This is a genomic window from Peribacillus sp. TH14 (assembly GCF_016651145.1).
GTDB lineage: Bacteria > Bacillota > Bacilli > Bacillales > DSM-1321 > Peribacillus > Peribacillus butanolivorans.
This window is the reverse complement of record NZ_JAEKEK010000001.1, coordinates 1728898-1844240: the sequence shown is the minus strand read 5'-3', so window position 1 is coordinate 1844240 and position 115343 is coordinate 1728898. Positions and strand designations below refer to the sequence as shown.

At 40.0% G+C, this 115343-nt stretch carries 87 protein-coding genes, 12 tRNA genes, 9 rRNA genes, 2 pseudogenes and 1 riboswitch (1 of these 111 running past the window's edge); of the genes and pseudogenes, 86 read left to right on the top strand and 24 right to left on the bottom strand.

Annotated elements, in window-relative coordinates; translation table 11 throughout:
• Positions 1–322 precede the first annotated feature (322 nt).
• From JFU50_RS08865 to JFU50_RS08850, 4 genes are all read left to right on the top strand, one after another.
• The gene (locus JFU50_RS08865; RefSeq protein WP_201222437.1) at positions 323–469 is read left to right on the top strand and encodes a hypothetical protein; all 147 of its coding nucleotides are present in this window, start codon (positions 323–325) and stop codon (positions 467–469) included.
• A 1-nt stretch (position 470) separates the two neighbouring features.
• Positions 471–842 (top strand): iron chaperone, encoded by a 372-nt coding sequence (locus tag JFU50_RS08860; protein ID WP_201222435.1) that lies wholly within the window; start codon positions 471–473, stop codon positions 840–842.
• Between the two features lie 625 nt (positions 843–1467).
• Positions 1468–2637 carry an ATP-grasp domain-containing protein gene (locus JFU50_RS08855; RefSeq protein ID WP_201222433.1) on the top strand — a complete coding sequence of 390 codons (1170 nt, stop codon included), beginning with the start codon at positions 1468–1470 and terminating at the stop codon, positions 2635–2637.
• A gap of 13 nt (positions 2638–2650) precedes the next feature.
• The gene (locus JFU50_RS08850) at positions 2651–4345 is read left to right on the top strand and encodes a methyl-accepting chemotaxis protein (protein WP_242486085.1); all 1695 of its coding nucleotides are present in this window, start codon (positions 2651–2653) and stop codon (positions 4343–4345) included.
• Between the two features lie 61 nt (positions 4346–4406).
• Here the strand turns inward: JFU50_RS08850 and JFU50_RS08845 are convergent, their stop codons facing one another.
• Positions 4407–5165: an SDR family oxidoreductase gene (locus tag JFU50_RS08845; protein ID WP_056525958.1), complete on the bottom strand. Its 759-nt coding sequence runs from the start codon at positions 5163–5165 to the stop codon at positions 4407–4409.
• A 185-nt stretch (positions 5166–5350) separates the two neighbouring features.
• Between JFU50_RS08845 and JFU50_RS08840 the strand changes: the two genes are divergently transcribed.
• The 11 genes from JFU50_RS08840 to JFU50_RS08790 all read left to right on the top strand — a co-directional run bounded on the left by JFU50_RS08840 (position 5351) and on the right by JFU50_RS08790 (position 20028).
• On the top strand, positions 5351–5929 hold the full coding sequence (locus JFU50_RS08840) for a TetR/AcrR family transcriptional regulator (RefSeq protein ID WP_201222431.1): 579 nt from the start codon (positions 5351–5353) through the stop codon (positions 5927–5929).
• A gap of 251 nt (positions 5930–6180) precedes the next feature.
• Positions 6181–6381 carry a cold-shock protein gene (locus JFU50_RS08835; protein WP_034304915.1) on the top strand — a complete coding sequence of 67 codons (201 nt, stop codon included), beginning with the start codon at positions 6181–6183 and terminating at the stop codon, positions 6379–6381.
• Positions 6382–7073: 692 nt separating this feature from the next.
• A complete protein-coding gene (locus tag JFU50_RS08830) occupies positions 7074–7436 on the top strand; it encodes an ArsR/SmtB family transcription factor (RefSeq protein ID WP_376107593.1) in 363 nt (120 codons plus the stop codon).
• A complete protein-coding gene (locus tag JFU50_RS08825) occupies positions 7429–9552 on the top strand; it encodes a heavy metal translocating P-type ATPase (RefSeq protein WP_201222430.1) in 2124 nt (707 codons plus the stop codon). The genes JFU50_RS08830 and JFU50_RS08825 overlap by 8 nt, the downstream gene beginning before the upstream one ends.
• A gap of 625 nt (positions 9553–10177) precedes the next feature.
• Positions 10178–11440, top strand: a complete 1263-nt coding sequence (gene hflX, locus JFU50_RS08820; RefSeq protein WP_201222429.1) for a GTPase HflX — start codon at positions 10178–10180, stop codon at positions 11438–11440.
• A 748-nt stretch (positions 11441–12188) separates the two neighbouring features.
• Positions 12189–13547, top strand: a complete 1359-nt coding sequence (locus JFU50_RS08815; RefSeq protein WP_201188420.1) for an NAD(P)-dependent oxidoreductase — start codon at positions 12189–12191, stop codon at positions 13545–13547.
• A 26-nt stretch (positions 13548–13573) separates the two neighbouring features.
• The gene (gene preA / locus JFU50_RS08810) at positions 13574–14860 is read left to right on the top strand and encodes an NAD-dependent dihydropyrimidine dehydrogenase subunit PreA (RefSeq protein ID WP_056525941.1); all 1287 of its coding nucleotides are present in this window, start codon (positions 13574–13576) and stop codon (positions 14858–14860) included.
• A 27-nt stretch (positions 14861–14887) separates the two neighbouring features.
• Positions 14888–16306: a dihydropyrimidinase gene (hydA, locus tag JFU50_RS08805; protein ID WP_056525995.1), complete on the top strand. Its 1419-nt coding sequence runs from the start codon at positions 14888–14890 to the stop codon at positions 16304–16306.
• 46 nt (positions 16307–16352) lie between these two features.
• Positions 16353–17837, top strand: a complete 1485-nt coding sequence (locus JFU50_RS08800) for an NCS1 family transporter (RefSeq protein WP_201188255.1) — start codon at positions 16353–16355, stop codon at positions 17835–17837.
• Positions 17838–17853: 16 nt separating this feature from the next.
• Positions 17854–18069 (top strand): hypothetical protein, encoded by a 216-nt coding sequence (locus tag JFU50_RS08795; RefSeq protein WP_053348238.1) that lies wholly within the window; start codon positions 17854–17856, stop codon positions 18067–18069.
• 324 nt (positions 18070–18393) lie between these two features.
• Complete coding sequence (locus tag JFU50_RS08790) at positions 18394–20028, top strand: PucR family transcriptional regulator (RefSeq protein WP_201222428.1); 1635 nt, start codon at positions 18394–18396, stop codon at positions 20026–20028.
• 148 nt (positions 20029–20176) lie between these two features.
• On the opposite strand, the gene yhfH (JFU50_RS08785) is transcribed toward JFU50_RS08790, so the two are convergent.
• From yhfH (JFU50_RS08785) to yhfH (JFU50_RS08760), 6 genes are read right to left on the bottom strand one after another with little or no spacing between them, the layout of a single operon-like run.
• Positions 20177–20317, bottom strand: a complete 141-nt coding sequence (gene yhfH / locus JFU50_RS08785) for a protein YhfH (RefSeq protein WP_201222427.1) — start codon at positions 20315–20317, stop codon at positions 20177–20179.
• A 23-nt stretch (positions 20318–20340) separates the two neighbouring features.
• Positions 20341–20481 carry a protein YhfH gene (gene yhfH / locus JFU50_RS08780; protein WP_082527583.1) on the bottom strand — a complete coding sequence of 47 codons (141 nt, stop codon included), beginning with the start codon at positions 20479–20481 and terminating at the stop codon, positions 20341–20343.
• Positions 20482–20504: 23 nt separating this feature from the next.
• Positions 20505–20645 (bottom strand): protein YhfH, encoded by a 141-nt coding sequence (gene yhfH / locus JFU50_RS08775; RefSeq protein WP_082527583.1) that lies wholly within the window; start codon positions 20643–20645, stop codon positions 20505–20507.
• A gap of 23 nt (positions 20646–20668) precedes the next feature.
• Positions 20669–20809: a protein YhfH gene (yhfH, locus tag JFU50_RS08770; protein WP_082527583.1), complete on the bottom strand. Its 141-nt coding sequence runs from the start codon at positions 20807–20809 to the stop codon at positions 20669–20671.
• A 28-nt stretch (positions 20810–20837) separates the two neighbouring features.
• A complete protein-coding gene (gene yhfH / locus JFU50_RS08765) occupies positions 20838–20975 on the bottom strand; it encodes a protein YhfH (protein ID WP_098176682.1) in 138 nt (45 codons plus the stop codon).
• Between the two features lie 46 nt (positions 20976–21021).
• Complete coding sequence (yhfH, locus tag JFU50_RS08760) at positions 21022–21156, bottom strand: protein YhfH (RefSeq protein WP_082527581.1); 135 nt, start codon at positions 21154–21156, stop codon at positions 21022–21024.
• A gap of 714 nt (positions 21157–21870) precedes the next feature.
• Between yhfH (JFU50_RS08760) and JFU50_RS08755 the strand changes: the two genes are divergently transcribed.
• The 10 genes from JFU50_RS08755 (at position 21871) to JFU50_RS08710 (ending at position 33148) form a co-directional block, all read left to right on the top strand.
• Entirely contained in the window at positions 21871–22761 is an 891-nt protein-coding gene (locus JFU50_RS08755; RefSeq protein ID WP_201222426.1) for a diacylglycerol/lipid kinase family protein, read from the top strand.
• 237 nt (positions 22762–22998) lie between these two features.
• Positions 22999–25032, top strand: a complete 2034-nt coding sequence (locus JFU50_RS08750; RefSeq protein ID WP_201188260.1) for a Na+/H+ antiporter — start codon at positions 22999–23001, stop codon at positions 25030–25032.
• Between the two features lie 114 nt (positions 25033–25146).
• Positions 25147–25641 (top strand): GNAT family N-acetyltransferase, encoded by a 495-nt coding sequence (locus JFU50_RS08745; protein ID WP_201188262.1) that lies wholly within the window; start codon positions 25147–25149, stop codon positions 25639–25641.
• Between the two features lie 296 nt (positions 25642–25937).
• On the top strand, positions 25938–27323 hold the full coding sequence (locus JFU50_RS08740) for a protoporphyrinogen oxidase (RefSeq protein WP_201222425.1): 1386 nt from the start codon (positions 25938–25940) through the stop codon (positions 27321–27323).
• A gap of 175 nt (positions 27324–27498) precedes the next feature.
• Entirely contained in the window at positions 27499–28041 is a 543-nt protein-coding gene (locus tag JFU50_RS08735) for a helix-turn-helix domain-containing protein (protein WP_053348244.1), read from the top strand.
• A gap of 73 nt (positions 28042–28114) precedes the next feature.
• Positions 28115–29224, top strand: coding sequence for an ABC transporter ATP-binding protein (locus JFU50_RS08730; protein WP_053348245.1), 1110 nt, complete (start codon positions 28115–28117; stop codon positions 29222–29224).
• Positions 29214–30017 (top strand): ABC transporter permease, encoded by an 804-nt coding sequence (locus tag JFU50_RS08725; RefSeq protein ID WP_053348246.1) that lies wholly within the window; start codon positions 29214–29216, stop codon positions 30015–30017. The genes JFU50_RS08730 and JFU50_RS08725 overlap by 11 nt, the downstream gene beginning before the upstream one ends.
• A gap of 1 nt (position 30018) precedes the next feature.
• A complete protein-coding gene (locus tag JFU50_RS08720) occupies positions 30019–30822 on the top strand; it encodes an ABC transporter permease (RefSeq protein ID WP_201222423.1) in 804 nt (267 codons plus the stop codon).
• Positions 30819–31892: an ABC transporter substrate-binding protein gene (locus tag JFU50_RS08715; RefSeq protein ID WP_201222422.1), complete on the top strand. Its 1074-nt coding sequence runs from the start codon at positions 30819–30821 to the stop codon at positions 31890–31892. The genes JFU50_RS08720 and JFU50_RS08715 overlap by 4 nt, the downstream gene beginning before the upstream one ends.
• Positions 31893–32257: 365 nt before the next feature.
• Complete coding sequence (locus JFU50_RS08710; RefSeq protein ID WP_201222420.1) at positions 32258–33148, top strand: foldase protein PrsA; 891 nt, start codon at positions 32258–32260, stop codon at positions 33146–33148.
• A 171-nt stretch (positions 33149–33319) separates the two neighbouring features.
• Here the strand turns inward: JFU50_RS08710 and JFU50_RS08705 are convergent, their stop codons facing one another.
• The 5 genes from JFU50_RS08705 to nagA all read right to left on the bottom strand — a co-directional run bounded on the left by JFU50_RS08705 (position 33320) and on the right by nagA (position 37511).
• A complete protein-coding gene (locus JFU50_RS08705; RefSeq protein WP_201222418.1) occupies positions 33320–33844 on the bottom strand; it encodes a YtxH domain-containing protein in 525 nt (174 codons plus the stop codon).
• A gap of 208 nt (positions 33845–34052) precedes the next feature.
• Complete coding sequence (locus JFU50_RS08700; protein WP_201188276.1) at positions 34053–34775, bottom strand: SIS domain-containing protein; 723 nt, start codon at positions 34773–34775, stop codon at positions 34053–34055.
• Positions 34776–34861: 86 nt separating this feature from the next.
• A complete protein-coding gene (gene phnF / locus JFU50_RS08695; RefSeq protein WP_053348252.1) occupies positions 34862–35584 on the bottom strand; it encodes a phosphonate metabolism transcriptional regulator PhnF in 723 nt (240 codons plus the stop codon).
• Between the two features lie 14 nt (positions 35585–35598).
• On the bottom strand, positions 35599–36333 hold the full coding sequence (nagB, locus tag JFU50_RS08690; protein ID WP_201188279.1) for a glucosamine-6-phosphate deaminase: 735 nt from the start codon (positions 36331–36333) through the stop codon (positions 35599–35601).
• On the bottom strand, positions 36333–37511 hold the full coding sequence (nagA, locus tag JFU50_RS08685; RefSeq protein ID WP_201222417.1) for an N-acetylglucosamine-6-phosphate deacetylase: 1179 nt from the start codon (positions 37509–37511) through the stop codon (positions 36333–36335). Before nagA ends, nagB begins: the two co-directional genes overlap by 1 nt.
• Before the next feature lie 312 nt (positions 37512–37823).
• Between nagA and nagE the strand changes: the two genes are divergently transcribed.
• Positions 37824–39734, top strand: a complete 1911-nt coding sequence (nagE, locus tag JFU50_RS08680) for an N-acetylglucosamine-specific PTS transporter subunit IIBC (protein WP_201222416.1) — start codon at positions 37824–37826, stop codon at positions 39732–39734.
• 45 nt (positions 39735–39779) lie between these two features.
• Here the strand turns inward: nagE and JFU50_RS08675 are convergent, their stop codons facing one another.
• A complete protein-coding gene (locus JFU50_RS08675; RefSeq protein ID WP_201222415.1) occupies positions 39780–41507 on the bottom strand; it encodes an AAA family ATPase in 1728 nt (575 codons plus the stop codon).
• Positions 41508–41739: 232 nt separating this feature from the next.
• Here JFU50_RS08675 and def point away from each other — a divergent pair, with 232 nt between their 5' ends.
• Positions 41740–42318, top strand: a complete 579-nt coding sequence (gene def / locus JFU50_RS08670; RefSeq protein ID WP_201222414.1) for a peptide deformylase — start codon at positions 41740–41742, stop codon at positions 42316–42318.
• Positions 42319–42360: 42 nt separating this feature from the next.
• Here the strand turns inward: def and JFU50_RS08665 are convergent, their stop codons facing one another.
• Together JFU50_RS08665 and JFU50_RS08660 are read right to left on the bottom strand one after the other, a co-directional pair.
• Entirely contained in the window at positions 42361–43053 is a 693-nt protein-coding gene (locus JFU50_RS08665; protein WP_201188289.1) for an SGNH/GDSL hydrolase family protein, read from the bottom strand.
• 168 nt (positions 43054–43221) lie between these two features.
• Complete coding sequence (locus JFU50_RS08660) at positions 43222–44736, bottom strand: MDR family MFS transporter (RefSeq protein WP_053348259.1); 1515 nt, start codon at positions 44734–44736, stop codon at positions 43222–43224.
• A 132-nt stretch (positions 44737–44868) separates the two neighbouring features.
• On the opposite strand from JFU50_RS08660, the gene JFU50_RS08655 reads away from it, so the two are divergent.
• From JFU50_RS08655 to JFU50_RS08640, 4 genes are all read left to right on the top strand, one after another.
• A complete protein-coding gene (locus JFU50_RS08655) occupies positions 44869–45357 on the top strand; it encodes a MarR family winged helix-turn-helix transcriptional regulator (protein WP_201188291.1) in 489 nt (162 codons plus the stop codon).
• Between the two features lie 204 nt (positions 45358–45561).
• The gene (gene efeO, locus JFU50_RS08650) at positions 45562–46413 is read left to right on the top strand and encodes an iron uptake system protein EfeO (protein WP_201188293.1); all 852 of its coding nucleotides are present in this window, start codon (positions 45562–45564) and stop codon (positions 46411–46413) included.
• Positions 46414–47700 (top strand): iron uptake transporter deferrochelatase/peroxidase subunit, encoded by a 1287-nt coding sequence (gene efeB, locus JFU50_RS08645; protein ID WP_397329060.1) that lies wholly within the window; start codon positions 46414–46416, stop codon positions 47698–47700.
• An 89-nt stretch (positions 47701–47789) separates the two neighbouring features.
• Positions 47790–49544, top strand: a complete 1755-nt coding sequence (locus tag JFU50_RS08640) for an FTR1 family protein (RefSeq protein ID WP_201188295.1) — start codon at positions 47790–47792, stop codon at positions 49542–49544.
• A gap of 39 nt (positions 49545–49583) precedes the next feature.
• Here JFU50_RS08640 and JFU50_RS08635 read toward each other — a convergent pair whose 3' ends face one another.
• Positions 49584–50009 carry a DUF4395 domain-containing protein gene (locus JFU50_RS08635; protein WP_201222413.1) on the bottom strand — a complete coding sequence of 142 codons (426 nt, stop codon included), beginning with the start codon at positions 50007–50009 and terminating at the stop codon, positions 49584–49586.
• 529 nt (positions 50010–50538) lie between these two features.
• Here JFU50_RS08635 and JFU50_RS08630 point away from each other — a divergent pair.
• The 5 genes from JFU50_RS08630 to JFU50_RS08610 all read left to right on the top strand — a co-directional run bounded on the left by JFU50_RS08630 (position 50539) and on the right by JFU50_RS08610 (position 57909).
• Positions 50539–50970 (top strand): MerR family transcriptional regulator, encoded by a 432-nt coding sequence (locus JFU50_RS08630; RefSeq protein WP_309558392.1) that lies wholly within the window; start codon positions 50539–50541, stop codon positions 50968–50970.
• 196 nt (positions 50971–51166) lie between these two features.
• On the top strand, positions 51167–52480 hold the full coding sequence (locus JFU50_RS08625; RefSeq protein WP_376110781.1) for a hemolysin family protein: 1314 nt from the start codon (positions 51167–51169) through the stop codon (positions 52478–52480).
• A 341-nt stretch (positions 52481–52821) separates the two neighbouring features.
• Positions 52822–55599, top strand: a complete 2778-nt coding sequence (locus tag JFU50_RS08620; RefSeq protein WP_242486086.1) for a response regulator — start codon at positions 52822–52824, stop codon at positions 55597–55599.
• Positions 55600–55627: 28 nt separating this feature from the next.
• Positions 55628–56461, top strand: coding sequence for a CheR family methyltransferase (locus tag JFU50_RS08615; protein ID WP_201188301.1), 834 nt, complete (start codon positions 55628–55630; stop codon positions 56459–56461).
• Between the two features lie 305 nt (positions 56462–56766).
• Positions 56767–57909: a fused response regulator/phosphatase gene (locus JFU50_RS08610; protein WP_056525851.1), complete on the top strand. Its 1143-nt coding sequence runs from the start codon at positions 56767–56769 to the stop codon at positions 57907–57909.
• 102 nt (positions 57910–58011) lie between these two features.
• On the opposite strand, the gene JFU50_RS08605 is transcribed toward JFU50_RS08610, so the two are convergent.
• Positions 58012–58182, bottom strand: coding sequence for a CsbD family protein (locus JFU50_RS08605; protein WP_082527580.1), 171 nt, complete (start codon positions 58180–58182; stop codon positions 58012–58014).
• A gap of 78 nt (positions 58183–58260) precedes the next feature.
• Positions 58261–59019 carry an alpha/beta hydrolase gene (locus JFU50_RS08600; protein WP_201222411.1) on the bottom strand — a complete coding sequence of 253 codons (759 nt, stop codon included), beginning with the start codon at positions 59017–59019 and terminating at the stop codon, positions 58261–58263.
• Between the two features lie 714 nt (positions 59020–59733).
• Between JFU50_RS08600 and JFU50_RS08595 the strand changes: the two genes are divergently transcribed.
• From JFU50_RS08595 to JFU50_RS08560, 8 genes and pseudogenes are all read left to right on the top strand, one after another.
• Positions 59734–61286 (top strand): 16S ribosomal RNA (locus tag JFU50_RS08595).
• Between the two features lie 175 nt (positions 61287–61461).
• Positions 61462–64393, top strand: a 23S ribosomal RNA gene (locus tag JFU50_RS08590).
• Positions 64394–64454: 61 nt separating this feature from the next.
• Positions 64455–64570: ribosomal RNA gene (gene rrf / locus JFU50_RS08585) — 5S ribosomal RNA — on the top strand.
• 650 nt (positions 64571–65220) lie between these two features.
• Positions 65221–66772 (top strand): 16S ribosomal RNA (locus JFU50_RS08580).
• A 175-nt stretch (positions 66773–66947) separates the two neighbouring features.
• A 23S ribosomal RNA gene (locus tag JFU50_RS08575) occupies positions 66948–69881 on the top strand.
• Positions 69882–69942: 61 nt separating this feature from the next.
• Positions 69943–70058 (top strand): 5S ribosomal RNA (rrf, locus tag JFU50_RS08570).
• Together the 16S, 23S and 5S rRNA genes form the textbook arrangement of a ribosomal RNA operon.
• A gap of 329 nt (positions 70059–70387) precedes the next feature.
• Positions 70388–71227: a tyrosine-type recombinase/integrase gene (locus JFU50_RS08565; RefSeq protein ID WP_201188307.1), complete on the top strand. Its 840-nt coding sequence runs from the start codon at positions 70388–70390 to the stop codon at positions 71225–71227.
• Positions 71228–71549: 322 nt separating this feature from the next.
• Positions 71550–72909, top strand: a pseudogene (locus tag JFU50_RS08560) (IS1182 family transposase).
• Positions 72910–73409: 500 nt separating this feature from the next.
• Here JFU50_RS08560 and JFU50_RS08555 read toward each other — a convergent pair.
• A complete protein-coding gene (locus JFU50_RS08555) occupies positions 73410–76541 on the bottom strand; it encodes an efflux RND transporter permease subunit (RefSeq protein ID WP_201222409.1) in 3132 nt (1043 codons plus the stop codon).
• Positions 76542–76732: 191 nt separating this feature from the next.
• On the opposite strand from JFU50_RS08555, the gene JFU50_RS08550 reads away from it, so the two are divergent.
• The 4 genes from JFU50_RS08550 (at position 76733) to JFU50_RS08535 (ending at position 82002) form a co-directional block, all read left to right on the top strand.
• Positions 76733–77611 carry a TetR/AcrR family transcriptional regulator gene (locus tag JFU50_RS08550; RefSeq protein WP_201188311.1) on the top strand — a complete coding sequence of 293 codons (879 nt, stop codon included), beginning with the start codon at positions 76733–76735 and terminating at the stop codon, positions 77609–77611.
• A 661-nt stretch (positions 77612–78272) separates the two neighbouring features.
• Complete coding sequence (locus JFU50_RS08545; protein ID WP_201222407.1) at positions 78273–78935, top strand: hypothetical protein; 663 nt, start codon at positions 78273–78275, stop codon at positions 78933–78935.
• A 14-nt stretch (positions 78936–78949) separates the two neighbouring features.
• Positions 78950–80209 carry an efflux RND transporter periplasmic adaptor subunit gene (locus JFU50_RS08540; RefSeq protein WP_201222405.1) on the top strand — a complete coding sequence of 420 codons (1260 nt, stop codon included), beginning with the start codon at positions 78950–78952 and terminating at the stop codon, positions 80207–80209.
• Positions 80210–80419: 210 nt separating this feature from the next.
• Positions 80420–80567, top strand: a riboswitch (cyclic di-AMP (ydaO/yuaA leader).
• Positions 80568–80739: 172 nt separating this feature from the next.
• Complete coding sequence (locus JFU50_RS08535; protein WP_201188317.1) at positions 80740–82002, top strand: cation:dicarboxylate symporter family transporter; 1263 nt, start codon at positions 80740–80742, stop codon at positions 82000–82002.
• A 142-nt stretch (positions 82003–82144) separates the two neighbouring features.
• On the opposite strand, the pseudogene JFU50_RS08530 reads toward JFU50_RS08535, so the two are convergent.
• Together JFU50_RS08530 and JFU50_RS08525 are read right to left on the bottom strand one after the other, a co-directional pair.
• Positions 82145–83504, bottom strand: a pseudogene (locus JFU50_RS08530) (IS1182 family transposase).
• Positions 83505–83842: 338 nt separating this feature from the next.
• Positions 83843–84586, bottom strand: a complete 744-nt coding sequence (locus JFU50_RS08525; protein WP_201222403.1) for a class I SAM-dependent methyltransferase — start codon at positions 84584–84586, stop codon at positions 83843–83845.
• A 244-nt stretch (positions 84587–84830) separates the two neighbouring features.
• Here JFU50_RS08525 and JFU50_RS08520 point away from each other — a divergent pair, with 244 nt between their 5' ends.
• From JFU50_RS08520 to JFU50_RS08510, 3 genes are all read left to right on the top strand, one after another.
• Entirely contained in the window at positions 84831–85613 is a 783-nt protein-coding gene (locus JFU50_RS08520; RefSeq protein ID WP_201188321.1) for a hypothetical protein, read from the top strand.
• A 524-nt stretch (positions 85614–86137) separates the two neighbouring features.
• Positions 86138–87220: a D-alanine--D-alanine ligase gene (locus JFU50_RS08515; protein ID WP_056526341.1), complete on the top strand. Its 1083-nt coding sequence runs from the start codon at positions 86138–86140 to the stop codon at positions 87218–87220.
• A gap of 160 nt (positions 87221–87380) precedes the next feature.
• Positions 87381–88763, top strand: a complete 1383-nt coding sequence (locus JFU50_RS08510) for a UDP-N-acetylmuramoyl-tripeptide--D-alanyl-D-alanine ligase (protein WP_201188323.1) — start codon at positions 87381–87383, stop codon at positions 88761–88763.
• Positions 88764–88816: 53 nt separating this feature from the next.
• Here JFU50_RS08510 and JFU50_RS08505 read toward each other — a convergent pair whose 3' ends face one another.
• On the bottom strand, positions 88817–89968 hold the full coding sequence (locus tag JFU50_RS08505; protein ID WP_201222401.1) for a PP2C family protein-serine/threonine phosphatase: 1152 nt from the start codon (positions 89966–89968) through the stop codon (positions 88817–88819).
• Positions 89969–91421: 1453 nt separating this feature from the next.
• Between JFU50_RS08505 and JFU50_RS08500 the strand changes: the two genes are divergently transcribed.
• From JFU50_RS08500 to JFU50_RS08490, 3 genes are all read left to right on the top strand, one after another.
• A complete protein-coding gene (locus JFU50_RS08500) occupies positions 91422–92921 on the top strand; it encodes a DEAD/DEAH box helicase (RefSeq protein WP_201222399.1) in 1500 nt (499 codons plus the stop codon).
• 403 nt (positions 92922–93324) lie between these two features.
• A complete protein-coding gene (locus JFU50_RS08495; RefSeq protein WP_056526348.1) occupies positions 93325–93798 on the top strand; it encodes a PH domain-containing protein in 474 nt (157 codons plus the stop codon).
• Positions 93791–95266, top strand: coding sequence for a PH domain-containing protein (locus JFU50_RS08490; protein WP_201222396.1), 1476 nt, complete (start codon positions 93791–93793; stop codon positions 95264–95266). The genes JFU50_RS08495 and JFU50_RS08490 overlap by 8 nt, the downstream gene beginning before the upstream one ends.
• A gap of 27 nt (positions 95267–95293) precedes the next feature.
• Here the strand turns inward: JFU50_RS08490 and JFU50_RS08485 are convergent, their stop codons facing one another.
• Positions 95294–95884 (bottom strand): rhomboid family intramembrane serine protease, encoded by a 591-nt coding sequence (locus tag JFU50_RS08485; RefSeq protein ID WP_201188331.1) that lies wholly within the window; start codon positions 95882–95884, stop codon positions 95294–95296.
• A 110-nt stretch (positions 95885–95994) separates the two neighbouring features.
• Between JFU50_RS08485 and acpS the strand changes: the two genes are divergently transcribed.
• The 14 genes from acpS (at position 95995) to JFU50_RS08415 (ending at position 107407) form a co-directional block, all read left to right on the top strand.
• Positions 95995–96351: a holo-ACP synthase gene (gene acpS / locus JFU50_RS08480; RefSeq protein ID WP_201222390.1), complete on the top strand. Its 357-nt coding sequence runs from the start codon at positions 95995–95997 to the stop codon at positions 96349–96351.
• A gap of 234 nt (positions 96352–96585) precedes the next feature.
• Positions 96586–97590 (top strand): LolA family protein, encoded by a 1005-nt coding sequence (locus tag JFU50_RS08475; RefSeq protein ID WP_201222389.1) that lies wholly within the window; start codon positions 96586–96588, stop codon positions 97588–97590.
• Between the two features lie 133 nt (positions 97591–97723).
• Positions 97724–98998 (top strand): alanine racemase, encoded by a 1275-nt coding sequence (alr, locus tag JFU50_RS08470; protein ID WP_242489037.1) that lies wholly within the window; start codon positions 97724–97726, stop codon positions 98996–98998.
• 160 nt (positions 98999–99158) lie between these two features.
• Entirely contained in the window at positions 99159–99440 is a 282-nt protein-coding gene (locus JFU50_RS08465; RefSeq protein ID WP_034306380.1) for a CopG family ribbon-helix-helix protein, read from the top strand.
• A 7-nt stretch (positions 99441–99447) separates the two neighbouring features.
• On the top strand, positions 99448–99798 hold the full coding sequence (locus JFU50_RS08460) for a type II toxin-antitoxin system PemK/MazF family toxin (RefSeq protein WP_034306610.1): 351 nt from the start codon (positions 99448–99450) through the stop codon (positions 99796–99798).
• A gap of 485 nt (positions 99799–100283) precedes the next feature.
• On the top strand, positions 100284–101111 hold the full coding sequence (locus tag JFU50_RS08455) for an RsbT co-antagonist protein RsbRA (protein ID WP_053348281.1): 828 nt from the start codon (positions 100284–100286) through the stop codon (positions 101109–101111).
• Between the two features lie 2 nt (positions 101112–101113).
• A complete protein-coding gene (locus tag JFU50_RS08450; protein WP_034306376.1) occupies positions 101114–101470 on the top strand; it encodes an STAS domain-containing protein in 357 nt (118 codons plus the stop codon).
• A 3-nt stretch (positions 101471–101473) separates the two neighbouring features.
• The gene (locus JFU50_RS08445) at positions 101474–101875 is read left to right on the top strand and encodes an anti-sigma regulatory factor (RefSeq protein WP_053348280.1); all 402 of its coding nucleotides are present in this window, start codon (positions 101474–101476) and stop codon (positions 101873–101875) included.
• Between the two features lie 8 nt (positions 101876–101883).
• Positions 101884–102894, top strand: coding sequence for a PP2C family protein-serine/threonine phosphatase (locus tag JFU50_RS08440; protein ID WP_201222387.1), 1011 nt, complete (start codon positions 101884–101886; stop codon positions 102892–102894).
• A gap of 59 nt (positions 102895–102953) precedes the next feature.
• Positions 102954–103286: an anti-sigma factor antagonist gene (locus JFU50_RS08435; protein ID WP_201188335.1), complete on the top strand. Its 333-nt coding sequence runs from the start codon at positions 102954–102956 to the stop codon at positions 103284–103286.
• Complete coding sequence (gene rsbW / locus JFU50_RS08430) at positions 103283–103756, top strand: anti-sigma B factor RsbW (protein ID WP_053348277.1); 474 nt, start codon at positions 103283–103285, stop codon at positions 103754–103756. The genes JFU50_RS08435 and rsbW overlap by 4 nt, the downstream gene beginning before the upstream one ends.
• Positions 103734–104519 carry an RNA polymerase sigma factor SigB gene (sigB, locus tag JFU50_RS08425; RefSeq protein ID WP_056526373.1) on the top strand — a complete coding sequence of 262 codons (786 nt, stop codon included), beginning with the start codon at positions 103734–103736 and terminating at the stop codon, positions 104517–104519. The genes rsbW and sigB overlap by 23 nt, the downstream gene beginning before the upstream one ends.
• Positions 104519–105130, top strand: a complete 612-nt coding sequence (locus tag JFU50_RS08420) for a PP2C family serine/threonine-protein phosphatase (RefSeq protein ID WP_309558402.1) — start codon at positions 104519–104521, stop codon at positions 105128–105130. The genes sigB and JFU50_RS08420 overlap by 1 nt, the downstream gene beginning before the upstream one ends.
• Positions 105131–105223: 93 nt before the next feature.
• Entirely contained in the window at positions 105224–107407 is a 2184-nt protein-coding gene (locus JFU50_RS08415) for a Tex family protein (protein WP_242489036.1), read from the top strand.
• A 96-nt stretch (positions 107408–107503) separates the two neighbouring features.
• Here JFU50_RS08415 and cmpA read toward each other — a convergent pair whose 3' ends face one another.
• The gene (gene cmpA, locus JFU50_RS08410) at positions 107504–107623 is read right to left on the bottom strand and encodes a cortex morphogenetic protein CmpA (protein WP_089364909.1); all 120 of its coding nucleotides are present in this window, start codon (positions 107621–107623) and stop codon (positions 107504–107506) included.
• A gap of 85 nt (positions 107624–107708) precedes the next feature.
• Between cmpA and JFU50_RS08405 the strand changes: the two genes are divergently transcribed.
• The 18 genes from JFU50_RS08405 to tsaB form a co-directional block, all read left to right on the top strand.
• Positions 107709–108188: a SprT family protein gene (locus JFU50_RS08405; RefSeq protein WP_201222386.1), complete on the top strand. Its 480-nt coding sequence runs from the start codon at positions 107709–107711 to the stop codon at positions 108186–108188.
• Between the two features lie 132 nt (positions 108189–108320).
• Positions 108321–108395 (top strand) — tRNA-Asn (locus JFU50_RS08400).
• Positions 108396–108401: 6 nt separating this feature from the next.
• Positions 108402–108492: transfer RNA gene (locus JFU50_RS08395), tRNA-Ser, on the top strand.
• A 17-nt stretch (positions 108493–108509) separates the two neighbouring features.
• A tRNA-Glu gene (locus JFU50_RS08390) sits at positions 108510–108584 on the top strand.
• Between the two features lie 27 nt (positions 108585–108611).
• Positions 108612–108687: transfer RNA gene (locus JFU50_RS08385), tRNA-Asp, on the top strand.
• Positions 108688–108769: 82 nt separating this feature from the next.
• Positions 108770–108844 (top strand) — tRNA-Gln (locus JFU50_RS08380).
• A 9-nt stretch (positions 108845–108853) separates the two neighbouring features.
• Positions 108854–108929 (top strand) — tRNA-Lys (locus JFU50_RS08375).
• Positions 108930–108938: 9 nt separating this feature from the next.
• Positions 108939–109020: transfer RNA gene (locus tag JFU50_RS08370), tRNA-Leu, on the top strand.
• Positions 109021–109079: 59 nt separating this feature from the next.
• Positions 109080–109165 (top strand) — tRNA-Leu (locus tag JFU50_RS08365).
• Between the two features lie 18 nt (positions 109166–109183).
• Positions 109184–109260, top strand: a tRNA-Arg gene (locus tag JFU50_RS08360).
• A 6-nt stretch (positions 109261–109266) separates the two neighbouring features.
• Positions 109267–109343, top strand: a tRNA-Pro gene (locus tag JFU50_RS08355).
• A gap of 32 nt (positions 109344–109375) precedes the next feature.
• Positions 109376–109449 (top strand) — tRNA-Gly (locus JFU50_RS08350).
• Between the two features lie 97 nt (positions 109450–109546).
• Positions 109547–111099 (top strand): 16S ribosomal RNA (locus JFU50_RS08345).
• A gap of 175 nt (positions 111100–111274) precedes the next feature.
• Positions 111275–114208, top strand: a 23S ribosomal RNA gene (locus tag JFU50_RS08340).
• Positions 114209–114323: 115 nt separating this feature from the next.
• Positions 114324–114439 (top strand): 5S ribosomal RNA (gene rrf, locus JFU50_RS08335).
• A 71-nt stretch (positions 114440–114510) separates the two neighbouring features.
• A tRNA-Met gene (locus JFU50_RS08330) sits at positions 114511–114584 on the top strand.
• Positions 114585–114810: 226 nt separating this feature from the next.
• Entirely contained in the window at positions 114811–115263 is a 453-nt protein-coding gene (gene tsaE, locus JFU50_RS08325) for a tRNA (adenosine(37)-N6)-threonylcarbamoyltransferase complex ATPase subunit type 1 TsaE (RefSeq protein ID WP_053348963.1), read from the top strand.
• Positions 115263–115343, top strand: partial view of a tRNA (adenosine(37)-N6)-threonylcarbamoyltransferase complex dimerization subunit type 1 TsaB gene (gene tsaB / locus JFU50_RS08320; protein ID WP_201188339.1) — the 5' end (the start) only. The gene runs 612 nt beyond the window's last position; only the first 81 of its 693 coding nucleotides appear in the window; it begins with the start codon at positions 115263–115265; the stop codon falls past the right edge of the window. The genes tsaE and tsaB overlap by 1 nt, the downstream gene beginning before the upstream one ends.

The following is a 115343-nucleotide window of genomic DNA, read 5'->3' as shown; positions in this document are numbered from 1 at the left end:
TAACCGTTTTTTCAAAAGTTGCACCGTTTCACCCCTTTGGATATGATTATCTAAAGGGGTGTTTTTTTATGCCTAAAAGAGCGAGAACATCTAAAGTTGATAAGTGGATTAAAGAAGGCCGAGGAATAGGAATTGGTGTGCAGTGACAATAAATTTGTTTGAAAAATAATAAAGTCATTTAATACCATCTATCAAATATATCGGAAGGTAATTGCTGCATCTTTAAGAGCAAAATTAAACAGCTTTATTATATAAACACACAATGAGGTTAGATTGCAAAGCGATTGTGCATTGTCGAAATTGAAGAAGAAGTAAAAAAACTATGGATGAACAAAAGGCGACTTTTGAGGTGTCTAGGTATCCTGTCAAAGATACGGATGAGGTTGCGAATGGTGCAATTGATGTCATGGCGTATTGGCATGAAAAATTACATCGTTCAAAAATAATTTTTTATTTTAGGAGAGAATGACATGGAAGTTTTTATAGAATATTTAGCGAGTATTGATAACCCGCAACATCGGGACCGAACGGAAGAAGTTTTGGTTTGGGTAACTAAGAAATTCCCAAATTTAATGCCAAAAATTGCGTGGAATCAGCCTATGTTTACCGATCATGGCACATTTATTATTGGCTTTAGCGTAGCCAAACATCATTTGGCTGTTGCCCCTGAAAGGGCAGGGATTATTCATTTTTCTGATGAAATTGTGCAGGCTGGCCATGATCACACCAAGCAGTTGGTACGTATCCAGTGGGATAGTCCGGTTGATTTCTCATTACTTGAGAAAATGATCGAGTTTAATATTTTGGATAAGACGGACTGTTCAACTTTTTGGCGGAAATAAAAAAATCGGATTATTCTGGGTTCAGTTCAATTAATTTTAATCAAACTTTATTAAAAACCAACACCTTAGAATTTATTCTAAGGCACGTTTTTTTATGCTTGTTTTTAGGAATCGGTGAGAGTACATGAATTATTAGGTAATCTCTATTCCTTCATAGTTTTATAGATTCACTTGTTATGCGAAATCCAAATATCAACCATCCTAAGGGTGTTTTGTGCAATGGCGGGACTTATAGAGAAAGGTACTCTAAAGGTTTTTGGAAAATTCCTTTTTTGAGCCATTGCGACAATAAAGGAATATAAATATTGTTTATAGGTAAAAGAAATTATTATCACTTTTAAAAATAGGAAAAAGGAATGCCTGGATAGAATCCGGGCTTTTTGTTATGTCAAAAAAATATCATTAGATACCATTTACCTGTTCTGTTCAGAGGGACGTGTAATGAAGATCGACATGCTTCTGTATTTTTTTGGATAAAATTAGGTAAAAAGAATTATGTATTGTTATTTATATTGTGACTATTGTTTAATTAAATAATAATAAATACCTATATAAGCTAAATACTTACCACTTTTAACCGATTAAATATGGGGATACATAAAACAGTATAAGTTAGGTGGAAAACATGATTATTTTGAATGAGCCCATTGTGTCACCAATTCTTCTAAAGGTATTAGAGAAACAGCAGATTCCAGTGTTGGAGCATGGGCGATGGAGAAACACACTATCATCAGAAAAGCTAAACATTCAAAAAGATACGGAGTTTTTTAAGTCTATGGAAATGGGCAAAAGGATTCTTACAAACTCTGAGAATGGCATTACATTATTAGGTCATTTTCAACCCAATAGCAATGAATACATATGGTCTAAGTTATTAAAAGATAAGAGTAAGGTTCGTAATCTAACGAAATCATTATATCCTGATTTCTATTTCCAAGAAATTGATCTATCCATAATAAGTGATATGGATAAAAAACAAATTCCGTTTCCTGTGGTTATCAAACCTAATATTGGCTACTCAAGTGTAGGGGTACACAAAGTTAAGAATGAACAGGATTGGGATATAGCCGTAAGCCATTTGAAGGAAGATTTACTGCATTCCGATGGATTGTATGATTCAACAGTAGTAGGTTCTCAGACTGTTTTAATAGAAGAGTGGATTCAGGGAGAGGAATATGCCATTGATGGTTATTTTAATCAGGATGGTGAACCAATTATATTGAACGCGTTTAAACGTTTATTTAAGGATGATTATGATACATCCGATCGAATCTATTACACGTCGAAGATAGCAGTAAATGAAATCTATGATGATGCCCTACAGTTTATGAAGAAAGTCCAAACTGTTCTACCCCTAAGGAATTACCCTGTACACTTTGAAATTCGCAAAAAGGGAGACAGGGTTATTCCCATAGAAATTAATCCCTTGCGTTTTGCGGGAGCGGGCACAACAGATCTAGGGTATCATGCCTATGGGATGAATATGTATGAACACTATTTCTTAGGAACGAAACCTGATTGGAATCGAATATTGGAAGAGATGGACGATAATATTTATAGCTTTTTCTTTGCAGAGGTTCCATTGGAAATAAATTTAGAAGATGTTGAACGGATTAATCATATAGGACTTCAAAAGGAGTTTGAACATATTTTGGAATATAGACAGCTTCCTTTTCAAAATGATCGAAGTATGGCAATCATCTTTTATAGAAGTGAAGATTTGAACAAGAATCTTCACTTGCTTCATTTAGATTTATTTCCTTTTCTAACTATAAAAGAGCTGGCTTTAATCTAAGGAGGATGTAAGGTTGAAAATTTCAAAGCTAAATCCAAAACGATCTTTACTAGCTAAATTATTCGTATTCTACATAATTCCGTTCGTACTATTTGCAGGTGCTATGGATTTTTGTTTTTCATATATTACTAATAATATGATTAATGAAAATGTCCTTCCACAATTTGATGAGCGGCTATCTGAAAATGCCCGCAGTTTGGCTGCAAGCATTGATCCGGATTTGATAGAAAATGCTTCAGATCAGGGAGAAGCTATCTTGGGAAAATTAGATGCCTTCGTTGAAAAGAGAAAAGGCATTGAATATGTTTATGTCCTGAAGCGGGAGAATGATTCGGATGTCATTGTGGCCTTGAATGGCAGCAAGGATTTCATGGTGGAATCCCCGTTTACACCAGAACAGGCAAAATCGATAAATGGAAAAGAAGAAGTGTTAAGTGAAATCTATAACGATAAATGGGGCACACACAAGTCTTACTTTACACCTATCGAAGGAACGGATGCTATTGTAGGTATTGATATGGATGCTTCGTTTATTCCTGAGATGAAAAGCAAAATGATTGTCTTTAATATTCTATTTTTAATAAGTGCAGTATTATTGGGTGCTATAAGCGCTTATGTTATAGGGAGACAAATTTCCCGTCCTGTTAATGAACTAGTTGGTTTCACAAGTGAAATGGCAGTAGGGAATTTAAGTAAACCTATCACTAGTGTTCGACAAGATGAAATTGGGGATCTATCACACGGGTTTGAAGATATGCGAGTGAGCTTGTCCCATATTATTCAAAATGTCCGTGAACGTGCTCAAACGATGAATAAAACCACAGTGTCCATTCATCAATCTTTTGAAGAGATGGTAGAATCCTATGATCAGATCGTAACAGGGACAACGGAAGAAGCAAAAGCTTCAGAAGAACGGGCCCACCATATTGACCGAATTTCTAATATGATCAGTGATTTAACGGATACAATTCGTTTAATGAGCGAGCAAACGAATACAATGAACGAATTTACACTACATACGAACAAACTTGCTGAACAGGGGAGTAAACAAGTACAGGATGTAACGAGTCAAATGGATAAAATTATGGGAAATGGCCAAGCGAGTAAAGCCAATTTGGTGAGCTTGGAAGAGGATGTAGTTAAGATAAATGAAGTGATTGGTTTAATACGAATCATTGCTTCTCAAACGAACCTGCTATCCTTGAATGCTTCTATTGAAGCTGCACGAGCGGGGGATGCAGGCAGAGGTTTTGCTGTAGTTGCCCACGAAGTGCAAAAACTGGCTGTACAAACAGATGAATCCATTGATGTTATTTCTGAATCTATCATGCGAATTAATGAACAAACAGCAAAGGTTATCCAAAATAATGATGAGAGCTTCCAAGATATATTAAATGGAGTATCCTTAGTGGAGAACAATGGTGAGATTTTCAATAAGATTTTTGATTCTGTAGAAAAACTATTGAAAGGAACAGAACAATTAGCGCACCATTCGCAAAAAATTAATGTATCCTCAGATGAAAGTTTAGCATCTATTCAGGAAATCGCTGCAATCTCAGAAGAGGGAGTAGCAACAACTGAACAAATTTCTGCTGCTGCTATTCAACAAAGTAACATTATGACCGGATTAAAGGCACAAAACAGAGACTTGGCAAAAGAATCAGCCTTATTAGAGGAAATGGTCGAAAAGTTTATTACCGAAAAATAAAAAAGGTAAGATAATCATTAAAAAAACTCACTGAGAAAGGCGTCAGTGAGTTTTTTATAAATTAATAAGCAGTCCAGCCGGCATCAGCTGTAACAACTGTTCCATTCACGAAGCTCGAGTCATCAGAAGCCAGGAATAAAGCTACTTTAGCAATCTCTGTAGCATCTCCCACACGAGGGTTGACGTTGATTCCAACCATTGCTCTCTCCATACCAAAATCATTTGGCTGATTAATGGTTGTACCGATATTTGTGGCTACGGCCCCTGGGGCAACGGCGTTACAACGGATACCTTTTGTTGCATATTGGAAGCCAACGTTTTTTGTAAAACCCATTACAGCATGTTTAGCAGCTGTGTAGGCAGCACCTGCTCTTGAACCGAATAATCCGCCAGCAGAGGCAATGTTCACAATTACTCCTGCTTCTTTTTCAAGAAAGATTGGAAGGGCTTTTCTTGTTGAGCGCATTACACTCGTTGTATTGATTGCAAATTGCCGTTCCCAATGTTCATCTGTAATTTCAGCAGCTGGAATGAAGTTATCCATGATGCCTGCATTATTTACTAAAATGTCCAGAGTACCATATTTTTCAACAGCAAGGTCGATCATGGCTTGTACGTCCTCTTCTTTAGCAACGTTAGCTAAGATGGAAGCAGCTGTGCCACCGTTTGCTTCGATAACAGAAACGACTGCTTGTGCCGCTTCTAGATTAATATCCGAAACGATTACTTTTGCTCCTTCTTTTGCGTAAAGAACCGCGATTTCTTTCCCCATACCAGATGCAGCGCCTGTAACAACGGCTACTTTCCCTTGTAATTTCATATTTGTTCCCCCAGATTCATAATGTTTAATTACTGGATACTTAATGAACACTTGTTTGTTAACTTTCAATATCTATATTATAATCCCCTATATAAAGAGGTACAATCAGCAAATAAACCATAATTTGTTTATTAATAGACAAATAAATGAAAGTATGTGCATTAAAATGTGTTGGAGGTTATGAAATGGATAGGCGGGTAAAAAAATCTATAGCTGCATTAAAAGAGGCCCTTATATCTTTAATGGTTGAAAAAGAATTTAGAGAAATAACAATTTCAGAAATCGTACAACGAGCGGATCTTAATCGTGGCACTTTTTATAAGCATTTTCAGTACAAAGAAGACTTGTTTAATGACGTGATTGATGAAGTGATGAATGACTTAATTGAATCGTATCAAGCACCTTACAAGACTATTGAGGTTTTGGATATAGAACGGTTGCAGTCTTCTACTATACGTATTTTTCATCATGTAGAAAATCATAGGACCTTTTACCAAATGATATTGAAGCCAACGGCCTTGTCTGGTTTTCAGAACAGATTGGGGACTGTCATAAAACAATTATCTCTAGAGGACTTATTAGTAGGAAGTGATGACAAAGCCATTAATAAAGACTTGCTTGCTAGTTATCATGCTTATTCTATATTGGGAATGATCATACAATGGGTACAGGATGAATTTAAAAATACACCTGAATATATGGCTGAGCAACTTGTTAAAATCATACATTATCGGCCGATAGGAGTAACAGTTCCTAAAAAGTAAAAAAGTGCTTATGTGGTCCGACCCACTTTAGTATATAGAAGTTGATTGAAGTCGAATTTTAAGAGTATTAAAAATTGCTTGAAAAAAGTTTACTTAAACTATTTGCAATCGCTGCCATTTAATGTTATGCTTAGTCTTAATTATTTTTGTTCGGTACTAAGGATACTAAAAGTACTACTTTTCGTTTTCGATGATGACTTAGAGCAAGGATAGTAATACAATGTGCTTAAATGCACTAGGAGGCAACAACAATGGAACAAGGTAAAGTGAAATGGTTTAACGCAGAAAAAGGTTTTGGATTCATCGAACGCGAAAACGGAGACGACGTATTCGTACATTTCTCAGCTATCCAAAGCGAAGGTTTCAAATCTTTAGACGAAGGTCAAGAAGTTACTTTTGAAGTAGAGCAAGGTCAACGTGGACCTCAAGCTTCTAACGTTCAAAAAGCATAATTTCAAAACAAATAAAGACAGATCCTAGTTATAGGGTCTGTCTTTTTGTTTTGTAAAAAGAAAGTCAAAAAAACCTGCTCAAAGATTGAGCAGGGTAAATGGTACAAGTAAAGTAAAACGCTTAAAAGGTTTGACTAAGTATATCATAGTTTTTCAAAAAAATACTAAATTAATTATTTTATTCTATTAAGGCATTGGGATAGGAAAGTACGGAAATCATTAGATTGAAGGGACATGAGGGAAGCTCATATCCTTTCAATCTTTTTTTTCATTAGAAGATGATTAAAGAAAAAATTGATACGATTCAGGGGATATTTGATAAGACATTTCTTAACCATTTTAGAATGAAGCCTTCTATGACACCTATAAAGGTATAGAGAATAATAATACAGAGGTCAGGTTGCCAAAATAGGCACTTTGACCTCTCTTCGTTTATACAATAATAAAATTTATGAGTTATGAACGATTTCTAGTCATGCGTTGATCTGATCTTGGTGTATGTGGATGAAGTTCAAATTGAAACAAAAGCCAGTGTTTTTCATATATAGTCATATATGCCGCTTTTATCAAGTCTGCTTTGGGGAGGAAGTAAGTTTCTTTTACATTCAAATCTAGGTTTGAATATTCAGCAAATTATGGTATATTATAATCAAACGCATATTTGAATGAGGGGGGGTGAGAAGATGGCGGAAATGAAGGATATGTGTGATGTTCACCTGCATGATGAAGTAAAGGTGAACTGCATTCAAGAAGAAATGAGCCAGGTGAATATCTCTAGTATATCGAAGCTGTTTAAAGTTATCGGTGATGAAAACAGAGCGAAAATTGCTTATGCGCTATGTACGGATGAGGAGTTGTGTGTGTGTGATTTGGCGAATATCATTGGTGCCTCAATGGCGACAACCTCACATCATCTTCGTACCCTATATAAACATGCAATCGTAAAATATCGAAAAGAAGGTAAGTTAGCATTTTATTCATTAGATGATCATCATATAAAACAATTAATTCTTATTGCATTAGAACATCAGCAGGAGGTGAGGGTCGATGGCTGAATCCCAATCAAAAACGTATCGAATTCAAGGTCTATCCTGTACGAATTGTGCGGCTAAATTTGAAAATAATGTCCGTGACCTTGAGGGAGTGAAAGTTGCCAAAATCAACTTCGGGGCTTCGAAGATTTCGATTCAAGGAAGTACAACAATTGAAGAAATTGAAAAAGCGGGAGCCTTTGATAATCTTAAAATCCGGGATGAACAAGAACAGGTTACGGAAAAGGAACCGTTTTGGAAGCAAAAAGAAAATATTAAAGTAGTGTTTTCTGCTATCCTTCTTTTAATCAGTTGGATATTGGATAAACAATATGGTGATGGAAGCAACATGTCAGTGATTGGCTATGCGGCTGCAATTTTAGTTGGTGGATATTCACTATTTATCAATGGACTGAAAAATCTTGTCAGACTGCGCTTTGATATGCACACCCTAATGACGGTTGCAATTATTGGAGCAGCTGTGCTGGGTGAATGGGGCGAGGGAGCAACAGTCGTTATTCTGTTTGCAATCAGTGAAGCGCTGGAAAAATATTCGATGGATAAAGCCCGGAATTCTATAGAATCATTAATGAATATAGCTCCTAAAGAGGCCTTGATTCGTAGGGGACATCACGAAATGATGGTTGCTGTTGATGAGATTGAGGTGGGCGACACCATGATTGTCAAACCCGGTCAGAAGCTCGCTATGGACGGCAGGATCACGAAAGGTGCCTCGACACTGAATCAAGCAGCCATTACAGGGGAATCAGAGCCAATATTTAAAACGGTTGAGGGTGAAGTATTTGCTGGAACCTTAAATGGTGAAGGACTGCTGGAAGTGGAGGTCACGAAACGAGTAGAGGATACGACGATTGCAAAAATCATACATCTTGTTGAAGAAGCTCAGGCTGAAAAAGCTCCTTCCCAGGCATTTGTTGATAGATTTGCAAAATTCTATACGCCCGCCATTATGCTGATAGCGTTGGCCATTGCCGTTATTCCGCCGCTTGTCATAAACGGGGAATGGAGTGAATGGATTTACCGAGGATTGGCTGTGCTGGTTGTTGGTTGTCCATGTGCTTTAGTTATCTCTACACCAATTGCAATTGTAACAGCCATCGGAAATGCTGCGAAAAATGGTGTACTGATTAAAGGCGGAGTCCATTTGGAGGAAGCTGGAGCCATAAAGGCGATTGCGTTTGATAAAACAGGTACTTTGACAAAGGGAATACCTGAAGTGACTGATTTCACGGTATTGGTTGACGGGGTGAGTGAACAGGAAGTTCTAGGGATTGCTGCAGCTTTAGAAAGTTGTTCACAACATCCTCTTGCCACGGCCATTCTCCAAAAAGCAGAGAGCCAGAACATGGACTATCACTCTCTAGTGGTCGAGGATTTTACCGCAATCACGGGTAAAGGTATAAAAGGAACAATAAATAGAGAAGTCTATTACATTGGGAAACCACATCTTTTTGAAGAAGAGGGCGGTTTAGCCTTTTCTGAAGATGTTCGTATCCAAATAAATGATTATCAAAATGAAGGAAAAACGGTGATGGTGCTTGGCAATCAAATAAAACTCCTTGCACTGATTGCAGTTGCGGACGAAATAAGGGAAAGCAGTAAGGAAGCAATCCGGAAACTGCATGCTCTCGGGATTGAAAAAACGATAATGCTAACCGGGGATAATATCGGAACAGCAAAAGCGATTGGAGCAGAAGCTGGCGTTCATGAGATTCAAGCGGAGCTATTGCCGCAAGATAAACTGGCCTTTATCAAACAATGGAAACAGAAATATAATCGAGTGGCTATGATTGGCGATGGTGTCAATGATGCACCGGCTTTAGCGGCTTCCACGGTTGGGATTGCGATGGGGGGAGCGGGGGCGGACACCGCCCTTGAAACCGCAGATATTGCCTTAATGGGTGATGACTTATCAAAGCTGCCTTATACGATACGCCTAAGTCGTAAAACGTTAAAAATTATTAAGCAGAACATCACATTTTCGTTAGCGATTAAGATTCTGGCTTTACTATTGATAGCACCAGGCTGGTTAACACTGTGGATGGCAATTTTTGCAGACATGGGAGCAACGTTATTGGTCACATTGAACAGTCTTAGATTGCTAAGAATAAAAGAGTAATTGAATATGGCTTCCTGGTTCCTTTTAAAGGTGCAAGGAAGCCTTTTCTTGTACTGCTCCAAAATGTTTCATGTGAAACTGATAATTCACATACAGTTCAGAAGTTTTTCACTCAACAGTAAAGCAATTGAATGGGCGAGTACAACGTCGCCAGATGAAGTGATCGATCGTTATCGAAACCATTATTGAGAAAAGAGGAAGGGATGTACAGAAACGGTTCGATACTGGAAGAGTCCTGGTATCGTATAAAAAAGGCGGATATATAGCTGAATCTGAATTTCCACTATGGCTCGAGTTGCTTAATGAAAATGACGAGGTAAAAGAGGGTAAAGTAGAGCGGGACGATTAATAAACGATTGAATTCAATCCTATAAGGTCGAAAGAAAATAAGAAACCAATAGAATATCAAAAATACCAGGTCTGAATATGGCCTGGTATTTAATATGTTGAATTTTCTTTTAAGTAAAAGGAATCCTAATAAGAACATTTTTGAATGCAGAGCCAAGCAATCGTTATGCATGTTCTATGTAGTGTGCTACAATGTGGCTGACTTTTAATGAGGCATAGGATGATCCTGTGTGATTGTTAAATTGAGTATGGCAGTTACAGGAAGGGATTTGAAAGAATGGAATTAGAGCAAAGGGCAATCTTAGTTGGGGTAAACCTCAATAGCCAAAAGGATTTTGATTATTCAATGGAGGAATTGGCTAATTTAACGGAGGCCTGTGAGGTAGAGGTTGTCGGGACGATCACACAGAATTTGCATCGGGTGAACTCATCACATTTTATTGGAACCGGAAAGATTGAGGAAGTAAAAAATCTTGTGGAGTATAAGGAAGCGAATGTCGTCATCTTTAATGATCAGTTGTCGCCTTCACAACTTCGGAATCTGGAGAGGGACATGGATTGTAAGGTAATTGATCGGACAATCTTGATTCTGGACATTTTTGCACACCGAGCAAAAACAAAGGAAGCCCAGCTTCAGGTAGAATTGGCAAAACTTCAATATATGCTCCCACGTCTCGTTGGATTAAGGGAGTCATTAGGTCGTCAGAGTGGTGGAGTTGGTACAAACAAAGGTGCTGGGGAAAAGCAGTTAGAGCTTGACCGTAGGAGAATAGAGGAAAATATAAGTGTTTTGAATAAAGAACTGGAAGAACTTGTTGCACACCGTCAAACGCAGAGGAAGCAGCGGAAAAAGAATGCCATCCCAGTCGTTTCTTTAGTCGGTTATACGAATGCAGGGAAATCCTCGATCATGAACGCTTTGATTGAAATGTTTCACCCAACAACCGAAAAGCAGGTTTTGGAAAAGGATATGCTGTTTGCTACGCTTGAGACTTCCGTGCGAAACATTCCTTTGCCGGATAATAAGGAATTTTTACTGACGGACACGGTTGGTTTTGTTTCAAAACTACCGCATCATCTTGTGAAAGCGTTCCGTTCAACCTTAGAAGAAGTGGTCGAAGCTGACTTATTGATTCATGTTGTTGATTTTTCCAATCCCAATTATGAGCAGCAAATAGAGATTACAGATCAAACTTTGAATGATATAGGCATTAAAGAAATTCCAACTATTTTTGCTTATAATAAAGCAGATCTGACTGAAATAGATATCCCGCAGGTGAATCGTGACTCTGTTTATATGTCAGTGAAAAACAAAGTAGGCATACAGGAATTGATCGATCAAATCCGAGGACATGTTTTTGTAGACTATATTCGCTGTGAGATGCTGATTCCGTATGACCAGGGACAGTTGGTATCCTATTTCAATGAACATGGTCATATAACGGAAACAGAATATGATGAGAATGGATCTAAATTAAAACTTGAGTGCAAGAAAACAGATTATGAAAAATATCATCAATACGTTATTAACTCTAAGTAATCGTTTTGTTGATAATATGTGTATAAGTTGTTAGCAAGTTGTTAATGACTGAAAATTCACTATTGAACCTGTGTATAGTTTTTTAAGAAAAATACAATACTTACTGGAAAACGTTGAAATAACTCAGTATTTCTTGTTATCCACATATTATTTTTATGTGGATAACCTGTGAATAAAATTAAAAAGCCCTAGAAAATTGCATTTAATATTTTCTAGGGCTTTTTAATTTGTGGACAAAGTGTTGATAAGTTAGTTTTATTAAAAAAATTCAGTAAGTGTGATGAATATTAAGTAAGGTTTGTAGAAAAATGACGATGTTTATCATTTGTTGTTAGGAAATATCACATGGTTATTACATAGTGCACATTAAACAGTTAACAATATTTTACACTTTGTATAATGTAACTTGCTTTTTATCATTATAAAATAAAGAATACTCAATTTATCTGGTTATTACCAGATTGTGAGTTTTTAAGAACGATTGGGGGGGCTTTTAATGGCCAAAGGAAGCAGAGACCAAGGCGTGATCATCAAGAAAATAAAAGAAAATAATAAACGGAATGTGAGATTATTGGCAATTATATCGTTGTGACTGTCTTTCTAAATAGAACGATGAAGAACGACAGTGGGTTACTGCCATAAATTCTCTAATTGTAAGGATAGGAAATGCTATTTTAGATGAATACATGCAATTCCTCCCTTTTTATTTTTCACAAATAAATTTTTGGAAGGAGAATAGTAGATGAGTATGACGAGTCCGTTAAAAGATGGTCTGGCGATGAACTTTCAGGAAGTGGAGAGGGGGTTAACCCCACGTGAAGCTTTGGAAGAATCGAATCGATGTTTATACTGCTATGATGCCCCATGTATTCAAGCCTGTCCGACAGGGATAGATATTCCAAGTTTTATTAAGAAAATAGCATCAGGGAATTTTAAAGGATCGGCCAAGACGATCATGACAGCCAATCCAGTCGGTGCCAGTTGTGCGCGAGTATGCCCGACAGAAGAATTATGTGAGGGGGCATGTGTCCTAAACCATTCTACAAAGCCAATCATGATTGGCAATCTCCAGCGTTATTCCACAGATTGGGCCATCCAAAATAAACAAGCTCTATTCAAGGCCGGGAAGAAGAATGGCAAAAAGGTTGCCATTGTCGGAAGCGGACCTGCGGGCTTATCTGCAGCAAGGGAATTAGCCTTGCTTGGCTACAGTGTAACCATTTTCGAAGCTGAAAAAAATCCAGGTGGATTAAATACGTACGGTATCGTATCTTTCCGTTTGCCACAGAGCATTTCTTATTGGGAAGTTGAACAAGTAAAGAGTTTAGATGTTGAAATTAAAACGAATACGAGGGTTGGTGTTGATGTTTCTGCTACCCAGCTAACCACCGACTATGATGCCGTTATTTTGGCGATTGGTATGTCTGATGTTCCAAAACTTGGAATTGAAGGAGAAGACCTGGCTGAAGTATATGATGCAATCGACTTCGTCAAGGCAACGAAAACAGAGGCTATCACTGATAAATTCGTTGGGAAGAAGATGGCGGTCATTGGAGCTGGGAATACAGCGATTGATGCAGCAACCTGTTCTGTACGTCTTGGTGCCGAACAAGTTGGAATTATCTATCGTCGTACCCAGAAGGAAATGACAGCTTACGATTTTGAATATGAGTTTGCTAAACAGGAAGGTGTCGGGTTTCACTGGCTGACGAACCCTTCTAGGATTATTTCAGATAGCAATGGTCAGGTAACGGGTATCGAGTGTGTAAAAATGGTGCTTAGTGAGGCAGGAGAAGATGGTCGCCGTCGTCCTGTACCGATTTCTGGATCAGAATTTGTTATACCTGTCGATGGCGTTATCCGTGCTATCGGCCAATCTAGATATGTAGGACTGATTGAACAGTTTGGCATTGAGCATGATGGAGGCGTCGTAACATTAGAAGGAGACTCATATAAAACGTCGAATGAAAAAGTATTTGCCTGTGGTGACGTTATTTTTGGAAAAGGCCAAGGTGAGGCAATGGTTGTTTCCGCTGCCCAGCAAGGGAAGAAGACAGCCTATGAAATTGACCGGATTTTAATGAGCGAAGCGGTAGATATTGCTTAATAAAAATGAAAATTAGGAGGCTTAACATGGCTGATTTATCAATTGATCTTGCGGGTATTAAATCTCCCAATCCTTTTTGGCTGGCGTCGGCACCACCTACTAATTCGGGGTATCAAGTGCAGCGGGCATTTGAGGCTGGCTGGGGAGGAGCCGTTTGGAAGACGTTGGGAGATCCTATTCTGAATGTCTCATCACGTTTTGCAGCTGTGGGTTTTAATGGCCAGCGAGTAGCTGGTTTCAACAATATTGAATTGATTACGGATCGACCACTTGAGGTGAACTTAAAAGAAATATATGAAACGAAAAAACGTTTCCCTGACCATGCAATCATTGCATCAGTAATGGTCGAACCGCATCAAGATAAGTGGCATGAAATTATCAAACGCATAGAAGACGTGGGGGTTGATGGTTATGAATTGAACTTTGGCTGCCCGCACGGTATGGCTGAGCGGGGTATGGGCGCTGCTTCTGGACAGGTTCCTGAGCTTGTGGAAAAGCAAACATATTGGGCAAAGGAAGCGGCATCGAAACCTGTCATTGTCAAACTTACTCCGAATATAACTGACATCACGGTTACTGCGGAAGCCGCTATACGCGGTGGAGCGGATGCAATTAGTATGATTAATACGATTAACAGCCTGGCAGGAGTGGATATCCATTCATGGAATACGATTCCCCATGTAGGCGGTAAGGGTGCCCATGGCGGGTATTGTGGTCCTGCTGTGAAGCCGATTGCTTTAAATATGGTTGCAGAATGTGCAAGGAATCCACTGATTAATGTTCCGATATCGGGAATCGGTGGAATATCTAATTGGCAGGATACGGTTGAATTTTTATTGATGGGTTCAACGGGGGTGCAAATTTGTACTGCTGCCATGCATCACGGTTTTCGAATTGTCGAGGACATGATTGATGGTCTGTCTAATTACCTCGATGAAAAAGGGATATCCTCTGTGATGGATATTGTTGGTAAGTCTGTACCCCGTTATTCCGATTGGGGAAATTTAGATCTTAATTATAAGGTAGTGGCGCGCATTAATAATGATGTGTGCATTAACTGCAATAAATGTCATATTGCCTGTGAAGATACTTCACATCAATGTATAGATATGTTAAAAGACCCGTCAGGCAGCCCATTCTTACGAGTCCGTGAAGAAGATTGTGTCGGATGTAATCTTTGTTCGATTGTATGCCCGGTTGATGGGGCAATCGACATGATTGAACTGACAAGTGATTTGCCTCCAATGACTTGGAATGAACGTCAGGCATTCCTTGGGAACATCGGTAATGAAAGTGTTGATTTCGTAAAATAATGGAGGAGATTATATATGAAGAAGATCATGAAGAAAATTATTAAAAATGGAACAATTGCAACGGCTGCAGATACGTATCAAGCGGATATTTTAATTGAAAATGAAATCATTACAATGATTGGTAAAGACCTTTCAGCAGAGGGAGCGGAAATCATTGATGCAAAAGGCGCGTATATTTTTCCAGGAGGTATTGACCCACATACCCATCTTGATATGCCGTTCGGTGGGACTACAACAAAGGATGATTATGAAACAGGTACGATAGCTGCTGCATATGGAGGTACGACTACGGTCATCGACTTTTGTTTGACCGAAAAAGGGGCGCCATTAAAGAAATCTATAGAAACGTGGCACGAAAAGGCAAGTGAAAAAGCAGCAATAGATTATAGTTTTCATTTAATGATTAGTGAAATTAATGATAAGGTTCTGGCTGAGTTGCCAAGTATCATCGAGAATGAAGGGATTTCTTCGTTTAAAGTGTTTATGGCTTACAAGAATGTTTTTCAAGCCGATGATGCGACACTTTACCGTACACTGCTTCAAGCGAAAGAACTTGGCGCACTTGTCATGGTCCATGCTGAAAATGGCGATGTGATTGATTATTTAACAAAACAGGCGCTTGCTGAAGGTCATACTGATCCGATTTATCATGCGTTAACAAGGCCTCCGGAACTTGAAGGAGAAGCAACGGGACGAGCAGCCAAGTTGACGGAGATGGCAAACAGTCAGCTTTATGTCGTTCATGTCACATGTGAAGATGCGGTTGAAAAAATTACAGAGGCAAGAAATAAAGGGGTTGATATTTGGGGTGAGACTTGCCCGCAATACTTGGTCCTTGACCAAACCTACCTTGAAAAGCCCAATTTCGAAGGATCTAAATATGTATGGTCTCCTCCATTAAGGGAAAAGAGAAATCAGGAAGTACTATGGAACGCTTTAAAAACAGGCCAGTTGCAAACGATAGGCTCCGACCAATGCTCTTTTGATTTTAAAGGTCAAAAAGATCTTGGGCGTGAAGACTTTACGAAAATCCCCAATGGTGGTCCTACAATTGAAGACCGAATGAGTATTCTGTTTTCGGAAGGAGTCAAGAAAGAGCGTATCACCTTGAATCAATTCGTGGACATCACTTCAACCCGGGCAGCCAAACTTTTTGGATTGTTCCCTAAAAAAGGAACGATTGCTGTAGGATCAGATGCGGATATTGTCATCTTTGATCCAAAGGTGGAGCGGACTATTTCTGCAGATACTCATCATATGGCTGTCGATTATAATGCGTTTGAGGGAATGAAAATAACAGGTGAACCGGTTTCTGTTTTATCACGCGGTCAATTTGTCATTAGAGAAAAGCAATTTGTAGGTGAGGCTGGAAAAGGGCAATTCTTGAAACGGGCTAAATATAACACGTCGCTGGAGTCGGATTCAGAGCAAAAGCTTCCTGTCTAAAACGTCTGTAAGGAAAAACAAGCAAATTAATATTGGGGGATTTTATATGAGTGAGAAGAAAGATTATTTAAAGTCTCCCGATTTGCTGCCTATACCTCATAGTGAGAAGAACATAAGTGCAGCCGGTTTTGGATTTATTTGGGTAGGAATGGCTGTAGTATTGGCCGCCTTTGCAATTGGCGGTAACGGTGTACAAAGCTTAGCGCTTGGTTGGGTCGTGCTGGCAACGGTCATTGCTTGTGTAGTTCTTGGCTTTTTGATGACAATGACAGGAGATATCGGGGTTGAGCATGGCATCTCTTTCCCAGTCTATATGAGGGCGCCATTCGGTACGATCGGTACCCATATTCCATCGGTTGTTAGGGGGTTTGTTGCCTCATGCTGGTTCGGTCTTAACACCTACTTCGGTGCAACTGCAATGAATGCAATCTTTGCAACCCTTTTTAACTTTGATAATTGGTTTATCTGCTTCCTCATTTTTGCCGTTTTACAATTAGTTAACACGGCAATGGGAATCAAGTCGATTGAACGATTTGCTGACTTAGCAGCACCAGTCATCATCTTGATTTCAGGCTGGATGTATTTTACTCTTTCCGATCAAGCTGTGGCCCAAGGAAGAGATGTATGGACCTGGATTGAAAGTCCGGTAACTGGAGGTGCAGCGGCAACGGCTTTCATGGTCGTCATAATGGCTAATATGGGATTTTGGGGTACGTTGGCGGCGGATATGCCGACACTTTCTCGTTATATCAAGGCACCTAAAAATGAAAAAAATTGGTTCAGGCGCAATAAGGGGCAGGTTATTGGGAATATTATTACCTATCCCATTACTCAGACGTTCATGGTTATTATCGGAGGGGTTTCTTACATGGCTGTTTCCAATTATGATCCCGTCGTTGCTATACAAGGATCGGCAAGTGGAATTGCTCTTGGAGTCCTTTTAATCATGATAGTTTTTGCTCAATGGTCGACGAATACTACTGCCAATGTAATCCCGGCAGCTACCATTTTCTCAAATATCATGGGTCCTAAAATGCCTTTTTGGGCGGGAGTTGTTGTCGCCGGGTTTATTGGAATCGTAGTTCAGCCATGGAGCTTGTTCGGCATAATAATAGAAGTTTTGTTAATTGTAGGTGGAGTTTTAGCATCTATTGTTGGCATCTTGGTGGCTGATTATTATTTCCTTCGTAAACGACGTGTTAATGTACCAGAACTATATGAAAGTGAAGGTCAATATAAATACTTGAATGGTGTGAATTGGGCGGGAATCATTTCTTGGGCGATTGGTGGAATAGGTGCCACAGTTTTTTCAAACTATTCGTTTATTGTGGGATTCGTGCTTGGTAGCGCAAGTTATTATGTATTGGCAAAATTTTGGTGGTTTAAGAAATATGAACAAGCCGAAATTATTGACCCAAGTGATGAGAAATATTTAGGTATATCAATAGGGAGGGATTGGAAAATCGAAAAGGAATTAGAAATTGAAAAAGAATTGGTTATTACGACTGCTACTGGCGGGGAGAATGTGTAAAAAAGGGGGAGTAGAAATGTCCGAATATCAAGAGTATCGCTTAGAAAGGGAACAAATTGATTTTTTACTTGAAAGAGGATATCGAATCACCCGAGTCTCGGAAAATTTAAGTGGGGCTTTTCTCGATTTCGAACTGATAGAAGGTACGAAGCAGGAATGGAAGCAGTTGAATATCAAAACCCCGGAAGGAAGAAAATACTTCTCAACATTGCTTTTCAGGAAGTTGCATTAAAATTCACGTATAAACTTGAAATTCTGGCCTATTCGTTAAATGAATAGGCCACTTTTGTGTAGCTGTCTTGAATCAAAGTTCGAGAATGCTTTTAAACCTAAGAAATCAATATTCTTGGCTTTCTGATAGAAATGATAAGATAGATAGCCAATAGATATAGATAATCAATGTAGAATTTGAGTTCATAGCATCATTTTGAACATAAGTGATGAATTTTTTGTTGAATTTTGACGTTAGATTTTCTGACAAGTGTCTGGAGATTTATAGACTGTCCGTTTATAATAGATTTTATAGCAGTTTTATAGAAGGATGGTGGATGGATGAATGAATACTTCGATTACAATCGAGGAAATTCTAACGCGCAGGCATTTTAATCAGACGGATATAATCGCCGGCAGCAGTGGAATAAAGCGTCAAGTGAAATGGGTCCACTGCATGGAAGTCACCCAAATCAGCCACTTGTTAAATGGAAATGAACTGATTCTGACCACCGGTTTGGGGTGGAAAGATTGTGATAGCACATTTCTTTCCTATTTAAATCAGCTAATTCAATGTAATGCAGCAGGACTGTGTATAGAGATAGGTACCCGCACCATGGCAATTCCCCAATGTGCGATAGATCTTGCAGATGAACACCAATTCCCTATCATCCTATTTCATCAAGAAGTTCCATTCGTAGAAATTACTCAGGATATTCATTCCCTAATCATTAATAAACAATATCAAATGATCTCCAACTTAGAGAACTACTCCCAGCAGCTAAATAAAAATCTCCTCGAAATTGACCATTATGAATCAATTCTAAAATTTCTCCATAACTATTTAAATGTACAGGTTATTCTTATCTTTAATGAAAACGATATAGCCAGTATTCCAAAAATAAAGAAAAAAATAACCTATCAAATGTTAGTGGAAGTAAATGAAGAAAAGAGAACTTTGAACAAAACCGTTCTTAGACAACCGATTCAAGTGCTCGGTGAGAATTATGCGGAACTGCTCATTTGCAGTAGCGATAGAGAGTTGACGGATTTTGATTCACTGATCTTGGATCGGACAGCCACCGCTTTGGCTCAGCATCTATTACGGGAATTATATATAGAAGAAAAGAAAATGTCAGAAGAAAGCAAATGGCTAACAAACTGGATTGAAGGGGAGTATAGCGACGAAGCAATCCGTGAGCGGCTTTCCTATATTGATCCGAAAATGCAGCTAGATGGCGGGATTGTTTGCATTTGCAAACAACATCCACGGTATAATAAAAGTTCAACAAAATTAGATGGAACCTATTTTAAGATAATGTTTAGGACAGTTTTTGAACAATATGGTTTTCAGATTTTCTCTATGGAAATTCATCAGCACCTTGTCTTCATCCTAGGCGATAATCGTTCATCCGAAGATTGGAAAGGAAGGGTGACAAGTGCCTTGGATCGTATTATGAAAATGGATGTCAGCGGACGTAATCGTATGAGCCTGCTTACTATTGGGTTTGGAAAACACGTTCAAAAGTTAAGTGAGATTTATAAAAGTTATGAAACGGCTCGTGAGACTTTATTGCTTCAGGATACCTTACCAGAGGAGAACAGAAGCTTTTTTTATCAGGACTTACATATGTATCGTATGATTTCTCTAATCAATAAGCATGGTAATTTGGAAGAAACCGTTCATGAATATTTAGGTCCTGTTATCGAATATGACAAACAAAATAACGGTGAATTGATGCCTACCTTGAAGACCTATCTCGCTTGTAATGGATCGAAACAGGAAACTTCAAAACAACTATTTATTGTCCGGCAAACACTGTACCATCGGCTAGAAAAATTAGAAAAACTATTAGGGTCAAATTTTATGCGCTCAGATCAACGCCTTGGCATCGAATTCATGATTTTTGCCTTGGATTACTTACAGAACAGTAGTAGGAAGACTAGTGGGGAATATATGGATAAATATGTGGGTAAATAGAAAAAAACCAAGGGTGTTCAAAGGACATCCTTTTTATAATGCACTGAAAGGGAGTTGGAGTGGCAAGTTAATATATTTGTGATTTCTCGGAAATGTACTGACATCAACAAGTTGGCCTTTACAGCTTCTTGATGTCAGTATCTTTTTTTTAATATTCATCTTTTTTGGAAAGGCAGTGGTCACATTCCATGAGGTAAGATTCAGCTTGTTCAGTGATTTGATCACCACACTTGGGACATTGTTTAGGTGGCAGGGTTCTAAAGAATTCCAACGGATTTTTAGTTTGCATGATAGTTTCCCCCTTTTAATTGTTTAGTAGTCTTCGCGTTTAGAAAGGCAGTGGTCACATTCCATGAGGTAAGATTCAGCTTGTTCAGTGATTTGATCACCGCACTCGGGACATTGTTTAGGTGGCAGGGTTCTAAAGAACTCCAACGGATTTTTAGTTTGCATGATAGTTTCCTCCTTTAAATGGTTTAGTAGTCTTCGCGTTTAGAAAGGCAGTGGTCACATTCCATTAAGTAAGATTCAGCTTGTTCAGTGATTTGATCACCGCACTCGGGACATTGTTTAGGTGGCAGGGTTCTAAAGAACTCCAACGGATTTTTAGTTTGCATGATAGTTTCCTCCTTTAAATGGTTTAGTAGTCTTCGCGTTTAGAAAGGCAGTGGTCACATTCCATTAAGTAAGATTCAGCTTGTTCAGTGATTTGATCACCGCACTCGGGACATTGTTTAGGTGGCAGGGTTCTAAAGAACTCTAACGGATTTTTAGTTTGCATGTGGTTCCCTCCTTTTAATTTGGTTAAACTAGTCTTCACGTTTGGTAAGACAGCGGTCACATTCCATTAAGTAGGACTCAGCATGTTCGACAATATGATCACCGCACTCAGGGCAATGTTTAGCAGGGATATTGTTGAAAAATTCAATGGTTTTTTTCGTTTGCATGATTATTTCCTCCTTTTAATGTTTTTATATTTTTTCTTAAAATGATTTATTCTTCACGTTTAGAAAGGCAGCGATCGCATTCCATCAGATAGGAATCTGATTGTTCAACAAGTGTTTCACCACATTCCGGGCAATGTTTAAATGAATGGTTTATTAATAAACTTGATTGATTTGTTTGCATGTCTCGCCCCTCCTCTATATAGTACAGTTTTTGTTGTTTGCTTGTTGTTATAATACAGTATATACCCGAAATTGGAAAATGTATAGGTATTTTACAGAAAATTTAAAAAATATTTCAGATTGAGCACAAAAACCCTATAGGAATAGGGTTTTTGTTAATATTTTTTTTGGTCAATTATTAAAAAAAATGAAAATCTGAAGAAATATATAGGTTGAGAAGTGAGGAAAATTAAGAGCGAACGAAAGGTTATGCAATATTCAATGAAATAAAATAGTGTTTTATGTAACAGATTGAAGTACAGATAAATTACACGAAAAACAAATTGATGGCTAACCTGTTTCTATTTCTATATGTCTTTTAGCTGCTCTAAAATGTCGGTAAGTTCATAAGACAGCAGTTAATATATGAAAGTTCCTGTGCAGGACTAATGAATATAACTTTTTCTCCTTTAAGCACCGATAAGCAAAAAACAGAGTGAATACTAGAAATATGAAACGATGGCTTGCATTCTCAACTTGTTAAAGTACGGCGGAAAATATCATCGTAAAGAAGGAAAGTATCTGACTTGTCAGTAGTGTTGCGTTCTTTTTTTCGTGATCAGATACTTTTGATTCAAAAAAATGAATATTAAGCTCCTGAAAAGGGGGTGTGCGGTTTTAGTGCTTTAGTAAAGAGGTAACTTGGTAGTAGAAGTACATTAATGGGAGGTCGCATATGTCAAAAGTGATGATTATCATAAATCCATCTTCAGGGAAGGAAAAGGCAGGACAGATATTGCCGAACGCAGAAAGGGTACTAAGGTGTATCTATGATCAAGTGATTGTTCGTAAAACCGAAGTCGAAGGTGATGCTATGGAGTTTGCTAAGGAATCCTGTGCAGAAAAATTTGATGCTGTCATTTCGATGGGGGGAGATGGAACAGTAAATGAGACAGTGAATGGGTTGGCCGAACAGAAGCATCGGCCTGTTTTCGGCATCATTCCACTAGGAACGGTAAATGACTTCGCTAGGTCCCTTGGCATACCGTTGGATCCTGATAAATCCATAGAGATGTTAAAAGAAGCACAGATTAAGGATGCTGACATCGGGAAGATCAATGATCGTTATTTCATGAATGTGCTGGCGGTCGGTGCAATTGCTGAGGCTACCTCTAATGTGACCGTTGAGCAAAAAACTCGTCTGGGCTCACTTGCTTATTTTATAGAAGGAGCAAAAACATTAGTCAAAAAGACTCCGTTTCCTTTAACTGTTGAACATGATCAGGGAAGGTGGTTGGGAGAGGCTTATTTATTAATTGCCACGATGACTAATTCAGTCGGAGGTTTCGAACAACTTGCACCCGAGGCGGAAGTAAATGATGGAAAGTTGCACACATTTATTATTAAAGATTTATCCCTTCCTCTTATTATCAAGATTATTCCGAGTTTAATAAAGGGCGAGGTAAAGGGACACGAAGAAGTAGAATATATTCAAACTTCTAAGCTGCATTTATCTACATCAGAGGAACTTGCAATCAATATTGATGGCGATGTAGGGTGTCTTTTACCTATTCAGGCAAATGTGTTGCACAAACACCTTCGTCTTTTTGTTCCGCGAACAATATGAATGTATAGGTATAGAAGTCGAGTACACTAATCGGAAAAAGCTGATAGGGTAAATGTCGCAAATCACCTCAATATTCAACTTTATCTATCCCGCAACGTGAGGGTCACTTGCTTTTATAAAAAGGTATCATTATTCCGGGTGCTTCTAGGAAATAATAGTTATTGAATGAATGAAGGGGTATATATATGGTACGCTTATAGTTATGAAAATAGATGAGAGAGGATGTTTGATGTTTGTATGGAGTTTTTTCTTGTTATATTAGCCCTTCTAATTTTAATTGGAATGTCTAATGTAATTAACCATTTTATACCCTTTATACCTGTACCGTTAATTCAAATAACGCTGGGTGTTGTGCTGGCGCTTTTACCTTTTGGTATCCACGTAGAGATGGAGACAGAGCTGTTTTTGCTGTTATTTATCGCACCTCTTTTATTCAACGATGGGAAGAATGTGCCCCGTACAGCCCTATGGAGGCTGAGAGCGCCTATTCTCATGCTTGCATTAGGCCTAGTATTCATAACGGTTTGGGCAGGAGGGTATCTAATCAACTGGATGATTCCTTCGATTCCACTGCCGGCTGCATTTGCTTTAGCTGCCATTTTGTCACCTACCGATGTAGTGGCAGTCAGCGCTTTGGCGAGCCGCGTTAAGCTGCCGAAGAGCATAATGCACCTTCTTGAAGGAGAAGGGCTCATGAATGATGCCTCAGGTCTAGTTGCCTTTAAATTTGCCGTTGCAGCTACAGTCACTGGTGTTTTCTCCTTAGTGGACGCAACGTTCAGTTTCATATGGATTGCGACTGGTGGTTTTGTAGGTGGAGCAATTATTGCCTTCATCATTATCAGGCTCCGTGTATTTCTTCGCCGTTTAGGAATGGAAGATGTTACGATGCACATGTTAATCCAAATCCTGACTCCTTTTATTATTTTCCTCGCTGTGGAACATTTCCACCTTTCTGGGATTTTAGCGGTCGTGGCTGGGGGTATTGTCCATGCCATTGAACGGGATCGGGAATTATCACCGACGGTAGAACTGCAGGTTGTTTCAAAGAGTACATGGTCTGTCATTTTGTATGTACTAAATGGACTTGTGTTTGTATTACTTGGCCTGCAAATTCCAAGCGTGGCGAAAATTATATTTGAAGATCCAGCTTTCAATAATGGACAAGTGATTATTTATATTGTGATTATTACACTGTTCCTCTTTGCTTTACGATTCATTTGGCTTATTGCAGCTTGGTCGATTGGCTGGATCACAAAAAAAGCTGGAGCCCAAAAACCAGACTTGAAAGCGGCCGGAATCATTACCATTTCCGGAGTACGAGGAGCGGTAACATTAGCTGGATCATTTTCGATTCCATACGTATTGGCAGATGGAAGTCCTTTCCCAGAGCGCTCGTTAATCATCTTTATTGCAGCAGGAGTTATACTATTGACCTTGATTGTTGCGAGTGTATTTCTACCTATTGTAGCAAGATCAGAAGAAGTGGAAATCGTAGATAAGCAGGCTGATAAAACAAAATCGGCTACCATTCACACACATCAAGCGGCGATTCGAGTTGTAGAATCCCAAATGACAGATGAAAACCGAGAAGCGGCTTTATCGATCATTTCAAGATATCATACGAAAATCAACGCACTGTCCTATGTAGAACAAGAGAAAGAGCCTGCTGCACTAAGAGAGGAAGAAAGGGTTCTTCGCTTTAAAGCTCTTGAGGCAGAGCAAAGATTCCTAGATAAACTTATTAAAGATGAGAAAGTGGACCGAGAAACGGCATTTATATGCAAGGAATATATTCAACGTATGGAAGGCGCGGTCACAAATCGGATGAAATTCCGTTTTTTCAGGACAGTAACACTTTTTAGAAGAAGTATGTTGCGAGTTTTTAAATTATTTTTCCCTAATAAAAATGAAATAAGAAGAATCAATTTAAAGAGATTGGAAAAAGTAAGAGACCTTAAAATCAGGATGTATAAAGCTGCCATCCAAGAGATCCAAGCCGGGATTACTTCCGAAAACCATGAGACGTCTTCCATGATTATTGAAGAGTATAAAGTGCTTATTTTAAGATGCAAACGAGAAAATAGAGGCCGTGTTCCCAGTAAAATGGTCGAATATGAAAGAGAGCTATTCTATAAAGCGATTCAGGCAGAGCGTGACGAAGTACAGGATATGTTTGAAAAACGACAAATTTCCCGTGATGTCGCCAATATACTCCGCCAGCAAATCAATTTACGTGAAGCACTAACAATCAATGAAAACACTCACTGAATATATGAAGAAGCGCTGCCGATATCTTCGGCAGCGCTTCTTCCAGTTAGTGGAGGGATTTTCGGAGGAAGTATCGAATTATTAAGGTATTCAATATTGAAGGAGTGTGATCAGTTGGAACAGGATCAGAAAATCGAGACCATCACTTTAACGCCTTATCTGCTGGAACATCATCAGGAGCTGTCACAGTTTTATTTACCGGAAACACAAACCTCCTTTTCAGCTCTACCGGAACAGTCACTACAATACTGCCGGGAAGATGTGGACAGGCATCCTTTCGTTATATTGGCTGATGGTATCCCTGTTGGTTTTTTCGTTTTACACATTGGAGAAAACATTAGCCCTTTCACCAACAATAAGAAAGCAATTTTACTCCGTGGATTTCTCGTTGATCAAAAGCACCAAGGCAAAAAGATTGCGAAGAAAGCCTTGCGAGTCCTTCCAGAATTCGCAAAGGAGATTTTTCCAAACAAAGATTCGATTATTCTTGCAGTGGACGCTATGAACGTGATAGCGAAAACTCTTTATGAGAAATCCGGATTTCAAGATACAGGAATTCAAAAAGAAGGAAGAAGCGGGTGGATGGAGATAATGGAATATAGATTATGAGATTGCATTTGATGGGTTGGTTTGTGAAGTGTATTGCTTTCCTTCTGATTGGAAAAAAAGAAAAAGGAACCACACGTAAATATAGATTCATTCGATTACGAATTATTAAATAGGTAACAACTGATATATGCATAGGGCAATTAGACTTTTCGAAACAGGGAAGGTCTTTTTCTTTGTCCAATTTGTTACAAGTTTCATTAGGAAACTTGATGATTTAGAGGGTCGCTTTTAATAATACGGCTGCCTTATGGTACACTTTACTTAATGAAAATTTCGTTAATCGAGGTGTAGTCCTAATGAAAACAGTCGTAGTCGTAGGTGGAGGCATTACAGGTTTATCAACCATGTATTATTTACAAAAAGCAGCTAAAGCGGACAGTCTCTCCGTACGATTAATATTAATAGAAGGTAATGAGGAATTAGGCGGTAAAATCAGGACCGTGCATGACGGGCCATTTAAAATAGAAGCGGGTGCCGATTCGATTGTCGCCAGGAAACAAAATATAAAACCATTTCTTAAAGAATTGAACCTAGAGGATCAAGTGGTCTATAATGCTACAGGAAAATCATTTATCCATACGGATGGCGTGCTAAAGAAAATCCCGGAAGATGCCTTATTTGGAATTCCAATGAGCTTAGAGTCTTTGGCGGAGAGTGAACTTGTATCTGCACAAGGGAAGGTCGACGCCTTAAAGGATTTCTATACAAAAAATGAGACGTTTACGAAGAATGACTCAATCGGCTTATTTCTTGAAAGTTTCTTAGGTAAGGAATTGGTGCAAAAACAAATTTCACCTGTCCTATCGGGAGTTTATTCAGGGAAATTGAATGAATTGACCATTGCTAAAACACTGCCAGAGATGCTGGATTATAAAAATGAATATGGCAGCATCATACGCGGTCTATCTGAAAATAAGCAGAAATACCAGAGCAAGGGAAATAAGAAGTTCCTTTCATTTAAAAATGGCTTATCTGTATTGATTGACCGTATTGAGGAAAGTCTAGATGTGGTGGAAATTTTAAAAGGGACCCAGGCGGAAAAAATAATAAAGAATGATGAAGGGTATATAATTTCATTGGCAAATGGTGAAATGCTGGAAACGGATTTCGTCGTATTGAGTACGCCGCACACTATTGCCCAGAAACTATTGGGTGATCAGGAGCTGGATAAAGACTTCGCGGGCTTAATCAATAGCTCGATGATTAGCATTTATCTTGGGTTTGATATACCAGATATCATGCTTCCTAATGATGGGACAGGTTTCATTGCTGGTGATAATAGTGATTTAATTTGTAACGCCTGTACGTGGACGAGCAGGAAATGGGGGCATACCTCTGAAAACGGTCAGCTTTTAGTAAGGCTCTTTTATAAAAGCTCAAGTCCAGACTATGATCGATTACAGTCCCTAACGAAACAGGAATTAATACAGGTGGCTTTAGGTGATATTAAAAATAGCTTGGATATTTCCGGGACTCCTATAACTAGTGAAGTAACAAAATGGCATGAAGATATGCCGAACTACCATATAAAGCATCCTCACATTGTTCAATCGTTGGAGGCGAAAATCGCCGAGAATTATCCGAATGTTTTACTTGCTGGCTGTTCATACAATGGTGTCGGAATACCGGACTGTATTGCAGATGGGGAAAAGAAAGCACAAGAGATTTATGCGAAGTTGTAAAGGGGGACTGCCAGGGGGGCAGTCCTTTTTTTTGTATCTGCTATCCTGGAAATTTCGTTTGAAGTTTCCTGCATTTCCTGTATAATAATATTCGTTAAATTAAACTTTAAGTTTACTAATACAAAACTTTATGCACTTCGAGTTTACTATTTGTAAACCGATTGAGGGTAAAATTATGCAAATTGGAAAGAAAATAAAAAACCTTCGTTTGAAAAAGGGATTGACCCAAGAAGAGTTGGGAGAAAGAACTGATTTAAGCAAAGGGTATATTTCACAATTAGAAAGAGATTTGAGTTCGCCTTCAATTGAAACTTTCTTCAATATTTTAGAAGTACTAGGCTGTACTCCAAAGCAATTCTTCGATGAAGAGGAACAGGTCCAGAAAGTAGTTTATGAGGAAGAGGCACAAACATTTTTTATTGATGAGGAACGAGGCTATCAAATTCAGTGGCTTGTACCTGAATCGAATGAGAAGGAAATGGAACCAATTCGCCTGACTCTTCAGGAAAAGGGGGAATTCAAAAAATTTGAACCATCCTTATCGGAAACATTCGGTTATGTATTAAGTGGAAGAGTTATTGTAAAGCTAGGTACACATACTTATCTAGTAAAAGCCGGGGAATCGATTTATTTTCATGCATCTGATGAACACCAAATCATCAATGATTTTGATGGTCCATCTGAGTTATTGCTTGTGGTGACGGAATCATATTTATAGAAACCAAAACATATGCTGCCGTTTGTTTAGGGTAAAAATAGATTATTAAGGTAATGGAAAGAGGGAAGTAGCTATGACAAACGAGAAGATTATACGCTTCGAACACGTTACAAAGCAATTTGATGATGATACCGTTGTTCTCGATAATGTTAGTTTTGAAGTTGAGAGGGGCAAGTTCTACACACTCTTAGGTCCTTCAGGCTGTGGTAAGACCACTATCCTTCGCTTGATTGCTGGATTTACGGAAGCTTCCAAGGGCGATATTTATTTTGAAGGAAAAAAAATCAATAATGTTCCAGCCAATAAACGACAAGTTAATACGGTTTTTCAAGATTATGCACTTTTTCCGCATTTAAATGTATTTGAAAATGTGGCATTCGGGCTCCGAATCAAAAAAATGAAAAATGCGGATGTAGAAATAAAGGTAAAGGAAGCTCTGAGCTTCGTAAATTTGGAGGGCTATGAAAAACGTGAAATCAGGGAAATGTCCGGTGGTCAGCGCCAACGGGTAGCGATTGCCAGAGCGATTGTTAATGAACCAGAAGTTATCCTTCTTGATGAACCGTTATCTGCCCTTGATTTGAAATTGCGTACAGAAATGCAATATGAATTACGTGAACTACAACAAAGGCTTGGAATCACCTTTATCTTCGTCACTCATGACCAAGAGGAAGCACTCGCGATGTCGGATGAAATCTTTGTCCTCAACAAAGGGAAAATTCAACAAAGTGGGACGCCTACGGATATTTATGATGAGCCGCTGAATCGGTTTGTTGCTGATTTCATTGGTGAGTCTAACATCGTAAAAGGAAAAATGATTGAAGATTATCTAGTGGAATTTGTCGGCAGGCAATTTGAATGCGTCGACCAAGGTTTGAATCGTAATGAAGCAGTGGATATTGTCATCCGTCCAGAAGATTTAGAGATTACTTCTGTTGATCGCGGGAAACTGCAGGTTCGAGTGGATTCTCAGCTATTTCGTGGTGTGCATTACGAAATCAGCTGCTATGACCATGATGGTAATGAATGGCTTGTCCAATCTACTAAAAAGGCGACAGTTGGAGATGAAATTGGACTGTATTTCGATCCTGAAGCAATTCATGTCATGAGGTTAGGTGAAACAGAGGAAGAATTCGATAAGCGTCTAGAAGCGTATCATGATGGGGAAAGTCATGCAGAATAAAATGTCCCGTAATATTTACTTCATTCCTTATGTCCTATGGATTGCTCTATTTGTTATTGCGCCTATTCTGCTCATCCTTTATTATTCTTTTTTTGATATCGAAGGAAATCTATCATTGATTAACTATCAAAAATTCTTTACACCCGTTTATTTAAAAATGACTTTGAGCTCATTTTGGTATGCTTTTTTAATTACAGGGATATCGCTGTTAGTGGCCTATCCGACTGCTTACTTGTTGACAAAAACCAAACATAAGCAGTTGTGGCTGTTACTGATCATCGTACCTTCTTGGATTAATTTACTCTTAAAAGCTTATGCCTTTATCGGTATTTTTGGCACATATGGTGTGGCGAATGGTTTTCTAGAAGCCATAGGAATTGGGAAGCAGCAAATTCTCTTTACAGATTTCAGTTTCATATTCGTTTCGGTTTATATATTTATCCCGTTCATGATCTTACCGATATTCAATGCACTGGACGAAATGAATCCAACACTTTTAGATGCGGCAAATGACTTAGGAGCGTCCCGATGGATGACATTCCGCCGCGTGATTTTCCCGTTAACAATCGACGGTGTTAAGACGGGGTGCCAGGTCGTCTTCATCCCAGCACTTTCATTGTTCATGCTGACAAGGTTGATTGCCGGTAATCGTGTCATTACCCTTGGTACGGCAATCGAGCAGCATTTTCTCGTGACACAGGATTGGGGAATGGGTTCCACAATTGCTGTCTTTTTGATTATTATAATGTTCCTGATTATGTTTGTAACGGGTAACCGAAAGCAGGGTGTGTAAAATGAGTAATAAATTATCACCATTATCAAAAGCGTTTCTCGTTTTGATTTTTCTCGTACTCTATGCACCGATTTTCTTTTTAGTATTTTACTCGTTTAACAGCGGTGGTACGATGTATGACTTCAAAGGGTTTACCTTTGGATGGTACAGGGAGCTGTTCCAAGATACAAGGTTGTTGATCATTGTATTAAATACACTTGTGATTGCTTTATTATCTGCACTAATCGCTACGATCATTGGCGTGATTGGAGCAATTGGAATCCGGTCCTTTACGAGCAGTAAAGCAAAAAATACGTTATTGTCTCTGAATAACGTATTGATCGTCAGCCCAGATGTGATTATTGGTGCCTCCTTCCTGATTCTTTTCACAATGGCCGGAATCAAGCTCGGGTTTTACTCCGTACTGTTGTCACACATCGCCTTCAGTATTCCAATTGTTGTTCTACTCGTGCTTCCAAAACTTCAGGAGATGAGTCCGACCTTAATCGATGCTGCCCGTGATTTAGGGGCAAGCCGGTGGGATGTATTGACGAAGGTTATCTTGCCTTACATTTTACCAGGTATCTTTGCTGGATTTTTTATGGCTTTGACTTATTCACTCGATGATTTTGCGGTTACATTTTTTGTGACTGGTAACGGATTCTCCACCCTTTCCGTGGAAATCTATTCATTGGCGCGCCGTGGAATTTCATTAAATATTAATGCGTTATCGACATTGCTGTTCGCAGTAACACTTCTGTTGGTTGTCGTTTATTATTTTATTACTCAACGAGTCAGGCAGACGGGAATGGGGGGGAGACGATGAAAAAGCTCGTCCAAATGTTCTTAGTCATTTCTGTCGTATCTGCCCTGCTTTTATATGCGATTTCAAGATTGAATACATCGCAGGGTTTTACGAGCAGCAATACGCTTACCATCTATAATTGGGGCGATTACATCGATTCAGATTTAATCGACCGTTTTGAAGAAGAAACAGGCATCAAGGTCATTTATGAGACGTTCGATTCTAATGAAGCAATGATGACCAAAATCGAACAGGGCGGTACGACTTATGATATCGCTATCCCGTCCGAATATATGATTGATAAAATGCGTGAAGAAGATTTACTTGTTCCCTTGGATCATTCCAAGCTTCCTAATTTGAAAAATATCGACGAGCGATTTATCAACCTGCCGTTCGATCCAGAAAATAAATTTTCCGTTCCTTACTTCTGGGGAACTGTTGGTATAGTTTATAATTCTAAGATGCTTGGTGGTAAAGAGATTACAGCCTGGGCAGATTTATGGGATAAGGATTTGAAAAATGAAATCCTCTTAACAGATGGTGCACGAGAAGTAATTGGTATGGGGCTGAACTCTTTGAATTATTCCCTGAATGATACGAATGAAGAACATCTTCAAGAGGCAAAAGCCAAGCTCGATACACTCACTCCGAACATTAAAGCAATTGTTGGGGATGAAAGCCGCATGCTATTGGAAGCACAGGAGGCGGCGATTGGTCTGGTTTGGTCGGGAGTGGCTTCTGAAATTATGGCTGAAAATGAAGATCTCGAATATGTGGTGCCTGAAGAGGGGTCTAATTTATGGTTTGATAATATGGTAATACCGAAAACGACCAAAAATGTGGACGCAGCTCATCAGTTTATCAACTTCATGCTGGATCCAGAAGTAGCGGCACAAAACGCTGAATATGTTAGCTACTCAACTCCTAATAAAGAAGCGTTGAAATATATGCCGGAAGAAGTAGTGAAGGATGAACGTTTTTATCCATCACCAGAATTAACAGAGAAACTGGAAGTGTACGAAAACCTTGGGAAGAAAAACTTAGCCCATTACAATGAACTCTTTTTGGAATTCAAAATGCATCGTAAATAATACAAGAAAGAGCATGGTGTAAGAGGAATCCTCTACTTACGCCATGCTTTTTCTTTTCTAAGTTTGTGACTAGTTCTAATGTGGATTTCGTGCCAAACATATAAAAGTACATCATCATCTCCTGTTAGCTATACTCCCAAATTCAGTATTATGATATAACTTATCATCTTTGGAATAATGAATCTTTATTGAATTGGTCAGACGGTAGACAATCAGTCTTTAGTAAAAGTACTCTAAAATATCAGTTGAGAGATAAGTATGTTAGTATAATGACTGGATAAAGTGTATACAGCAGTGGGAGTAAAATCTTAAGGATTTATTAATATTTCCAAGCTATTATAATAGAAAAATTAAGGAGAGTATTCATGAAACTATTAAGAAGCACGAAGGCATATGTTTGGGCAGGAAGCATCTTAGTCATTGCTGGTATCATGGTATTTGCGATGATTTCGTCTACAGATAAGACAATGGCGAGCGTAGATGGAGAGAAAATCAATAAGGATGAGCTTTATGACGCGCTTGTTGAGGGGTATGGAGCAGATACATTAAACCTATTAATTACAAATAAATTGGTTGCATTGGAAGCGGAAAAAAAGGGAATTAAAATTAAGGATGAAGAAATCCAGAAAGAGATCGATACTCTGGTAGAATCCTATGGTGATGAAAAAGCGTTCAAAGAACAATTGGAAGCAAGCGGTTCTTCCATGGATGCCTTGAAAAAAGACATTGTGGTTTATCTTCAAACGAAAAAATTGATTGAACCGAGAATTACCGTGACAGATGATGAAATCAGCACGTATTTTGAAGATAATAAAGATACCTTTGCTCAAGCAGAACAAGTGGAAGCTAGTCATATTTTAGTTGATGACGAAAAAACGGCTAAGAAAGTTGCGAAAGAAATTGCAGAAGGTGGCGATTTTGCTAAATTGGCAGCTGAATATTCTACTGATACAGAAACGGCAGAAAAGGGTGGAAGCTTAGGATACTTTGGTAAAGGTGATATGGTGAAGGAATTTGAAGACGTTGCCTTTGATCTTGATATAGATAAAGTCAGTGATCCAGTTAAATCAGATTATGGGTACCATATCATAAAAGTAACCGGTAAGAAGGAAGCGAAAAAAGCTAATTTAGAAGACAGTAAAAAAGAAATTAAAGAAACGCTTCTTTCTGAAAGATTACAAGAGGAATATTCTGTTTGGTTAGCTGAAGTAAAAGAAGATCATGAGATAACGAATAAATTAGAAGGTACTGAATAAGGGGTGAAAAAGATGATTCCAAATCGAATAACATCCACTTTGGACCATCTTTTTTATAACACTATCCATTGTATTTAGTAATCTTTTTGAAAATATGATTATTGAAGAGGATAGGACCATATTTAGAAAAAAGGAGCAGAGACGTATTGTCCTCTTCTCCTTTTTTATTTGTTAGAAGTTAGATGAAATGGACTTTTCATTGGAGAGTTCTGATTTTGTAACTAGTTCATCACTTTCTTTTTCTCCTTTTTTATTGTCATCTTTTAATGACTGAGCTGGGGTTTCTTTCAATTGTTTTCCCGCCACTACAACTTTGGAGCTGATGCCTTTTAGTTCACTTGTTGCTTCTTTGGCTGAATCAAGGGCATCAGTGGAGATATCCTTTACTTCGGTTACCTTGCCTACCACGTCTTCATTAACGTTTTCATATAAAGTTTCAACGTCATTGATTGCCTCTTTAATCGTGTTGGTTGCTCCTTTAACGCTAGATACCATCTGTTCCTTCACTTCGCCTGGATTTTCCTTAACTTGTTCAATCATATTCACGGAGTTGTCTTTTAAAAGGATTGCCGATCTTTTTACTTTATTCCTTGTATTGGAGTCAAGTAAGGTTAAAGCACCACCTACAAGTCCGCCAATAAGAATACCTTTTAACAGTTTGCTATTCGTTTCAGTTTCAATAGTTGGTTGTGTCATCTATATTTCCTCCTCTAAGAATAGTAGATTGATTGCTTATTAGGGTTTTCCCTTATTTACCATAACTTAAACTTGTATAATAAAAACAAGGAATAAAAGGGAGTACCTCTAAAATTAAAAGAAGGCATCCGTATGGATGCCTTCTTTTAATTTTGCATATGGAACTAACGAAACAAAAAACTTATGTATTCCTTTTTGGGAAAAGGATTCACAATTGGGGAATCCTTGTTTTATATTTCGCGATTAGTTTTTGATTGTGTTCATCTGCCCCTTCGATATTCCCACTTAGGAAAACGGGAGGGGTCACCCCTGATTTAATAATGGTCTCAATGACTTGGGTGAAAATCATATTTAGAAGGACAGCTCCAATTACAGTCGATCCAGATCCAAATGATATATTGTTTGATTTCAGTAATGTATCACCTTTGGAAATATGATTGTCTATGATTAAATCAACGACATCGTGGAGAAAAAGTTTCTGTTTATGCCGTGAAGAACAACTGTTAGCATACTCAGGTGAAGTCAATCCAATAACAAAGGCGCCTTTTTCTTTTGCGATTGTAGCAACATCGATGGGAACGGGATTGACACCAGAGGATGAAATGACGATACAGACATCACCAGGACGGATATCCTCATCATTCATGAATTTCTCTGATAGGCCATTTTGTCTTTCAAGTTGCGATGACCTTGATGCTCCCTTAAAAAGCATCAAATCTTCAACGAAAATAGGACGAATGGCTGCTAACCCGCCTGAGCGGTAGAATACCTCTTCTGTCAATATATGAGAGTGTCCGCTTCCAAACAAATGGATGATTCCATCTGACATTACTGCTTTTGAGATGTGTTTCACAGATTCCTTAATCGAAAGCTTTTCCTGTTCTACCACAGTTGAGAGTAAATCCTGCACTGCTTCAAAATATGAGTTCATATGTGACACCCTCCGATTACCTTTAGCATTAAAAGATTATAGTGATGAATTTGTCCTTACTTGCATATCCGGTAAAAATATTCAAATTATCTAGTAATGTTGATTGTAAACTTATACCTGTCTGCACGATAAGCTGATTTAACATATTCTAGGGGGGTTCCATCTTGTAAAAACGTATTCCTTTGAATGAATAAAATGGGCGAATGTTTAGGAATCGCTAAATGGGTAATTTCTGTATCTGAAGCAATCGCTGATTCTAATGTTTGTGTAGCATAGTCGATTTTAAGTTTAGCGTAATTTTCTATATATTGGTAAAGGGACAGGTTGATAATTTCTTCAGTTAATCCCTTAATTAAATTCGCAGACATATACATCGTTTCGAGTGCCATTGGAACGTCATCGGCCAATCGTATCCGCTTTATTTCATAAACAGGAGCATAAGTGGAAATGTGCAGTTCATTAGCAATTTTTTTATTTGCCGGAATGATTTCGAAGCTCAGCAGTTTACTGCTTGGGTTTAGCCCTCGGGCTTTCATATCCTCTGTAAAGCTAGTCAGTCCATTAAGCTGCTGCTCCAGCTTCTTATCGGCTACAAAGGTTCCTCTGCCTTTCTGACGATATAGGTATCCATCATTAACTAGGTTATTAATGGCTTGACGGACAGTCATTCGGCTAATTTCGAATTGTTCTGCATATTCACGTTCAGATGGAAGGGCATTGTGCGCTTGGAACTCACCACTTTCTATTTGTCTTTTTATTTGTTCTTCGATTTGAAAATAAATTGGAAGAGGTGAGTTTTTATCAATCATTGATTTTCGCTCCTTTAGGGTATTAACACTCCAGATAACGCTTTTTGGTCTGCGATAATTGTAACATTATTATGTTTTTTAAGGATAGATGCAGGAAATTCCTCTGTTATTTCCCCGTGTATTAATTTCTTCAAGGTTTCGGCTTTCTCTTCTCCTGATATTAGCAGCAGAATTTCTTTACTTTTCATTATTGTGGCAATACCCATCGTAATTGCATGTGTGGGTACTTCGTCGATGGAGTCGAAATAGCGTGCGTTCGCTTGTCGAGTTGATTCCTCAAGTGCGACTACATGTGTACCAGACGAGAAAGAAGTTCCTGGTTCATTAAAACCAATATGACCATTTTGTCCAATTCCAAGTATTTGAAGATCAATCCCACCCAATGTTTCAATCATTTTGTCAAAACGAGTACATTCCTTGTCAAGATTATCGGCTGTACCATTTGGAAGATAAGTTTGTTCTTTATTTATATTAATATGAGCAAATAATGACTGGTCCATATAATAATGATAACTGTTTGGATCATTTGAATCTAAGCCGATATACTCATCAAGATTAAATGATGTTACGTTTTCATAAGAAGTATTATTTTGCATGTGATCTTCAATTAGCGTATCGTACGTCCCTTTTGGTGTCCCGCCTGTTGCAAGACCGAGCTTGATTTTCGAATTCTCTTTAACTTTTCGAATGACTATATTTGCAGCTGACTGACTCATTTCTTTGTAATCCTGCACTTTAATAATATTCATTATACATTCTCCTTTTTAAATGCTAATTTACCTCTGCAGAACGTCATTTCAACATCCAATTTTTCATTTAATATTACAAGATCAGCATCTTTTCCAACCTGTATACTACCTTTTCGATCAAAAATCCGAAGCTGTTTGGCAGGATTTTCTGCCGTCATTTTAATAATGTCAGTCATGGAACAGCCTGTATATTGCAAGGTGTTCTTAATGGCATCGTTCATTTTCAATATACTGCCTGCGAGTGTTCCATTTGATAGGGTTGCTGTCGTTTCGTTAACATACACGGGCTGGCCGCCTAAATCATAGGTACCCTTTTCAAGCCATTTGGCACGAAGCGAGTCCGTTATCAAGATCATCCGGTCACTGGTAATTTGGCTATAAGCTAACTTCACCATTTCCGGTCGGCAGTGAATGCCATCAGCAATAAGTTCAACAAACAGCTCGTCTCTAAGATAAGCAGCACCCAATACACCAGGCTCGCGGTGATGAAGACCCCGCATCCCATTATAAAGATGCGTGACGTGAGTAGTCCCTGCAGAAATCGCTTCACCTATTTGGTCATACGTTGCATCTGAATGTCCAATGGAAGCGACGACGCCTGTTTCCTTTAAGTGAGCTGCAAGATCTAATCCATTTTGTTGTTCAGGTGCAAGCGTTACAAGCTTGATCTGATTTTGGGCAATTTCCTGCCATCTTTTAAATAGAGGGACATCAGGATCAACGATGTACTCTTCAGGCTGTGCTCCCTTACGTGCTGGTGAAATGAAAGGACCTTCTAAATGAATCCCAACTATTTCAGCGTGATCCTGTGTTTGATTTCCGATATAATTACCCGCATTAAGAAGTGCTGATTCAATGGCATCTGTCGATTGAGTCATTGTAGTGGCCAGAAAGCTGGTGGTTCCTTCTTTTGGAAGTGTTTCTGCCATTGTAGATAAAGCTTCATATGTGGCGTCCATTGCATCAGCATTAGATGCCCCGTGAATATGAATATCGATGGCACCTGGAATTACCTGGTAATCCGGTGAAAGTGTAATTACTTTAGCATCATCGTCATGTTTGTATTGGTTGACTGGACCTACTTCGGCAATTTTTCCGTCGACGACTTTAATGTACCCATTTTTGTATGTTTCCTTTTCGCTATAAACTATTAGATTATTAATAATGAATGTTTTCATACATAATCTCCTTTATGAAAGTAAAACTTAATGAATGAGTCATAAATTGGTCTCATATATTTTGCCCTCATTTTATCGCTTTTATTATAAGTTGTCTAGACCAGTTAAGGAGTAGCGGGAATAAAAATGATATTTTCGCTTTATTTTCGAAGGATATAGTATATTTTTCAAATAAATTGGTATAGACATCTATATATTTTTTATGCTAGTATAATCCAAAGAAAAGTTATTATATTGACAAAATGAAAACGCTTTATACGTCTTGTCGTTCTGCTGAATCAAAAGAAGTTAGGAACAAGGGAGATGAGTTCGATGTTAAATTTTTTACAAAAGATTGGGAAAGCTTTGATGTTACCGATCGCTGTTTTGCCTGCAGCGGCTTTATTGCTTCGCCTAGGTCAACCGGATTTACTTGATATTGCATTTATAGCTGCCGCAGGAAAAGCGATTTTTGATAATCTTGCCATACTGTTCGCTTTAGGTATAGCGATAGGATTATCTAAAGACGGAAGCGGTGCAGCGGCATTAGCTGGTCTTGTTGGTTACTTTGTTTTAACGAATGGTACACAAGCAATTAATAAAGATATCGACATGGCTGTTTTAGGTGGGATTATATCAGGTATAGTTGCTGCCTTCCTATATAATAGATACGCTGAAATAAGACTCCCTGAATGGCTTGGATTCTTTTCAGGGAAACGATTTGTTCCGATTATTACATCGTTAGCGATGATAATACTGGCAGGAATATTTGGCTTTGTATGGCCGCCAATTCAAGATGTAATCAATAACGTTGGAGACTGGATTACAGGTGCAGGAGCTTTAGGTGCTGGTGTATTTGGCGTATTGAATCGCTTATTGCTTCCAGTAGGTTTGCATCACGTCTTGAATAGTATGGTATGGTTTGTTTTTGGTGAATACAATGGAGCAACTGGTGATATAAACCGTTTCTTCGCAGGTGATCCAACTGCTGGGCCATTTATGACAGGATTTTTCCCTATCATGATGTTCGGTTTACCAGCAGCAGCATTAGCGATGATTGCAGCTGCTAAGAAAGAGAAACGTAAATTAGTAACGGGGATGCTGGTTGGTTTAGCTTTCACTTCTTTCTTAACAGGAATCACTGAACCAATTGAATTTCTGTTTATGTTCATTGCTCCAGTATTATATGTAATACATGCAATTTTAACTGGGATCTCATTAGCTCTCGCTGTTCTATTGGATATCCATCATGGTTTTGGATTCTCGGCAGGAGCCATTGATTATTTCTTGAACTTTGGAATTGCTCAAAAGCCACTATGGTTAATACCGATTGGATTAGTTTACGCTGCAATTTACTTTGTGATTTTCTATTTTGTTATAAAAATTATGGATTTAAAAACACCTGGTCGTGAAGATGATGAGGAAGAAGCAGAAGAAGATACTGTTGTGAAAACAGGGGATAAATATGCCGATATGGGGTCACTTTTCATTCAAGACCTTGGCGGTAAAGAAAATATTAAAGTTATAGATAATTGTGCAACACGGTTACGTTTAGAGGTTGGCAATTCAGATAATGTGAATGAAGTAGCATTAAAAAGACATGGTGCACGTGGCGTGATGAAGTTAAATAAATCAAGTGTTCAGGTCATTGTTGGAACAAATGTAGAATTTGTTGCCAATGCGATGAAACAACTTGTAAAGAATGATGCTCATCCAAGCCAAGTTAAAACAAAACCATCAGCACAAGTAATGGCTGAAACAGTAGAAGAAAACCAAGCTTTAGATGTAAATGATTTTGTTCTTCCGTTAGAAGGTAATGTTTTGCCGTTAGACCAGGTTCCTGATCAAGTGTTTGCTATGAAAATGATGGGTGACGGCTTCGCTATTGAGCCGGTAAATGGGACACTCGTATCACCAATTGATGGGGAAGTGTTCAGTATCTTCCCAACAAAGCATGCATTGGGATTGAAAATAAATAATGGTCTTGAAATTCTGATCCATGTTGGTTTAGATACAGTTAAATTAAATGGAGAAGGCTTTACATCCCTTGTACAAGAAGGTCAAAAGATAACAAAAGGAACGCCTCTTTTGGAAGTTGACCTAGATTTCATACAAAGAAATGCTCCGTCTACTGTTACTCCTATCATATTCACTAACTTACCTGAAGGAACGGCAGTGAAATTACAGAAGACAGGGTTCCAGAAACAAAATACAGCAGACATCATTCGGTTGGAAAAACTTTAAATAACAGTAAAAAAGAAGGCGTCCAATAGGACGCCTTCTTTTAAATTAAACCAAAACCAGTTCATGAGGTGAAGCATCAACAATATTTTGAACTTCCGTCCCTTCAAGCGTTTCTTTTTTCAGTAGCTCTTCGACCAGCTCTTCATACTGCGGGCGATTTGAATCGAGCAATTTTTCCGTTTCCTGAATCGCTTTTGTGAACAGTTCCTGCATCTTTTGTTCTTTCTCGCCTTTATTAAATGTTAGGGTAAATCCATCTTGAAGCATTCCGGTATCGACCATTTGCTCAAGCAGATGTTTCGCCTGTTGTACGTCGCCGCCTACACCGATGCTGTGTTCCCCTAAATACATTCTTTCTGCAACGCCACCTGCTAAAATCATTTTGACTTGATCAAGTAATTCACTTGCTGTAGATAAATGAAGTTCTTTCGGAATCGGTGCTACATATCCAAGAGCTTCACCACGCGGTATGATGGTAGCTTTTCGAACAGAGCCCGGTTTGGTTAGGGCTGCAATCAAAGCATGTCCACTTTCATGGATGGCCACGCGGCGTTTAGTATCTACATCATTCAAGGTACGTGATGTGGCACCGAGAATTGTACGGTCAATGGCATAATCGAGATCTTGTTTGCGAATCATTTCCTGTTCATTTCTGAGAGCATGACGGGAAGCAGTATCAAATAAAGACCTTAAATCTGCTCCGGAGAAACCTGATGTGCTTTCAGCCAGTTCATCCAAGGAAGCAAGTACATCTGTTGCGAGTCGCTTTCCTTTAGTATGGATAGCAATGATCTCTTTTCTTCCCTGTGTATCTGGAAGTGGTACTTGAAAGGAGAAATCAATTCTACCAGGGCGAAGAAATGCCTCATCGAGCATATCTTTCCGGTTTGTTGCGGCAATAAATAAAATGCCTTCATTTGGATGACCTCCATCCAATTGGACAAGCAGTTCAGTCAGCGTTTTTTCGCCTTCTTCTCCGCCATGAGCTTTCCGTTTACCCGCTAATGCGTCTACTTCGTCAATGAAAATGACAGCTGGTGATTGCTTACGTGCATTTTGAAAAAGACTACGGACACGGGCTGCTCCAACACCGACAAACATTTCGTTGAAGGCCGAACCGCTTGTTGAGAAGAAGTTGGCACCCAATTCTTTTGCAATTGCCTGTGCAAGAAGCGTTTTCCCAGTTCCTGGTGGGCCGTATAATAAAATGCCTTGAGGAGGCTTAATTCCAATTTTAGCTGAACGTTCTGGTTCTTTTAGAGTAGTTAGGGTTTGCAGGATTTCTTGTTTGATTTCGGTTTGCAAACCGCCTACATCCTCCAAAGTTATCTCGGGCAAATCTCTAGGAGCAGAAATGCTTTGTTTCTTGCTGCCAATAAGTAATCCACCTTTTGACCTTTTCTGTATAATAACAATGGTTGTGACTAATGCTGCCATCAATCCACCTAAAATCCATAATGCTGACTTATTAGTTGATGAAAATGAATATTGAACATTATAAGTTTCGACTAGTTTATTGATCATTTGACTATTGGGGGGAATATTAGAAACATATTCTCCATCTGGTGTAGTGATGTGAAGGGTACCGTTTCGTTTCTCTTCTATTGAGACAAGGGCCCCATTTTGAGCTTTAATTGTCTTTTCAACAGAAGAAAAGGGAATAACCATTTCCTTTGATTGAGTTACAACATACCAACTAATTCCACCTATTATCACAATGAAAGCCGTTAAGAACGGCAGCAACTTCGAGACAAATTTAGAATTCGAGTTCAAATTTTCATCTCCTTTAAGGATATATATTCAGTATAGAATTTTTAAACGTGTATTATATAGGTCTTTAGTCCTTAAAATTTAGGTAAATAATGTAAAGGGACGAAATTCCAATAACTTAGGAATGAGTACTAGTCTATTTTCAACCTGCATATTAGACTTTTTAAAAATGAAATGCTAAAGTGAAATGGTCTAAGTCATGAAAAAATAAAAAGGTAGAAGAGTGTGAAGTTCTATGAGTAAATTTATAAAAGACTATTTGATTACAATGAAGGATATCGTCAGAGAAGGAGATCCAATTCTGCGTCAGGTAACGGATGAAGTTAGTCTGCCGATTTCAGATGAAGATCGTGAAACGCTGGAGTGCATGATGCAATATTTGAAAAATAGCCAAGACCCAAAACTTCAAAAGAAATACAATTTACGTGAAGGTGTTGGTTTGTCGGCAAATCAGATTGGCTTGAATAAACGCATGTTTGTTATGTATTTTCCGGATGAAAAAGGGAAGCTGATTGAATATGCCCTTGTGAACCCGAAAATAATCAGCCATTCAGCTACGATGATTTATTTACCGCAAAGTGAAGGCTGTCTTTCTGTTGACCGTGATATAAAAGGCTATGTACCTCGTTATGAACGGGTTAAAATTAAAGCATTGGATAGCAAAGGTGAGACAATCGAGATGCGGCTGAAGGGCTTTGCTGCTATCGTGTTTCAACATGAGCTAGATCATTTAAACGGGCTGATGTTTTATGACCGTATCAATATCGAGAACCCTTTCAAGCTTCCAGAAAATGTAGAAGTGAAAAGCTTGTAATACCAAAGAGGCAAAGCGCCAATGCTTTGCCTTTTTACATGTTTAAGATTGTCTTCCTGCCATATGCTTCTGTAAATCACTGAATATGGCCATACTCATTTGTTGGTATCCTTTGGAGGTGAGGTGGATGCCATCATCGCTAATTAAGTGGTTCAAGTCGCCAGCGGATTTAATGTAGGAACGCACATCAATCAGTGGCACCTTAAGTTCTTCAGCGAGGTTTTTCAATTGGCGGTTATACATTCCATGCCAATGTTCAATTCCGCCGACTTGGGACACAAAATGCCCGATTGAAGGCCCGAACCTTTCAGCGATAGATCGGTAATACCTAGCTGGATCTAATGGTGGGAGGGTCAAAAGAAAAGGTGTGACATGCTTGTCCTGAACCTGTTTAACAAGATGAGTAATATTTTCTAGGTACCGTTCGATGGGAACAATTGGCTCATGATCACCTTCTGGATTTTTGGCGACTTCATCCCAATGGAAGTTACAGTCGTTTCCACCAACCTCTATTAATACGATATCAGGATTTTCTGACATGACATCTTTATCGATCCGGCTAACTAGCAGGTCGGAGTTGTCATTGAAAACCCCTTTATTCAATACTTCAACGAATGGCAACGATTCTGTAAGCTTAGCTAAAGAGTTCGGATAATTGTCTTTAATAATGCGAAGCCGACCTTTAACATAAGAAATACCTCTGGTTAAACTATCCCCAAAACATACAATCTTCAAATTTCTCACCTCGGTATGTGACTGTGTTACTTATTATTTTAGTAGTAGAATAGTTTTTCAGCAAACTTTACTTTCTATTCATATAGAAGAGAGGTATTTTATTGAAATAGTACCCGCTTTCCCTTAATAAAAACTTAAAAAAGCGCTGAAAGCCCAGCGCTTTTTTAGTCATTGTAACGATTCCTCTTTTGGAGGCGTTTCTACTCTTGTTTTTCCCATAAAGAAAACTGTGATTGCAGCAAGACCGATTGGGATGAGGGCCAAAGTGAATATTAAGGAAATGGAATCAGACATTGCATGAACAATTTTATCTAGGATAAAGTCCGGAATCTGTGCACGTGCATCTGATTGGAAGAGCTGACGAGGGTCCTCCATTAGTACAGATGTGTCCGGTCCTCCCTGCATCCCTTTAAATGCGTCTGTCATTTTACTTGTGAATACATTATTCTGTATCGCTCCATAGATCGTAACACCGAGTGTCATCCCAAAAGAACGTAGGAATGAGTTTGTAGAGTTGGCCGATCCGCGAAATCTCGGTTCCAAATTATGAATCGAAGCAATAGGCAAAAGAGAGAACGAAAAGCCCATGCCGAAGCCAGTAAGAATCATGTAAAGTGTTAGTAAAGTTCTGCTGGTATCAGGGGTAATTGTCCCTAACAGAAGCATTCCTGCAAAATAGCAGACGACAGAAATTGTCATCAAGTTGCGGAAGCTGGTCTTTGTATTGAATATCCCACCAATTGCACTACCAACGACGGAACCAAGCATCATGGGAGTAAGAATTAACCCGGCATTTGTTGCAGATCCCCCGTAAACAGCTTGGACGAAAATTGGTATATAGACAGTTAAAATAATAAATGTACCGCCATATAGGATGGCTAAGATTTGAGAGGTTGCAAACAACCGTCTTTTAAATAACCATAATGAAATGATAGGATCTTTTGCTCTTTTTTCGAAAAAGAAAAAAGAAATGAAGAAAACTAAAAAGCTTGCAAACAGACCTATGATAGGAAATGAATCCCAACCATACTCTCCGCCCAGTTCGAGGGCAAACATTAAGCTAATAACGGCAATAACGAGTGTTGCTGCCCCACCCCAATCAATTTTTTGTTCTTGGGTATTGGCTGACTCTTTGTAATATCGCATGATGAAAAATAAAGAAATGATTCCGATTGGAACATTGACATAGAAAATCCAGTTCCAGCTAGAATACTCTGTAATATAAGCACCTAAAAGCGGGCCCAATACGCTTGAAGCTCCAAATACTGCTCCGAAAAGCCCAGTTAATTTTCCGCGTTTCTCAGGTGGGAAAATATCGAATATGATTGTAAAAGCAATTGGCATTAAAGCGCCGCCGCCAATCCCTTGGATTGCCCGAAAAATACTTAACTGGACTATGCTTTGAGCCATACCACATAATGCAGAGCCGATTAGAAAGACTACGAGGCCAAAAATAAAAAACCTCTTCCGTCCATACATGTCGGAAAGCTTACCGAAAATTGGCATGCTTGCCATTGTGGCGACCATATAAGCGGATGTCACCCAGACAAACTTATCGAAACCGCCTAAATCTGAAACGATCGTTCCCATGGCAGTCGCAACAATCGTATTATCCATTGCTGACATCAAGATACCTAATAATAAACCGGCAACAATGAATTTTTGGTTTTTTTGTTCTTTCATTTATTTTCCTCCTTAGTGCGTACTAATATTTCATAATTTTATTTACATAAATGAATGATAACCATTAAGATAAAATAAAATCATTTATCTTGATTTTCAAGATAAATTTAAGTGTAAGAGGGGTGGTATTTTATGTCAAGCGATAATATGGTGAATGCAGATATGTTAGAGAAGTTAACGCATAGTCTGAAAAAATATGGAATGAGATCGGTTTTATTTCAACAAAACATGGCCCAAAAAATAGGGGTTACCCATACGGACTTAAAGACTGCTGAGATATTGAATGAAACAGGACCGATAACCGCCGGTGAACTATCGAAAATTACGGGGTTGAGCACGGGCTCTGTAACGGCGCTAATCGATCGTCTTGAAAAATCTTGCTATGTAAAAAGGGAACGAGATCAATTGGATGGAAGGCGGGTAATGATTGTCCCAATGCCCGCAAGACAAGAACAGATCAAATCGCATTATCAATCACTCTCTACGGCTACCAAAAATCTATGTTCCACTTATAATGAGCAAGAGCTTACATTTATCCTTCAATTTGTGGAGGATATCTCAGAAATTATGGACAAGGAAAATGACAAGTTAATGAGTGAACGGGAAGGGTGGCTGAAATAAAGGCTACCCTTTTTACTTTTAGAGATATGAGGAGAGTGAAATAGGCGTTTTTTCCTTTTTAATGAGAAAGAAAAACGCTAGGGGTATAACAAATTCTTCCACAACATATGAAAAATGTCTCGTTTTCAACAAAATTTATATTGATAATGATTTTCATTGTCTGCTAATATGAATCTAGAATTCATTTAAAAGGGAGATTCATATATGAAGAAAACAAAGGCATCATTAGCAGTCTTACTATCTACTAGCCTACTATTTGGCTGCTCACAGGAAAAGGAAGAAGTAAAGCCGGCAGACAAGAATGCCAAAGAAACGAGTGCAAGTGCGAGTGCTTTAGATGATGTATCTAGCGAATATCGGGAATATGCGATTGGTGAAATAGAGGAGTTTGTAAAAGCGACTGAAGAGTTTACGACAGCTGTAACGTCTGGTGATATTGAAAAAGCGAAGGAAGTATACGCACCGGCCCGTATGCATTATGAGAGAGCTGAACCAATTGCAGAAGTATTTGGCGATCTTGATCCCAAAATTGATGCGCGTAAAGGGGACGTTAAAGATGAAGAGTGGGGCGGTTACCACCGGATTGAAATGGGTTTATGGGAAGAAAACACAACAAAAGGTTATGAAGAGTATGCAAATCAATTGATGAGTGATGTCAATTTGCTTCGTGCCAAAGTTGAAACTGTTGAGGTCACACCGGATTTATTAATCACAGGTGCGGTTGATTTATTAAATGAAGTTTCTACCAGTAAGGTAACTGGAGAAGAGGATCGATACTCTCATACAGATTTATATGACTTTGTTGCAAATGTAGAAGGTGCCGAAAAAATCTACGAACTTCTTACACCAGCTCTTAAAGAAAAAGACGAAAAGCTTGTAACGGAAATCCAACAACGTTTTGACGATGTATACAGCTTGCTTGAGAAGCATAAAGAAGGTGATGGCTATACCTCTTATACGGATTTAAAAGAATCTGAGGTTAAAGAGCTAAGCCAAGCCATTGATGCATTAGCTGAACCACTTTCGCAAATAGGGATTGTAACGGAGGAATCATAATTGAAAGAGAAAATGCCGAATGACGAAACCTCGCTTTTTACTAAAAAAGTAAGTCGTCGCAATATGTTGAAAACAGCAGGAGTTGGTGGGGTCGGAGTCGTGATAGGAGCCTCTGGATTTGGTGGGCTTTTGAATCTATCTGATTCGAAGGCAAATGGACAAACTAATGATATTGTTCCATTTTATGGGGCCAATCAAGCGGGCATTACTACTGAAGCTCAGGATAACCTTTATTTTGCAGCACTGGAAGTTACGACAGATAATAAATCCGACTTAATCCAGCTATTTAAGGACTGGACAGAAGCAGCGGCTCAGATGACAGAGGGAAAATTGGTAGGTGAAGCTTCTCTAAATGCTAGTATGCCTCCAAAAGATACTGGGGAAGCAAAAGAATTGTCACCCTCTAATTTGACGATTACTTTTGGAGTGGGTCCTACCCTATTTACGAAGAATGGTAAAGATCGGTTTGGTTTGAAATCGAAAAAGCCTGCTGAATTAAAGGATCTGCCCAAATTCCCTTTAGATGCGTTAGAAGATTCTTGGAGCGGTGGAGATATTTGTATTCAAGCATGTGCAGATGATCTTCAGGTTGCTTTTCATGCCGTTAGGAACTTAGTGAGAATCGGGAGAGGGAAAACGATTATTCATTGGGCCCAAACAGGTTTCCAACGTACTAAACAAGCCGATTCTCAAAAAACGACACCGCGTAACTTATTCGGGTTTAAGGACGGAACTGCCAATCCGGATACGAAGAAAAGTAGTGAAATGAATGATCATGTTTGGGTAAAGGCTGGGGATGGTCCAGACTGGCTTGTTGGCGGCAGTTATATGGTTGTACGCCGAATTCAGATGTACATTGAAGTATGGGACCGTACTATATTGAAAGAGCAGGAAAATACATTTGGCCGTCACCGTGACAGTGGAGCTCCATTAGGGATGAAGAATGAATTTGATAGTGTTGATTTAGAAGCTAAAGATAAAAATGGAAATCGGATTATTCCAGAAGATTCGCATATGAGTCTATCCAGGGGGGACGGAAAAGCAAAGATTCTGCGGCGTCCTTATTCATATGCGGATGGAATGGATCCCAAAACAGGAAGCTTGAACGCTGGCCTTCTGTTCATTTGTTATCAACGCAACCCAAGTAAACAATTTGTTCCTATACAGGAACGCCTTGCGAAAAATGATAAGCTGAATGAATATATCATTCACCGAGGTAGTGCTGTATTTGCTTGTTTGCCAGGTGTGAAAAAGGGTGGCTATATCGGAGAATCCCTTTTTAGGTAATTGAATTTTAAAAGATAGACGAGAAAATCGCCAGCATGGATGCGTATCCGGGTTGGCGATTTTAGTTCATAAATAAGGAGGGTACCAGTATGACTGTTTCTAAATGGAAAAGTGGGATATTGGTTTTAATAGTCAGTCTTTTATTTATTTCATCTGCAGTACGAGTTGTTTCGGCAGGTGAAAATCATGATCAGCTTTTTGTCTATATTGGCGATAGTTTAATGAAGACAAAATCCGGCGACCTTGACGCAGTTTCGGATAATATAGCTTTATTTGAAAAAGATTGGAAAATGATAAAAACGGACAGTGAAGTTGCGAAGAAAGTTGATAAGCAACTATTGGCTGTAAAAAGTGCTGTGAAGAACGAAGCAGACGCTGATGAAATTAAAAAGCAATTATCGGCTTTATCAAGTACTCTAATTACATATGATACAGAGGAAAACCCAGTAGATAAGACGGTCTATAAAGACCGGTTACAAGCGTTAATCCCATTAATAGATAAGTTGGATGCAACAATAGCTGAAGGTGACTTTGTTCAAGCTAAGAGTCAATATACAAACCTACGGAATCATTGGATTGACGCAGAGGTTGTTGTTCGGGAGGCAAGTGTTGCTTCATACGGTAAGATTGAAACGTATATGGCCTTTGTGCGGATAGCCATTACCCAGGACCCACCTGATTCGGAAAAAGCCAAAACGAATCTTTCTGAATTAAAAGGTTTACTGGAGGATTTTCTTGCTGGTAAGGTTAAAGAAGAAGACCAGAAGGTGACTTATTCACTTGGAGATGTTACACAACTCTTACAAGGAAGCATAACCGATATTGAAAAAAATGATGTCGATTCAGCAATTGATCAGTTGAATGAAATTTTAACAATTTGGCCTAATGTCGAAGGGGAAGTTTCAACAAGAGACAGCAAGTTGTACAGTGATATGGAAACAAAAGTTCCGACCGCAATCAGCTTGTTACAATCGAAAAAGATAAAAGCAGAGGAAGCGAAGGATATCGTTTCGGATTTAAACACCCGGTTGCTACCCTTGATTGATGATACGAGTTATACAACATGGGATGCTGCTTTGATTCTTTTACGGGAGGGGCTAGAAGCACTCTTGATTGTAGCGACATTATTGTCTTTTCTAAAGAAAATTGGACAAGCGGACAAACAAAAATGGATTTGGACAGGGGTAGGTGCTGGATTAGCCGCGAGTACCATCTTTGCGGTCATCATCAATATTGTTTTCTCTCAAATTACAGCTGCGTCAAGCCGTGAGTACATTGAGGGAATCACAGGGATAGTGGCAGTATTGATGATGTTGACAATTGGCCTTTGGCTCCATAGTAAATCGAATATCCATGCATGGAACCGTTATATTGGCAAGCGAATGGACCAAGCTATTGCTACAGGTAGTATCGTCTCGTTTGCTTTAATTAGCTTTTTATCCATTTTCCGTGAAGGTGCGGAGACAATTATCTTTTATGCAGGTATGGCGCCTTATATGGAATTGAAGCAGCTATTAAGCGGGATTGTAATTGCCTTCCTCATATTAGTAGTGATTGGTTTTATCATGCTACGTTACAGCGTGAAACTACCGATTACCCTATTCTTTAAAGCAGCAACGATACTCATCTATGTTTTGGCATTTAAGATTCTTGGGGTCTCTATTCATTCACTTCAAGTTTCACAAGTTCTGCAGACACATACGATTACTTCCTTCCCGTTTGTAGAATGGATAGGACTTTATCCGACAGTAGAAACGTTACTGCCGCAAGCTGTATTAATTCTGTTGATCTTACTGGCTACCTATTGGGTTAAAAAAAATAATTCTGTACATGCATCTGAATAAAAAAAGGGACTGACGAATGTCAGTCCTATTTTGTAGTATCTAGCGCAGAGATCGGCGATAGGAATATTGTTTCCATTGATAGAGGATAAAGCAACCAATGCAGAATCCAAGGATGGCTATGAAAGAAGCAAGCCCGACCATCACCGTAAAAATATATCCTGAAACGGTCCAACCAAGCAAGAAAGAAATTAATCCAAGTCCCAAGCAAACGACTGCAATAACTTGGTTGAATTGCTGTTGTGAATGATCTTCCGGAATATAATCAGAAGGCCGCTTTTTCAAGAAGAGCTTTTCAAGCCGCATAATCGGATTGAAATTAAAGATAAGCCCTAAAAGTCCTGCTGTAAACGGAACCGCTAATATCCATATTTGACCGGTTAGTAAGGCAGTCACCACACTTGAAAATATGACCCATTGATTCGTGCGTACTAAGGGACGGGGAATAGAACGAATTTCACTCGTCATTTAAATACCAACCTCCCTGATGAGTTTTATTATATTTTATCTTTATTATGGCTACTTGTTAAGTGGGAATGATAAAAAAGTCTATAAAATCAAAACTCAACCTCCTTATTTATAATAATTTTAATTTAGTATTGATTATTATTATTAAATCGGTATAATATAATATATAACAATTAGTTAAAGTAGGAGGACGGTATAATGGTAACAAAAGTTTGTCAAACATGCGGTACACCAATAAAAAAACTAAAGCATTCTTCGATATGCCAATGCGGTCCTAAAATATTGAGCAATCAATTTCCAGCTAAAACAAAAAAATAAACGGCATAAAATAGAATGGTAAATTAAACCGGTTATTGGAAATAATCGGTTTTTTGTTTACTTGTGGAGTGTAAAGATGTGTAACTAAAAAAAATATCTTTTTATCCAATATTAAATATTTTAATTTTGAGTAAAAATAATGTACGATTAGAGAATAGAATTTAATGTCAGGGTGGAACAAAAGACAGTGTATTAGTGTCTAAACCATCACGTGACGGTTGGGAGGGGTTATATTGGGATCGAGACGTTGAAAATTGGCGAGTTGGCAGAAATGGCGAATGTTACGAAGAGAACTGTTGATTACTATACAAACATGGGCCTGCTAAAAGCAGAACGTTCCGCCTCTAACTACCGTTATTATTCAGTCAGGGAACTTGAACGGCTTCACCGTATTGAGGAGTATAAAAGAAAAAACCTTTCATTAGAAGATATAAAGGAACTATTTAACCAGGACAAGGAAGTTTCATCTGCCATTGAGGAAACAGGACTTCAACTGAAAAGTAAACTGGATGGCTTGAATGAGGAACTACGGGAAGTAATCAGGCTGATTGAAAAGGACGAAAAAAATGAACTTCTTCTAAAAAAACAGATTTCTCACGAAAGCATTGCCTTAATCCAATCATTATTAGTGTTGTTAGTATAATCCAGATTTATTCTCGATAGTTTACTGTACTAAGGTGCATATTAATAAAGGACATCTTCACAAAATGGTTGGGATGCGGCATTCATGTTAAAATTCAGTTTGTTTTTGAAATGGACATTAACCATTTACACAGGAGGTGCTTGGGATTAAACCGTGTTTGCCTATTCCTTGGTATTACTCAAGGTAGGGTATATACATGGTAAACCCGCACATATTGGAGATTTTTATAAAATTATTAGCAGTAGCTGTATTAATAGCATTAACGGCATTTTTTGTTGCCTCAGAATTTGCAATCGTAAAAGTCAGAAGTTCTCGTATTAATCAATTGATTGAAGAAGGACATAGAAATGCACTTGCAGCCAAGAAAGTAACCACACATATTGATGAGTACTTATCTGCTTGTCAATTGGGGATTACAGTAACCGCATTAGGTTTAGGGGTGCTGGGTGAACCGACGGTGGAGGCAATATTTAAACCTTTGTTTTTAAGATGGGGATTAGATGAATCCGTAAGTCATATTATCTCTTTCGTGATCGCGTTTGGTTCTGTCACATTCCTTCACGTTGTAGTCGGGGAACTAGCACCAAAAACAGTTGCGATTCAAAAGGCTGAGGAAGTAACATTAATGTTTTCAAAGCCATTAATTCTGTTTTATCGTATTTTGTACCCGTTTATTTGGTTATTGAATGGTTCTGCTCGTGTTCTTACAGGCATGTTCGGGTTAAAGCCTGCTTCTGAATCCGAAATGGCTCACTCAGAAGAAGAACTGCGCATTATTTTATCAGAAAGCTATAAAAGCGGTGAGATTAATCAATCAGAATATAAATATGTAAACCAAATTTTTGAATTTGATGAGCGTATTGCCAATGAGATTATGGTTCCTCGTACGGAAATGACGGTAATTGAAAAAGGTATGCCCTTATTGGAGGTTGTTGAACTCATTCAAGAAGAGCAATACACCCGTTATCCTGTTATAGACGGTGATAAAGATAATGTAGTGGGTATGGTCAATATCAAGCGTCTTTATACAGCAACAATTACAGAAGAAAATGTTTCAGAATTGACGGTTGATTCATTTGTAACTCCAATTATTCGTGTTCTTGAAACAATCGCAATTCATGATTTACTACTGAAAATGCAGAAGGAACGGATTCATATGGCCGTTTTAACAGATGAATATGGCGGTACTGCAGGTCTTGTTACGGTTGAAGACATTCTCGAAGAAATCGTCGGAGAAATACGAGATGAATTTGACCAAGACGAACGGCCGCTTATTCAAAAAATTGATGAGGGACATTATGTTTTTGATGCAAAAACATTGGTCGAAGATGTTAATGATACCCTTGCAATAGAATTGCCAGAAGAAGATATAGATACATTGGGCGGTTGGTTCCTAACAGGGCGATTTGAAATTGCAGTCGGCGATAGAATAGAATATGCCGGCTTTGAATTTACCGTAAAAGAGATGGATGGCCATCATGTCTTATATGTTGAAGTTAAGAAAATTTAATAATCACGAAAAACCGAAAGCGAAAGCTTTCGGTTTTTATAATTTTACTAAATAATGAATTAATAATTGAGTATGGATTCGAACACAATGCTTTGGATTTTCTTACAATTAAAAAGGTAGACTACTACTCTAATGGAAAAGGAATTCATGAATAATAACGCTGTAGGTACAATTTATACTATGAAAATGTTAAAATGTAGAGTGAGACATTAAATCTATCTAAATATAAACATATTGGAATGTTAGTAATAAGATTTATCTTTGCAAAGACATTCTTTTTCTGGCTGATTATAAATTAAGAGAAGAAGGTAGGCGGAAAAATGGGTTTTAAGAGGAAGCAAATGTTAGGGTTCGGTTTAATCTTGCTTTTCTTGGCTATATTACTTTCTTTCATGATGTTTACGCTTAACAATTTAAAGAGCAGTATGACCGAAATAGTTGAAAACCGCTATGAAAAAGTTCAAGCTTCGATGGAAATCCGTCAGTTGTTTTCAAGGTCAGACCGTGAAATTTTGTTTGCTGCTGATGATGCGAATAAAGAAGAAAGAGCTGATAGTCTAGAAATTATAAAAGAGAATCATAGTTTGATTGAATCACAAATTGCTGAATTATCAGGTACTTTAAATAAAGTAAAAGCAAAGCAATTGTTGAAAGAGTTTGAGACTCAATATACATCTTACTCCATAACAGAGACTGAGATTATTCAAAATATACAAGAAGAAAATTCTTCTGAAAATATTTCCAGGTTGATGAGAGATCAGCGGGAAAAGCGGACAAAAGTTATCAGCGCGATGGATGACTTTAAAGATTTCCAAGAAGGCATTATGAAAGAAACCTTAAGGAATTCGAAACAAACCTATGAAGATATGATTAGTTTCACAATCTTCGCTGTTATTCTTAGCATTTTAGTTATTTCAGTAACGATGGTTTGGATGATTCGCAGCACATCAAAAGATTTGCAATCCATTACGAAGGTCATCAAGAATATTGATTTTAAAAACTTATCGGTAGTACCAAGAATTTCAGTTCGAACAAAAGATGAAATTGGTGATATCGCTCGATCCTTCAATGATATGGCAGAATCGCTTGAAGCCTATAATCAAAAGGAGAAAGATTTCACTGAAAAAATCAGTGAACAGAACTGGATTCAGACTCGTGTTGCAGATATTGCTACCATGTATCAGCGTATTGTTGATGTGGAGGTTCTTGCTGACAGGTTCATTACAAGGCTTGCGCCGATGATGGGAGCGTCCATTGGGGCGATTTACGTCAGGCGAGGTGTGGGAAAAGATATGCGTTTTGTAAAGATTTCCAGCTTTGCAGGAGATGGTGAGGATGCAGGTAGACGTGAATTTCGACTGGGTGAAGGTTTGATTGGACAATGCGCTCAAGAAGGAAAATCGAAATTCATCGACAATATTCCAGAAGACTTCCATTTGGTTACAACAGGGCTAGGGGAAGTCAATCCTAAAAGTATTGTCATTGCACCGGTCGTATTTGAGGACGAAGTTGTTGCAATGGTTGAATTGGCAAGTTTGGAGGCCTTTACGAAGTTGCAAAAAAGTTTCTTAACCCGTGTGTTGGATACTCTAGGCATCACGATCAATAATGTAGAAGGTCGGATGGAAATAGAGCGTTTATTGAAAGAATCACAGGCACAGACCGAAGAGTTGCAGGCTCAATCGGAAGAGTTACAATCTCAGTCAGAGGAAATGCAGGCCCAATCAGAGGAATTGCAAACACAGGCTGAAGAGTTGCGGATGATTAACGAACAATTAGAAGAGAGAAATCGCGAAACCGAAGATAAATCGAAAGAGCTTCAAGTCGCAAAATTAAATCTTGAAAAACAAGCAGAAGAATTAAAGTTAAGTTCAAAATACAAATCGGAGTTCATGGCAAATATGTCCCATGAATTGCGGACGCCGCTTAACAGTATTTTGATTTTATCTGAAATGCTTTCTGATCCTAATGATAGTAAATTAAATGAAGAGCAGCAGGAATTTGCTCGTGTTATTAACTCATCAGGTCAAGATTTATTAACATTGATTAATGATATTCTGGATTTATCAAAAGTTGAAGTTGGAAAACTTGAAGTTGTCTTTGACGAAATGAATATGAGTGAGCTGCCTGAGGTTTTGCACCGTAACTTTGATCATGTAGCGAAGAAAAAGAACATCGACTTTATAATCGATAGAGATAAAAATGTACCGGACATTTTCTTTACGGATGAACAGCGCTTCCAGCAAATCTTGAAAAACTTATTGTCCAACGCATTTAAATTCACGGAAAAAGGTTCTGTGTCTGTCCGAATTAAAAAAGCGGATGAAGAAAATGTCGCACAGTGGATTCAAACAAAAGGTGCAAGCAATTGGATTGAAATTAATGTGGCGGATACTGGTATTGGAATTTCCAAAGAAAAGCAAAAACTAATCTTTGAGGCGTTCCAGCAAGGCGACGGAGCTACAATGAGGAAATACGGTGGTACAGGACTTGGGCTTTCCATATGTCGTGAGTTTGCCAAGCTGCTAGGAGGCTGGGTCATTGTAGATAGTAAAGAAGGCCAAGGTAGTACATTTACCTTCTTTATTCCAAGCATGCCAGAGGGCTTCAAACATGTTGGCGAAGCAATAGCTGCTTCTACAGAAGTGGCAGCAGCTTCCCATGAAGCAACCGAATCTTCTGTAGAGCAGGAAGAACAGGATGTCGTAATATTCGATGGTGACGGCAAGAAAAATGGTAATCCATTCTGCAATAAAACCGTACTGGTCGTCGATGATGACCACCGTAATATCTTTGCACTAAAAAATGCCCTGAAGCATGAGGGGATGGAAATCCTTACGGCTGAAAATGGCTATGAATGTTTGGAGCTTCTTGAAAAAGGAAATAATATAGATGCAATATTAATGGATATTATGATGCCAGGAATGGATGGTTATGAAACGATGACTAGAATTCGCGAGCAGAATAAGTTCGAGAATCTTCCAATCATCGCTTTAACAGCTAAAGCGATGAAAGGCGATAGAGAAAAATGCCTGAAAGCTGGCGCGTCCGACTATGTCAGTAAGCCATTAAAATTAGATCAGTTGCTATCAGTTCTTCGTGTGTGGCTGACTAATTGATTGATAGTACGGGTAAGGAAGGTTTTTCATGAAGGATACATTAACTGTTGAAGAACGAGAAGATATAGAAATTGAATTATTATTGCAAGCCATTTATTCTGTCTCCGGCTTCGATTTTCGGAAATATATGCGTTCTTCTATAAAGCGGAGAGTTGAAAATCGGATGAGGCTGGACCATATTCGTAGGATAAGTGGAATGATTGAAATGGTTTTATATGAAAAAGGGTATGTCGAGAAACTTCTGAATGATTTTTCGATAAACGTTACTGAAATGTTTCGCGACCCGGATTTCTTTAAAGCTTTTCGATTAAAAATTGTACCGCTTTTAAAACAGCTTCCGGAAATTAGAATTTGGCATGCGGGTTGTTCGACTGGTGAAGAAGCCTTTTCAATGGCCATCCTTCTTAAGGAAGAGGGGCTTTATGAAAAGGCGAAAATTTATGCGACTGATATGAATGAAGATGTCCTCCGCCATGCAGAAAAAGGGATACTTCCGCTAAATAGAATGCAGTCTTATACAAAAAACTATTTGCAGGCCGGCGGAAAACAGGAATTTTCGGAGTATTATACGACGGATTATCAAAATGCCTATCTTAATTCTAGCCTTCTTAAAAACATAGTGTTTTTCCAGCATAATTTGGTCACTGATGGTTCGTTCAATGAGTTTCATATTATCATGTGCCGAAATGTGATGATTTACTTTACCGGTGAATTACAAACCTATGTAAACCATTTGTTTTATGACAGTCTTAGTAAAGAAGGCTTTCTTGCAGTTGGTAGTAAGGAAACACTTCATACATCTTCCTTATCGGAAGATTATGAGGACTTTGATTCAAAGGAACGGATTTATCGGAAATTATAAGAAGGGGGAGTTCGCATATTTAGCGGACTCCTCTTTTTCATTAGGCCACTAGTAATATGTTCTCACCCTGTTTTTGGGTGATACAAAAAAATGCTTATAATATGTTTAGAGTGTCATAGTAACGGGTATATATAATGAATTGGTCTGCGAATGTGATGATAAAGTGGTTTATTATTATTAAAAGAGACTGAGCTTCGTTATAATAAAATGGAAACTACCCTATAGGGAACCACAATAATGAAACGCATTTACATAATAAAGATAAAAACTTGCCGCTCGATATAAGCCAAAAGGGGAATAAAAGAATGACGATATTAATCGTAGATGATAACCAGGTTAACCTTTTCGTTATAGAGAAAATTCTAAAGAGGGCTGGCTATACGGATTTTCTATCATTAACTTCTGCTGTGGAGATGTTTGAATATTTACAGGTGGATGGTCTGAAACCAAAGGAGACTTCTGTTGATATTATTCTGCTTGATATTATGATGCCTGAAATCGATGGAATAGAGGCGTGCAGACGTCTTCAAAATATCCCACACCTTAAAGATATACCCGTGATTTTTGTGACCGCACTTGAAGACTCAAACAAGGTAGCCGAGGCACTTGATGTGGGCGGTATTGATTATATAATGAAGCCTATTAATAAAATTGACTTGCTGGCCCGGATTCGTGTGGGATTAAGGCTTAAATATGAAAAAGATTGGCATAAAATGCAGGATGAAAAAATTCGTAATGAATTAGATCTCTCGATGCAGGTCCAAAGCAGTCTCTTAAGTGAGCCCATTCACAATGACCACTTAACTATCAAAGCCTCATACTTACCTGCAAATAAGTTAGCGGGAGACATGTACTATTGGCATCGCATTGATGAAAATCGATATGGAATCATTCTGCTTGATATGATGGGGCATGGAATATCCGCTTCACTTGTTTGTATGTTTATTTCCTCTGTTTTGAGGGATGCGATTCGGACACATACAGATCCTGTGGCAGTCATAAACGAAATGAATCACTGGATGAGTGTCCTTAATAAAGAAGATAACCAAGTGCACTATTATTTTACAGCGATTTATATGATTATTGATACAGAGCAAAAAACAGTGGAATATGTTAACGCTGGACATCCTCCAGGCTTCGCTTTAATGGATGATGGAAAAGTGGCTTCTCTTTCAAAAGGGACATGTCCTGTGGGATTCTTCACTGAGATGAATATAGAGAAATCAATCATTCATTATGAAGACAGAATTCAACTTCTGTTATTTACAGATGGAGTCATGGAGGCTATCGATCGGGATGGCACCGAAGGGCTGAATCAAATACAAGAAGCGGTCTCAACGAGTTGGTTTGATATCAAGGAAACCGCTCCTATTGATTTTGTTATGCCCCCTGAAATGCAACAAGACCAGCCGGATGATATGTGTGTTGTTGTAATTCAAGCTAATTGAAAAAGGAAGAGGCTGCAGTTTATACCTGCAGCCTCTTCTGTGGTGTGGAAATTCTTATACAGGAGAGTTTCGATGTAGTATCCAGCGATTTTAATTTGCTAATTAACGTTTATTTTTCAATTTACTAACAGCGTCTTGGAGATTGCCTTTTAATTTATCAACTTTACCTTCTGCTTGTAAGTGAGGATCATTTTTCGCGTTACCGACCTGGTCTTTCGTTTCGCCTTTTACTTTATTGACCGTACTTTTTACTTTGTCTGATAAACTGCTCATTATGCTGCCTCCTTTTTCTTTATATACTATATATACCCTTGTATAGGTCGAGTAAACCAAGTTGTATATAAGAATCATTTATGAAGCGATTGTTGCCTTTTTACTGTGGATTTGAATGAACCGATAAGCCTGTTCAATGATTTGATCTTTATCATAATCCAACGAAGCAACATGGTAGGAATTTTCAAGGGCGATTAATTCCTTATCAAGGGACAACACAGTATCGTATATTTGATTGGAACATTGGGCTGGTACAACGTGATCTTCTGGAGAATGAAAAAGAAGTATCGGGCAGCTAATGTTTTCGAGCTGTTGACTTGTATGCTCCATAATATCAAGCAACTGATTAATTGCTTTTGAGGGAACTTGGTCATAAGTGATTTCAGTAACAGTATCGTCTTTTACGTCAGGCTCACCTTCAGGAATGAAACGCGGAACCGATGGGTTACGATAGATTTCATACTCAGGAACTTGAAGTGCGGCGTTAATAGTGAGAATTCCTTCACAAGGTACTTTTGTCGCTAAATCCAAAACAAGGGCGCCGCCCATTGATTGTCCTATTGCAAATACATATGTGCAGGTTTGCTTTAGCTTTGCATAGGCAGTCTCGACATCATGTACCCAATCTTGATAATGGCACGTTTCCATATCCAGCTCATCGGTACCATGGCCCTTCAAACGTGGAGCATAGACTGTATAGCCTTTAGCAGCGAGGTTATCACCTAAATACCTTACACTTTGTGGTGTGCCATTAAAGCCATGGCAAATGAGGATTCCGATAGAATTGCCAGGGAGGAAAAAAGATTCTGCACCTGGTATTACCTTTGCTGCTGTCATATCTCCATCTCCTTTAAATCATAATCTATTAAAAAAGGGGTTATTGATTATTAGATTCTGTCTTTCTAATAATATTAACTATTCCGATTATATTACTTGGTTATATAATATCATAACAAGATTTAGAAAGTCAACTTGGTTATGTTTCTTGTTCAATACATCAAGAAGGTACTTAAGGCAAGAAAAAAACAGGACTGCAAATACTTGTGGAAGATATACGTTGACGCGAGTACCTAAATATAACAAAGAAATCTAGCTTGGTTTCAATTAATAAATACAACTCCTTCTATAATATATGTTTACTAAAATACCGATCTAAGAGGTTGTTAAAATGCCTAACAAAATAAAAACTATAAAAATAGGAATAGTCGTTGACTTTCAAGTGGAATAGGATTAATATAAATAAGCACCAAGTACGACAAACAAAAAACTTCATCCACTTTTGGTAGATTACTAAAAGAAATAATAACTGTTGACTTCTTATTATGAAAATGTTAAGATGAAATGGTCGCTGAAAAACACAGCGATTTAAAACAAGTTAAAAACTTCGCAGAAGTTGACAACTAATCAATAGCGTGTTATGATGAATAAACAAGTTGTTCGAAAGAACGACGATAAAATTGCTCTTTGAAAACTGAACAAAACAAAGCGCCAACGTTAATTTTTAAAAGTGAGCACACACTATCAAAAAGCAAAATGAGCAAGTCAAACATTTCTTCGGAGAGTTTGATCCTGGCTCAGGACGAACGCTGGCGGCGTGCCTAATACATGCAAGTCGAGCGAATCGATGGGAGCTTGCTCCCTGAGATTAGCGGCGGACGGGTGAGTAACACGTGGGCAACCTGCCTATAAGACTGGGATAACTTCGGGAAACCGGAGCTAATACCGGATACGTTCTTTTCTCGCATGAGAGAAGATGGAAAGACGGTTTCGGCTGTCACTTATAGATGGGCCCGCGGCGCATTAGCTAGTTGGTGAGGTAATGGCTCACCAAGGCGACGATGCGTAGCCGACCTGAGAGGGTGATCGGCCACACTGGGACTGAGACACGGCCCAGACTCCTACGGGAGGCAGCAGTAGGGAATCTTCCGCAATGGACGAAAGTCTGACGGAGCAACGCCGCGTGAACGAAGAAGGCCTTCGGGTCGTAAAGTTCTGTTGTTAGGGAAGAACAAGTACCAGAGTAACTGCTGGTACCTTGACGGTACCTAACCAGAAAGCCACGGCTAACTACGTGCCAGCAGCCGCGGTAATACGTAGGTGGCAAGCGTTGTCCGGAATTATTGGGCGTAAAGCGCGCGCAGGTGGTTCCTTAAGTCTGATGTGAAAGCCCACGGCTCAACCGTGGAGGGTCATTGGAAACTGGGGAACTTGAGTGCAGAAGAGGAAAGTGGAATTCCAAGTGTAGCGGTGAAATGCGTAGAGATTTGGAGGAACACCAGTGGCGAAGGCGACTTTCTGGTCTGTAACTGACACTGAGGCGCGAAAGCGTGGGGAGCAAACAGGATTAGATACCCTGGTAGTCCACGCCGTAAACGATGAGTGCTAAGTGTTAGAGGGTTTCCGCCCTTTAGTGCTTCGCGACTAACGCATTAAGCACTCCGCCTGGGGAGTACGGCCGCAAGGCTGAAACTCAAAGGAATTGACGGGGGCCCGCACAAGCGGTGGAGCATGTGGTTTAATTCGAAGCAACGCGAAGAACCTTACCAGGTCTTGACATCCTCTGACAACCCTAGAGATAGGGCGTTCCCCTTCGGGGGACAGAGTGACAGGTGGTGCATGGTTGTCGTCAGCTCGTGTCGTGAGATGTTGGGTTAAGTCCCGCAACGAGCGCAACCCTTGATCTTAGTTGCCAGCATTCAGTTGGGCACTCTAAGGTGACTGCCGGTGACAAACCGGAGGAAGGTGGGGATGACGTCAAATCATCATGCCCCTTATGACCTGGGCTACACACGTGCTACAATGGATGGTACAAAGGGCTGCAAACCTGCGAAGGTAAGCGAATCCCATAAAGCCATTCTCAGTTCGGATTGTAGGCTGCAACTCGCCTACATGAAGCCGGAATCGCTAGTAATCGCGGATCAGCATGCCGCGGTGAATACGTTCCCGGGCCTTGTACACACCGCCCGTCACACCACGAGAGTTTGTAACACCCGAAGTCGGTGAGGTAACCTTTATGGAGCCAGCCGCCTAAGGTGGGACAGATGATTGGGGTGAAGTCGTAACAAGGTAGCCGTATCGGAAGGTGCGGCTGGATCACCTCCTTTCTAAGGATAAATACGAGAGCGCTTTTGTTTTGTTCAGTTTTGAATGAGTAATTCATTCAGATTCGAAAGATCTCATCACGTAGTGATGAAGTTTTTTCTTCTTTGTTCCTTGAAAACTAGATAATAGATAGAAGGCAATTAATTTTTTCAAAGCATCAGTAAGATCTTTTTTAACGGTTAAGTTAGAAAGGGCGCACGGTGGATGCCTTGGCACTAGGAGCCGATGAAGGACGGGACTAACACCGATATGCTTCGGGGAGCTGTAAGTAAGCTTTGATCCGGAGATTTCCGAATGGGGAAACCCACTGTTCGTAATGGAACAGTATCTTTACCTGAATACATAGGGTACTGAAGGCAGACCCGGGGAACTGAAACATCTAAGTACCCGGAGGAAGAGAAAGCAAATGCGATTTCCTGAGTAGCGGCGAGCGAAACGGAATTAGCCCAAACCAAGAGGCTTGCCTCTTGGGGTTGTAGGACACTCAACATGGAGTTACAAAGGAACGGGGTAAATGAAGTGATCTGGAAAGGTCCGTCAAAGAAGGTAAAAACCCTGTAGTTGAAACTTCGTTCCCTCCTGAGTGGATCCTGAGTACGGCGGGACACGAGAAATCCCGTCGGAAGCAGGGAGGACCATCTCCCAAGGCTAAATACTACCTAGTGACCGATAGTGAACCAGTACCGTGAGGGAAAGGTGAAAAGCACCCCGGAAGGGGAGTGAAATAGATCCTGAAACCGTGTGCCTACAAGTAGTCAAAGCCCGTTAATGGGTAATGGCGTGCCTTTTGTAGAATGAACCGGCGAGTTACGATTTCATGCGAGGTTAAGTTGATAAGACGGAGCCGCGACGAAAGCGAGTCTGAATAGGGCGAATGAGTATGAGGTCGTAGACCCGAAACCAGGTGATCTACCCATGTCCAGGGTGAAGTTCAGGTAACACTGAATGGAGGCCCGAACCCACGCACGTTGAAAAGTGCGGGGATGAGGTGTGGGTAGCGGAGAAATTCCAATCGAACCTGGAGATAGCTGGTTCTCTCCGAAATAGCTTTAGGGCTAGCCTCAAGATGAGAGTATTGGAGGTAGAGCACTGATTGGACTAGGGGCCCCCAACGGGTTACCGAATTCAGTCAAACTCCGAATGCCAAATACTTATTCTTGGGAGTCAGACTGCGAGTGATAAGATCCGTAGTCGAAAGGGAAACAGCCCAGACCACCAGCTAAGGTCCCAAAGTATACGTTAAGTGGAAAAGGATGTGGAGTTGCTTAGACAACCAGGATGTTGGCTCAGAAGCAGCCATCATTTAAAGAGTGCGTAATAGCTCACTGGTCGAGTGACTCCGCGCCGAAAATGTACCGGGGCTAAACGTATCACCGAAGCTGTGGATTGACACCGTATGGTGTCGATGGTAGGAGAGCGTTCTAAGGGCGTTGAAGTCAGACCGGAAGGACTGGTGGAGCGCTTAGAAGTGAGAATGCCGGTATGAGTAGCGAAAGAAGGGTGAGAATCCCTTCCACCGAATGCCTAAGGTTTCCTGAGGAAGGCTCGTCCGCTCAGGGTTAGTCGGGACCTAAGCCGAGGCCGAAAGGCGTAGGCGATGGACAACAGGTTGATATTCCTGTACCACCTATACATCGTTTGAACGATGGGGGGACGCAGAAGGATAGGGTAAGCGCGCTGTTGGATATGCGCGTCCAAGCAGTTAGGCCGGAAACGAGGCAAATCCCGTTTCCATTAAGGCGGAGCTGTGATGGCGAGGGAAATATAGTACCGAAGTTCCTGATTCCACAGCGCCAAGAAAAGCCTCTAGTGAGATGTAAGGTGCCCGTACCGCAAACCGACACAGGTAGGCGAGGAGAGAATCCTAAGGTGTGCGAGAGAACTCTCGTTAAGGAACTCGGCAAAATGACCCCGTAACTTCGGGAGAAGGGGTGCTTTTTAGGGTGAATAGCCCGGAAAAGCCGCAGTGAATAGGCCCAGGCGACTGTTTAGCAAAAACACAGGTCTCTGCGAAGCCGCAAGGCGAAGTATAGGGGCTGACACCTGCCCGGTGCTGGAAGGTTAAGGGGAGAGGTTAGCGCAAGCGAAGCTTTGAACCGAAGCCCCAGTAAACGGCGGCCGTAACTATAACGGTCCTAAGGTAGCGAAATTCCTTGTCGGGTAAGTTCCGACCCGCACGAAAGGTGTAACGATCTGGGCACTGTCTCAACGAGAGACTCGGTGAAATTATAGTACCTGTGAAGATGCAGGTTACCCGCGACAGGACGGAAAGACCCCGTGGAGCTTTACTGCAGCCTGATATTGAATTTTGGTACAGCTTGTACAGGATAGGTAGGAGCCTGAGAAGCCGGAGCGCTAGCTTCGGTGGAGGCGTTGGTGGGATACTACCCTGGCTGTATTGAAATTCTAACCCGCGCCCCTTATCGGGGTGGGAGACAGTGTCAGGTGGGCAGTTTGACTGGGGCGGTCGCCTCCTAAAGAGTAACGGAGGCGCCCAAAGGTTCCCTCAGAATGGTTGGAAATCATTCGTAGAGTGTAAAGGCACAAGGGAGCTTGACTGCGAGACCTACAAGTCGAGCAGGGACGAAAGTCGGGCTTAGTGATCCGGTGGTTCCGCATGGAAGGGCCATCGCTCAACGGATAAAAGCTACCCCGGGGATAACAGGCTTATCTCCCCCAAGAGTCCACATCGACGGGGAGGTTTGGCACCTCGATGTCGGCTCATCGCATCCTGGGGCTGTAGTCGGTCCCAAGGGTTGGGCTGTTCGCCCATTAAAGCGGTACGCGAGCTGGGTTCAGAACGTCGTGAGACAGTTCGGTCCCTATCCGTCGCGGGCGCAGGAAATTTGAGAGGAGCTGTCCTTAGTACGAGAGGACCGGGATGGACGCACCGCTGGTGTACCAGTTGTCTTGCCAAAGGCATAGCTGGGTAGCTACGTGCGGACGGGATAAGTGCTGAAAGCATCTAAGCATGAAGCCCCCTCGAGATGAGATTTCCCATAGCGCAAGCTAGTAAGATCCCTGAAAGATGATCAGGTTGATAGGTCAGAGGTGGAAGCGTGGCGACATGTGGAGCTGACTGATACTAATAGATCGAGGACTTAACCACGCTTTAAAAAATGAAATACCTTCTTATTATCTAGTTTTGAAGGAACAACGTTCCTTTATTGTTTGGTGGCGATAGCGAAGAGGTCACACCCGTTCCCATTCCGAACACGGCAGTTAAGCTCTTCAGCGCCGATGGTAGTTGGGGGTTTCCCCCTGTGAGAGTAGGACGCCGCCAAGCCATTTTGAAAAGATCAGCCATTCTGGTTGGTCTTTTTTGTGTTTGTATAATTTGAAAAAAGTATCTAGAAAAAAATAAAGACTTTTATAAGGTCAGAATACAAGTGGGGATCATAAGGGCAAGACTAGCTTACCCCAGTAGCTGTTAAACTTAATAAGAAGACTTTTTATTGATCTTGTTTCTGAATAGTTTAACTTAACACGATAGATAAACACTTTTACGAACCTAATATAGGTATTGTTTCTTCTTAATAAAGGGCATTCTTAATGGAGCTTAAAATAAAAATGATTTTTTTATATATAATGTGTTGACTTTAAGGTAGGAAAGGATTAATATAAATAAGCACCAAGTACGACAAACAAAAAACTTCATCCACTTTTGGTAGATTACTAAAAGAAATAATAACTGTTGACTTCTTATTATGAAAATGTTAAGATGAAATGGTCGCTGAAAAACACAGCGATTTAAAACAAGTTAAAAACTTCGCAGAAGTTGACAACTAATCAATAGCGTGTTATGATGAATAAACAAGTTGTTCGAAAGAACGACGATAAAATTGCTCTTTGAAAACTGAACAAAACAAAGCGCCAACGTTAATTTTTTTAAGTGAGCACACACTATCAAAAAGCAAAATGAGCAAGTCAAACATTTCTTCGGAGAGTTTGATCCTGGCTCAGGACGAACGCTGGCGGCGTGCCTAATACATGCAAGTCGAGCGAATCGATGGGAGCTTGCTCCCTGAGATTAGCGGCGGACAGGTGAGTAACACGTGGGCAACCTGCCTATAAGACTGGGATAACTTCGGGAAACCGGAGCTAATACCGGATACGTTCTTTTCTCGCATGAGAGAAGATGGAAAGACGGTTTCTGCTGTCACTTATAGATGGGCCCGCGGCGCATTAGCTAGTTGGTGAGGTAATGGCTCACCAAGGCGACGATGCGTAGCCGACCTGAGAGGGTGATCGGCCACACTGGGACTGAGACACGGCCCAGACTCCTACGGGAGGCGACAGTAGGGAATCTTCCGCAATGGACGAAAGTCTGACGGAGCAACGCCGCGTGAACGAAGAAGGCCTTCGGGTCGTAAAGTTCTGTTGTTAGGGAAGAACAAGTACCAGAGTAACTGCTGGTACCTTGACGGTACCTAACCAGAAAGCCACGGCTAACTACGTGCCAGCGACCGCGGTAATACGTAGGTGGCAAGCGTTGTCCGGAATTATTGGGCGTAAAGCGCGCGCAGGTGGTTCCTTAAGTCTGATGTGAAAGCCCACGGCTCAACCGTGGAGGGTCATTGGAAACTGGGGAACTTGAGTGCAGAAGAGGAAAGTGGAATTCCAAGTGTAGCGGTGAAATGCGTAGAGATTTGGAGGAACACCAGTGGCGAAGGCGACTTTCTGGTCTGTAACTGACACTGAGGCGCGAAAGCGTGGGGAGCAAACAGGATTAGATACCCTGGTAGTCCACGCCGTAAACGATGAGTGCTAAGTGTTAGAGGGTTTCCGCCCTTTAGTCTTTGCGACTAACGCATTAAGCACTCCGCCTGGGGAGTACGGCCGCAAGGCTGAAACTCAAAGGAATTGACGGGGGCCCGCACAAGCGGTGGAGCATGTGGTTTAATTCGAAGCAACGCGAAGAACCTTACCAGGTCTTGACATCCTCTGACAACCCTAGAGATAGGGCGTTCCCCTTCGGGGGACAGAGTGACAGGTGGTGCATGGTTGTCGTCAGCTCGTGTCGTGAGATGTTGGGTTAAGTCCCGCAACGAGCGCAACCCTTGATCTTAGTTGCCAGCATTCAGTTGGGCACTCTAAGGTGACTGCCGGTGACAAACCGGAGGAAGGTGGGGATGACGTCAAATCATCATGCCCCTTATGACCTGGGCTACACACGTGCTACAATGGATGGTACAAAGGGTCGCAAACCTGCGAAGGTAAGCGAATCCCATAAAGCCATTCTCAGTTCGGATTGTAGGCTGCAACTCGCCTACATGAAGCCGGAATCGCTAGTAATCGCGGATCAGCATGCCGCGGTGAATACGTTCCCGGGCCTTGTACACACCGCCCGTCACACCACGAGAGTTTGTAACACCCGAAGTCGGTGAGGTAACCTTTATGGAGCCAGCCGCCTAAGGTGGGACAGATGATTGGGGTGAAGTCGTAACAAGGTAGCCGTATCGGAAGGTGCGGCTGGATCACCTCCTTTCTAAGGATAAATACGAGAGCGCTTTTGTTTTGTTCAGTTTTGAATGAGTAATTCATTCAGATTCGAAAGATCTCATCACGTTGTGATGAAGTTTTTTCTTCTTTGTTCCTTGAAAACTAGATAATAGATAGAAGGCAATTAATTTTTTCAAAGCATCAGTAAGATCTTTTTTAACGGTTAAGTTAGAAAGGGCGCACGGTGGATGCCTTGGCACTAGGAGCCGATGAAGGACGGGACTAACACCGATATGCTTCGGGGAGCTGTAAGTAAGCTTTGATCCGGAGATTTCCGAATGGGGAAACCCACTGTTCGTAATGGAACAGTATCTTTACCTGAATACATAGGGTACTGAAGGCAGACCCGGGGAACTGAAACATCTAAGTACCCGGAGGAAGAGAAAGCAAATGCGATTTCCTGAGTAGCGGCGAGCGAAACGGAATTAGCCCAAACCAAGAGGCTTGCCTCTTGGGGTTGTAGGACACTCAACATGGAGTTACAAAGGAACGGGGTAAATGAAGTGATCTGGAAAGGTCCGTCAAAGAAGGTAAAAACCCTGTAGTTGAAACTTCGTTCCCTCCTGAGTGGATCCTGAGTACGGCGGGACACGAGAAATCCCGTCGGAAGCAGGGAGGACCATCTCCCAAGGCTAAATACTACCTAGTGACCGATAGTGAACCAGTACCGTGAGGGAAAGGTGAAAAGCACCCCGGAAGGGGAGTGAAATAGATCCTGAAACCGTGTGCCTACAAGTAGTCAAAGCCCGTTAATGGGTAATGGCGTGCCTTTTGTAGAATGAACCGGCGAGTTACGATTTCATGCGAGGTTAAGTTGATAAGACGGAGCCGCGACTGAAAGCGAGTCTGAATAGGGCGAATGAGTATGAGGTCGTAGACCCGAAACCAGGTGATCTACCCATGTCCAGGGTGAAGTTCAGGTAACACTGAATGGAGGCCCGAACCCACGCACGTTGAAAAGTGCGGGGATGAGGTGTGGGTAGCGGAGAAATTCCAATCGAACCTGGAGATAGCTGGTTCTCTCCGAAATAGCTTTAGGGCTAGCCTCAAGATGAGAGTATTGGAGGTAGAGCACTGATTGGACTAGGGGCCCCCAACGGGTTACCGAATTCAGTCAAACTCCGAATGCCAAATACTTATTCTTGGGAGTCAGACTGCGAGTGATAAGATCCGTAGTCGAAAGGGAAACAGCCCAGACCACCAGCTAAGGTCCCAAAGTATACGTTAAGTGGAAAAGGATGTGGAGTTGCTTAGACAACCAGGATGTTGGCTCAGAAGCAGCCATCATTTAAAGAGTGCGTAATAGCTCACTGGTCGAGTGACTCCGCGCCGAAAATGTACCGGGGCTAAACGTATCACCGAAGCTGTGGATTGACACCGTATGGTGTCGATGGTAGGAGAGCGTTCTAAGGGCGTTGAAGTCAGACCGGAAGGACTGGTGGAGCGCTTAGAAGTGAGAATGCCGGTATGAGTAGCGAAAGAAGGGTGAGAATCCCTTCCACCGAATGCCTAAGGTTTCCTGAGGAAGGCTCGTCCGCTCAGGGTTAGTCGGGACCTAAGCCGAGGCCGAAAGGCGTAGGCGATGGACAACAGGTTGATATTCCTGTACCACCTATACATCGTTTGAACGATGGGGGGACGCAGAAGGATAGGGTAAGCGCGCTGTTGGATATGCGCGTCCAAGCAGTTAGGCCGGAAACGAGGCAAATCCCGTTTCCATTAAGGCGGAGCTGTGATGGCGAGGGAAATATAGTACCGAAGTTCCTGATTCCACGCTGCCAAGAAAAGCCTCTAGTGAGATGTAAGGTGCCCGTACCGCAAACCGACACAGGTAGGCGAGGAGAGAATCCTAAGGTGTGCGAGAGAACTCTCGTTAAGGAACTCGGCAAAATGACCCCGTAACTTCGGGAGAAGGGGTGCTTTTTAGGGTGAATAGCCCGGAAAAGCCGCAGTGAATAGGCCCAGGCGACTGTTTAGCAAAAACACAGGTCTCTGCGAAGCCGCAAGGCGAAGTATAGGGGCTGACACCTGCCCGGTGCTGGAAGGTTAAGGGGAGAGGTTAGCGCAAGCGAAGCTTTGAACCGAAGCCCCAGTAAACGGCGGCCGTAACTATAACGGTCCTAAGGTAGCGAAATTCCTTGTCGGGTAAGTTCCGACCCGCACGAAAGGTGTAACGATCTGGGCACTGTCTCAACGAGAGACTCGGTGAAATTATAGTACCTGTGAAGATGCAGGTTACCCGCGACAGGACGGAAAGACCCCGTGGAGCTTTACTGCAGCCTGATATTGAATTTTGGTACAGCTTGTACAGGATAGGTAGGAGCCTGAGAAGCCGGAGCGCTAGCTTCGGTGGAGGCGTTGGTGGGATACTACCCTGGCTGTATTGAAATTCTAACCCGCGCCCCTTATCGGGGTGGGAGACAGTGTCAGGTGGGCAGTTTGACTGGGGCGGTCGCCTCCTAAAGAGTAACGGAGGCGCCCAAAGGTTCCCTCAGAATGGTTGGAAATCATTCGTAGAGTGTAAAGGCACAAGGGAGCTTGACTGCGAGACCTACAAGTCGAGCAGGGACGAAAGTCGGGCTTAGTGATCCGGTGGTTCCGCATGGAAGGGCCATCGCTCAACGGATAAAAGCTACCCCGGGGATAACAGGCTTATCTCCCCCAAGAGTCCACATCGACGGGGAGGTTTGGCACCTCGATGTCGGCTCATCGCATCCTGGGGCTGTAGTCGGTCCCAAGGGTTGGGCTGTTCGCCCATTAAAGCGGTACGCGAGCTGGGTTCAGAACGTCGTGAGACAGTTCGGTCCCTATCCGTCGCGGGCGCAGGAAATTTGAGAGGAGCTGTCCTTAGTACGAGAGGACCGGGATGGACGCACCGCTGGTGTACCAGTTGTCTTGCCAAAGGCATAGCTGGGTAGCTACGTGCGGACGGGATAAGTGCTGAAAGCATCTAAGCATGAAGCCCCCCTCGAGATGAGATTTCCCATAGCGCAAGCTAGTAAGATCCCTGAAAGATGATCAGGTTGATAGGTCAGAGGTGGAAGCGTGGCGACATGTGGAGCTGACTGATACTAATAGATCGAGGACTTAACCACGCTTTAAAAAATGAAATACCTTCTTATTATCTAGTTTTGAAGGAACAACGTTCCTTTATTGTTTGGTGGCGATAGCGAAGAGGTCACACCCGTTCCCATTCCGAACACGGCAGTTAAGCTCTTCAGCGCCGATGGTAGTTGGGGGTTTCCCCCTGTGAGAGTAGGACGCCGCCAAGCCATTTTGAAAAGATCAGCCATCCTTGGCTGGTCTTTTTTGTATTATATTTATATTCGTATAATAAAGGTCTAACCACCATTGAGTTAACATAAAAGGTAGAGAATGATAACTGTAGAGAAAAATTGGATGTAGTTAGGGAAGTGTGTAGGATATAGACATACTATATCGAATGATACATTAAATTTACTTTTTATTGTTCGTAAGGGATATTTTTCTTATATCTGTATAATCATACCTGTGTAAAGACAAATGGACAGAATTCTTCGTTTCTAAAGGGATATATGTTAAACTTAAATTAGTTCTGAAACTGTCATTGGGGGAATAGCCGATGGATACCTCTGCTAAAGATGAAATGATTTTTTCGTTTGCTGGATGGTTGAGAGACCAAGGCAAATCAGATAATACGATCAAAACGTATACTGGTGTTCTTTCACAGTTTTGTGAGCAGACACAGAAGATATTAATGGAGATTCACTCTGAGGATATTCAAGATTATCTGGATTATTTAGAAAATTGCAAGAAAAGTCCAGGGACAATTGAAAAGCATTATATTGCTCTAAATGTCTTCTTTAAATTTTTAGAAAAGCCACAGATAATGCTTTCTGTTGAGCGTAAGGTAAAGGAGCACAAGCATGAGGTGCCAGAAACCTTAAGCATCAAAGAGCAGGAGGCACTTTTGAGGGATATAGAGGCAGAGGGGAATCTGAGGAATATTGCCATCGTCTACCTATTATTACATACTGGAATTCGTGTCTCTGAATTATGCGACTTAAATAGTAGAGATGTCATCATGGATACAGATCGAAATTATATCCTTGTCCGGAACGCGAAGGGTGAAATTGATAGAACAGTCCCACTTACAGTATCGGCTATACTACATGTTAAGAATTACCTTTATTCATTAAAAGAAAAAGCAGATCCGTTGTTTATTTCAAGTTACAATCAAAGAATCACTCCGAGATCGGTACAATATATTTTGAAAAAGTACAATGTACACCCACATAAATTACGTCATACATTTTGTCAAAGATTAGTGGATAACGGGATAGATGTACAAACCATTTCCAAGTTAGCTGGTCATAAAGATTTGAACGTCACGAAGCGTTATTTGAAAGATAAATCACTGAATCTTGAAAATGCGATAGATCAAACTTTTACCAAACATTAGTCTATATAAAATAAAAAGGAAGGGGTAAACCCTTCCTTTCAGACTGTAGACAAACTCGATGAAAATCGAGTTTGTCTACAGTTTTTTTGAGGGGTTGTAAAAATTCGACGTTGATTTCCACTCCAGGCACTCGCTTTCCGCGGGCGGTCAGGGAGCCTCCTCGGCGCCTTTGCGCCTGTGGGTCTCCCTTGGACACGCATTTCCCGCAGGAGTCTCGCACCTTCCGTTCCAATCAACTTTGTTTTAACAATTAGATATAACCACTTTTGCCTACAGTCCTTTTTGTTTTAATATAGAAGTATTAAAACTTGAGGTGATGACGATGCTTTCGAAACATAATTCTATTCAGCGAGATCAACTTGAAATGATTACTTTGGATCAACTGGTGCCAGCGAACCATTTGGTTCGTAAAATTGAGGGGGCCATTGACTTCACTTTCATTTATGACTTGGTGAAAGAGATGTATTCAGAGATAGGGCGCCCAAGTATTGATCCAGTTATTTTAGTTAAATTGACATTCATTCAATATACCTTCGGTATTCGTTCGATGCGTAAAACGATTGAAGAAGTTGAAACGAATATGGCTTACCGTTGGTTTTTAGGTTACGGTTTCCATGATAAAGTACCTCACTTCTCAACGTTCGGGAAAAATTATGAGCGTCGCTTTAAAGATACAGACCTGTTTGAACGGATTTTTTATCGTATCTTAATGACAGCTTCAGAAAGAAAGTTAATAAGTGCAGAGCACGTATTCGTTGATTCAACACATGTGAAAGCCAGTGCGAATAAGCGAAAATTCGAAAAGAAAATCGTTCGTAAGGAAACACGAGCATATCAAGGACGCCTTCAAGAAGAAATAAATCAAGATCGTGAAAACAATGGAAAGAAGCCTTTTCCACCGGATAAATTTGATAAAGAAGAAACCAAAGAAATTAAAGAAAGTACAACTGACCCTGAGAGTGGCTACTATGTAAAAGATGAACGAACAAAACAGTTTGCCTATTCATTTCATGCGGCTGCGGACCGCAACGGTTTTGTGCTGGGGACGATTGTAACACCGGGAAATACGCATGATAGTCATATCTTAGAGCCTCTTGTTGAACAAGTGATTGAGAAAGTTGGAAAACCTGAAGCTGTTGCCGCAGATGCAGACTTACAAAACACCAGCCATTACAAGCTACCTTTTTGGGAAAGAAATCACACCAGCTTTACCCTATACACGTCCACGAACAAAAGAAGGGTTCTTTCGCAAGCATGACTATGTTTACGATGAACATTTTGATTGTTATCTCTGCCCATCGGGCGAGATTTTAAAGTACTCAACAACAAATAAAGAGGGCTATCGCGAGTACAAATCACCCAAACACACTTGTGCGACATGCTCATTTTTATCACAGTGTACAGTAAGCAAAGACCATCAAAAAGTGGTGACACGCCATATCTGGCAAAATTATATGGAAGAAGCAGATCATCTGCGTCATCACAAGGATGTAAAACCTATATATGCGAAACGTAAAGAAACAATAGAGCGTGTATTCGCAGATGCAAAAGAAAAGCATGGTATGCGTTGGACTACTTTAAGGGGACTTAAAAAATTGTCGATGCAGGCGATGCTTACTTTCGCTGCCATGAATTTAAAGAAGATAGCCAATTGGACATGGCAAGGTCCAAGAATGGCTTAATAAAGTGGGCTCGTAGAGGCCCAATCTCTTAATCATGAGCAAAATTCAAAGGGAATTTCAAAAGGGGTCCGGAATTAAAACATTCCGAACCCCTTTTGTCTACAAACTGAAAGGAAGGGGTAAACCCTTCCTTTTTTTGTTATAAAAATTGGCATTTGAGACTATGGATTGTCAGGGGATAGGGAGTCAGTTGTCTAGTTTCTGTCGGCAGGGTTGGATGAAAAGGAATACGGAGTCTGATTGATGTAGCACCCTGAAACAATTAATGATGCACAATATGGAGCCTCTTAGTGAAGCAGAAACCGAAAACTTGTAAGTATAAACTATTAACTGTTTTATATCTCAAGGAAGGTGAGGGTTAAGTCAATCAAACGTTTTTTTAGGTTTAGAAGCCACCACATTAATAACATCGATAAGAATTATGATGTATTGGATAACGATGTGGGTCCAAATTATCAAACTAAAAAGGGTATCCCAGTATGAGATACCCTCTTGCTTGCTTACTTAGCTGTTTTTTTCTTTTTACCAATTTTCATTATTACTTCATATACTACCGGTACGATGACAAGTGTAAGCAATGTAGAACTCACTAGTCCGCCGATAACGGTAATTCCCAAACCTTGTGAGATCAAGCCACTGCCTTCTGCTCCTATGGCCAATGGTATTAAAGCACCGATCGTAGCAAGGGCAGTCATCAAGATTGGACGTAGACGGGTAGATCCCGCCTCGAGTAATGCTTCACGTGTTGATAAGCCGGATTCTTCATTTTTGATTACCCGGTCCACTAATACGATGGCGTTGGTTACAACGATACCGATAAGCATGAGGACACCCATCATGGCCGAAACGCTGATGGTCTCACCGGCAATGAATAAGCCTACTAAAGCTCCGATTACCGTGAATGGTAAGGAGAATAGAATGGCGATTGGCGCTAACCCGCCATGGAAAGTAACGACAAGGACAAAGTAAACGATAGCGATGGCTGCCAACATAGCGATTCCAAGTTGAGTGAATGATTCTTGGATATCTTCGGTTACTCCACCATAGTCTACAGTGACACTTGCTGGAAGGTCTAATTTTTCAACTTCCTTTTGTACCTCTGATGTTACTGCTGCAACATCATCCGATTTGATTGTTGCAGAAACGTCCGCGTAAATTTTTCCATCGCGACGGCTTATAGTATCGGATGCCTTGCCTTCCTCGATTTTAACAAGCTCTTTTAAAGGAATTTCCATTCCCATTGGAGAAGTGATTTTCGTATTCTCGAGATCTTTTTTATCTTTGAATGTCTTTTCTTCTGTCTCTACATATACTTTGACTTCTTCTCCATCTTTCTTAATTGTAGTTAGAGCATCATTTTTGTTTGAATTTGCAATGGACATGCCAACTTGGGCGGCTGTTAATCCAAGTTCACTAAGTTTCTTCTGGTCTGTCACGAGTGTGTATTGCTCATATGCATCGGAAAGACTTGTGTCGACATCTTTCAATTCTTTATTTTTCTTCATGATGTTTTGAATATCATCGATTACCGGTTCAATGTCTTTTTGTGTATTTCCATAGACATAAAGGGTCGTTTCGTTGCTTGATGTGGAAGTGAATTCTTGTTGCTTCCACGTTCCAGGAGAGTCAAGATTGGTTAAATGTTTTATGATCTTTTCTTTCTTTTCCCCGAAGTTTTCGGTGTCTTCATCATAAAGTACATAGAAGAGGGCTGAGTTACTAGAGCCGCCCATCATGCCACTCATCATGTTTTCACCTAGTGTGTATTGGACTGTCTTCACATCATCTTTATCCATTAGGTACTTTTCTACTTTTTCCGTTTCCTTTTCAATATCCTCTTTTAATTCGCCAGGTGCTGGGGTATAAGTAACGATGATCTGCTTCTCTTCATCCGCAGGCATGAAGCTGACACCGATGCTTGGAATGAGGAATAAGCTACCGACTAATAATACTATTGCTGTACCGAATGTGATCAACTTATGGCTTAATGACCAATTCAGTGCTTTACGGTAGAATCCAGATAGCTTGCTTGGCTTTTCTTCATGTGATTTCAATTCTTTTTCAGAAAGGCCGTTTTTAAATAATGAGTCTGCCATGGCCGGTACAAGAGTGATGGCAATTATTAATGATGCGACTAATGCAAACACCATTGTAAAAGCGAATGGCATGAATAGTTCGCCAACAGGTCCTGTAACGCTTGCTAACGGCAGGTAAACGGCTACAGTAACGATAGTTGATGAAAGGATAGGGATGAACATTTCCTTAGTAGCGGAACGTATTAATTCGCCGCCTTTTAATTGCTCGCCTTTTAATGCCATTCTTCGATAAATATTTTCAATTACGACAATTGAGTCATCGACGACTCGGCCAATAGCAACTGTCATGGCTCCCAATGTCATAACATTTAATGAGATGTCCAATTGTTTGAGCACCAAAAGGGCTGCCAACAAAGATAATGGAATCGAGATGACGGATATTAGGGTCGTTTTAAAGTTTCTTAGGAAAAGCATGATCACTATGACGGCAAACAGACAGCCGAAAATGGCCTTGCTAATCATGGTTTCGACAGAATCTTTAATCGGTTTGGCTTGATCAAGCGTAGTATGTACGCTTACGCCTTTAAATTCATCTTTAAAATTCGAAACTTGGTCTTGCACTTCGTCTACGATTGCAACTGTATCGGCATCCGGCGATCGGGTTACTTGAATCCCGATTGATTCACTACCGTTTGTTCTTGATATAGTCTCAGCCTTACCGGTGATTTTCACATCAGCAATGTCTGATAATTTGACACTTTGTAGTTGAGGAACTGTTGCATAAGGTGCTTGTTCAGGTGATACTTGATTGGTTCCCGGTGCTGTTTGAGTTGGTGCCTTTGTGTTAGAACCGCCTGTTAAAGGTATTTTTATGTTTTTTAAGTCTTTTAAAGTGGAGATGTTTCCATCAACAACAATTGTTTTTTCTTTATCATCAAAGTTATATAGACCAAGTGGCATTGTTACATTAGCAGCTTGGATGACTTTTTTTACGGTCTCTTCATCTAGCCCGTATTGAGCCATCTTTTCTTGATTGAATGCAAGGCTACCCTCATTTACCTGTTGTCCTGAAATTGTTACGGAAGTCACTCCGTCAATTCCTTCAAGTTTAGGGACTAACACCTCTTCGACATTTTTTGTTAGGGCAGGTAAATCCGAATCTTTATCTGTTATACTGAGTGCTACAACAGGAAAAGCGTTTAGCTCTAGTTTAGATACGCTGGGGCTATCCACCCCCTCAGGTAGTTCTAATTTCTCTAATGCTTCTTTCACTTCTTTTACAGCATCGTCCATATCCGTATCATAGTCATATTGTAATTGGATTGAAGAAACATTAGCCATAGAAGAAGAACTAACTAATTCAACTCCTGATAAGTTTGTGACTTTTTGTTCAATTTGATCTGTAAGTTTATTGGCTACTTCTTCAGGTGCAGCACCAGGGTATACCGTGGAAATGCTTATTAAAGGAGTAGAGATGTTTGGAATGGTCTCTTGCTTCATGTTTAAACCGGAATATAGACCTGCTGCAACGATGATAATTGTCAGCAACCAGATTGCCAGTTTGTTTTTCAAAGAAAATTTAATGATTGAATTCAAACTTATACCCTCCATACTTTATATTGTGACTAGTCGGTCATAAACTCAAATATATAGTATATGGATTATGAATGCAATAAATAATATTCAGTTGGTGTAACGTTGTGATTTCAAGGGTTTTGAGATACAATGTGGAAGAAATGACTCGCTGGTCATATAGAGGACAATATTTAAGAGATAGGATGAATTTGATGAATGAAAAGCATAAAATAATTATAGATAAGTCCGTAGAGATTTTCGCAGAGAAAGGTTATCATGCTACTTCCGTTCAGGAAATTACTGAAAAGTGTGGGATAGCCAAGGGATCCTTTTATAATTATTTTAAATCGAAGGAAGAGTTGCTTGTTTCAATTTTCAAATATTATTATGGTGCATTAACGGACTCGTTGCTTGATATCGAGTTAGATGATTCTTTATCCAGTAAAGAGAAATTTTTGATGCAAATCATTGTACAAATAGAGCACGTGACAGGAAATACCAACTTGATTCGAATGATGATGCAGGAACAAATGGTTCATATCAGTAAAGAGCTAGATAGGTTTTTACACTATATCCATGAAGAGGGCTTAGTTTGGTTCAAACGTAAAATAGTAGAATTGTATCCAGAAATACCGACAAACTTCTTGCCAGATTGTACTATTATGTTAGACGCACTTTTTAAAGGTTATATCGGAATTTTATTCAGAAACAGACATTCATTTGAAGTGGAGAGGCTGCCTATCTTCATTTTAAATCGGATGGATTCCATTATAAAAGGTCTACATAAAACGGACGATCCTTTATTGAAAGAATTCCCTTTAATTGAATGTTCCATACAAAAAGTGAGCCCTAAAGAGGAAATTAGTTCAATCATTCGCCAGGTATTGGAAGTAGGAAAGCATAAAGAAGAGGGGTTAGAGACAAGTAAAAATGTTGAAGCGTTAAAAGCAATTCAAGAGGAGTTCTCTAAAGTTAGACCAAATGGCATAATATTAGAAGGACTTTTATTATTTTTAGAAAAAAACGAAAAACGAAATACCATGTGTTCTAAGCTTATCATTTTAATGAAGGATTATTTGACAAAAAATTAAAGATTTTTCTGAAGAGGCATACTGCCTCTTCTTTTATTTAAACCTTTTTCTAAATAACTCCTATATAAATTTCTTCACATGATTATGATTAAATTTCAAAATTGATGATTAGGAAAGAGTAGGAAGAAGGTAACTTTTTATATGAGGTTGAGGTCAGAAAAGGAAAAAGGAAAGTTAATTATTATGGAAATGATAAGTTTGAAAGAAGTCTAGAAGCTTAATTAAATGGCAAGTTTCGTCGATTGATGTAGGGAAGACTATGATGGTTTTGGTCCAGAAGAGTTTTATAGGCGCAGTTTAATGCATTTCCCCATGGTCAGTCTAGGCGCTGGTTTTTTTGGCGTGCCATCGACTCAAATTCAAGCTTTCCTAATCTGAAAATCCTAACTCAGTCAGGGTTGAAGAATGTGAAGGCGGGGCATCTGTATTGAAACAAAAGTGCCGCTTGAGGTAGATAAGTATGGAGGGAATTATAGCAAATCGCCAATGCGAATCAACGTCTTTATGCATCATCTTTCTATATTAACTTCAAATTAGGGAGACAAAGTATTATTTAATATTAATGTGTTTTTTTTGTTTTATTCATTCCTTATTTCTGCAATTGTTTCCAAAATAAGATAAAATATAGAGTGATATTTCATTTATTGCAGGAGGAACACATATGGTGTACCAGGTCAGATTGTTAAAGGGCATTTTAGAGCCTCATAGGAGTCGTTATCAGCTGCAAAATGCAGAAGCAGTCACACGACTTGGATGGAAATTACTATTATTATATTTTCTTAGTTTCATAGTTTTTGCTGTGGAAGGATATTTTGGCGTTGGATCGGAATCGTTTTCCAAAGAAATTATGAAGATGGATTCTAGTGAATTTGAAATGGGAAAGTTGTTGATAGTAGGCGGCAATATAATAGCAGGTCTATTTTACCCTACCATATACTTATTTTTATCATCTCTATTCTTTTGGATTGTTATAGATATCCCATACATAAAATTAGTAATCGTTCAAATGATTATTCTTGGTTTGCAATTATTAGAAAAGGTGTTTCTAATCCCTATATTAGTATTAATGGATATCGGAAACGATGCAAATCCTTTTTCATTGGGAGTTATCAGTCAGTACTTTCTCAGAAGTGATTACTTTATTCACTTTTTCAGTGAAATCACCATTTTTCAATTTCTGATTATTGCTCTGCAATATTTCTATTTAAAGGAATTTTCAGAACGGAATAATTATTTGGTGCTTTTAATGATTGTTCTATTCTATCTGGCCACGTGGTTTGTTAAAGCCTTTTTAGCGTACATCCAAGTGGGCGTATTTGTATAAGGTGGGTGAAAACAATGAAAAAATGGAAAATTGCAGCCGTATCAGTGGCATCGGCTGCGTTAATAACCGTTAACTTTTACCTTATTGAAAAGAAAGAAAGCAAAGTAGAACGAACTGTTTTTGTCGAAAACTGGACAAAGGTAAAAAAAGATACAATTACGGATACTATTCAAACAAAAGGGGTAGTTAAACCTGTAGAAGAGTATGATATCTATTTCGATACCAAGAAAAATGATTTTCAGAAATTCCTTGTAAAAGAGGGAGATGAGGTAACGGCTGGATCTTCGTTGTTTGAATATACTACACCCGAACTTGATGCTCTCAAAGGAAATCTAGAAGCGGAAAAAACTGCCGCTGAGGGTGAAATGGTGGGGATTAATGATTACATTGATAAGTTGAAAGCTTATCAAGGAAGTTTGACAAGTAATTCTAATAAAGCAGTAATCGATAATTCGATAGAAAAGAGCTTAAATATTGATATAACAACTACCTCTTCAGACTTGATTGAAAGTAATATTGAGCAAGAAATGTACAAGCTGGAACTTGAAAAAAACCGCTTGGAAGAAAAGGTTGTTATGCTGGATGCTCAATTAAGTTCAATTGAGGAGCAAAAAGTCGCGGTTGAGACGGCGAGTGAGGCTGATGGTGTTGTAAAAAATATCAATAAAAACCTGAATAATCCCATTATATCCATTGTTTCAACAAATGTGGCAATTGAAGGGGATTTCTCTGAAGAGGAGATGAAAAAAGCTGAAGTGGGCATGACTATAAAGGCAAGTTCCCCTGATTTAAAAAAGGCGTTGAACGGAACAATAGGTCGTATACATTCTTATCCAGAAGAGGAGCCATCACTAAAAAAAGATAACAGATTTCCATTTCAGGCATTGATTGAGCCAGGAGATGAAGAAACTAAACCTTTGTTGGTAGGGTCAAAAGTCAATCTTACTGTAATAACCAATGAGAAAGCGGGTGTACCCTCTATCCCTGTAGAGGCAGTACATCATAAAAAACAGCCGCATGTCTACAAATTGACTAAAAAAGGCTATGTGGATAAACACTATATTACAAAAGGGCTTAAAGCAGAAGGAAAGCAAGAACTCATAAAGGGACCGGCGGTAGGTGATGTTATTCTAATAGAACCGAATAGGATTGTGAAAAATCATTCTTATTTTGTTACTCCAATTCAGTTTGAGAAGGTGAAATCTGCTAGTTATAAAAAATTCACCACTCGGGAAAAGGTGAGGTATATATTACTGGGTATGTTAGAAAAATAATCCATTTTTTCATTATTCGAGAGAGGGGATATATCAATCAGTTTTATTGTTATTTATATATCCATATAACAAAATTAAGCAAAATAGAGAATGTGTTATTATAGGTAAAATAGTCACTAATACAGAATATTCAGACATTTGCAAAGGTTTTTTCTTAAAGGGACAAGAAAAAATATTTACAGAATAACATTTTTAGTATAATATTTTATTATTAAGTATTCGCTTAATCTTATTACAAGAACGGGGGACCCATTTTTGCGGATTTTTTTCGCTAGGGGTGAATTCAGAAATGAAAGGGCTTTTGTGTTTCCAATTCCTAACCCGACAGCTAACCTCGTCAGCGTCTTTAAGGGAACATGTGTGAATATTCACGCCTATAGGAAATCGACACATGAAGTGTCTTTTTTTTCGGCGTAAAGATAGAGTTTTTCAATAAAAGAAAAATTACTTTCTTTCTATTAGTATCTTGTTTCCCTTACCGAGACAAAATGTTTTTGCTTTAAAGACTTTATGGAAGGTGAGGAAAGTAAATGAAGAAATTTAAATTAAGTTTAGCTAGCCAAATTTTTATTGGTTTAATTCTAGGGATTATTGTTGGTGCCATTTTTTATGGTAATGCGACAGCCCAAAACTTTTTACAACCATTCGGAGACATTTTCCTACGAATGATTAAAATGATTGTAGTACCAATCATTGTGTCAAGTCTTATCGTTGCAGTTGCGGGTGTAGGTGATTTAAAAGCAGTAGGTAAACTAGGAGCTAAATCACTTTCATACTTTGTGGTGGTAACAATGATAGCGATTGCTGTTGGTCTAGTTTCCGCGAATATTATCCAGCCTGGTGCTGGTGTAAATATGAACAATCTAGAACAAACTGATATTTCTACCTATGTTGATACAGCAGAAACTAAGCAGCATGAATCTTTTGTGGATACAATTGTTCACATTGTGCCATCCAATCCAATTAAAGCTATGGTAGAAGGCGATATGCTAGCAATCATTTTCTTCTCTGTTTTGTTTGGACTTAGTATTGCGGCTATCGGTGAAAAAGGTAAACCTGTATTCCGTTTCTTCCAAGGTGCAGCAGAAGGAATGTTCTACTTAACTAATATGGTCATGAAATTTGCTCCTATCGGGGTATTTGCACTAATCGGTGTGACCATCTCCAAGTTCGGTTTGGAATCTTTAATTCCATTAGGTAAGTTAGCGCTTTCTGTATACGGAACAATGATTTTCTTTGTAATTGTCGTTCTGGGTCTTATTGCAAAATTTGTAGGGTTCAATATCTTTACGTTGATTAAGCTTCTAAAAGAGGAATTAATTCTTGCGTTCTCGACAGCAAGTTCAGAGGCAGTTCTTCCGAGAATCATGGAAAAAATGGAGAAAGCGGGATGTCCGAAGCATATTGCTACGTTTGTTATTCCGACAGGATACTCTTTTAACCTTGATGGTTCTACATTATATCAAGCGTTAGCAGCTATCTTCATCGCTCAAATGTATGGGATTGATTTAAGCGCTTATGAACAAATTACACTAATGTTAGTGTTAATGATCACATCTAAGGGGATTGCAGGTGTACCTGGTGTATCTTTCGTAGTTCTTTTAGCGACATTAGGAACAGTTGGTATTCCAATTGAAGGTTTAGCATTTATTGCTGGTATTGACCGTATTCTTGATATGGGCCGTACAGTAGTAAACGTTATTGGTAATTCACTTGCAGCAATCGTTATCTCAAAATGGGAAGGTCAATTCAACCCTCCTGCCAATAATGAAAAACTAGAACAAGTTTCTTAATATAAAAAAACCAGAGTGATATGTCACTCTGGTCAGTTTGTAGACAAAAGGGGTTCGGAATGTTTTAATTCCGGACCCCTTTTGAAATTCCCTTTGAATTTTGCTCAAGAATAAGAGATTGGGCCTCTACGAGCCCACTTTATTAAGCCATTCTTGGACCTTGCCATGTCCAATTGGCTATCTTCTTTAAATTCATGGCAGCGAAAGTAAGCATCGCCTGCATCGACAATTTTTTAAGTCCCCTTAAAGTAGTCCAACGCATACCATGCTTTTCTTTTGCATCTGCGAATACACGCTCTATTGTTTCTTTACGTTTCGCATATATAGGTTTTACATCCTTGTGATGACGCAGATGATCTGCTTCTTCCATATAATTTTGCCAGATATGGCGTGTCACCACTTTTTGATTGTCTTTGCTTACTGTACACTGTGATAAAAATGAGCATGTCGCACAAGTGTGTTTGGGTGATTTGTACTCGCGATAGCCCTCTTTATTTGTTGTTGAGTACTTTAAAATCTCGCCCGATGGGCAGAGATAACAATCAAAATGTTCATCGTAAACATAGTCATGCTTGCGAAAGAACCCTTCTTTTGTTCGTGGACGTGTATAGGGTAAAGCTGGTGTGATTTCTTTCCCAAAAAGGTAGCTTGTAATGGCTGGTGTTTTGTAAGTCTGCATCTGCGGCAACAGCTTCAGGTTTTCCAACTTTCTCAATCACTTGTTCAACAAGAGGCTCTAAGATATGACTATCATGCGTATTTCCCGGTGTTACAATCGTCCCCAGCACAAAACCGTTGCGGTCCGCAGCCGCATGAAATGAATAGGCAAACTGTTTTGTTCGTTCATCTTTTACATAGTAGCCACTCTCAGGGTCAGTTGTACTTTCTTTAATTTCTTTGGTTTCTTCTTTATCAAATTTATCCGGTGGAAAAGGCTTCTTTCCATTGTTTTCACGATCTTGATTTATTTCTTCTTGAAGGCGTCCTTGATATGCTCGTGTTTCCTTACGAACGATTTTCTTTTCGAATTTTCGCTTATTCGCACTGGCTTTCACATGTGTTGAATCAACGAATACGTGCTCTGCACTTATTAACTTTCTTTCTGAAGCTGTCATTAAGATACGATAAAAAATCCGTTCAAACAGGTCTGTATCTTTAAAGCGACGCTCATAATTTTTCCCGAACGTTGAGAAGTGAGGTACTTTATCATGGAAACCGTAACCTAAAAACCAACGGTAAGCCATATTCGTTTCAACTTCTTCAATCGTTTTACGCATCGAACGAATACCGAAGGTATATTGAATGAATGTCAATTTAACTAAAATAACTGGATCAATACTTGGGCGCCCTATCTCTGAATACATATCTTTCACCAAGTCATAAATGAAAGTGAAGTCAATGGCCCCCTCAATTTTACGAACCAAATGGTTCGCTGGCACCAGTTGATCCAAAGTAATCATTTCAAGTTGATCTCGCTGAATAGAATTATGTTTCGAAAGCATCGTCATCACCTCAAGTTTTAATACTTCTATATTAAAACAAAAAGGACTGTAGGCAAAAGTGGTTATATCTAATTGTTAAAACAAAGTTGATTGGAACGGAAGGTGCGAGACTCCTGCGGGAAATGCGTGTCCAAGGGAGACCCCACAGGCGCAAAGGCGCCGAGGAGGCTCCCTGACCGCCCGCGGAAAGCGAGTGCCTGGAGTGGAAATCAACGTCGAATTTTTACAACCCCTCAAAAAAACTGTAGACAAACTCGATTTTCATCGAGTTTGTCTACAGTCTGACCAGAGTGATATGTCACTCTGGTTTTTTTTTGTGAATTTTGAAAAACTAATTCTTATTTTTGAACAATCCAGAAGCGGCAATCTGATGAGAAAGTGATGACATCATCGCTTTCATGGAATAATTCACTTCGGTAAAAACTTTCTAGGAAAGTAAAACCTGCTTCATTGAGACAGTCAAAGACCTCCCGCTGATTAGGTATATGAAGAAAGGTATCTTTTTGTAGGGTCTTTCCAGAAGTGAAAATATCACCAAACTCATATAGCCGGTCATCCTGTTTACCTTCACACCAAATCATTTCTTCCTGCTCCCAAAAATTCAGGTAATTTTCATTTTTGTCACGGTCATGGGTGGTAAAAATGAAAATTCCATCAGATACTAAAACACGGTTAATTTCTTTTAAAGCTAGAATGCGGTTTTTTCGTTGAGGGATTTGCATTAAACCATTAAAGGTGAAGATTGCTTTATCGAATGATGAGTTATTGAAAGGAAGGTCTGTGGCGTCGCCAAGGATAAAAGGTATATCTAGGTTTTCTTCGCGTGATATTTTCCGGGCTTCTTGTAGCATGGCAGGAGTTAAGTCGAACCCGGTTATTTTGTGGAAACCTTGTTTATATAAGGAAAAGGTGGTTCTTCCTGTACCACAACCGATATCAAGGATTTTGTCATCTTGGGAAAAATATTTCTCGAATGCATACTTTTCAGATTGCCACAGGCCTATCTTTTTCGTTGCATCGGCATAAAGGGGAGTGGCTTCATGAAAAGAATTAATGATAAAACCTTTTTCAATTTTATCCATCGTCATTCCTCCAAACCTTTATTTTTACTATAATATGGATATTTATTTTTGTCGAGCTTGGATCTATCTTATTTAAATTAATGGCTGAACTTTTTACATGGTAAGAAATAAAGGCATATATCTTTCACTATAATGTCATAAAATGCAGGTGTGGATTTACATTCTTAATTATATAACCTTCGTGAAATCCAAAAAGTTTGATAAAATAACACTAATGATTGAAAGGGTCGGAGGGGATAAGGTTATGAAAAATGAAAGTAATGATATTTTATATATGCATATGCAGGCTTCCGAACGGTTTGTCCTTTTTAACGGTCTTACTTTTCAAGAGTTTGCCTTCTCACTGCCATATACCTTGAATTCCATCTTATTATTGAAACATCAATTCGATGGTGGGGAATATAATTTGAATGTTCTGCTTGAAAGCGTATCATCTGAAGATATTTCTAAACTCCTTAAAGAGAATGTTCAAGGGTATGGGGATTTCTGTTGGATCGATTTTGAAGAGGCAGACGGATTAGATGAATTAGAGGGGAGGGAAATATCGGAACTTTTATATTTAGGGCATACGAAAAATCATTTGGAGCCTCCTTTTTTTCGTAAACTGAATAATCAGTTCGTGTATCTTGCTCAGGATGACGGCTGGTTTAATAAAATTTATTTTCGTTCTCTTTCGACATATTATAATATGTTAGGGAGTCTAATTCCATTGAAGCTGGAGCCATTAAAAGTGGAAAGAAATTGGTTGAGGATCAGAAAGAAAAAAGAATTAACGGCTATTCCTGTAGATATCATTACTGCCTTGGCCCCTATTCTGGCAGAGGGTCTCGTTTTTTCATTCAGGCATGTTAAGTACTCAAGGACTAAGATTGAGGTTCCGGCATGGGTTGTGGGGGATTATTTAAACATGGATGAGATGTATGACGACTTTTCTGATAGAAAAATAAAAGAACCGGATGTCTTTATCACCTTTCATCGAAAGGAAAAAGTATGGGAGAGTGTTATAAAAAGCAACTCATTCTCATAATACCTCGAAAGTTGCCTGGGGTTACATAGAAGGAATTTTTACCCTTGATATATATGAGGTTTTTAGGTGTAAAACTTACTATCCCATGCATAAAGTAATTAATGGTCTATTTTATCATTGGAAAACCACCAATGATAGAAGTTTCACTTTTCCACGCATCAACAGGCTGTAAAGGTAATAAAAAAGGAAAAAATTTGGGTCAACAGCCTGTAAATGCCCGATTGGTTCCGACGCACAAGATGTGCTAACACAGGAGTTGCCACAGGACGTGGCGAATTTAGCCTGTGATTATACTAAGGTAATCATTGGAAAACCACCAATGATAGAAGTTTCACTTTTCCCCGCATCAACAGGCTGTAAAGGTAATAAAAAAGGGGGAATTTCGGGTCAACAGCCTGTAAATGCCCGATTGGTTTAACTAACCATCATTGGAAAACCACCAACGATAGAAGTTTCACTTTATCCGTTTTAGTGTAAAATGATACAATGAACAAGGTTAATAGAATATTGGAGGGTAATAACTCATGAAAACTAAACTTGGTTTGCTTTATGGTGGGAAATCTGCGGAGCATGATGTTTCAATGCAGACGGCTTTAGCGGTCATTAAAGCTCTCGATTTAGCAAAGTTTGATATATATCCGATTTACATAACAAAAGATGGTTCTTGGATAAATGGACCGAAGTTAACAGGACCTGCTGAGAGTGTGGAGGCTCTAACTTTTACAACTGAAAGATCGATCTCTCCTCTTGCTCTACAAGCTCATTCAACGGATGAAAATAGTGGATCTACGGGATATGATGTCATTTTCCCACTACTTCACGGACCGAATGGGGAAGATGGAACCGTACAAGGGATGCTTGAGCTATTGAATCTTCCTTATGTAGGGAATGGAGTTCTAGCTTCATCTGCTGGAATGGATAAGGTAATCATGAAAAATATTTTTGCTCAGGCTGGTCTTCCGCAAGTGAAATACACTTGGTTTATCCGCTCTGAGTGGGAGAAAAATACTGAAAGCTCCATTAATAAGGTGGCAGAAGAGTTAGGGTACCCATGCTTCGTTAAACCGGCTAATTTAGGTTCAAGTGTCGGTATCAGCAAATGTAATGATGCAGACGAATTAGAAAAAGCAGTTGCAGAAGCATTTCAATTTGACCGGAAGATAATCATCGAAGAAGGAGTCATTGCTCGTGAAGTTGAGTTTGGTATTCTTGGTAATGATGACCCCTCTTGTTCAGTAGCAGGAGAAATTATTCCTAAGAAAGACTTTGCCTTCTATGATTATTCAGCAAAATATGTTGACGGTAATTCAGCGATGGTCATTCCAGCGGAGATAAAGGAAAGTGAATATGCAGCTTTATCTGAAATGGCTATAACGGCCTTCAAGTCATTAGACTGTTCTGGACTGGTTCGAGCTGATTTCTTTTTAACGAAAGAAGGAAAAATCTATATTAATGAAGTTAATACAATGCCAGGATTTACTCCATTCAGTATGTTCCCGTTATTGTGGAAGCACACAGGCATTGACTATCCAGCGTTAATTGAAACACTTGTGAAGCTTGCCTTGGAACGTCATGAAGAAAAACAGAAAATCAAATATACAGTTTAAACGTCAGAGAATTTATTAGTAATTATAATAATCCATCAAAGGTGATTTATGTAATGGATTCAATTCAGCAGGAGTCGGGGTATCATACCGGTTTCTGCTTAGTTTGTTTAATGGAAAAAGAGAGAGCGGTTAACGGTTCGATGAATGTAGGAGGAACGAAATGATAAAGAGAACGTTAAAACAAGTATATGAAATGGTAGGTGGATTGAATGATATTATTCCATTTCAGTCCAAAGGAATTCATGGAGTAACTATTGATTCAAGAACAGTTAAGGAAGGATGTTTGTTCATTCCGTTAAAGGGTGAGCAGGTTGATGGCCATCAATATGTCAAGCAGGCATTAGCGCAAGGAGCGGCGGCTTCTTTTTGGCAACGAGATATTCCGAATCCTCCCCAAGATTTACCGATTATCATTGTCGAAGATACCGAAATAGCACTCCAGCAATTAGCGCGCTCTTATCGTCAGCAATTGAATATTAAAGTCATTGGGATAACGGGAAGCAATGGTAAAACAACTACAAAAGATATGACGGCTGCCCTGCTAGCTACCACCTATAAAGTTCATAAAACCAATGGTAACTTCAATAATCATCTTGGTCTGCCGCTGACGGTGCTTTCTATGGATGAGGATACGGAAGTGGCTGTTTTGGAAATGGGGATGAGTAGCCGTGGTGAAATCGAGTTTTTATCCAAAATGGCAAGACCTGATGTAGCTGTTATTACCAACATCGGTGAATCACACTTATTGGATTTAGGTTCACGTGAAGAGATTGCCAATGCAAAGCTAGAAATTGTTGAAGGATTGGCAGAAGACGGAACACTGATTTACCATGGTGATGAACCTTTGCTCTGTAACCGGATTAAAACCGAATTTCCTGAATTAAGGGTAGTATCTTTTGGACGTACTGAACAAAATGATTTATTTCCAAAGACGATTACGCAAGGGACAGACAACACCTCGTTTACAATCACAAATGATAAACAGGAAATTAACTATGAGATTCCAGTTCTAGGGCATCATAATGTTCTTAATGCATTGGCAGCTATACTGGCTGCGAAGGAATTGCAAGTAGATGTTTCATCGATTCAAAAAGGTCTGTCAACTATCCGGTTAACTAATATGAGAATGGAAATGGTTGAGGGTGCGAAGGGACAGAAAATCATCAATGATGCGTATAATGCCAGTCCAACTTCTGTTAAAGCTGCGGTCGAGTTGATTGAAGGCTTATCTGGTTTTGAAAATAAAATCCTAGTACTGGGAGATATGTTGGAGCTAGGGAGACAGGAAAAAGACTTTCACTTGAAAATCGGTGAACTAATTTCTGGTGATCGTATTGATAGAATCTTTACGTATGGTCCGCTAGCCAACTTCATTGCCAAAGGAGCGAGCAAAACCTTTTCAGCTGAGAAGGTTCGGTCTTTTCAAGATAAGCAGCAGCTAATTGAAGAGCTTAAGAAGTCTACCCAGGCCAATGATATAATTCTTGTTAAAGCATCGAGAGGTATGAAGTTAGAGGAAGTTGTTCAAGCTTTACAAAAGTAAAATCTAGAGTAAAAAAAGCCGATTTTTTTGAAATCGGCTTTTTTCTATCACATTCAAAAAAGCGTACCAGCAATAATACAGATGTCATCATTTATTTCTGAATGCTTCATCCTTGAAACCAGTAACTTCTGCAGAAGGTCATGCGTATCAAGATGGACGTTATCAATAAACTCCCTCTCAATATTTTCAAACCGGTTAACGGCAGGGCGATTGAATGACTCAGAAAGTCCATCTGTATAGGTGATGAAACGGCTCCCGGCATTATATTGAAATACCACTTTTTTAATAGGCATATCAGGAATAAGGCCTATAGGTATCGACCCTTCACTTAAATTGTGGATTTCATTGGTGCATGGGGAATACATAAAGGCTGGAGGGTGTCCACAGTTCACATATTCGATGAGCCGTGTCCTTGTATTCACGTAACCAATGAAGGCTGTAAAGTAAGAGTTATTCACACTTACCTTCTGCATATCTTGAAATAGTTGCCCCATATGTTTATTCAGTTCCTTTGTAATGAAAATAGGGTCTTTTACACGTTTAATAAGGTCTGGCATTAAAGTGCGGATGGACATGCTTATAAGTGCGGTGTGAATGCCTTTTCCGCAAACATCGATGATTATGAATCCGTACTTTCCGTCGTCAACCTCCATCCAGTAAAATAAATCTCCGGACAGCTCACTTGAAGGTTGGAAAAGCCCATGGATCTCTATATCTTTCTTCTGGATCGACAGTGGTAAACCTAATTGTTGAAAGTTCCTTGCAATGTGCAGACTCTTTTTTGATTTCTTGTTAATTTTTTCAAGTTCCTGTTCATTCATTTTTGCTGAGTACAACTGCATGCTGATGTTTTGGAGGGATTTGAATTTTATCTTAATTTCCACAGAATTGGCTGGAACTGCTATGATTTCATAAAAGGTCTTTTTCGGTAACACCTGAGGATTTTCCATTCTTCTGGATCGTTTGTAAATAAATAAAATAGGAATCTCAAGAGATTCTGCTAAGGCAAACATGGAAGTTTGCTGCCAACAATCTTTTGAAATGTGTAAAGGTAATATAAATAATGATTGCAATAAGTCCGTTGGGGCATGGAATAGATGCCTTTGATTGAGTGGGTCTTCTAAAAAAATGACTTTTTTACTAAATGTCTCTAACATAAGACTAAAGTCCTTGCACAAAGGAATATCTAATGTGTATATGTTCATGTAACCCCCCTAGTATCTTTTTAATAGGTCAATCATACTGCATTTCGACAAGTTTAATATCTATTTTAAGTGAAAATTAATTATTTTTTTAGAATTATCCGACTTCCACTTATTTATAAACACGTTAAACTATAAAGAATTACGGGTATAAAGTCTTGTTGCGAGAAAAGGAAGAATGGAATAAGGGTGAGTGGGTTTCTAATTAAATGGGTATTTTATATTTAAGGAAGAATTTACTGAAAAAAGAGAAAGAATTCAGCGGTTCTCTGAATGTATTTTGACTCGTGCGCCTTTATATTTTGCCCTTTTACTTATGTTAAGCAGCATTGAAAAAGAATGTTGGAACTATATTGACCCAAAACATTATATGGAGATATAACGTTTATTTTGAGAATTCAACATACTGTGAGGTGTTATAGGCAAGATTCCAAGTTCCAAAAAAATATAAAATACCATTAATTTGATTTATCTAGTGTAAGTTTGGTCAATTGTAAAGGAAGCAGTTTTCTAGCCTAAATGTAGATACGTCTAAGTTCCCCTAATTTGAGGAGAGTTTTAGACAAATCTAATGGACAAGTGTGACAGGATTTTTTTGAAACCAAACATTAAACAGTTTCAATGTTGTATGAATACAATATATTAGTTAATAAACGTATCTCGGCCGCACATTTTTCTATGGGGATTTTCATTTTAGCTTTTCTTGAATACTCGAAACTTTTGAGTAACCATGGATGCAGTGATATCCTTTATTGCAATAACAGTTTGAAAATGGTAATATAAAGTATGAGTTTAAATGTCTTATCATTGATGATTAATTAAATTAAATCAGGTTGAGGCAACAAAATTGTTTGTTCTTACATGTTTCATGAGGTTCATTTTTGAGATTATTTTAGATTAAATAGGCCGCGCGTCTGGTCATATATAAAAGCTGCATTTCTTGGCGGCTTTAGTAGCTAATAGGGAATCAAGCCGCGTTTAGCGCTTTTCCACTTCTGCAAATCCTCAACGCACCGGGCCTGTTTTGTATAAGAATCTTGGCGCTCGTCAAGTTTTATTCATACAGTCTTTTAAGTCTGTGGAATAATAGGTGCAGCAGCCCTCACCTGAATAAAACGGTGAAACAGCCGTTTATGCTACTTTTAATTTTCCATATTGAATTTAATTTTGGTTACATGTACTTTTAAAAAGATGGGCGTATGTTAAAAATAAGTCTACACGTGCGCGATGCTAAGAATGCCAGTGAAATGTTCGTGCTGGTATATTTCCTTTTTAAAAAATCATATTGAGTTCATTTGAACTAAAAGGCAGACATACTTTTAGGTGATAATGATAAACTTTTTCATAAGAGATAAAGTAGAACATCCGTCATGATGATGAGGATTTGAACTAAACATCTGTGCATGATCTATGAATGCACGTGTAAATTTACGATATAAAAAGGAGTACGAAAACATTGACATTGTTTAGCGAATTAGGATTAGATAGAACGTCTATGAAATCAATAGAAAAAATGGGATTTGAAGAAGCAAGCCCGATTCAAGCCCAAACGATTCCACTAGCACTTGAAGGTAAAGACATTATTGGTCAAGCGCAAACAGGAACAGGTAAAACAGCAGCGTTCGGTATTCCATTGATGGAAAATATCGATATTGCCAATGAAAATGTGCAAGGAATTGTTATTGCACCTACACGTGAGCTTGCGATTCAAGTTTCTGAAGAACTTTTCAAACTTGGTTATGGAAAACGCGCTCGTGTATTAGCGGTTTACGGTGGACAAGATATCGACCGTCAAATCCGTGCTTTAAAGAAAAAACCACATATTATCGTTGGTACACCAGGTCGTCTTTTGGACCATATCAAACGTAAAAATATTAAATTAGGCGGAGTTCACACTGTAGTTCTTGATGAAGCAGATGAAATGCTTAACATGGGATTCATTGAGGATATCGAATCAATCCTTTCAACGGTTCCGGACGAAAGACAAACATTGCTCTTCTCAGCTACTATGCCTGACCCAATCCGTAAAATTGCTGAAAGATTCATGCAAGAACCAGTTCTTGTGCGTGTAAAAGCTAAAGAAATGACTGTAGATCGTATCGAACAGTATTACTTGGAGCTAAAAGAAAGTGAAAAATTCGATACACTAGCGCGTCTTTTTGATATTCAAACACCGGATCTTGCTATTGTCTTCGGACGTACAAAACGCCGTGTAGATGAATTGGCTTCTGCATTGAATATCCGTGGCTATATGGCTGAAGGTATTCATGGTGACCTTAGCCAAGCGAAACGTCTGTCAGTATTGAAAAAATTTAAAGAAGGTAATATTGATGTACTTGTAGCGACAGATGTGGCTGCACGTGGACTTGATATTTCCGGCGTAACTCATGTATACAACTTTGATATCCCTCAAGATCCAGAAAGCTACGTTCACCGTATTGGACGTACAGGACGTGCGGGCAAACATGGTATTGCGATTACGTTTGTAACACCAAGAGAAAGAGGCCAACTGCATGCGGTTGAACATACAACGAAAAAACGTATGGAGAAACTTAAAACTCCTACATTAACTGAAGCGTTGGAAGGCCAACAAAAAGCAGTAACAGAAAAAATTCTTTCAGCAATTGAGAATGATGATTTATCATTATACCTTGGTCAAGCTGAAGAGTTATTACAAAAACACGGCGCAGCAGATTTAGTTGCAGCTATGCTTAAATCAATGACAAAAGAACCGGATCAAACGCCAATCAAGTTAACGGAAGAGTCTCCATCCCCAATGCGTCGTAACCGCGGTGGAAGCAGTTCTTCTAATAACAGACAACGTAATGGACGTAGTTCTTCTGGCAGAAAAGATTACGGTAGCGGGTCAAGTAAACGTCCTAGCACAAACCGCAAATCAAATGGTTACGGTAATCGTAGCACGAGCCAAAAAAGAGAAAAATCGAATAAAATTTAATTGAATTTAAAATGCCGCTCATTAGAGCGGCATTTCAGGCTGTCGACAAAGTCGACAGCTGTTTTTTATAAAAAGTTTAGCAACAATATATTGTGTCCTTCTTTCAAATTTACAACTAAATATGCTAATTAAAAGATAAAAAACCCCTTTTTCTCCAACAATTCTTTGGGAAAAGGGGTTTGTCTACACTCTGAAATGCCGCTCATTAGAGCGGCATTTTTTTTGTCTAATCCCCCTAATTCCTTAGGATTCCTAAGTTGAATTCAGTATTGAATAGGCTGGTTATTAACATTGTTTGGAAAGTGTTTAAATCCCATCACCCAAATATAGTATAATGGATGAAAGCGAAGGGTGGATGACGTAGATTCATTCAAATATAGCCTGTGCAGAAGAGGAGAACCTTATGGAGCCTCAAAATCGTATTTCGAATAAGGCGTTGACTGTTTGGAAAATCAGTGGACTTATAGGCTGTTCAATAACGTGGATTTTGAGCATCGCTATTTTAGTGTTAACCATCATTTTTGATTGGACTTATTGGGTTTTTGGGGCAATGATTATTATTTCAATAATCCAATCCTACCTGACCATTTTTCTGATTCCTTCGGTAAAATGGAAGAGATGGCGTTACGAAGTGAGAAATACAGAGATTGACATCCAAAGTGGTATTTTTGTCATTAAAAGAACGCTCATACCGATGATTAGGGTTCAGCATGTTGAAACGAAGCAAGGACCTTTATTAAGAAAATATGAATTAGCGTCTGTTGAAATTTCTACGGCAGCAACAATGCATGTCATACCTGCTCTGGATCTTACAGAGGCAGATGAATTACGGCACTATATTTCTAAAATGGCCAGTGTGGAGGAAGAAGATGTCTGAACCTAAACGGCTTCACCCCATAGCTGTATTGCTCAACATTATTAAATCGATAAAAGAGTTAGTTTTTCCTTTTCTACTAGTGGTCGTTCTTCCAGGGAAGAATGATGGAATACCAGGTTGGATTCAACCTCTGGTCATTGGCATTATAGTACTTTTACTAATTGTTAACGCATTTATACAATGGTTACGTTTTACATATCGCATAGAGGACGGCGAATTTAGAATTGAGTCCGGAGTAATCGTAAGGAAGAAACGGTATATTAAGTTCGATCGGATACATAGTATAGATATTTCAGAGGGCATTATCCAGCGGATATTCCGTCTGGTGAAGGTGAACATTGAAACTGCAGGCGGTACTCAGGCGGATGCTGTTTTATCAGCCATAAGGAAAAGTGAAGCCGCACAACTTAACGCTTTAATAATAGAGGAAAAAAACAAAAAAACAAATAACTCTCTTGAAGGGGATTTTTCAGAAGAGGGAATAAAAGGGAATGGAGAAGTAGAAAAAGCTACTTCCGTTTTTAAGCAGACATTGCCACAACTATTCATTATGGCAGCTACTTCGGGAGCAATCGGTGTATTCTTATCTGGCGGAATCGCTTTTATTTCACAGTTTGATGAGATAATCCCTTTTGAGCGAATATTTAAGGATTATGAAGAGTTTATTGGAATGGGCACTATTATTCTTACTGTGCTAGCTATATTGGGTATATTGGTCGTTTATGTGCTAGCTACCTTAAGTATGGTTATTAGGTATGCTTCTTTTACCGTGGTAAAAACGGATGAGGAAATTGTTATTTCTAGGGGGCTGCTTGAGAAAAGGAGGCTGACTATCCCCATTCATAAAGTACAAGGTATTCGAATCATGGAAAATCTGGTTCGAAAGCCATTGGGGTTGGCGACAGTTTACCTTGAGTATGCAGGTGGCAGTGTGGAAGATAAAGAAAGTTTATCCATCATGCTGTTCCCTTTGATCAAAAGGAAACATTTACATGGCAAAATCCAAGAAATTTTACCGGTTTATCAAACAGCTATGGAAATGACATCTCTACCTAAGCGTGCTTATTCCCGATACGTATTTCGAAAAGGTATCTACATCATCCCAATTATCGGTGCCATGGTATGGTTTTTCAGACCATGGGGGTTCCTCTCACTGTTGCTTATTCCGTTTGCATTGGTTTGGGCTTATCTCCAATATAGAGATGCTGGGTGGAGTATTGAGGGGGATTTATTGCTTTTATGCAGTCGTTTTCTTTCTAAAGAGACTTTGATTATGCAGAGAAACAGGATTCAATCAATCACATATAAAAAGAGTTGGTTTCAAAAACGTAAAGAACTAGCAACTATTTCAGCTTCGATTAAATCAGGAGTCGGCTCTCAAGTCGGTATGGTAGTGGATGTAGAAGAAAAAGATTGTCAAATAATTAAATCTTGGTTTTTACCAAAAAAAGCAGTCGACTCCCAATGATAAAATAGGAAGAGTCGGCTGTTTGTCCTACCATTTTTTTCTCCAATATAAAGGAGCTGTTAAAACGCCAGTTACTAGACCTGATAAGTGTCCGACAACATTTATTTGCGGTTGAATAAATGTCATAATAATTGCAATGCCAGTTAGGGTATAAACCGTATTTTTCTCGTTGTTCGAAAAATTACTTTTATTAAACAACACAAGGTAGAGGAAGAAACCGAGTAAGCCAAAAATTGCACCGCTTGAGCCAACGTGGCTATAAGTTAGTGGCTTAACTAAGAAGGTTGCAATGTTCGCAAGGATACCGGTCGATAAAAAAAAGATCGTGAATTTAAAGGAGCCGAGAAAATTCTCAAGTGATGGACCAAAGATGGCAAGTGAGAATCCATTAAAAAGTAAATGTGAAAAGGTGCTATGTAGAAAAATTGGTGTAATCAAGCGCCACCATTGTCCATCAGCAATGTATAAGTTCACACCTGTACCATAATAAAAAAGTACATTGCCGGGAAATATGGGGAAAAGGACGAGAACAAAAACAATCATCATAATAAGAATGAGCACAGTCACGGCTCGGTGGGAAGTAGCGTATTCACGAAAACTTTCAGTTCTTGTAAACATAAATTCCTCCTTATCATAAAGATTTCAATTACATATAATATTATCATTTTTTGGTAAAAGGGTCCTCCTAATACCTATGCAAGATATTAATTAATAGAAGAGGTGTCAAAGTGATTAAAGGAATAGGCGTGGACATTACCGAGTTGGACAGAATGGAAACATTGATCAAACGGCAACCCCGTTTTAAGAACCGCATATTAACTGACAGAGAAATTTTGATATTTGAAAGATTAAATGGAAGAAGAAGGATTGAGTATTTTGCTGGCCGTTTTGCTGCAAAGGAGGCTTTTTCAAAAGCGTACGGTACAGGAATTGGTAAACACTTGTCTTTTCTGGATATAGAAGTCATCACGGATGAAAAAGGTAAACCGTTGATTTCAAAGCCTTTTTCGGAGGGGGTTCACCTCTCAATCAGCCATAGCCGTGACTATGCAGTAGCTCAAGTTGTAATTGAAAGGATGAACTGAGTTTGTCTTATCGGGTCATAATCCTTAAGGTTGTCTCATATACATTTAGTGCTATAGGGAGACAAGGCCCGGTAAAAGGTACATGGCAGAGTAGGTGCTCTCGAAAAGATTTTAGCGGGATCAAAAGTGTCCATGCTAAAATGCTGAGGAATGTAAGACATCAGTCGAGCCAATGTCCGGATCCTGCCTTTTCCTCTCCCTTTTACGTTCAAATGACAAAAAGGGGTTGAAAAGATGAAGAAGATGTTAATGCTTTTTGCAGGGATCATGCTCTTGCTTGCTCTTTCTGCTTGCGGCCAAAAATCACAAGGTGATGTAGTGAGTGAACTGAATGACAAGCTTGGAGAAATGAAGGGATATAAAGCCAATGCGAAAATGACACTGAAGATGGGGACGGAGCCTCAAGTGTATAATGTGGAAATCTGGCATAAAGATCCTTCTTTTTATCGCGTAAACCTAAAAAATGAAGAGAAGGATCAAAGTCAGATGATCTTGAAAAATGATGATGGTGTGTATGTATTGACACCTGCTTTGAATAAAAGCTTTAAATTTCAAAGCGAGTGGCCGGAGAACAGCAGCCAGGCCTATTTGTTTGAGTCGTTAGTGAAAGACATTACGGAAGATAAGAGTGCGACTTATAAAGAAACAGATAAACACTATGTTTTTGTGACAAAAACACGCTATCAAAACAATAAAATGCTACCTTTTCAAGAGATTACTATAAATAAAAAAGACCTATCTCCAGTGAGTGTTAAAGTCATGGACCCTGATAAGACGGCGTTAGTCCTTGTGGAATTTTCAAAAGTGAAATTCAATACGAATTTTGATAAAGATGCATTTGATATGAAAAAGAACATGACAAGTGCACAACTTGAAGCCCCTGTCATGGCAGAAGTCCAAGATGAAGGGTTTGCGGTTAAATATCCTGAAGCTATTAATGGCATGAGTTTAACAGAAGAAAAAGAAATTGCAACCGAAAAGGGAGAACGTATCATTTTGACATATGAGGGCACAAAAAGTTTTACATTGGTTCAGGAAAAAGCTGAGGTAGTACAGACGTCAGTTTCAACTAATGTGAATGGAGAACCGGTTGATTTAGGATATACAGTTGGAGCTATGACGGGAAATACGATTGCATGGACTTTTGAAGGTGTAGATTACATGCTTGCATCAAAGGACTTAACCCAGGAAGAGATGATAGAAGTAGCCCGTTCAGTTGGGGGAGACCCTGTTAAATAGCAGTGCATAACGAGCTGATGTTTCCCGTCGCCTTTTAAGGGTTCTCCCATGAAGGATAGGCGGGGAAGCGGCTTGTTATACTGTTAAATTATTTTCGGTTGGAGCGGTTTATTATTTATGGAAAATTAGCATCATGGTAAAAAAGCACTTTAACTTTCTATCCGTTGGTTATAGAATGGTCTATAATAAAAGGCAAACTTCGATACTGAGAAGAAATCTTATTGCGAGTGTAAGAAAGAAGGAACTTGGTTTGGAAACGAAAATATTTCACCGAGATACATGGGCAGAAGTAAATTTAGATAATATTTATGAAAATATCACTTCTATGAAAAAAAGGCTGCCATCCGGCATTAGTCTTTTCGCTGTTGTAAAAGCAAATGCGTATGGACACGGAGATTTTGAAGTGGCTCAAACTGCGCTTGAAGCAGGGGCTGACTTTTTAAGTGTTGCATTTGTAGATGAGGCTCTGGCTTTAAGGAAAAAGGGGATTTCAGCGCCGATTCTAGTACTTGGGGCCTCAAGGCCTGAAAGTGCAGGACTTGCTGCTGAACAGGGTATTTCGTTGACGGTTTTTGATGTAGCCTGGTTGGAAAGAGCAAGGGATAATCTTAAACCAGGTCAAATTCTACAAGTTCATGTGAAAGTGGATAGTGGTATGGGGAGAATTGGGATTCGTGATAAAGACCAGCTCACGAAGGTGGAGAGCTTACTTAATCAAGAAGCGTGTTTCAACTTTCAAGGGATATTCACTCATTTTGCTACAGCAGATGAACTAAAGACCGACTATTATGAAAAACAACTTGAGGTATTTAAAGGAATGCTTTCAACCTTAATTAGACGACCTGAATATATTCATGCCGCTAATAGCGCAGCATCTTTAAGGTTTACTGATCCTGAATGGAATGCAGTAAGAATGGGGATTTCCATGTATGGTCTAAGTCCCTCAATGGAAATGCTTCCTATTTTACCGTTCCCGTTAAAACAAGCCATATCGTTGAAAACGAAGATGGTCGCAGTAAAGCAACTAGTTAAGGGTGAAAGTGTTAGCTACGGAGCGACTTATACTGCTCAGGGAAATGAATGGATTGCCACATTGCCAATAGGGTATGCCGATGGCTGGATACGAAAGCTTCAAGGACAGGAAGTTATTGTAGAGGGGCGAAGAGTGCCAATAGTCGGAAGGATTTGCATGGATCAATGCATGATTAAACTACCCGAGTCTTTCCCTGTAGGAACAGAGGTTACGCTTATTGGAGATAATGGAAATGAAGCGGTTTCTGTTGATGAGATAGCAGCGAAGCTAGAAACAATTAATTATGAAGTAACTTGTATGATAGGTGCGAGGGTCCCCCGCATATATATAAAAGACAATCTTTTAGATCATGTGCGCAACTTTATCTTAGAATAATTGGATTGTAAAAAAATCCTAAGATTGTGAATAAGATTTCCTTCATTATGCTGATAATAGGATTGAGAATAGAATATACTCTTTGCAGATAGGCATTTTAATGGTAATATTGAAAAGGATATATAATAAAGGTGTGTAGTGATGGTGGAGGTGTATGTTTGTGTCTGAATCCAGCGCAACAAGAGAGATATTAATTCGATTACCTCAAAATTTTTTAACTGAGTTAGATGGGTATGCGAGTGAAGAAAATGTTAATCGCAGTGAATTTATTTATCGTGCCACAAAAATGTATCTTCGCGAACGTAAAAAGAAAGAGTTTCGTGAATCGATGAAACGCGGTTATATTGAAATGGCGGCCATTAATTTAACGATTGCTTCTGAAGCCTTTCAGGCTGAATTCGAGGCTGGGCATTGCGTTGAACGATTAGTTAGCGGAGGCTGAGCCATTGATTGTTGTTAAGCGTGGTGACGTATACTTCGCAGACCTTTCCCCGGTAGTCGGTTCAGAGCAGGGTGGAACACGTCCGGTACTCATTCTACAAAACGATATTGGTAATCGCTTTAGTCCGACTGTGATTGTGGCAGCCATTACAGCTCAAATTCAAAAAGCGAAATTGCCTACACATGTTGAGATTAATGCGAAAAAGTACGGATTCGAACGAGATTCCGTTATTTTATTAGAACAGATCCGGACAATTGATAAGCAGCGTTTAACTGATAAAATTACGCATCTTGACGAACCTATGATGCAAAAAGTCAATGAAGCTTTGCAAATCAGCTTAGGGCTCATTGAGTTTTAGAGAAAAGTTTTCCCGTTATTACGGGCGTTATTATAATACAAATTATTCTTTCTATATTTTAGATGACACGATTCCTGCATTAGTGGGAATCGTGTTTTTTTGCATTTGTGGATTCAGTGTATTATTCTCCTGTGATCTTTTTATTTCTAATAGGATTTGAAGAAGAAGAATTAATGCAGTTAAGGTAGTCCCTCTCATTTTATTGTTTAATGATGGATGGAACTTTCAGCAGGAAAAATAAAGATTTTAACGAAATAATAGAATGTTTATACAATTTTTTAAATAGTATCCTCCTAATTTTTCTTTGAAGAATGTTTTCAAATTCCTTTTTCGGGTAAAAAGGTATGTTGTAAATATTAAATAAAACAAACAAAAATATTGGGGAAGAACGGTAACAACCCTTGGTGGAGTTACATTACAGTTCGATAACATCCTTGTGACGAGGACGGGAAAACATAGTAATTGTGTTAGAATGGGAGGATATTATGAATCAATTGGTTTACGATTTTATTAAGCAAAATCAAGATTACATCCTAACTGAGTGGATGGATATCATGAAGGAAAGTACGGACGAAAGATTAATTAAAGTTGTCTCTGATCGGATGTTTACACAAACGAGTAGTGAATTTATAGATATGATTATCACGCATGTTGATAGTAAAAACAGGGAATTTACCTTGAAGCTTTCTGATTTTGCTGAGAAAGTCGTCCAATTAGGATGGCCGCTTACCTTTGTGAATGAAGGACTTCATAAATTCACGCTAATTGTTATTAATGGAATGGTTGAAAAAGGCATTGTAACTCCTGGTAATCAAGTGGAACTTGTTAACCATTTAGATAAGTGGTCCACTCCAATAAATAATGAAATAGTCAATATATATACCCAAACTTGGGAAAGAACTGTCTCATTGCAAAAAATAGCCTTGCAAGAACTCTCGGCGCCACTTATTCCTGTATTGGAAGGTATTACGGTTATGCCGCTAATTGGAACAATTGATACAGAGCGTGCGAAGCAGATAATGGAAAATCTGTTGACTGGTGTGGTTAAGCATAGGTCTGAAGTCGTTCTAATTGATATAACAGGAGTTCCGGTTGTGGATACAATGGTTGCCCATCATATTATTCAGGCAGCAGAAGCAGTCCGATTAGTAGGCGCGAAATGCATACTTTGCGGCATTCGCCCTGAAATCGCCCAAACTATTGTGAACCTGGGAATTAATTTAAATGAAGTGATTACAAAGAATACATTGAAAAAAGGAATTGAAGTTGCTTTAGAATTAACGAGCCGTAAGATTGTAAAGGTGGAGGGATAGGTATGAGGATTCCGATATTAAAGCTTTATGACTGCTTGTTAGTCTCTATACAGTGGGAATTGGATGATATGACAGCCCTTCAATTTCAAGAGGATTTACTGCATAAGATACACGAAACAAGCGCGAATGGAGTTGTCATTGATATTACATCAATTGATTTTATAGATTCCTTTATCGCAAAGGTATTAGGTGATGTTTTTAGTATGTCAAAGCTTATGGGGGCCAAGGTTGTAATTACAGGAATCCAGCCGGCTGTTGCAATAACATTAATTGAACTGGGAATAAGTCTCGATGATGTTCTGACAGCATTAGATTTAGAGAAAGGCCTGGAGAAATTACAACAGGAACTGGGGGATTAAAGAATGGAGTTCCAATCCTGCGTAAAAATCATAAATGAATGGGACATTGTAGCTGCAAGGCAGCTCGGAAGAAATGTCGCTAAAGAGCTGGGATTCGGTACAATAGACCAGGCTAGAATCACAACAGCTATAAGCGAATTGGCCCGAAATATATATCTATATGCTGGACAAGGCAGTGTAAGCATAGAAAAGCTAAATATAAATGGAAAGTCAGGGTTGAAAATCATTGCAGAGGACCAGGGGCCGGGAATAGAGGATATCCGCAGGGTCATGGAAGACGGATATACCACTTCAGGGGGACTGGGAGCAGGCCTTCCTGGAGCCAAACGTTTAATGGATGATTTCGATATTGAATCGATACCAGGTGAAGGGACTAAGATCGTCGCAACCAAATGGCTCCGTTAGGGGGGACTATGGATATTAAAGAGAATATGGAGAAAAAGTATTATGAGGCGCTTTCTACCTATCTTAAAGACCAAAATGAGCAGGCGCTTTATCAAGGTCAAAAAATCAGTCGCCTAAATATTAAATACAATATATCTCCAGAAGAAATTATCAGTATGCATAAAAATAACTTAATCGAATTATACCCGGATTTACCAGTGAAAGTAATGGATTCTTTCGATTTTCTGCTTGAAGTCATGATGGGCTACGGTATTGCATATCGTGAACATCAGAGCCTTAGACATCAACAGCAGGAACTAAAAACGGAGATAGAGATTGCAGCAAATGTCCAACATACGCTTTTAGAAACGAAGATACCGGATATCAAAGGCCTGGAAATTGGGGCGATTAGTGTCCCTGCTAGGCAAATGAATGGAGATTATTATCACTTTGTTCAGGATGAATATGAGCGCATCGGAGTAGGAATTGCGGATGTAATAGGGAAAGGGATCCCTGCGGCCTTGTGCATGTCAATGATTAAATATGCGATGGATAGTCTTCCTGAACATAGGCATGAACCGAATAGTGTGCTAGAGAGTTTAAATCGTGTTGTAGAGCACAATGTTGATCCAAGTATGTTTATTACGATGTTCTATGGATTATATGACCCTCATGACAAGCAATTTTCCTATGCTTCAGCTGGTCATGAGCCGGGGTTTTACTATGACGCCACTACAGGGAATTTTAGCGATTTAGATGCAAAAGGTTTACTGCTTGGGGTAGATAAAAAAACAAGGTATCGACAATATGAAAAAACAGTTAATCCGGGAGATATGATCATTTTGTTGTCGGATGGAGTAACAGAGTGCCGAACAAATGATGGTTTTATAGAACGGGAAACACTCATTGGTTTTATCCAAAAGAATATGCATTTACAAGCACAGGAAATAGTAAATAACATATATAAACAATTGGAGAAAATGCAGAACTTTCAACTAAGGGATGATTTTACATTAATAATTTTAAAATCAAATGTTTAGTATATTTTCTTCGGGGTATAGATATAAGCATGAAGAGGATATAAAGAGGTGGGTCAAGGATGAATATAACGGTAGATGTTAATGAACTAAATGCGGAATTTATTGTGAAACTAAAAGGTGAAATTGATGCCTATACTGCACCAAAATTAAGAGAATCGCTATTTCCAATTTCAGAACAGGACAATGTTTCGATTATTATTGATTTAACTGAAGTTTCCTATATGGACAGTACCGGGTTGGGGGTATTTGTTGGTGCGTTTAAAAGCGTAAGAGCACATAATGGCGAATTTACCTTGATTGGCTTATCAGAAAGGTTACGACGATTATTTGATATTACGGGTCTTGCAGATATCATTGATATTAAAAGTGGTACAGAGGGTGGGTTAGAATGAGTCAAGTATATGATTACATTGAAATGAAAATACCTGCAAAACCGGAATTCATCGGTGTCATCCGTTTAACACTTTCTGGGATAGGTAGCCGGATGGGATTTGCGTATGATGAAATTGAGGATTTGAAAATCGCTACCAGTGAAGCGTGTACAAATGCGGTACAGCATGCCTATAAAGATCTTGAAAAAGGCGAAGTGAAAGTAAGTTTTGGGCTTTACCCTGACCGCCTAGAGGTCATGGTTTCTGATAGTGGAAAGAGCTGTAATTTCGAAGAGGTTCGTCAAGGGCTCGGTCCATATGAGCATGGGCAAAAAGTTGAACTCTTGAGAGAAGGAGGCTTGGGTCTTTACCTCATTGAAACTTTGATGGATGATGTGAAAATTCATCAGCATGACGGGGTTACAGTTTTTATGACTAAGTTTTTAGAAGGAGAGCAGGTGGAGATGGATGCAAAAACAGTCTCAACCTAATCAAGCACAAAGAGAACAAGTTAATGAATGGATTAGAGCCTATCAGCAGAATCAGGATGATGAAGCGCAAAGTAATCTGGTAATTCATTATAAAAGTTTGGTTGAAACAATCTCTCGTAAATATGCAAAAGGGAGATCGTTTCAGGAAGATATCGCTCAGGTCGGTATGATTGGTTTATTAGGTGCCATTCGACGATATGATGAATCTTTCGGTAAAAGCTTTGAGGCATTTGCTGTTCCTACTATTATCGGGGAAATCAAAAGGTTTTTGCGTGATAAAACATGGAGCGTCCATGTGCCAAGAAGAATAAAAGAACTTGGACCAAAAATCAGAGTGACAGTCGAGGAATTGACGACGACTCTGCATCGTTCACCAAGAATAGATGAAATAGCTGATTGTATAGGAGTAACAGAAGAAGAAATCTTAGAAGCAATGGAAATGGGGAAAAGCTATCAGGCTTTATCTGTTGATCATTCTATTGAGGCAGATTCTGATGGTGGTACGGTTACGTTGCTGGATATATTCGGCAACGTAGATGAAGGTTTTGAAAAAGTCAATCAGCGCCTAGTACTTGAAAAGGTGCTGCATGTACTAAGTGACCGTGAAAAGATGATTATTCAACACACTTATATAGAAAATTTAAGCCAAAAAGAAGCGGGGGACAAACTTGGTATTTCACAAATGCATGTATCGAGACTCCAGCGCCGCGCAATCAAAAAACTTCAAGAAGCTATTAATGCCGAAAACTCGGAGTTAATATAGTGATTAAAGACATAATGCGAGAAGAGAAAATAGAAGTCCTTGTCTCCCAATCTTCTAAAAACGGAATGATTTATTGTGGTGATGATTACTTTTTTCTTCATACGAAGGAATACTTTGTTTGTGTATTAGCGGATGGCCTAGGTAGCGGAAAATCCGCTTATGAATCCTCCCATGCCGTAATAGAGGTAGTAAAACGTAACCATGAGTTAGATGTTGAGTTGCTAATGGAGGTCTGTAATCAAGTTTTGATCGATAAGCGGGGAGCGGCCGTTTCTATCTTGAAAATCTATTATGAAAAGAATGAGTTCGTATACAGTTCAGTAGGCAACGTTCGCTTTTTCTTGTACAATCCAAGCGTCGACAAGCTGGTTTACCCCCTACCTGTAACCGGATATTTATCCGGTAGGAAGCAAAAGTATAGAACGCAGAGCTTCAAATACGAACCAAATGCCAAATTCATTATTCATTCAGATGGGTTGGAACTTAAGGGAGCTAAATCGTACTTAAAGAGGCTGGTCCCTATCGATAAAAACGCTCGTTGTATTTTGGAAAGCAGCCCAGCTACTGCGGATGATACAACTTTCATTTTAGGAAGCTTACTTTCGTCGTAATTCGGAAGTGAGCTTTTTTGTATTGGATTCGCAACTTCATCTCTCATTTGCTAGACTATATATATCAGAATAAAAAGGTTGGAGGTAATAAATTTGATAGTAGTAGAAGATTCATTAAAAGAATTAATTAAACAAATATCTAATGAGTTAACTTTGAAAAATCATCAAGTGCAAAATGTCATACAGATGCTTCAAGATGGTAATACCGTTCCTTTTATTGCTCGTTATCGAAAAGAAATGACGGGTTCACTAGATGAAGTGCAGATTCGTTCTATTATGGAAAGATGGAACTATCTAGAAAACCTTGGGCAGAGAAAAGTGGAAGTTACACGCTCGATTAGTGAACAGGGTAAATTGACAGAAGAATTAAAGTTACAAATTGAAAAGGCAACAAAGCTGCAGGAAGTGGAAGATTTATACCGACCTTTTAAACAAAAAAGGAGAACGAAAGCAACTGTGGCTAAAGAGAAAGGCCTTGAACCGCTTGCAATTTGGCTTCTTGAATGTCAAGTTCAGGCTTCAGTTAGTGAAAAAGCAGCCGAATTCATATCTGAAGAAAAAGAAGTTCCTTCTATTGAAGAGGCAATTGCGGGTTCGCAGGATATAATTGCTGAACTTATTTCTGATGATGCTGAATTGAGGAAATGGATAAGGGCTGAGATTTTTAAAGCAGGAAAATTGTTCTCCATTGTGAAAAATGAAGAAAAGGACGAAAAAAAAATCTTCGAAATGTACTATGAATATGAAGAGCCTGTCCAAAAAATCGTCCCACATCGAGTCTTGGCACTTAATAGAGGTGAAAAGGAAGAGGTTCTACGAATATCCATCCAGCCTCGGACAGAAATTATTATTAGTTATTTGGAACGGAAAAACATTAAAAATAATCAATCCGAAGCGGCAGGGTTGATTAAGGAAGCGATTGAAGACGGACTTAAGCGTCTAATCATGCCTTCTGTAGAACGGGAAATAAGAAAAGAGCTAACGGAAAAAGCAGAAGATCAAGCTATCCATATATTCTCGGAAAACCTTCGCAATTTACTACTACAGCCTCCTCTTAAAGGGAAAGTGGTCCTTGCTCTAGATCCAGCATATCGGACGGGTTGTAAGTTGGCTGTTATTGATGAAACAGGCAAAGTACTCGATATCAGTGTAATCTACCCACACCCTCCTGCTGCGAAGTTTGAAGCTGCTCGTGAAAAAACAATTGAAATTCTTCAGCGATTCGCAGTGGAGATTGTGGCAATAGGTAATGGAACGGCATCTCGTGAATCGGAGCAATTTATTGCAGATATTTTAAAAGAAGTGAAAGGGAATATTTCTTATATAATTGTTAATGAAGCAGGTGCCAGTGTGTATTCAGCATCTGATATTGCTCGTGAAGAGTTTCCGGATCTTCAAGTTGAGCAGAGAAGTGCAGTATCAATTGGGAGAAGACTGCAAGATCCACTTGCGGAACTTGTTAAAATCGATCCCCAATCCGTAGGAGTAGGTCAGTATCAGCACGATGTTTCTCAGAAAAAGTTATCAGAATCCCTTACTTTTGTTGTTGAAACGGCTGTTAACCGAGTTGGGGTGAACGTCAATACAGCTTCGTCATCTCTATTACAATATGTAGCTGGGTTATCAAAATCTGTTGCTCAAAATATAGTGAAGAAAAGGGAAGAAGAAGGGAAGTTTTCAAGCAGGAAGGAATTAAAGAAAATTCCTCGGCTTGGTGCTAAAACGTACGAACAGTGCATAGGTTTTTTGCGTATTATTAATGGCAATGAACCGTTGGATCAAACCGCGATCCATCCGGAGAACTACGGGGCCGTGAATAAACTGTTAAAGAAAATAGGATTCACGTCTGAAGACTTAGGCAGTGATGTTTTGAATAAAGAGTTAGTCAAATTAAATCCAACAGAATTAGTGGATGAATTAGAAATTGGAGAAATCACGATTAAGGACATTATTGATGATTTAATGAAGCCGGGAAGAGACCCTAGGGATGAACTATCAAAACCTCTACTTAAGCAAGATGTGCTAAAAATGGAGGATTTAAAAACCGGAATGGAATTACAAGGTACAGTAAGGAATGTTGTAGACTTCGGTGCATTTGTGGACATCGGTGTCAAACAGGACGGGCTGGTGCATATTTCTAAATTAAGCAACCGATTTGTAAAACATCCATTGGATGTAGTTGCTGTTGGGGATGTTGTAACAGTTTGGGTCGAGAAGGTGGACTCTCAAAAGCAAAGGGTATCTTTAACGATGCTGCAGCCTAAAGATCAAGATTAGCTATTATAAACTCCTTCTATATAGAAGGGGTTTTTTATCACTGTAAGAATAGTAATGCTTCTTTATAATTTATTAGTGCTTGGTTCAAATAGAGGTCTATAATCGAAGACTTTCTTTTTTTTGATAAAAAAACCAGCATTGATTCAACATCTTCACTTGATAATAATCCTTTTCATAAAAGGCTTTACGAATTTGATTTTGGAACCAATTAGGCATAGCGCTTACCTCCAGTAGTTTTCTATTGTTTTATTAGTCTATGTTATAATGGGTTGTCATGTTACCAAGGAAAGGGAGGGGGAAGATGGATAATCAGCAATTGCAAAAATTAGTTGAAGATATTTCGAGGAAAGACTTTCAAAAGCCCTTTAGACACCTAGCTTGTTTTAATCCGCGCCTTCGAACGACTGGAGGAAGGTACTTGCTACGTTCACATAATATAGAAATTAATAAGAAATATCTTGATGAACGTGGAGTGGAAGAATTGATAGGAATCATAAAGCATGAATTGTGCCATTATCACCTCCACCTTGAGAAGAAAGGATACCAGCATCGTGATGCTGACTTTAAGCGTTTACTCGAAAAAGTTGGAGCCCCAAGATTTTGCACGCCACTACCGTCAAACCAGTTAAAGAGAAAAATGAATACTATTCAATATAGATGTGAAAACTGTCAGGAGTTATATTTAAGAAAGAAGCGTATCGATACCACTCGTTTTGTCTGTGGTAAGTGTCGTGGAACACTGATATACCAAGGTTTTATAGAAAAAGAAGCAAATAAATAAAAAAAAACAAAAGAACCCTTGACTTTATGTTGCAACCTCCTTATAATCATAAGAGTCGACAAGATAACAACTTGTTCTTCACGACAACCACTAAGGTCCTTGAGCGTAAAAAAGGAACCCAATTTTCATTATTCCGCAGTAGCTCAGTGGTAGAGCATTCGGCTGTTAACCGAACGGTCGTAGGTTCGAGTCCTACCTGCGGAGCCATTTTTTGGGGAAGTACTCAAGAGGCTGAAGAGGCGCCCCTGCTAAGGGTGTAGGTCGCGTAAGCGGCGCGAGGGTTCAAATCCCTCCTTCTCCGCCAGTTACACATTTTATCACGGCCCATTGGTCAAGCGGTTAAGACACCGCCCTTTCACGGCGGTAACACGGGTTCGAATCCCGTATGGGTCACCATCTTTTGTATGTTTAAATTAAATTACTGGTCCCGTGGTGTAGCGGTTAACATGCCTGCCTGTCACGCAGGAGATCGCGGGTTCGATTCCCGTCGGGACCGCCATTTATTTCTTTAAAAAAACACTTGCTAGAATTAAGTTATTGTGATATAATATTAATCTGGCTGTTAATTAGTAATTGATTATTGGGCTATAGCCAAGCGGTAAGGCAACGGATTTTGATTCCGTCATGCGAAGGTTCGATCCCTTCTAGCCCAGCCATTTTATTTAGAGCCATTAGCTCAGTTGGTAGAGCATCTGACTTTTAATCAGAGGGTCGAAGGTTCGAATCCTTCATGGCTCACCATTTTATTTCGCGGGTGTGGCGGAATTGGCAGACGCACCAGACTTAGGATCTGGCGCCGCAAGGCGTGGGGGTTCAAGTCCCTTCACCCGCACTGATATTTTTCTTCTTGACAACAAGTTGAAAAGGTGTTAGACTTACAAAGTCGCTTTCGCGGTCGTGGCGGAATGGCAGACGCGCTAGGTTGAGGGCCTAGTGGGGGAAACCCCGTGGAGGTTCAAATCCTCTCGGCCGCACCAAAAACATCATAGAAATTAGCGCCCGTAGCTCAATTGGATAGAGCATCTGACTACGAATCAGAAGGTTGTAGGTTCGACTCCCGCCGGGCGCACCATATTTACGGGAAGTAGCTCAGCTTGGTAGAGCACTTGGTTTGGGACCAAGGGGTCGCAGGTTCGAATCCTGTCTTCCCGACCATTCTTTCTTAGAAATAATTTGAAAAATTAAATGCGGGTGTAGTTTAGTGGTAAAACCTCAGCCTTCCAAGCTGATGATGAGAGTTCGATTCTCTTCACCCGCTCCATTATTGCTCTTTGAAAACTGAACAAAACAAAGCGCCAACGTTAAATTTTAAGTGAGCACACACTATCAAAAAAAGCAAAATGAGCAAGTCAAACATTTCTTCGGAGAGTTTGATCCTGGCTCAGGACGAACGCTGGCGGCGTGCCTAATACATGCAAGTCGAGCGAATCGATGGGAGCTTGCTCCCTGAGATTAGCGGCGGACGGGTGAGTAACACGTGGGCAACCTGCCTATAAGACTGGGATAACTTCGGGAAACCGGAGCTAATACCGGATACGTTCTTTTCTCGCATGAGAGAAGATGGAAAGACGGTTTCGGCTGTCACTTATAGATGGGCCCGCGGCGCATTAGCTAGTTGGTGAGGTAATGGCTCACCAAGGCGACGATGCGTAGCCGACCTGAGAGGGTGATCGGCCACACTGGGACTGAGACACGGCCCAGACTCCTACGGGAGGCAGCAGTAGGGAATCTTCCGCAATGGACGAAAGTCTGACGGAGCAACGCCGCGTGAACGAAGAAGGCCTTCGGGTCGTAAAGTTCTGTTGTTAGGGAAGAACAAGTACCAGAGTAACTGCTGGTACCTTGACGGTACCTAACCAGAAAGCCACGGCTAACTACGTGCCAGCGACTCGCGGTAATACGTAGGTGGCAAGCGTTGTCCGGAATTATTGGGCGTAAAGCGCGCGCAGGTGGTTCCTTAAGTCTGATGTGAAAGCCCACGGCTCAACCGTGGAGGGTCATTGGAAACTGGGGAACTTGAGTGCAGAAGAGGAAAGTGGAATTCCAAGTGTAGCGGTGAAATGCGTAGAGATTTGGAGGAACACCAGTGGCGAAGGCGACTTTCTGGTCTGTAACTGACACTGAGGCGCGAAAGCGTGGGGAGCAAACAGGATTAGATACCCTGGTAGTCCACGCCGTAAACGATGAGTGCTAAGTGTTAGAGGGTTTCCGCCCTTTAGTGTCGCAGCCTAACGCATTAAGCACTCCGCCTGGGGAGTACGGCCGCAAGGCTGAAACTCAAAGGAATTGACGGGGGCCCGCACAAGCGGTGGAGCATGTGGTTTAATTCGAAGCAACGCGAAGAACCTTACCAGGTCTTGACATCCTCTGACAACCCTAGAGATAGGGCGTTCCCCTTCGGGGGACAGAGTGACAGGTGGTGCATGGTTGTCGTCAGCTCGTGTCGTGAGATGTTGGGTTAAGTCCCGCAACGAGCGCAACCCTTGATCTTAGTTGCCAGCATTCAGTTGGGCACTCTAAGGTGACTGCCGGTGACAAACCGGAGGAAGGTGGGGATGACGTCAAATCATCATGCCCCTTATGACCTGGGCTACACACGTGCTACAATGGATGGTACAAAGGGCTGCAAACCTGCGAAGGTAAGCGAATCCCATAAAGCCATTCTCAGTTCGGATTGTAGGCTGCAACTCGCCTACATGAAGCCGGAATCGCTAGTAATCGCGGATCAGCATGCCGCGGTGAATACGTTCCCGGGCCTTGTACACACCGCCCGTCACACCACGAGAGTTTGTAACACCCGAAGTCGGTGAGGTAACCTTTATGGAGCCAGCCGCCTAAGGTGGGACAGATGATTGGGGTGAAGTCGTAACAAGGTAGCCGTATCGGAAGGTGCGGCTGGATCACCTCCTTTCTAAGGATAAATACGAGAGCGCTTTTGTTTTGTTCAGTTTTGAATGAGTAATTCATTCAGATACGAAAGATCTCATCACGTTGTGATGAAGTTTTTTCTTCTTTGTTCCTTGAAAACTAGATAATAGATAGAAGGCAATTAATTTTTTCAAAGCATCAGTAAGATCTTTTTTAACGGTTAAGTTAGAAAGGGCGCACGGTGGATGCCTTGGCACTAGGAGCCGATGAAGGACGGGACTAACACCGATATGCTTCGGGGAGCTGTAAGTAAGCTTTGATCCGGAGATTTCCGAATGGGGAAACCCACTGTTCGTAATGGAACAGTATCTTTACCTGAATACATAGGGTACTGAAGGCAGACCCGGGGAACTGAAACATCTAAGTACCCGGAGGAAGAGAAAGCAAATGCGATTTCCTGAGTAGCGGCGAGCGAAACGGAATTAGCCCAAACCAAGAGGCTTGCCTCTTGGGGTTGTAGGACACTCAACATGGAGTTACAAAGGAACGGGGTAAATGAAGTGATCTGGAAAGGTCCGTCAAAGAAGGTAAAAACCCTGTAGTTGAAACTTCGTTCCCTCCTGAGTGGATCCTGAGTACGGCGGGACACGAGAAATCCCGTCGGAAGCAGGGAGGACCATCTCCCAAGGCTAAATACTACCTAGTGACCGATAGTGAACCAGTACCGTGAGGGAAAGGTGAAAAGCACCCCGGAAGGGGAGTGAAATAGATCCTGAAACCGTGTGCCTACAAGTAGTCAAAGCCCGTTAATGGGTAATGGCGTGCCTTTTGTAGAATGAACCGGCGAGTTACGATTTCATGCGAGGTTAAGTTGATAAGACGGAGCCGCGACTGAAAGCGAGTCTGAATAGGGCGAATGAGTATGAGGTCGTAGACCCGAAACCAGGTGATCTACCCATGTCCAGGGTGAAGTTCAGGTAACACTGAATGGAGGCCCGAACCCACGCACGTTGAAAAGTGCGGGGATGAGGTGTGGGTAGCGGAGAAATTCCAATCGAACCTGGAGATAGCTGGTTCTCTCCGAAATAGCTTTAGGGCTAGCCTCAAGATGAGAGTATTGGAGGTAGAGCACTGATTGGACTAGGGGCCCCCAACGGGTTACCGAATTCAGTCAAACTCCGAATGCCAAATACTTATTCTTGGGAGTCAGACTGCGAGTGATAAGATCCGTAGTCGAAAGGGAAACAGCCCAGACCACCAGCTAAGGTCCCAAAGTATACGTTAAGTGGAAAAGGATGTGGAGTTGCTTAGACAACCAGGATGTTGGCTCAGAAGCAGCCATCATTTAAAGAGTGCGTAATAGCTCACTGGTCGAGTGACTCCGCGCCGAAAATGTACCGGGGCTAAACGTATCACCGAAGCTGTGGATTGACACCGTATGGTGTCGATGGTAGGAGAGCGTTCTAAGGGCGTTGAAGTCAGACCGGAAGGACTGGTGGAGCGCTTAGAAGTGAGAATGCCGGTATGAGTAGCGAAAGAAGGGTGAGAATCCCTTCCACCGAATGCCTAAGGTTTCCTGAGGAAGGCTCGTCCGCTCAGGGTTAGTCGGGACCTAAGCCGAGGCCGAAAGGCGTAGGCGATGGACAACAGGTTGATATTCCTGTACCACCTATACATCGTTTGAACGATGGGGGGACGCAGAAGGATAGGGTAAGCGCGCTGTTGGATATGCGCGTCCAAGCAGTTAGGCCGGAAACGAGGCAAATCCCGTTTCCATTAAGGCGGAGCTGTGATGGCGAGGGAAATATAGTACCGAAGTTCCTGATTCCACGCTGCCAAGAAAAGCCTCTAGTGAGATGTAAGGTGCCCGTACCGCAAACCGACACAGGTAGGCGAGGAGAGAATCCTAAGGTGTGCGAGAGAACTCTCGTTAAGGAACTCGGCAAAATGACCCCGTAACTTCGGGAGAAGGGGTGCTTTTTAGGGTGAATAGCCCGGAAAAGCCGCAGTGAATAGGCCCAGGCGACTGTTTAGCAAAAACACAGGTCTCTGCGAAGCCGCAAGGCGAAGTATAGGGGCTGACACCTGCCCGGTGCTGGAAGGTTAAGGGGAGAGGTTAGCGCAAGCGAAGCTTTGAACCGAAGCCCCAGTAAACGGCGGCCGTAACTATAACGGTCCTAAGGTAGCGAAATTCCTTGTCGGGTAAGTTCCGACCCGCACGAAAGGTGTAACGATCTGGGCACTGTCTCAACGAGAGACTCGGTGAAATTATAGTACCTGTGAAGATGCAGGTTACCCGCGACAGGACGGAAAGACCCCGTGGAGCTTTACTGCGACCTCGATATTGAATTTTGGTACAGCTTGTACAGGATAGGTAGGAGCCTGAGAAGCCGGAGCGCTAGCTTCGGTGGAGGCGTTGGTGGGATACTACCCTGGCTGTATTGAAATTCTAACCCGCGCCCCTTATCGGGGTGGGAGACAGTGTCAGGTGGGCAGTTTGACTGGGGCGGTCGCCTCCTAAAGAGTAACGGAGGCGCCCAAAGGTTCCCTCAGAATGGTTGGAAATCATTCGTAGAGTGTAAAGGCACAAGGGAGCTTGACTGCGAGACCTACAAGTCGAGCAGGGACGAAAGTCGGGCTTAGTGATCCGGTGGTTCCGCATGGAAGGGCCATCGCTCAACGGATAAAAGCTACCCCGGGGATAACAGGCTTATCTCCCCCAAGAGTCCACATCGACGGGGAGGTTTGGCACCTCGATGTCGGCTCATCGCATCCTGGGGCTGTAGTCGGTCCCAAGGGTTGGGCTGTTCGCCCATTAAAGCGGTACGCGAGCTGGGTTCAGAACGTCGTGAGACAGTTCGGTCCCTATCCGTCGCGGGCGCAGGAAATTTGAGAGGAGCTGTCCTTAGTACGAGAGGACCGGGATGGACGCACCGCTGGTGTACCAGTTGTCTTGCCAAAGGCATAGCTGGGTAGCTACGTGCGGACGGGATAAGTGCTGAAAGCATCTAAGCATGAAGCCCCCTCGAGATGAGATTTCCCATAGCGCAAGCTAGTAAGATCCCTGAAAGATGATCAGGTTGATAGGTCAGAGGTGGAAGCGTGGCGACATGTGGAGCTGACTGATACTAATAGATCGAGGACTTAACCACGCTTTAAAAAATGAAATACCTTCTTATTATCTAGTTTTGAAGGAATGAAAATTTCTTCTTGCATTTTATTAGGATGCATGTTATAATAATATATGTCCTGATAAAAGGTTAAATGTTTGGTGGCGATAGCGAAGAGGTCACACCCGTTCCCATTCCGAACACGGCAGTTAAGCTCTTCAGCGCCGATGGTAGTTGGGGGTTTCCCCCTGTGAGAGTAGGACGCCGCCAAGCTATAACCTTTAATTGTATCCTTTTTTTAAAAAAGGACATACTAAATTTTATAAAAGAAACATTTATACCGTCGCGGGGTGGAGCAGTCCGGTAGCTCGTCGGGCTCATAACCCGAAGGTCGCAGGTTCAAATCCTGTCCCCGCAATCATGAAAAAAACGAAACCTTGGTTTCGTTTTTTTGTTTTATCTGAATTTCGGATAATAATGTCCTTAACTTATTTGTTTCTTCTTTTGAAACAAGGTAAACTACATATAGAATGCTTTATTAGGGATATAATTATGGTCGTTAGCTTTTTTAAGTATTGTGTTTATGGTTCTCAAGAAAAAAACTAGAGAACATTTTCCTAATAGATGATAAAGGTGATTGATATATGCAACAATTTGAATGGATTTCTCAGAATGAGGAAGAAACAGCGCATTTTGCACAGGAATTAGCACAAAAGCTTTCAAGTGGTGATGTACTTGCTTTAGAAGGGGACTTGGGAGCAGGGAAAACGGCGTTCACAAAAGGTCTTGCTAAAGGTTTAGGTGTATCTAGAACTGTGAATAGCCCAACTTTTACGATAATAAAGGAATACGTTGGGAGATTACCCTTATACCATATGGATGTATATCGGGTAAGTGAATCAGAAGAAGATTTAGGTTTCGATGAATATTTTGATGGTGAAGGTGTGACCGTTGTGGAATGGGCTCATTTAATTAAAGACCAGCTTCCAAATGAAATCTTAACTATTTATATTTATCGTCTTAGTGATACAAGCCGCCGTCTTGTCTTAGAAGCCAAAGGCGAAAGGTATGTTACGTTATGTAAGGAGATTATTTGATGAAGGTTTTAGCTATAGATACATCGAACTTCACGTTAGGGATTGCTCTAATAAATGATACTCAAGTAATTGGCGAGTAT

Excerpts from the sequence above, each read along its gene's own strand:
- nagE (WP_201222416.1), top strand. The coding sequence starts at position 37,824 with ATGTTAAATTTTTTACAAAAGATTGGGAAAGCTTTGATGTTACCGATC.
- cmpA (WP_089364909.1), bottom strand. The coding sequence starts at position 107,623 with ATGCCTAATTGGTTCCAAAATCAAATTCGTAAAGCCTTTTATGAAAAG.
- JFU50_RS08435 (WP_201188335.1), top strand. The coding sequence starts at position 102,954 with ATGAATATAACGGTAGATGTTAATGAACTAAATGCGGAATTTATTGTG.
- JFU50_RS08490 (WP_201222396.1), top strand. The coding sequence starts at position 93,791 with ATGTCTGAACCTAAACGGCTTCACCCCATAGCTGTATTGCTCAACATT.
- JFU50_RS08865 (WP_201222437.1), top strand. The coding sequence starts at position 323 with ATGGATGAACAAAAGGCGACTTTTGAGGTGTCTAGGTATCCTGTCAAA.
- JFU50_RS08835 (WP_034304915.1), top strand. The coding sequence starts at position 6,181 with ATGGAACAAGGTAAAGTGAAATGGTTTAACGCAGAAAAAGGTTTTGGA.
- JFU50_RS08815 (WP_201188420.1), top strand. The coding sequence starts at position 12,189 with ATGACGAGTCCGTTAAAAGATGGTCTGGCGATGAACTTTCAGGAAGTG.
- JFU50_RS08610 (WP_056525851.1), top strand. The coding sequence starts at position 56,767 with ATGACGATATTAATCGTAGATGATAACCAGGTTAACCTTTTCGTTATA.
- JFU50_RS08600 (WP_201222411.1), bottom strand. The coding sequence starts at position 59,019 with ATGACAGCAGCAAAGGTAATACCAGGTGCAGAATCTTTTTTCCTCCCT.
- tsaE (WP_053348963.1), top strand. The coding sequence starts at position 114,811 with ATGCAACAATTTGAATGGATTTCTCAGAATGAGGAAGAAACAGCGCAT.
- JFU50_RS08545 (WP_201222407.1), top strand. The coding sequence starts at position 78,273 with ATGGTGTACCAGGTCAGATTGTTAAAGGGCATTTTAGAGCCTCATAGG.
- yhfH (WP_201222427.1), bottom strand. The coding sequence starts at position 20,317 with ATGCAAACTAAAAATCCGTTGGAATTCTTTAGAACCCTGCCACCTAAA.
- yhfH (WP_098176682.1), bottom strand. The coding sequence starts at position 20,975 with ATGCAAACGAAAAAAACCATTGAATTTTTCAACAATATCCCTGCTAAA.
- hydA (WP_056525995.1), top strand. The coding sequence starts at position 14,888 with ATGAAGAAAATTATTAAAAATGGAACAATTGCAACGGCTGCAGATACG.
- JFU50_RS08750 (WP_201188260.1), top strand. The coding sequence starts at position 22,999 with ATGGAGTTTTTTCTTGTTATATTAGCCCTTCTAATTTTAATTGGAATG.
- JFU50_RS08740 (WP_201222425.1), top strand. The coding sequence starts at position 25,938 with ATGAAAACAGTCGTAGTCGTAGGTGGAGGCATTACAGGTTTATCAACC.
- JFU50_RS08830 (WP_376107593.1), top strand. The coding sequence starts at position 7,074 with ATGAAGGATATGTGTGATGTTCACCTGCATGATGAAGTAAAGGTGAAC.
- JFU50_RS08565 (WP_201188307.1), top strand. The coding sequence starts at position 70,388 with ATGGATACCTCTGCTAAAGATGAAATGATTTTTTCGTTTGCTGGATGG.
- JFU50_RS08800 (WP_201188255.1), top strand. The coding sequence starts at position 16,353 with ATGAGTGAGAAGAAAGATTATTTAAAGTCTCCCGATTTGCTGCCTATA.
- JFU50_RS08475 (WP_201222389.1), top strand. The coding sequence starts at position 96,586 with ATGAAGAAGATGTTAATGCTTTTTGCAGGGATCATGCTCTTGCTTGCT.
- JFU50_RS08525 (WP_201222403.1), bottom strand. The coding sequence starts at position 84,586 with ATGGATAAAATTGAAAAAGGTTTTATCATTAATTCTTTTCATGAAGCC.
- JFU50_RS08540 (WP_201222405.1), top strand. The coding sequence starts at position 78,950 with ATGAAAAAATGGAAAATTGCAGCCGTATCAGTGGCATCGGCTGCGTTA.
- nagB (WP_201188279.1), bottom strand. The coding sequence starts at position 36,333 with ATGAATATTATTAAAGTGCAGGATTACAAAGAAATGAGTCAGTCAGCT.
- JFU50_RS08620 (WP_242486086.1), top strand. The coding sequence starts at position 52,822 with ATGTTAGGGTTCGGTTTAATCTTGCTTTTCTTGGCTATATTACTTTCT.
- JFU50_RS08660 (WP_053348259.1), bottom strand. The coding sequence starts at position 44,736 with ATGAAAGAACAAAAAAACCAAAAATTCATTGTTGCCGGTTTATTATTA.
- JFU50_RS08520 (WP_201188321.1), top strand. The coding sequence starts at position 84,831 with ATGAAAAATGAAAGTAATGATATTTTATATATGCATATGCAGGCTTCC.
- phnF (WP_053348252.1), bottom strand. The coding sequence starts at position 35,584 with ATGATTGATAAAAACTCACCTCTTCCAATTTATTTTCAAATCGAAGAA.
- alr (WP_242489037.1), top strand. The coding sequence starts at position 97,724 with ATGGTAAAAAAGCACTTTAACTTTCTATCCGTTGGTTATAGAATGGTC.
- JFU50_RS08510 (WP_201188323.1), top strand. The coding sequence starts at position 87,381 with ATGATAAAGAGAACGTTAAAACAAGTATATGAAATGGTAGGTGGATTG.
- JFU50_RS08860 (WP_201222435.1), top strand. The coding sequence starts at position 471 with ATGGAAGTTTTTATAGAATATTTAGCGAGTATTGATAACCCGCAACAT.
- JFU50_RS08795 (WP_053348238.1), top strand. The coding sequence starts at position 17,854 with ATGTCCGAATATCAAGAGTATCGCTTAGAAAGGGAACAAATTGATTTT.
- rsbW (WP_053348277.1), top strand. The coding sequence starts at position 103,283 with ATGAGTCAAGTATATGATTACATTGAAATGAAAATACCTGCAAAACCG.
- JFU50_RS08485 (WP_201188331.1), bottom strand. The coding sequence starts at position 95,884 with ATGTTTACAAGAACTGAAAGTTTTCGTGAATACGCTACTTCCCACCGA.
- JFU50_RS08535 (WP_201188317.1), top strand. The coding sequence starts at position 80,740 with ATGAAGAAATTTAAATTAAGTTTAGCTAGCCAAATTTTTATTGGTTTA.
- JFU50_RS08705 (WP_201222418.1), bottom strand. The coding sequence starts at position 33,844 with ATGACACAACCAACTATTGAAACTGAAACGAATAGCAAACTGTTAAAA.
- JFU50_RS08735 (WP_053348244.1), top strand. The coding sequence starts at position 27,499 with ATGCAAATTGGAAAGAAAATAAAAAACCTTCGTTTGAAAAAGGGATTG.
- JFU50_RS08655 (WP_201188291.1), top strand. The coding sequence starts at position 44,869 with ATGTCAAGCGATAATATGGTGAATGCAGATATGTTAGAGAAGTTAACG.
- JFU50_RS08440 (WP_201222387.1), top strand. The coding sequence starts at position 101,884 with ATGGATATTAAAGAGAATATGGAGAAAAAGTATTATGAGGCGCTTTCT.
- JFU50_RS08845 (WP_056525958.1), bottom strand. The coding sequence starts at position 5,165 with ATGAAATTACAAGGGAAAGTAGCCGTTGTTACAGGCGCTGCATCTGGT.
- JFU50_RS08450 (WP_034306376.1), top strand. The coding sequence starts at position 101,114 with ATGAGGATTCCGATATTAAAGCTTTATGACTGCTTGTTAGTCTCTATA.
- nagA (WP_201222417.1), bottom strand. The coding sequence starts at position 37,511 with ATGAAAACATTCATTATTAATAATCTAATAGTTTATAGCGAAAAGGAA.
- JFU50_RS08855 (WP_201222433.1), top strand. The coding sequence starts at position 1,468 with ATGATTATTTTGAATGAGCCCATTGTGTCACCAATTCTTCTAAAGGTA.
- JFU50_RS08755 (WP_201222426.1), top strand. The coding sequence starts at position 21,871 with ATGTCAAAAGTGATGATTATCATAAATCCATCTTCAGGGAAGGAAAAG.
- JFU50_RS08725 (WP_053348246.1), top strand. The coding sequence starts at position 29,214 with ATGCAGAATAAAATGTCCCGTAATATTTACTTCATTCCTTATGTCCTA.
- JFU50_RS08635 (WP_201222413.1), bottom strand. The coding sequence starts at position 50,009 with ATGACGAGTGAAATTCGTTCTATTCCCCGTCCCTTAGTACGCACGAAT.
- efeO (WP_201188293.1), top strand. The coding sequence starts at position 45,562 with ATGAAGAAAACAAAGGCATCATTAGCAGTCTTACTATCTACTAGCCTA.
- JFU50_RS08720 (WP_201222423.1), top strand. The coding sequence starts at position 30,019 with ATGAGTAATAAATTATCACCATTATCAAAAGCGTTTCTCGTTTTGATT.
- yhfH (WP_082527583.1), bottom strand. The coding sequence starts at position 20,645 with ATGCAAACTAAAAATCCGTTGGAGTTCTTTAGAACCCTGCCACCTAAA.
- JFU50_RS08790 (WP_201222428.1), top strand. The coding sequence starts at position 18,394 with ATGAATACTTCGATTACAATCGAGGAAATTCTAACGCGCAGGCATTTT.
- JFU50_RS08515 (WP_056526341.1), top strand. The coding sequence starts at position 86,138 with ATGAAAACTAAACTTGGTTTGCTTTATGGTGGGAAATCTGCGGAGCAT.
- JFU50_RS08625 (WP_376110781.1), top strand. The coding sequence starts at position 51,167 with ATGGTAAACCCGCACATATTGGAGATTTTTATAAAATTATTAGCAGTA.
- yhfH (WP_082527583.1), bottom strand. The coding sequence starts at position 20,481 with ATGCAAACTAAAAATCCGTTGGAGTTCTTTAGAACCCTGCCACCTAAA.
- JFU50_RS08715 (WP_201222422.1), top strand. The coding sequence starts at position 30,819 with ATGAAAAAGCTCGTCCAAATGTTCTTAGTCATTTCTGTCGTATCTGCC.
- JFU50_RS08550 (WP_201188311.1), top strand. The coding sequence starts at position 76,733 with ATGAATGAAAAGCATAAAATAATTATAGATAAGTCCGTAGAGATTTTC.
- yhfH (WP_082527581.1), bottom strand. The coding sequence starts at position 21,156 with ATGCAAACAAATCAATCAAGTTTATTAATAAACCATTCATTTAAACAT.
- JFU50_RS08495 (WP_056526348.1), top strand. The coding sequence starts at position 93,325 with ATGGAGCCTCAAAATCGTATTTCGAATAAGGCGTTGACTGTTTGGAAA.
- JFU50_RS08445 (WP_053348280.1), top strand. The coding sequence starts at position 101,474 with ATGGAGTTCCAATCCTGCGTAAAAATCATAAATGAATGGGACATTGTA.
- JFU50_RS08840 (WP_201222431.1), top strand. The coding sequence starts at position 5,351 with ATGGATAGGCGGGTAAAAAAATCTATAGCTGCATTAAAAGAGGCCCTT.
- yhfH (WP_082527583.1), bottom strand. The coding sequence starts at position 20,809 with ATGCAAACTAAAAATCCGTTAGAGTTCTTTAGAACCCTGCCACCTAAA.
- hflX (WP_201222429.1), top strand. The coding sequence starts at position 10,178 with ATGGAATTAGAGCAAAGGGCAATCTTAGTTGGGGTAAACCTCAATAGC.
- sigB (WP_056526373.1), top strand. The coding sequence starts at position 103,734 with ATGCAAAAACAGTCTCAACCTAATCAAGCACAAAGAGAACAAGTTAAT.
- JFU50_RS08730 (WP_053348245.1), top strand. The coding sequence starts at position 28,115 with ATGACAAACGAGAAGATTATACGCTTCGAACACGTTACAAAGCAATTT.
- JFU50_RS08405 (WP_201222386.1), top strand. The coding sequence starts at position 107,709 with ATGGATAATCAGCAATTGCAAAAATTAGTTGAAGATATTTCGAGGAAA.
- JFU50_RS08640 (WP_201188295.1), top strand. The coding sequence starts at position 47,790 with ATGACTGTTTCTAAATGGAAAAGTGGGATATTGGTTTTAATAGTCAGT.
- preA (WP_056525941.1), top strand. The coding sequence starts at position 13,574 with ATGGCTGATTTATCAATTGATCTTGCGGGTATTAAATCTCCCAATCCT.
- JFU50_RS08605 (WP_082527580.1), bottom strand. The coding sequence starts at position 58,182 with ATGAGCAGTTTATCAGACAAAGTAAAAAGTACGGTCAATAAAGTAAAA.
- JFU50_RS08825 (WP_201222430.1), top strand. The coding sequence starts at position 7,429 with ATGGCTGAATCCCAATCAAAAACGTATCGAATTCAAGGTCTATCCTGT.
- JFU50_RS08505 (WP_201222401.1), bottom strand. The coding sequence starts at position 89,968 with ATGAACATATACACATTAGATATTCCTTTGTGCAAGGACTTTAGTCTT.
- JFU50_RS08700 (WP_201188276.1), bottom strand. The coding sequence starts at position 34,775 with ATGAACTCATATTTTGAAGCAGTGCAGGATTTACTCTCAACTGTGGTA.
- JFU50_RS08710 (WP_201222420.1), top strand. The coding sequence starts at position 32,258 with ATGAAACTATTAAGAAGCACGAAGGCATATGTTTGGGCAGGAAGCATC.
- JFU50_RS08455 (WP_053348281.1), top strand. The coding sequence starts at position 100,284 with ATGAATCAATTGGTTTACGATTTTATTAAGCAAAATCAAGATTACATC.
- def (WP_201222414.1), top strand. The coding sequence starts at position 41,740 with ATGAGTAAATTTATAAAAGACTATTTGATTACAATGAAGGATATCGTC.
- JFU50_RS08615 (WP_201188301.1), top strand. The coding sequence starts at position 55,628 with ATGAAGGATACATTAACTGTTGAAGAACGAGAAGATATAGAAATTGAA.